80 protein-coding genes and 1 pseudogene (1 of these 81 cut by a window edge) are annotated in these 82,004 nt (G+C 58.7%); 34 read left to right on the forward strand and 47 right to left on the reverse strand.

Going from position 1 to position 82,004, the window contains the following annotated elements; translation table 11 throughout:
• The 4 genes from AC1DCP_RS17435 to AC1DCP_RS17450 all read left to right on the forward strand — a co-directional run.
• Positions 1 to 1,000: the 3' portion of an LLM class flavin-dependent oxidoreductase gene (locus AC1DCP_RS17435; RefSeq protein ID WP_306623748.1), read on the forward strand. Its footprint begins 329 nt before the window's first position; 1,000 of the gene's 1,329 nt are visible here — the last part of the coding sequence; its start codon lies beyond the left edge, outside the window; the stop codon is at positions 998 to 1,000.
• A gap of 149 nt (positions 1,001 to 1,149) precedes the next feature.
• Positions 1,150 to 2,145, forward strand: a complete 996-nt coding sequence (locus tag AC1DCP_RS17440; protein WP_112673862.1) for an aliphatic sulfonate ABC transporter substrate-binding protein — start codon at positions 1,150 to 1,152, stop codon at positions 2,143 to 2,145.
• Complete coding sequence (locus AC1DCP_RS17445; protein ID WP_003517829.1) at positions 2,142 to 3,011, forward strand: ABC transporter permease; 870 nt, start codon at positions 2,142 to 2,144, stop codon at positions 3,009 to 3,011. The genes AC1DCP_RS17440 and AC1DCP_RS17445 overlap by 4 nt, the downstream gene beginning before the upstream one ends.
• A complete protein-coding gene (locus tag AC1DCP_RS17450; protein ID WP_112673860.1) occupies positions 3,008 to 3,742 on the forward strand; it encodes an ABC transporter ATP-binding protein in 735 nt (244 codons plus the stop codon). The genes AC1DCP_RS17445 and AC1DCP_RS17450 overlap by 4 nt, the downstream gene beginning before the upstream one ends.
• Positions 3,743 to 3,767: 25 nt before the next feature.
• Here the strand turns inward: AC1DCP_RS17450 and AC1DCP_RS17455 are convergent, their stop codons facing one another.
• The 7 genes from AC1DCP_RS17455 to AC1DCP_RS17485 form a co-directional block, all read right to left on the reverse strand.
• Positions 3,768 to 4,595 carry a carbohydrate ABC transporter permease gene (locus AC1DCP_RS17455; protein ID WP_003517833.1) on the reverse strand — a complete coding sequence of 276 codons (828 nt, stop codon included), beginning with the start codon at positions 4,593 to 4,595 and terminating at the stop codon, positions 3,768 to 3,770.
• Positions 4,592 to 5,476 (reverse strand): carbohydrate ABC transporter permease, encoded by an 885-nt coding sequence (locus AC1DCP_RS17460; protein WP_003517835.1) that lies wholly within the window; start codon positions 5,474 to 5,476, stop codon positions 4,592 to 4,594. Before AC1DCP_RS17460 ends, AC1DCP_RS17455 begins: the two co-directional genes overlap by 4 nt.
• 67 nt (positions 5,477 to 5,543) lie before the next feature.
• A complete protein-coding gene (locus tag AC1DCP_RS17465) occupies positions 5,544 to 6,818 on the reverse strand; it encodes an extracellular solute-binding protein (RefSeq protein WP_025595973.1) in 1,275 nt (424 codons plus the stop codon).
• Between the two features lie 78 nt (positions 6,819 to 6,896).
• Entirely contained in the window at positions 6,897 to 7,970 is a 1,074-nt protein-coding gene (locus tag AC1DCP_RS17470; protein WP_112673856.1) for an ABC transporter ATP-binding protein, read from the reverse strand.
• Positions 7,971 to 7,977: 7 nt separating this feature from the next.
• Complete coding sequence (arfA, locus tag AC1DCP_RS17475) at positions 7,978 to 9,489, reverse strand: arabinosylfuranosidase ArfA (RefSeq protein ID WP_035199314.1); 1,512 nt, start codon at positions 9,487 to 9,489, stop codon at positions 7,978 to 7,980.
• Between the two features lie 122 nt (positions 9,490 to 9,611).
• Positions 9,612 to 10,541, reverse strand: coding sequence for an ArsR/SmtB family transcription factor (locus AC1DCP_RS17480; protein WP_019566450.1), 930 nt, complete (start codon positions 10,539 to 10,541; stop codon positions 9,612 to 9,614).
• 169 nt (positions 10,542 to 10,710) lie between these two features.
• Positions 10,711 to 12,003: an ABC transporter substrate-binding protein gene (locus AC1DCP_RS17485; protein WP_003517844.1), complete on the reverse strand. Its 1,293-nt coding sequence runs from the start codon at positions 12,001 to 12,003 to the stop codon at positions 10,711 to 10,713.
• 112 nt (positions 12,004 to 12,115) lie between these two features.
• Between AC1DCP_RS17485 and AC1DCP_RS17490 the strand changes: the two genes are divergently transcribed.
• From AC1DCP_RS17490 to AC1DCP_RS17505, 4 genes are read left to right on the forward strand one after another with little or no spacing between them, the layout of a single operon-like run.
• Complete coding sequence (locus tag AC1DCP_RS17490) at positions 12,116 to 13,180, forward strand: LacI family DNA-binding transcriptional regulator (protein ID WP_003517845.1); 1,065 nt, start codon at positions 12,116 to 12,118, stop codon at positions 13,178 to 13,180.
• On the forward strand, positions 13,173 to 15,050 hold the full coding sequence (locus AC1DCP_RS17495) for a DUF2264 domain-containing protein (RefSeq protein WP_306623735.1): 1,878 nt from the start codon (positions 13,173 to 13,175) through the stop codon (positions 15,048 to 15,050). The genes AC1DCP_RS17490 and AC1DCP_RS17495 overlap by 8 nt, the downstream gene beginning before the upstream one ends.
• Complete coding sequence (locus AC1DCP_RS17500; protein WP_476774502.1) at positions 15,047 to 16,063, forward strand: hydroxyacid dehydrogenase; 1,017 nt, start codon at positions 15,047 to 15,049, stop codon at positions 16,061 to 16,063. The genes AC1DCP_RS17495 and AC1DCP_RS17500 overlap by 4 nt, the downstream gene beginning before the upstream one ends.
• Positions 16,060 to 16,836 (forward strand): sugar phosphate isomerase/epimerase family protein, encoded by a 777-nt coding sequence (locus tag AC1DCP_RS17505; protein ID WP_080850074.1) that lies wholly within the window; start codon positions 16,060 to 16,062, stop codon positions 16,834 to 16,836. Before AC1DCP_RS17500 ends, AC1DCP_RS17505 begins: the two co-directional genes overlap by 4 nt.
• Before the next feature lie 214 nt (positions 16,837 to 17,050).
• Here AC1DCP_RS17505 and AC1DCP_RS17510 read toward each other — a convergent pair whose 3' ends face one another.
• From AC1DCP_RS17510 to AC1DCP_RS17525, 4 genes are all read right to left on the reverse strand, one after another.
• Positions 17,051 to 18,127 (reverse strand): ABC transporter ATP-binding protein, encoded by a 1,077-nt coding sequence (locus tag AC1DCP_RS17510; RefSeq protein WP_035199321.1) that lies wholly within the window; start codon positions 18,125 to 18,127, stop codon positions 17,051 to 17,053.
• 88 nt (positions 18,128 to 18,215) lie between these two features.
• A complete protein-coding gene (locus AC1DCP_RS17515) occupies positions 18,216 to 19,091 on the reverse strand; it encodes a carbohydrate ABC transporter permease (protein WP_025595962.1) in 876 nt (291 codons plus the stop codon).
• Entirely contained in the window at positions 19,084 to 20,037 is a 954-nt protein-coding gene (locus tag AC1DCP_RS17520; protein ID WP_003517854.1) for a carbohydrate ABC transporter permease, read from the reverse strand. Before AC1DCP_RS17520 ends, AC1DCP_RS17515 begins: the two co-directional genes overlap by 8 nt.
• A gap of 6 nt (positions 20,038 to 20,043) precedes the next feature.
• Positions 20,044 to 21,333, reverse strand: coding sequence for an ABC transporter substrate-binding protein (locus tag AC1DCP_RS17525; protein ID WP_013761393.1), 1,290 nt, complete (start codon positions 21,331 to 21,333; stop codon positions 20,044 to 20,046).
• Between the two features lie 119 nt (positions 21,334 to 21,452).
• Between AC1DCP_RS17525 and AC1DCP_RS17530 the strand changes: the two genes are divergently transcribed.
• The 13 genes from AC1DCP_RS17530 to AC1DCP_RS17590 all read left to right on the forward strand — a co-directional run bounded on the left by AC1DCP_RS17530 (position 21,453) and on the right by AC1DCP_RS17590 (position 30,360).
• Positions 21,453 to 22,151: a TetR/AcrR family transcriptional regulator gene (locus AC1DCP_RS17530; RefSeq protein WP_476774503.1), complete on the forward strand. Its 699-nt coding sequence runs from the start codon at positions 21,453 to 21,455 to the stop codon at positions 22,149 to 22,151.
• A gap of 245 nt (positions 22,152 to 22,396) precedes the next feature.
• The gene (locus tag AC1DCP_RS17535) at positions 22,397 to 23,539 is read left to right on the forward strand and encodes a Gfo/Idh/MocA family protein (protein WP_309510031.1); all 1,143 of its coding nucleotides are present in this window, start codon (positions 22,397 to 22,399) and stop codon (positions 23,537 to 23,539) included.
• 10 nt (positions 23,540 to 23,549) lie between these two features.
• On the forward strand, positions 23,550 to 24,713 hold the full coding sequence (locus AC1DCP_RS17540) for a dihydrodipicolinate synthase family protein (protein ID WP_421611887.1): 1,164 nt from the start codon (positions 23,550 to 23,552) through the stop codon (positions 24,711 to 24,713).
• Positions 24,714 to 24,764: 51 nt separating this feature from the next.
• Positions 24,765 to 25,586 (forward strand): sugar phosphate isomerase/epimerase family protein, encoded by an 822-nt coding sequence (locus tag AC1DCP_RS17545; protein WP_080850071.1) that lies wholly within the window; start codon positions 24,765 to 24,767, stop codon positions 25,584 to 25,586.
• Positions 25,587 to 25,606: 20 nt separating this feature from the next.
• Entirely contained in the window at positions 25,607 to 26,842 is a 1,236-nt protein-coding gene (locus tag AC1DCP_RS17550) for a Gfo/Idh/MocA family protein (protein ID WP_035199324.1), read from the forward strand.
• A 479-nt stretch (positions 26,843 to 27,321) separates the two neighbouring features.
• Positions 27,322 to 27,531 carry a cold-shock protein gene (locus tag AC1DCP_RS17555; RefSeq protein WP_003517872.1) on the forward strand — a complete coding sequence of 70 codons (210 nt, stop codon included), beginning with the start codon at positions 27,322 to 27,324 and terminating at the stop codon, positions 27,529 to 27,531.
• Between the two features lie 109 nt (positions 27,532 to 27,640).
• Positions 27,641 to 27,931 (forward strand): hypothetical protein, encoded by a 291-nt coding sequence (locus tag AC1DCP_RS17560; RefSeq protein WP_003517874.1) that lies wholly within the window; start codon positions 27,641 to 27,643, stop codon positions 27,929 to 27,931.
• Between the two features lie 27 nt (positions 27,932 to 27,958).
• Positions 27,959 to 28,195 (forward strand): 30S ribosomal protein S21, encoded by a 237-nt coding sequence (gene rpsU / locus AC1DCP_RS17565; protein WP_003517876.1) that lies wholly within the window; start codon positions 27,959 to 27,961, stop codon positions 28,193 to 28,195.
• Positions 28,196 to 28,225: 30 nt separating this feature from the next.
• Positions 28,226 to 28,441, forward strand: coding sequence for a hypothetical protein (locus tag AC1DCP_RS17570; RefSeq protein WP_003517878.1), 216 nt, complete (start codon positions 28,226 to 28,228; stop codon positions 28,439 to 28,441).
• A 147-nt stretch (positions 28,442 to 28,588) separates the two neighbouring features.
• Positions 28,589 to 28,873, forward strand: coding sequence for a hypothetical protein (locus AC1DCP_RS17575; RefSeq protein WP_025595953.1), 285 nt, complete (start codon positions 28,589 to 28,591; stop codon positions 28,871 to 28,873).
• Between the two features lie 90 nt (positions 28,874 to 28,963).
• Complete coding sequence (locus tag AC1DCP_RS17580) at positions 28,964 to 29,104, forward strand: hypothetical protein (RefSeq protein WP_003517881.1); 141 nt, start codon at positions 28,964 to 28,966, stop codon at positions 29,102 to 29,104.
• A 637-nt stretch (positions 29,105 to 29,741) separates the two neighbouring features.
• Complete coding sequence (locus AC1DCP_RS17585; protein ID WP_076846101.1) at positions 29,742 to 30,035, forward strand: hypothetical protein; 294 nt, start codon at positions 29,742 to 29,744, stop codon at positions 30,033 to 30,035.
• A 13-nt stretch (positions 30,036 to 30,048) separates the two neighbouring features.
• Positions 30,049 to 30,360, forward strand: a complete 312-nt coding sequence (locus AC1DCP_RS17590) for a hypothetical protein (protein ID WP_003517885.1) — start codon at positions 30,049 to 30,051, stop codon at positions 30,358 to 30,360.
• Between the two features lie 268 nt (positions 30,361 to 30,628).
• Here AC1DCP_RS17590 and AC1DCP_RS17595 read toward each other — a convergent pair whose 3' ends face one another.
• Positions 30,629 to 31,726: an acyltransferase family protein gene (locus AC1DCP_RS17595; RefSeq protein WP_019566461.1), complete on the reverse strand. Its 1,098-nt coding sequence runs from the start codon at positions 31,724 to 31,726 to the stop codon at positions 30,629 to 30,631.
• 309 nt (positions 31,727 to 32,035) lie between these two features.
• Between AC1DCP_RS17595 and AC1DCP_RS17600 the strand changes: the two genes are divergently transcribed.
• Positions 32,036 to 32,272, forward strand: coding sequence for an acyl carrier protein (locus AC1DCP_RS17600; protein ID WP_476774504.1), 237 nt, complete (start codon positions 32,036 to 32,038; stop codon positions 32,270 to 32,272).
• 17 nt (positions 32,273 to 32,289) lie between these two features.
• Here the strand turns inward: AC1DCP_RS17600 and AC1DCP_RS17605 are convergent, their stop codons facing one another.
• The 4 genes from AC1DCP_RS17605 to AC1DCP_RS17620 form a co-directional block, all read right to left on the reverse strand.
• Positions 32,290 to 34,248, reverse strand: coding sequence for a MacB family efflux pump subunit (locus AC1DCP_RS17605; protein WP_476774505.1), 1,959 nt, complete (start codon positions 34,246 to 34,248; stop codon positions 32,290 to 32,292).
• 3 nt (positions 34,249 to 34,251) lie between these two features.
• Complete coding sequence (locus tag AC1DCP_RS17610; protein ID WP_421407195.1) at positions 34,252 to 35,475, reverse strand: efflux RND transporter periplasmic adaptor subunit; 1,224 nt, start codon at positions 35,473 to 35,475, stop codon at positions 34,252 to 34,254.
• A gap of 22 nt (positions 35,476 to 35,497) precedes the next feature.
• A complete protein-coding gene (locus AC1DCP_RS17615) occupies positions 35,498 to 35,794 on the reverse strand; it encodes a hypothetical protein (RefSeq protein WP_080850229.1) in 297 nt (98 codons plus the stop codon).
• 126 nt (positions 35,795 to 35,920) lie between these two features.
• Positions 35,921 to 36,574, reverse strand: a complete 654-nt coding sequence (locus AC1DCP_RS17620; protein ID WP_080850228.1) for a hypothetical protein — start codon at positions 36,572 to 36,574, stop codon at positions 35,921 to 35,923.
• A 173-nt stretch (positions 36,575 to 36,747) separates the two neighbouring features.
• Here AC1DCP_RS17620 and AC1DCP_RS17625 point away from each other — a divergent pair, with 173 nt between their 5' ends.
• Both AC1DCP_RS17625 and AC1DCP_RS17630 read left to right on the forward strand, forming a co-directional pair.
• Complete coding sequence (locus tag AC1DCP_RS17625) at positions 36,748 to 37,509, forward strand: response regulator (protein WP_049790347.1); 762 nt, start codon at positions 36,748 to 36,750, stop codon at positions 37,507 to 37,509.
• Positions 37,506 to 38,768: an ATP-binding protein gene (locus AC1DCP_RS17630; RefSeq protein WP_421611892.1), complete on the forward strand. Its 1,263-nt coding sequence runs from the start codon at positions 37,506 to 37,508 to the stop codon at positions 38,766 to 38,768. The genes AC1DCP_RS17625 and AC1DCP_RS17630 overlap by 4 nt, the downstream gene beginning before the upstream one ends.
• Before the next feature lie 45 nt (positions 38,769 to 38,813).
• On the opposite strand, the gene AC1DCP_RS17635 is transcribed toward AC1DCP_RS17630, so the two are convergent.
• From AC1DCP_RS17635 to AC1DCP_RS17660, 6 genes are all read right to left on the reverse strand, one after another.
• Entirely contained in the window at positions 38,814 to 39,908 is a 1,095-nt protein-coding gene (locus AC1DCP_RS17635) for a glycoside hydrolase family 88/105 protein (RefSeq protein WP_080850065.1), read from the reverse strand.
• On the reverse strand, positions 39,895 to 41,466 hold the full coding sequence (gene pglA, locus AC1DCP_RS17640) for a polygalacturonase PglA (RefSeq protein ID WP_476774506.1): 1,572 nt from the start codon (positions 41,464 to 41,466) through the stop codon (positions 39,895 to 39,897). The genes AC1DCP_RS17635 and pglA overlap by 14 nt, the downstream gene beginning before the upstream one ends.
• Positions 41,467 to 41,578: 112 nt before the next feature.
• Complete coding sequence (locus tag AC1DCP_RS17645) at positions 41,579 to 42,844, reverse strand: ABC transporter substrate-binding protein (RefSeq protein WP_080850063.1); 1,266 nt, start codon at positions 42,842 to 42,844, stop codon at positions 41,579 to 41,581.
• Positions 42,845 to 42,887: 43 nt separating this feature from the next.
• The gene (locus AC1DCP_RS17650; protein WP_035199333.1) at positions 42,888 to 43,988 is read right to left on the reverse strand and encodes an ABC transporter ATP-binding protein; all 1,101 of its coding nucleotides are present in this window, start codon (positions 43,986 to 43,988) and stop codon (positions 42,888 to 42,890) included.
• Between the two features lie 2 nt (positions 43,989 to 43,990).
• Positions 43,991 to 44,875: a carbohydrate ABC transporter permease gene (locus tag AC1DCP_RS17655; RefSeq protein WP_019566471.1), complete on the reverse strand. Its 885-nt coding sequence runs from the start codon at positions 44,873 to 44,875 to the stop codon at positions 43,991 to 43,993.
• Between the two features lie 4 nt (positions 44,876 to 44,879).
• On the reverse strand, positions 44,880 to 45,761 hold the full coding sequence (locus tag AC1DCP_RS17660) for a carbohydrate ABC transporter permease (protein WP_003517909.1): 882 nt from the start codon (positions 45,759 to 45,761) through the stop codon (positions 44,880 to 44,882).
• Between the two features lie 211 nt (positions 45,762 to 45,972).
• On the opposite strand from AC1DCP_RS17660, the gene AC1DCP_RS17665 reads away from it, so the two are divergent.
• A complete protein-coding gene (locus AC1DCP_RS17665; RefSeq protein WP_003517910.1) occupies positions 45,973 to 46,899 on the forward strand; it encodes a helix-turn-helix domain-containing protein in 927 nt (308 codons plus the stop codon).
• Positions 46,900 to 46,928: 29 nt separating this feature from the next.
• Here the strand turns inward: AC1DCP_RS17665 and AC1DCP_RS17670 are convergent, their stop codons facing one another.
• From AC1DCP_RS17670 to kduI, 8 genes are all read right to left on the reverse strand, one after another.
• Complete coding sequence (locus tag AC1DCP_RS17670) at positions 46,929 to 48,209, reverse strand: TRAP transporter large permease (protein ID WP_003517912.1); 1,281 nt, start codon at positions 48,207 to 48,209, stop codon at positions 46,929 to 46,931.
• Complete coding sequence (locus tag AC1DCP_RS17675) at positions 48,210 to 48,731, reverse strand: TRAP transporter small permease (protein WP_019566473.1); 522 nt, start codon at positions 48,729 to 48,731, stop codon at positions 48,210 to 48,212. It abuts the gene before it with no gap.
• 77 nt (positions 48,732 to 48,808) lie between these two features.
• A complete protein-coding gene (locus AC1DCP_RS17680; protein WP_003517915.1) occupies positions 48,809 to 49,786 on the reverse strand; it encodes a TRAP transporter substrate-binding protein in 978 nt (325 codons plus the stop codon).
• Between the two features lie 146 nt (positions 49,787 to 49,932).
• Positions 49,933 to 50,811 (reverse strand): amidohydrolase family protein, encoded by an 879-nt coding sequence (locus AC1DCP_RS17685; RefSeq protein ID WP_013761415.1) that lies wholly within the window; start codon positions 50,809 to 50,811, stop codon positions 49,933 to 49,935.
• A complete protein-coding gene (locus AC1DCP_RS17690; RefSeq protein ID WP_065688902.1) occupies positions 50,808 to 51,944 on the reverse strand; it encodes a D-galactarolactone cycloisomerase in 1,137 nt (378 codons plus the stop codon). Before AC1DCP_RS17690 ends, AC1DCP_RS17685 begins: the two co-directional genes overlap by 4 nt.
• Positions 51,945 to 51,968: 24 nt before the next feature.
• On the reverse strand, positions 51,969 to 52,880 hold the full coding sequence (kdgD, locus tag AC1DCP_RS17695; protein ID WP_003517921.1) for a 5-dehydro-4-deoxyglucarate dehydratase: 912 nt from the start codon (positions 52,878 to 52,880) through the stop codon (positions 51,969 to 51,971).
• A gap of 113 nt (positions 52,881 to 52,993) precedes the next feature.
• Complete coding sequence (gene kduD / locus AC1DCP_RS17700; protein ID WP_013761417.1) at positions 52,994 to 53,737, reverse strand: 2-dehydro-3-deoxy-D-gluconate 5-dehydrogenase KduD; 744 nt, start codon at positions 53,735 to 53,737, stop codon at positions 52,994 to 52,996.
• Entirely contained in the window at positions 53,734 to 54,558 is an 825-nt protein-coding gene (kduI, locus tag AC1DCP_RS17705; protein WP_013761418.1) for a 5-dehydro-4-deoxy-D-glucuronate isomerase, read from the reverse strand. Before kduI ends, kduD begins: the two co-directional genes overlap by 4 nt.
• 175 nt (positions 54,559 to 54,733) lie before the next feature.
• Here kduI and AC1DCP_RS17710 point away from each other — a divergent pair, with 175 nt between their 5' ends.
• The 3 genes from AC1DCP_RS17710 to AC1DCP_RS17720 all read left to right on the forward strand — a co-directional run bounded on the left by AC1DCP_RS17710 (position 54,734) and on the right by AC1DCP_RS17720 (position 56,762).
• On the forward strand, positions 54,734 to 55,531 hold the full coding sequence (locus tag AC1DCP_RS17710; RefSeq protein WP_080850059.1) for an NAD-dependent epimerase/dehydratase family protein: 798 nt from the start codon (positions 54,734 to 54,736) through the stop codon (positions 55,529 to 55,531).
• Positions 55,532 to 55,665: 134 nt separating this feature from the next.
• Positions 55,666 to 56,403 (forward strand): FadR/GntR family transcriptional regulator, encoded by a 738-nt coding sequence (locus AC1DCP_RS17715; RefSeq protein WP_476774507.1) that lies wholly within the window; start codon positions 55,666 to 55,668, stop codon positions 56,401 to 56,403.
• A 41-nt stretch (positions 56,404 to 56,444) separates the two neighbouring features.
• On the forward strand, positions 56,445 to 56,762 hold the full coding sequence (locus AC1DCP_RS17720; RefSeq protein WP_003517929.1) for a cupin domain-containing protein: 318 nt from the start codon (positions 56,445 to 56,447) through the stop codon (positions 56,760 to 56,762).
• Positions 56,763 to 56,774: 12 nt separating this feature from the next.
• On the opposite strand, the gene AC1DCP_RS17725 is transcribed toward AC1DCP_RS17720, so the two are convergent.
• The 6 genes from AC1DCP_RS17725 to AC1DCP_RS17750 all read right to left on the reverse strand — a co-directional run bounded on the left by AC1DCP_RS17725 (position 56,775) and on the right by AC1DCP_RS17750 (position 64,543).
• Positions 56,775 to 58,007 (reverse strand): M24 family metallopeptidase, encoded by a 1,233-nt coding sequence (locus AC1DCP_RS17725; protein ID WP_080850057.1) that lies wholly within the window; start codon positions 58,005 to 58,007, stop codon positions 56,775 to 56,777.
• A gap of 352 nt (positions 58,008 to 58,359) precedes the next feature.
• Positions 58,360 to 60,363 (reverse strand): aldo/keto reductase, encoded by a 2,004-nt coding sequence (locus AC1DCP_RS17730; protein ID WP_476774508.1) that lies wholly within the window; start codon positions 60,361 to 60,363, stop codon positions 58,360 to 58,362.
• Between the two features lie 37 nt (positions 60,364 to 60,400).
• Complete coding sequence (locus AC1DCP_RS17735; RefSeq protein ID WP_003517934.1) at positions 60,401 to 61,486, reverse strand: ABC transporter ATP-binding protein; 1,086 nt, start codon at positions 61,484 to 61,486, stop codon at positions 60,401 to 60,403.
• 13 nt (positions 61,487 to 61,499) lie between these two features.
• The gene (locus AC1DCP_RS17740; protein ID WP_003517937.1) at positions 61,500 to 62,336 is read right to left on the reverse strand and encodes a carbohydrate ABC transporter permease; all 837 of its coding nucleotides are present in this window, start codon (positions 62,334 to 62,336) and stop codon (positions 61,500 to 61,502) included.
• On the reverse strand, positions 62,333 to 63,193 hold the full coding sequence (locus AC1DCP_RS17745; RefSeq protein ID WP_113157994.1) for a carbohydrate ABC transporter permease: 861 nt from the start codon (positions 63,191 to 63,193) through the stop codon (positions 62,333 to 62,335). The genes AC1DCP_RS17740 and AC1DCP_RS17745 overlap by 4 nt, the downstream gene beginning before the upstream one ends.
• Before the next feature lie 78 nt (positions 63,194 to 63,271).
• Positions 63,272 to 64,543: an ABC transporter substrate-binding protein gene (locus AC1DCP_RS17750; RefSeq protein ID WP_421418203.1), complete on the reverse strand. Its 1,272-nt coding sequence runs from the start codon at positions 64,541 to 64,543 to the stop codon at positions 63,272 to 63,274.
• 93 nt (positions 64,544 to 64,636) lie between these two features.
• On the opposite strand from AC1DCP_RS17750, the gene AC1DCP_RS17755 reads away from it, so the two are divergent.
• Complete coding sequence (locus AC1DCP_RS17755; protein ID WP_013761428.1) at positions 64,637 to 65,527, forward strand: helix-turn-helix domain-containing protein; 891 nt, start codon at positions 64,637 to 64,639, stop codon at positions 65,525 to 65,527.
• Here the strand turns inward: AC1DCP_RS17755 and AC1DCP_RS17760 are convergent.
• Positions 65,524 to 66,378, reverse strand: a complete 855-nt coding sequence (locus AC1DCP_RS17760; protein WP_019566482.1) for an AraC family transcriptional regulator — start codon at positions 66,376 to 66,378, stop codon at positions 65,524 to 65,526. The two genes, AC1DCP_RS17755 and AC1DCP_RS17760, sit on opposite strands and share 4 nt — an antisense overlap.
• 123 nt (positions 66,379 to 66,501) lie before the next feature.
• On the opposite strand from AC1DCP_RS17760, the gene AC1DCP_RS17765 reads away from it, so the two are divergent.
• On the forward strand, positions 66,502 to 67,698 hold the full coding sequence (locus AC1DCP_RS17765) for an MFS transporter (protein WP_003517947.1): 1,197 nt from the start codon (positions 66,502 to 66,504) through the stop codon (positions 67,696 to 67,698).
• Between the two features lie 88 nt (positions 67,699 to 67,786).
• Complete coding sequence (locus tag AC1DCP_RS17770; RefSeq protein ID WP_112192323.1) at positions 67,787 to 68,683, forward strand: LysR substrate-binding domain-containing protein; 897 nt, start codon at positions 67,787 to 67,789, stop codon at positions 68,681 to 68,683.
• Positions 68,684 to 68,707: 24 nt separating this feature from the next.
• Here the strand turns inward: AC1DCP_RS17770 and AC1DCP_RS17775 are convergent, their stop codons facing one another.
• The 10 genes from AC1DCP_RS17775 to AC1DCP_RS17820 form a co-directional block, all read right to left on the reverse strand.
• Entirely contained in the window at positions 68,708 to 69,988 is a 1,281-nt protein-coding gene (locus tag AC1DCP_RS17775) for a TRAP transporter large permease (RefSeq protein WP_003517952.1), read from the reverse strand.
• Between the two features lie 3 nt (positions 69,989 to 69,991).
• Positions 69,992 to 70,543 carry a TRAP transporter small permease gene (locus AC1DCP_RS17780; protein ID WP_003517954.1) on the reverse strand — a complete coding sequence of 184 codons (552 nt, stop codon included), beginning with the start codon at positions 70,541 to 70,543 and terminating at the stop codon, positions 69,992 to 69,994.
• A 141-nt stretch (positions 70,544 to 70,684) separates the two neighbouring features.
• On the reverse strand, positions 70,685 to 71,680 hold the full coding sequence (locus AC1DCP_RS17785; RefSeq protein WP_060642674.1) for a DctP family TRAP transporter solute-binding subunit: 996 nt from the start codon (positions 71,678 to 71,680) through the stop codon (positions 70,685 to 70,687).
• A 21-nt stretch (positions 71,681 to 71,701) separates the two neighbouring features.
• A complete protein-coding gene (locus AC1DCP_RS17790; RefSeq protein ID WP_421387092.1) occupies positions 71,702 to 72,604 on the reverse strand; it encodes an NAD(P)-dependent oxidoreductase in 903 nt (300 codons plus the stop codon).
• Between the two features lie 12 nt (positions 72,605 to 72,616).
• Complete coding sequence (locus tag AC1DCP_RS17795; protein WP_003517960.1) at positions 72,617 to 72,919, reverse strand: putative quinol monooxygenase; 303 nt, start codon at positions 72,917 to 72,919, stop codon at positions 72,617 to 72,619.
• Between the two features lie 17 nt (positions 72,920 to 72,936).
• The gene (locus tag AC1DCP_RS17800; RefSeq protein WP_003517962.1) at positions 72,937 to 74,295 is read right to left on the reverse strand and encodes an NAD(P)H-dependent oxidoreductase; all 1,359 of its coding nucleotides are present in this window, start codon (positions 74,293 to 74,295) and stop codon (positions 72,937 to 72,939) included.
• A 262-nt stretch (positions 74,296 to 74,557) separates the two neighbouring features.
• Positions 74,558 to 75,571, reverse strand: a complete 1,014-nt coding sequence (locus AC1DCP_RS17805; RefSeq protein ID WP_019566487.1) for a LacI family DNA-binding transcriptional regulator — start codon at positions 75,569 to 75,571, stop codon at positions 74,558 to 74,560.
• Between the two features lie 116 nt (positions 75,572 to 75,687).
• Complete coding sequence (locus tag AC1DCP_RS17810; RefSeq protein WP_065705505.1) at positions 75,688 to 76,698, reverse strand: D-altritol 5-dehydrogenase; 1,011 nt, start codon at positions 76,696 to 76,698, stop codon at positions 75,688 to 75,690.
• A 16-nt stretch (positions 76,699 to 76,714) separates the two neighbouring features.
• Complete coding sequence (locus AC1DCP_RS17815) at positions 76,715 to 77,485, reverse strand: galactitol 2-dehydrogenase (RefSeq protein WP_476774509.1); 771 nt, start codon at positions 77,483 to 77,485, stop codon at positions 76,715 to 76,717.
• Positions 77,486 to 77,755: 270 nt separating this feature from the next.
• Positions 77,756 to 79,069 (reverse strand): ABC transporter substrate-binding protein, encoded by a 1,314-nt coding sequence (locus AC1DCP_RS17820; protein WP_013761438.1) that lies wholly within the window; start codon positions 79,067 to 79,069, stop codon positions 77,756 to 77,758.
• 311 nt (positions 79,070 to 79,380) lie between these two features.
• Here AC1DCP_RS17820 and AC1DCP_RS17825 point away from each other — a divergent pair, with 311 nt between their 5' ends.
• The 3 genes and pseudogenes from AC1DCP_RS17825 to AC1DCP_RS17835 all read left to right on the forward strand — a co-directional run.
• Positions 79,381 to 80,388 (forward strand): tagatose kinase, encoded by a 1,008-nt coding sequence (locus tag AC1DCP_RS17825; protein ID WP_161986949.1) that lies wholly within the window; start codon positions 79,381 to 79,383, stop codon positions 80,386 to 80,388.
• Positions 80,385 to 81,662: a D-tagatose-bisphosphate aldolase, class II, non-catalytic subunit gene (locus AC1DCP_RS17830; protein ID WP_035199362.1), complete on the forward strand. Its 1,278-nt coding sequence runs from the start codon at positions 80,385 to 80,387 to the stop codon at positions 81,660 to 81,662. Before AC1DCP_RS17825 ends, AC1DCP_RS17830 begins: the two co-directional genes overlap by 4 nt.
• Before the next feature lie 71 nt (positions 81,663 to 81,733).
• Positions 81,734 to 82,004, forward strand: a pseudogene (locus tag AC1DCP_RS17835) (sugar ABC transporter permease); the annotation flags it as partial.

Here is an 82,004-nt window from a genome sequence, read left to right on the forward strand (position 1 = left end):
CGTAGCGCGGCGTTTCGCCTCACTCGATCACCTCAGCAATGGTCGCGCCGGCTGGAACATCGTCACCACAGCGAATCCGGATGCGGCGCTTAATTTCGGCCGGGACGAACAGCCTGACCACACGGAGCGTTATGGAAGAGCGCGGGAATTTTACGACGTCGTTACCGGGCTGTGGGATTCCTTTTCCGATGATGCCTTTCTCCGGGATGTCGATAGCGGGTTGTTCTTTGACCCTGAAAAAATGCATGTGCTTAATCACAAGGGACCGGAATTTTCCGTGCGCGGTCCGCTCAATATAGCGCGTCCGGTGCAGGGCTGGCCCGTCATCGTTCAGGCCGGGGCTTCAGAGCCGGGGCGCCAGCTTGCAGCCGAAACTGCCGAGGTCGTTTTTGCGGCAACACCCACGCTTGCGGCGGGAAAAGCGTTCTACAGGGACGTCAAGGACAGAACCGTTGCGGCAGGCCGTTCCCGCGACGGCATTGTCATCCTGCCGGGCGCTTTCGTTCTGGTCGGCGATAGCGTGGAAGAAGCCAAGGCCAAACGCGCCAGGCTCGACAGCCTCGTCCATTATGAAAGCGCGATAGCCTCGCTTTCGATTGCGCTCGGCCACGATGCTTCGAGTTTCGATCCCGATGGCCCCTTGCCTGACATTCCCGAAACCAATGCAAGCAAATCCAGCCGCGAGAGGGTGATCGAACTTGCAAGGAGCGAGGGGCTGACGGTGCGCCAGCTGGCGCAGCGGCTGGGTGGCTATGGGGGTCTCGCATTTGTCGGCACGGCAAAAACCATCGCTGACGAGATGGAACAATGGCTATACGAAGAGGGGTCGGATGGCTTCAACGTCACCTTCCCGTTCCTGCCTGCCGGACTTGACGATTTCACGACCCTGCTTGTGCCCGAACTGCAAAGGCGCGGCCTGTTCCGAAAGGACTATGAGGGAACGACATTGCGCGATCATCTCGGTTTGCAACGTCCGGCCAATCGTTGTTTCCCTGAATAACGCGCCGTCGCGCCGATCCGGCCAGCGGTAGGGAGATTTTCCACGCCCGCCCTGAAGTTTGGGATGAGGTTCCAGAAGGCTGGATTGACCTCATAAACGCCGGCCCATACCATTTAAATACACAAATTACATAAATTAGGTACACTATTATGAAGGCTAAACATTCTCGCCGCCAGATCCTGAAACTCAGCATTGCCGGGGCTCTCGCAGCACCCTTTGCCACGGGCAGCGCGCTGGCCCAGAGCTCACAGGAGTTTCCTGCTGAGCTGAAGCTGGATTGGGGATTTTACTCCTCACACACGCTGCTGATAAAGAACAAAGGCTGGCTTGAGGAAGCATTCAAGGATGTCGGCACGAAGATCACCTGGGTACAATCCCGCGGAAGCAACAATTCGCTTGAATTCCTGAAGGTCGGCTCGACGGATTTTGCCGGTTCGGCAGCACTTTCCGCGTTTCTGGCCCGCGCCAATGGTGTGCCGCTGAAGGTGATCTATGTGGCAAGCTGGGGCGGTTCTTCCATCATACAGGTTCGCCCGGATTCGCCGGTCAAGACCGTCGCCGATCTCAAGGGCAAAACCATTGCGGTCACCAAGGGTACCGCGCCCTATTTCACCCTCCTGCGCGCCCTTGCCCAAAACAAGCTTTCGATCGATGACCTCAAGGTCGTGAACCTGCAGCATCCGGAAGGATTCAACGCGCTTGAGCAGGGACAGGTTGATGCATGGGTCGGCATCGATCCACACACATCCCAGGCAGAACTTGCCGGTGACAGGGCGATTTTCGATGAGCGTAGCTGGCGCGACGGCAGCGTCTTCAGCGTTTCCGAGGAGTTTCTGGCGAAATACCCGAAAGCGGTCGAACGCCTCCTCGGTGTCTGGGTCGAGACACAAAGATGGATCCGTGAAAACAACGGCGAATTCATCGATTTCGTCACGAAGGTCACCGGCAACGATCCCCAGATCACCAAGCTGACGATAGAAAAGCGCGACTGGAAGGATCCTGTTCCAGGCGAGGAACTGCTGAACTCGATCCGTATCGTGACCCCGTTGCTTGGCGACGATGTGCTGCGTCCTGGCGTCAATGTCGACAGCGTCCTTTCGTCGCTGATCGATCCGGCACCGGCGAAAAAGGCGCTGGGAGCATGAATTCTCATCCGCGCGAATTTCAGCGCGTGAAGCAGACTGCGAAACAACTCCCTTCCCGACTGCCGTTGGTGCAAAGAGTGGGGAATTTCCTGGGACGGTTCGACCTGCGCGGCGCGATAGTGCCGGTCGGCTCATTGTTGCTGCTGGAATTCTTTGTGCGCGTGGGCTGGGTAAGTCCCTATGTGCTGCCGCCGCCCTCCGAGCTTTATGACACGTTTCTAAGGCTCGCCGAGGGTCCTTTGTGGACGAATGTCGCAGCCAGTACCGCCCGTGTCTTTGTCGGCTTCGTCATTGGCTCCCTTCTTGCAATCGTCGTCGGTTCGCTGGTCGGGCTGGTCGTTGCCGCCGAGCGTTATCTTGAGCCGACGTTTCAGGCGTTACGCGCGGTTCCGAGCCTCGCCTGGGTGCCGCTGCTGATGATCTGGTTCGGCATTGGCGAAACCTCGAAAATCGTACTGATCGCCAAAAGCGCGTTTTTCCCTGTTTATCTCAACCTCTTCTCCGGCATCAGGAATGTCGACCGCAAGTTGGTGGAAGTGGGCGAGATGTATCGCCAGCCGCTGCCAGTGCTGGTTTGGCGGATTTTCATTCCCGCCTCCTTGCCGCATCTGTTCACGGGCTTGCGTTACGGCCTGTCGCTGGCCTGGCTGAGCGTTGTCGCAGCGGAACTTCTGGCGGCTTCCGAGGGCATCGGCTACATGCTTTCCGATGGGCGCGAACTCTCCCGACCCGATCTGGTGATGATAGCGATTATCTGCCTTGCCGTCCTCGGCAAGATTTCCGACAGCCTCTTCAAGATAGTCGAGGAACGTTGCCTCAGATGGCGCGACACTTATCCCCTTCAGCAAGGAGGGCGCCTGCGATGAGTTTGCTCAATGTCGATGTTCGCGAAAAAGCCTTCGGAGACACGGTTGTCCTTCAGGATATTCACCTGACGCTCGGCGATGGTGAAGCGGCGGTTCTTCTCGGACCAAGTGGGTGTGGGAAAAGCACCTTGCTGCGCATCGCCGCCGGCCTCGATCGGCATTTCTCAGGCGCTGTGAAGGTTCAGCAGGCAAAGGAAGTTCAGGCATCGGACTCACCGCCCATCGCCTTTGTCTTTCAGGAACCCCGCCTGATGCCGTGGCTGACAGTTGCCGAAAACATAGGTTATGCGGCCGGCAAGAAATATGATGTCGAGCGGGTAGAAGGACTGATCAACGATGTGGGCTTGAGCGGCCATGGCAGCGCGTTACCGAAAGCCCTTTCAGGCGGCATGGCGCAGCGTGTCGCCATAGCAAGAGCGCTCTATACCCGGCCGCGCATCTTGCTGCTCGACGAACCCTTCAGCGCGGTCGATGCTTTCACGCGGATGAAATTGCAGGACCTAGTTCTGAAACTCGTCGAACAGCGCGGCATTTCCTTCCTGCTCGTCACCCACGATATTGACGAGGCGCTTTATCTCGGTGACCGCATTTACATGATGAGTGCCCATGACGGCCGTATCCAGCAGCGGATGGAAGTGGACGAGCCGCGCCCGCGCGACAGAAGGTCGCCGCAACTCGCCACCCTCAAGAACGAGGTGCTGACTGCCCTGCACAACGCTCACGTCATCTGACTGGTACCGGCATCTTTCGCCGCCCTCACCCTTTCACGCCGGACGAAATCATGATGGCTTCCGTCACGCGCCGCTGGAAGATGACGTAGGCGACGATGACCGGCAGCGCCGCCAGCATGGCAATCGCCATCAGGCGTGCATAAACGATGCCGAAGGTGTCGTTGACCTGCGTGATGCCGACGGGGATCGTCATCATGTTTTCGGACGTGATGACGAGGAAAGGCCAGAAGAAGGCATTCCACACCGTAATGAAGGTCACGATCGCCATGGCGGTCGTAATGCCCCAGTTCAGCGGCAGAAACACCTTGAACAGGATCGTGTATTCGCCGCCACCATCCAGAACCACCGCCTCCCGCATCTCCTTGGGCACGCTGTCGAAGAACTGCTTGTAGACGATGATGACGATTGGCGTGATCAGCTGCGGCAGGATGATGCCCGCCCAGGTATTGATGAGGTTGAGGTTCTTCATCAGGATGAACTGTGTCACAACAAGCGTCTGCGCGGGCACCATGAAACTCGCGAGCACGATGCCATAGAGCAGTCGCCGTCCCGGAAAGCGGATCTGCGATAGCGCATAGGCGCATAACATCGAAATGATGAGCACAGAGACCGTGACGATCGCGGCAGTGCCAATGGAGTTCACATACCAGGTCAACAGCCGCGTATTGAAGATGGCATTCACATAGGCACCAAGCTGGAACTCATCAGGCAGTAGCGACGTGTTGCCCGCAACATTCTCGTCCGAGCGCAACGACGTCACGAACCCCCAGTAAAGCGGGAAAATCCATACCAGTGCTGCAGAAAATGTCAGCAGGGTCAGGACGACGTTCTCAAGTCTTTTGGTCAGGCTCATGAATTCCTCCGGATGCGCAGCAACTGGAACTGGAGAACGGATACGATGACGATCAACAGGAAGAGCACGGTCGCCACGGCCGATGCATAACCGCCATTGTTCATCTGGAAGGCTTCCCGGTAGACCTTAAGGAGAAGCACGAAACTGGAATTGAAGGGTCCGCCGCCGCTCAAGAGGTAGATCTGGTCGAATATCTTCAGTTGCAGGATCAATTGCAGCGTCAGGATCAGCGCGGTCACCGGCCACAGAAGCGGCCATGTGACGCGCCGGAACTTTTGCCATGTCGTTGCGCCGTCAAGAGCTGCGGCCTCATAAAGCTCGGTCGGAATGTTTCGCAAGCCGGCAATGAAGAGCAGAACGTTAAATCCGTTCGTCCACCAGATGGTGACGACAGCGACCATCGGCATGACCCAATTGGGGTTCTTGAAAACCGCGACGGGTTTGCCCGCCAGCAACGAAATGACCGGTTGGAGAATGCCGAACTGCAGGTCGAGCATCCAGGCCCAGATCTCAGTGACGACCGAAACCGGCAGGACATAAGGCAGGAAAAACAGACTCATGGCGATTGTCTGCTTGATGCCGGACAATCGGCTGACCGCAAGCGCAATCAACAGGGCGATGACCGTTGTTGGCACCACCGTCAGCAGCACGAAATAGCCGTTATTCTTGAGCGAGGTGACGAACAGGCGGTCGCTCAGCAATTTTATGTAGTTCTGCAGGCCGACCCAGTTGCCATCGCCGATCAGCGGCGCATCCGTGAAGCTGATGCGTATCATCTCGATCAGGGGGTAAAGAAAGAACGTGGCGAAGACCACGATGAATGGCGTCACCATCGACAGTGCGATGAGCGACTTCTTGCGCCGGTTTTCAATCATAGCCATGGAATGCCTCCGGGACCTCCCGCATTGCACGCTGCCCTCCGGCTGACAGCCAGAGGGCAGTCACGGATTACTTGAGCTTGCCCTGAAGCTCGGACTTGATCTGCTCGACCGCATCCGCGCCGCTCATGTAGCCCTGGATGGCCGGAGCGATGATATTAAGCGCCGCATCGTAAGCGGGTGAGGCAACTCCGGTAATCGTGGTCTTCGGATCGAACACTGCCGCCTCCGCCAGCGAGGCATATGTGGCATTAGGCTGCATCGCCTTGTATTCGCTGCTTTCGGTGATCGATTTATAGGCCGGAATATGCCCCGCATCGGCCCAGCTGATGGCGTGTTTTTCCATCCAGCCAATGACCGTCATGACAGCGGCGCGTTTCTCGCCGGAAACGGTCTTGTCACCCTGGTTGGGGATCGCAAAGGCGTGCGAATCTGCCCAGGTGGCGCGCTTGCCCATGAAAGGCGGAACTTCCACAGCGCTCCATTTGAAGCCGAGCTTGCCGTTCTTTTCCAGATCCTTGTAGGTCGGAACTTCCCAGACGCCATTAAGCTGGAAGGCGGATTTGCCAGCGGAGAAGAGAGCAACGGACGCCGGATATTCCGCCTGCTCGGGCGCCCATCCGTTTTCCCGCCATTTCGACATGGTATCGATCGCCTTGGCGGCCTTTTCGGCATTGTCGCCGGCAAGCACCTCGTTATTGGTGACCAGCTCGCCGCCCTGTTGTGAGAACAGTGTATAAAAGACACGCCAGACACCGGCTTCGCCACCCGACTGATAGGTAACCGGCGTCTGAACGCCCTTGTCCTTCGCCCAGGCCAACGCCTTTTCGAAATCCTCCATCGTCTTGATACCGGTCAACTTACCCTCGGCATCGAGATAGGGAGACCCTTTCAGAAGATCGGCGTTGTAATAGAGAATAAGGGCATGGATATCGAACGGCACCGCATAAAGCTTGCCGTCGTGGGTTGCTGCCTCGACGGGTGCGCTGAAAAAGTCGCTGGTCTTCAACCCGGCATCATCAAGGTCTTTTGTGGTAATTTCGCTCAATACTTTTTCATCAAGGCCGAGCGGCGCGCGCGACAGGTGATAGGTCATGACATCAGGCCCCTCACCCACGGCGGACGCCGTGCGTACCTTGGTATAGAACGGAACGCCCCACTCTAGCGTCGTTCCCTTGATCTGAATGTCAGGGTGCTCCTTGTTGAAGGCAGCAATCAGCGCTTTCATGCGCACGCCGTCGCCGCCCGACAGAAAGTCCCACCAGACGATATCCTGCTTCGCCAGTGCCGGCAGGGCGCTCAGGCCCAGAACCGTACCAACAAGCAATGTCTTGATCAGTCGCATCGTTCACTCCTCCCGTTTGTTGGAAACACCCCGTTCTAGGGGCGGTCTGCTACTGCATCGAAAGGCGCCTCCTCGCGCCTATCGCAACCTTTTGCCGTCGCTGCCGAAAACCATGATGTGATCGGGCGAGGCACTCAGTGAGACGGACCGGCCATCCAGCCGCTCGCGCGAGCCCTGCCGCTGCACGACAAGTTCTTTCCCGGCACGCGTTCGGGTATAGAGATAGGAAAGGTCGCCAAGCTCCTCCGCCACCTCGACATTGACAGGCAAAGCACCCTCTTGCGTGATCACCAGATGCTCGGGCCTTATGCCGATTTCGACCCGCTGACCGGGGGAAACCGGATACGAAAGCCGGGCTTCGAGGTGCTTTTCACCACCTTCAGGCGTAAGCGTCACGATACCGTCCCGCTGCCCGACGATGTCGGCGGCAAGGAAATTCATCGCGGGCGATCCGATGAATCCAGCGACGAAACGATTGTCCGGATCGTCGTAAAGGGTGAGCGGCGCGCCCGCCTGTTGCACGATGCCGCCCTTCAGCACGAAAATCTTGTCCGCAAGCGTCATGGCCTCTACCTGGTCATGCGTGACGTAGATCATCGTGGCGCCGAGCTTGCGGTGAAGCCGGGTCAGTTCCAGCCGCATCTGCACGCGCAGTTCCGCATCCAGGTTAGACAGGGGTTCATCGAAGAGAAACACCTTCGGCTGTCGCACGATCGCGCGGCCTATGGCCACGCGCTGCCTCTGGCCGCCGGAAAGCTGCGATGGCTTCTTGTGCAGATTGTCCTCGAGCTGGAGGATGCGGGCAGCTTCCCCCACCCTCTCATTCACCTCCGCTTTCGGCCGGCGGGCGAGACGCAGGCTGAAAGCCATGTTCTCGAACACCGTCAGATGCGGGTAAAGCGCATAATTCTGGAAGACCATGGCAACGCCACGATCCGCCGGCTCGACAGCGGTGACGTCGCGCTCGTCGATGGCAATGTGACCGCCGCTGGTTTCCTCAAGACCGGCGATCATGCGCAACAGGGTGGATTTTCCGCAACCGGATGGCCCCACGAAAACCGCGAAGCTGCCCGTCGGAATCTCCATCGAAACGTCCCGGATGGCTGCAAAAGAGCCGAAGGACTTGGCGATATTGCTGAGACGGACACCCATCACCGCCTCACTGAACCTTCACGCGCAGAACATGATAGGACAGCGCCGGCACGGAGCCTTTGAGTGCCCCATCCTCGACACCAATGCCGCTGCCCGGCACCGGCACGACGCGGTCGGGTTGATCCGGACCGTTGCCGGTCCTCAGATCATATCCCGCCATGGAAAGATGCAGGCTGAGTGACACAGGCGAAAAGCCGGTGAGACCGACATTGAGCTCTGCTGCTTCGGTCAGATGACGATTGAGGACAAACAGCGTCACCACGCCCTCGTCCTCATCAAACACGCCGGCGACATCGAGATATTTGACGTCATCGGCCGCGTTGCAGTCGTAGGTCGGGCAATCGACGGCAATGTTCAGTGCAACGCCGCGACCATAAAGCGAGGCGAACTGATAAGGATAATAGATGGTCTGGCGCCATGCCGGTCCGTTCTTTTCAGCGCGGATGGGGGCGATGACATTGACAAGCTGGGCAATGCAGGCGATGCGCACCCTGTCCGAGCGACGGATGAACTCGTTGAGCAACCCGGCCACGAAGAGAGCATCCTCGAAATTGTAGGTCTCCTCCAGAAGTGCAGGCGCTTCCGGCCAGTCCCAGCTCTTGATGCGTTTACCGTCGTCTTCGCGGATATGGTACCAGACATTCCACTCGTCGAAGCAGATGGAGACATCGTTCTTGGCGCGCTTCTTGGCTTTCACGTAATCGATGACACCGGCGATAGTCTGAATGTAACGCCCTGTTTCTTCGATCTTGCCGAAGTAATTCAGCGTGTCGCGGCTGTTATTGCCGAAATATTTATGCAGCGAGATGTGGTCCACATTCTCGTAGCATTCTTCCAGCACCTCGCGCTCCCATTCGGGATAGGTCGGCATGCCGTCGTTGGAACTTCCGCAAACGATTGCCTCGATGGTGGGGTCGAAACCCTTGAAGGCTTTCGCGGTTTCGTTTGCCAGCCGGCCATACTCCACCGCCGTCTTGTGGCCAATCTGCCAGGGGCCGTCCATCTCGTTGCCGAGGCACCACATCTTCACGCCATGCGGCTTTTCGGCGCCGTGGCTGCGGCGAAGGTCGCTAAGCTCGGTGCCGCCGGGGAAATTCACGTATTCGAGAAAGTTGCGGGCATCATCCAGACCACGGGAACCGAGGTTGACGGCGAGCATCATCTCGATGCCTGCCATCGACGCCCAGTCTGCGAACTCGTTGACGCCGATCTGGTTGGTTTCCTTGGAGCGCCATGCAAGATCAAGCCGCACGGGCCGTTTGTCACGGGGGCCGATGCCGTCTTCCCAGCGATAGGCCGAAACGAAGTTGCCGCCGGGATAGCGGATCGCCGGAATTTTCAGATCCTGCACGAATTTCAGCACATCCTTGCGAAAGCCGTTTTCATCCGCCTGCGGATGGCCGGGCTCGTAAATCCCGCCATAGATCGCCCGCCCCATATGTTCGATGAAGGCGGAATATAGGCGATCGTCGATACGCCCAATCCGGAAGTCCCGGTGGACTGAAACCCGCGCTTTCATAGGCTCTCCTCCCATGCGCATTTATATCTTAAAATATGATATGAACCATATTTTATAATATAGTTGCCAATGGAAGCCGCGCCTGTCAACCGCGAAAATCATACTTTATGAAATTGGCCCGATCAGTCTGCGGTGCGCAGACGCAATACGATGTCCTGATCGTAATTCCCAAAACCCCGGCCGAAGATGTTGAGCCCGCCTGGATGCTTTGCATCCGCCTTTACCTCGATCCGCAGACGGATTGAGCGGTGGCTGGACAGATCGATGTCCGCAAGCGTCACATCGGAAATGCGCGTACCATCGACATAGGTTCCCTGGGCAGTAATGCGCCAGGTTTTGAGCATTCCATACTGCGAGCCGGACAGTTTCCACCAGTCGGGCGTAAACGTACCCCGCTTGTCGCCGAAATCGCCGGGCGAGGTCCAGACCCCGATCTCCTTCCCGTTGACGGAGAGGGTAATGTCTGACGGCCAGTTGCTGTGCGTTCCTGGCACCTCGGAACTGACCTCCATCGAAAACTCGACTTCCTCGACGTTTCGCCCCTGAATCTTGGCATTATTTGGGAATTGATACTCGACATGACCCGATGTGAACCACAAAAGTGCAGTCTTCATGCGGTCAGGATCCATGAAGGTATCAGGGACATCCAGAAGTCCGATAATGCCCTCCGGCGAACAGATGCCGCAAGGCGCGGTCACCGAACTCTGGGTATAGAGGCCGAGCGGCATGGCGACGGCAATGTAGTTGGATACAGCCGGCGTCTCGGGGCTTCGAAACGAAACGATAAGCTCGTCGCAGGTCGCAAAACAGATTTTCTGGCTGCCCTTGCGCGCCTTGCGCGTTTCGGTTCGCAGCAGCCCCGCCTCTTCAAGAACGGTCACACCGGCCGACACGGTGGACTGGGGAAGATCCAGCCTCTGCGCGATCTCGTTGACATTGAGACCGTTGGCCTCGTGCAGCAGCTTCAATATCTGCACACGGATCAGCGACGCCGCCGCCTTCAAAACATCGAATTCTTTTTCAGCGTCAATAAGTAGGAAATTGGGAGCCATTGTCTAATCTTCAGATTTAGCGATCTAGATCAGAATTTCTGGCTTAAATATTTTATGCTGTCCAGCATTGTTTGTCGGGTCGATATATTCAAAGTCAGACACGCAAGGAATGATTGCGAATGGAGGCAGCGCAGGCGGTTTCGATACCGCATGCGCTGCCTCCTTTTCCTTACCCGCGCTTGCGCAACGTGCGGGTGCCGGTATCGACAAGATTCTGCGCTGCCTCATCCACAGTGGCTCGGCCAAAGGCGAGCGAGTCGGCAATGGGACGCATTACCCCACGGTCGAACTCATTGGCGCCGATGGGGGCAGGCTCCGGATAGGTATCGAGCTTGCCGGAGAGGCTCTCGATGTAATCCACCGTCTTGCGTTCGGTCTCGTTGAGGCTTGGCAACACAGCTTCGCGCACCTTCTTCGCCGGCGGCACGCCGCGTTCGACGCCAAGAACCTTGCCCGCTTCCAGATCGTTGACAAAGAAGTTGATGAACTTCGCCGCAGCTTCCGGAGTGGTGGAGGTGGACGAAATGCACCAGATAAGCCCCGGCCGGTAATAATGCCCGGTCGGTTTTCCCGGCCCCTCACCCGGCAGCATGCCAATGGACAGCGTCTTCTTGTTGAGCGCCTGGTAACCGACAAGCTGGTTGGAATAGGCAAAGCCGATTGCGGAATTGCCAAGGGTCAGCGCGTTGGATTCGATGGTATTGTCATCGCGCGTCTGGATATCGGCAGAGACGCAAAGCTTGTTCTCGCGCAGATCCTCCCAATAGGCGAACCATTCCTTGGCATCTTCCTTGTTGAAACCGATGGTGCCGTCCTGGAACAGGAGCTTGCCGCGCTGGCGCAGCCAGACATCGAAGACGTAGTGATAACGAGCGCCATAGGGCACCGCCCAATAATTACGACGCGCCGGAGCGTTCTTCTTGAAATCGCGCGCCAGTTCCGCCAGCGCCTTCCAGGTGATCTGCTCCTTCGGCACGGAGACGCCGGCCTCCTTCAGCGTCTCTGCATCATACATCATGCAGAACGAATTCAGCCCGAGACCGACGCCGTAAAGCTTGCCGTCGATGCGGCAAAGATCGACTTCGCTTTTGCCGAAATTGGAAAGATCAAGCGACGAGCCGACAAACTGGTCAAGTTCCATGCAGGCCCCACGGCCGGAATAATCGGCAATGGTGGAAGGCTCGAGCTGAAAGATATCGGCGACGTTACGTCCCGCCATGGACGTCGCAAGCTTGGTCCAATAGTCGGAACCGGCGATCATCTCGCCGCTGATTACCGTTTGTGGATCTGCCTTCTGGTAGAGGGCAATCACATCATTGGTGCGCTTGTTGCGGTCAGCCGAACCCCACCATACGCAACGAAGCCGGGTTTCGGCCGCCATCGCGCGGAAACCGCCCGCCGCCGCGCCAAGACCTGCCAGTGCCGCCGTCACCAAAAATCCACGTCTATCGATAGTTTGCATATGCTCCTCCCGCGTTTTGCAAATTTCTCATTCATCACTTAAATTCTTGCAAATTTTCATTATTTGCAATATTTGCATCATAATAGAATTTTTTGCAAGCGCAGGAGAAGACATGAACGATACGCCCGACATCAGCCGCCCGCGCCAGTCGGATATCGCCCAGCGTGCAGGGGTTTCCATCAGCACGGTCTCACGGGTTCTCGCCGGGGAAAAAGGCATCAGCGCATCGATCCAGACCAAGGTTCTTGGCGTGGCGGCGGAACTCGGTTATCCGCTGCGGCCAGTCACCAGCCAGACCGGCGGCATCTCGCTGGAGGGCAAGAAAATCCTCGCCCTCATGTCCGCCGAACGAGCGACCGGCGATATCGGCGCCTTTTATCACGATATTTTCGACATGCTGCGCAGCCTTGCCCAGACAGAGGGTTTCGAACTCGATATCCGGCTGCTGCACCAGAGGCAGATCGACGACGCCCTTACGCAGCGGGTCTGCGAGGTCGATGGCCTTCTCGCCATTGGTCTTGACCCCGAAGAGGAGATCATCCACCGCATCACGCAGGGTGTGCTGCAACCGGTTCTCGTCAATAGCGCCGATCCCTCGATGATGCTGGATTGCGTCTCGCCCTCCAATTTTTACGGCGGGGCGATGGCGGCGCGGCGGCTGCTGGAACTGGGGCACCGCAAGGTCGCCTATATCGGTCCGCAACACCGTCACACTATAAGAGAGCGCATGCGGGGCTTTCGGCAGGTTATCATCGAGGAAGAGGGTGCCACCTATGAGGAGTTTCTGCTTTCCACAGCGGATAGCGGCTTCGGGCAGGCCGGTGATGCGGTTCGTCAGCTGCTGGCCAAAAACCCCGATCTGACTGGCATTTTCTGCATGAACGATGCGATCGCGCTCGGCGCGCTGGGAGCAGCACAAGAGCTTGGCCTCGGGGTACCGGACGATCTTTCCATCATCGGCTTCGACGACCTGCCCTTCGCCGAACTTTCCACTCCCCGGCTCAGCACAATCCGGGTAGACCGCCGCGAGATTGCCCGCGAGGCGGTAGAGCTGATGCGCCGCCGGCTGGCGGAGCCATCGGCCAATGCCCGGCAGGTTCAGCTGGGTGTACAGCTTGTGGAAGGACAGACCGCCGGTCGAGCAAAAAAGACGGGAAAGGCGGCGCGCGATGCATAAGCCAGCAAACCATGATCCAATGACCCGCTTCAATCCGCTTTACGGCAATCCACTCAAGACCCGCGCCGACGTCAGACGGGCATTGGACGACAGTTTCGCACCGCTGCTTCCCTATTTCTCAGAGAGCGGCGCAAGAGTGACGTTAAGCGGCACCGCCGCGCATTTCGACCGGGCAGCGGCCGATCTGGAAGGATTTGCGCGACCACTGTGGGGCATCGCGCCGCTTGCGCTCAGCGGCGATGCCTTCGCCCATTGGCCGCTTCTGGCCAGAGGAATCGCCAATGGCACCGATCCCGCCCATGCCGATTACTGGGGGGACGTGCGGCAGAAGGATCAGCGGCTGGTGGAACTGGCCGCCCTCGGCTTTGCGCTTCGGCTTGCGCCGCAACATCTGTGGGAACCCTTGTCCGAAGAGCAAAAGGCGAATGTGCGCCATTATCTTCTGGCGGCGCGCGAGCGCATCTATGCCGACAATAACTGGAAGTTTTTCCGGGTGATGGTCGATGCGGCGCTCGATCATCTCGGTATCGAATTCGACCGGAGCCTCACCGAAACATATCTGAAAGAGCTGGACGGATTTTACATCGCCGACGGCTGGTATCGCGACGGCAACTATCGCCGCATCGACCACTACATCGCCTTCGCCATGCATTTTTACGGGCTGATCTACGCGAAAATCAGCAAACCGGATGATGCATACGCCGAACGTTACCGGGAACGTGCCCGCCTGTTTGCCGGGGATTTCGCAAGCTGGTTCGATGAGGATGGTGGCGCGCTGGCCTTTGGCCGCTCCATGACCTACCGTTTCGCCTGCGGCGGCTTCTGGGGTGCCCTCGCCTTCGCGGATGAGGAAGCGATGCCTTGGGGGGAGATCAAGGGGCTTTATCTGAAACATCTGCGCTGGTGGGCGGGAAAGCCGATTGCCGACCGCGACGGCGTGCTTTCCATCGGTTACGCCTATCCGCAACTGACCATGTCGGAAAGCTATAATTCGGCGGGTTCGCCATATTGGGCCTTCAAGGCTTTCCTGCCGCTCGCCTTGCCGGAAAGCCACCCCTTCTGGCAGGCGGAGGAAAAGCTGCCAGACACATCCACAAAACCACGGCCGCTCGTTCATCCCGGCATGGTGATGATGCGCAGTAAGAGCAACGTCACGGCGCTGACGAGTGGGCAGGAAAACCTATCCATGCGTGGCGGGCCGGAGAAATACGCCAAATTCGCCTATTCCTCGCGTTACGCTTTCGGCGTGGAAGTGGACGAGCGCGGTTTCAAGACCAATGGTTTCGACAATATGCTGGCCTTTTCCGAAGATGGCCGCCACTACCGGGTGCGCGAAACCAACCGCACTGTGCTCTTGGCTGGCACCAATCTTCGAGCGACTTGGAACCCATTCCCCGATGTCGAGGTCGAAACGACGCTGGTTGCCGCGGGAGAGTGGCATATCCGGTTGCACCGGATTACTTCCGCGCGGCCACTTTTGGTCACCGAAGGCGGCTTTGCGATAAACCGCAACGATGGCGACCGCGATGCAGTGACCGAAGACAGCGGCCGGGCAACGGCCGATTGCGGCACCGACATATCCGCCGTCATCGATCTCGGCTCCAGCGCATCCCGCCAGGGCGTGGCGTTGAAGGCGCTGCCCAATACCAATCTCATCAATGCCAAAACCACGGTGCCGCAATTGCGGGGCGACATTCCAGCGGGCAAAACCCTGCTCGCCTGCGCCGTCTTTGTGGGACTGGCGGGACCTGAAAGCGATACAGCTTTGGCGACAGTTCCCGCACTTCCGGACATGGAGGCGATTGACCGCCTGTTTGTTGAGCGCGGTGTTCCCGTAAGCAGTATGGCGGCGGCGGGAGAACCGCAATGATGAGCCCGCGTCCGCGTCTCAGCCTTGCCATGGACCCGGAGCGGACGCAGCATGTGCTGACGTCACACGCGCTTGAGACGCTGTCACAGAGCGTCGACATCCTCGACACCCGGCCGGTCTGCGATTTTCACGACCCAGCTGTGACTGCCCAGTTGGAGAGAACAGATATTCTTCTGACTGGCTGGGGTTGTCCCGAGATCGACATGCGGGAACTGGCAATGATGCCGAACCTTCGGTTGATTTCGCATGCCGCCGGGACGGTGAAATACTTCCTGTCCCAGGCAGTTTTCGAACGAAACGTTACGGTGTGCAGCGCGGCCGAGGCGAATGCGCAGCCGGTCGCGGAGTTTACGCTGGCAATGATCCTGCTTTCCGGCAAGCGTACCTTCGGTTTCCGGCGCATCTACGGAGAGGATCGCGCACGGCGAAACGTCGACCGCCTGCAGTCGCAGGTAATCGGCAATCTCGGCCTGACCGTCGGCATTGTCGGGGCGTCACGCATCGGGCGTCGGGTCATCAATCTGCTGCAGCCCTTCGATCTCGATCTTATCCTTTTCGACCCGTTTTTAAGCGCGGTGGAGGCACAAAAGCTCGGTGTGCGTCTCGTATCGCTCCGCGAGCTTATGGCGGTAAGCGATGTCATTTCCCTGCACGCGCCATCCCTGCCGCAAACCCGGCATATGATCGGCGCCGACGCGCTTGCCCTGATGAAGGACGGAGCGACCTTGATCAACACGGCCCGCGGCGCGCTGGTGGACGAAGACGCTCTGCTGGCGGAACTGAAAACCGGACGCATAGAGGCCGTCATCGACGTGACCGATCCGGAGGTTCCGCCACCAGAGTCACCCTTTTACAGCCTTCCGAACGTGTTCCTGACGCCGCATATCGCCGGCGCCGTCGGCCTCGAACGCGCCCGGCTCGGCGACATGGCGATTGCCGAGATCGAACGCTTCTGCCGCGCAGAACCATTGCAACAGCAGGTACGTCCGGAACATCTGGAACTGATCGCATGAGAATTTTCGAGCCGGGCCTCTGCTCTGTCACCTTCAGGTCCATGACGCCGCAGGCCGTGATTGACCTTGCCGTCGCAAATGGCATCAAGGCGATAGAATGGGGTGCCGATATCCATGTGCCACCTGGCGACTTAGAAAACGCAAGGAATGTGGCGGCGCGTACGGTGAAAGCCGGTCTTAGCGTCTCTTCCTACGGATCCTACATCTTCGCACCGGATTTTGCGCCGGAGGATGTGACCGCAGTTCTGGAAACCGCGAAAGCGCTCGGCACCGGCCATATCCGCATCTGGCCCGGCAGCCGCAAACGCCCATCCGCGGATTATTCACCAGAGGAACGCCGTGCGGCGACCGACGCGTTGGCGGCACTTGCCCGGCGGGCAGACGACTACGGAATGACAATCGGCCTCGAATATCACCCCAATTCGCTGACCGACACGCTGACCTCGGCCTTGCAGCTCATGCAGGATTTGCCGATGCCTAACCTGTTCTTTTACTGGCAGCCAGCCCCAGGTCTACCGCTGGATGACGCCCTTGCGGAAATATCCGCGCTCGGCTCGCGCATCTGCCACCTGCACGTCTTCGCGTGGCTCACCGATGCCAGCCGCCTGCCGCTCGGCGAGCGCGCGGACTATTGGCGGTCTTGCGTTGATGCCTTGCCAGCAAGCGACTGGACTAAACCGGCTTATGCGATGCTGGAGTTCGTCAAAGGTGACAACGTCGCCCAGTTCTCGGAAGATGCGGCGGTGCTGGGCGAGATTCTCGCCCGCTCTTAGAACCGCTTGTTTTTTATCGAAAACCGACGCGGCGGACTAAAATTCGCTATCCATCACAACCGCCCGCTGCCCTCATCCCTGTATCCCCTATAGGGAACCAGCCAGCCCAAGTCTTTGGGCTGATTGATTTCCTCGCCGCGCAGACGCGTCAGCTGGACTCCTGTGACAAGCACAGGAATAAGGGAAGGTCTGTTCCTCCCCCCGGTTTTTCCTCTTATATTCGCCGCCCATCTGCCCCGAACAGATGCGTCTTCGCCAGATCAAACGCAAAGGGAATGGTCTCGCCGATGCGGATATGGCGCTGGCCGTCCAGCAGCAGGGTGGCGGGCTGGCCATCTGGGGTGCTGGTATAAACCACCGTCGAGCCGCCGAGATGTTCAACGAGCTGGATGGACGCATCGCCAAGCGAGGCCGATTGCGCCTGTGGGTTTACGTGTTCGGGACGAATGCCGAAAGTGAGTGGCTCGCCTTCCTCAGCCGCGACCGGCTTTTCGAGCATAATGCGCTGGCCGGCGACCTCGATGGTACGGTTGGAGCTGTCGCCTGAAGCCACTTTCGCGGAAAGGAAGTTCATCTTTGGCGAACCGATGAAACCCGCCACAAACTGGTTGGCCGGATTGTTGTAGAGATCAAGCGGGCGGCCGACCTGCATGATGCGGCCGTCACGCAGGACCACGATCTTGTCGGCCATGGTCATGGCCTCCACCTGGTCATGCGTCACATAGATCATGGTGCTGCCGAGCGTCTGGTGCAGCTTGGCAATTTCGACACGCATCTGCACGCGCAGTTCCGCATCGAGGTTGGACAGGGGTTCATCGAACAGAAAGATTTTCGGCTCGCGGACGATAGCCCGACCGATGGCGACACGCTGGCGCTGGCCGCCAGAAAGCGCCTTCGGCTTGCGCTGTAACAACGGGCCGATCTGCAGGATATCGGCAGCTTTCTGCACCCGCGCCTCGACTTCCGGTTTCTTGTAACCCGCCGTCTCCAGCCCGAAAGCGAGGTTCTTGTAAACGCTCATATGCGGATAAAGCGCATAGGACTGGAACACCATGGCGATACCGCGCTTGGAAGCGGCTGTTTCGTTGACCCTTTCGCCATCGATGCGAAGATCACCCTCGGAGATTTCCTCCAGACCGGCGATCATGCGCAGAAGCGTGGATTTGCCACAGCCCGAGGGGCCGACGAAAACGGTGAACTCGCCCGGCTCGATCTTGAGATCGATGCCGTGGACGACCGGAAAGGCGCCGAACCGCTTGACGATTTTTTCCAGAGTAATGCTGCTTGCCATGCTGTTTCTCCCGACCGTCGCGCTGCAGACAAGGCAGCCGCGACGGTGTTGATGTTCTGCAATTCGTTTTCGGTCCCGTTTCGTCCGTTCAGCGTTTCATTCCGGTGGTAGCGATGCCTTCAATCAGCAGCCGCTGGAAGAACAGGAAGAACAGGAAGACCGGTACCAGCGACAGGTTGGACATGGCGAAAAGCGACGTCCAATCCGAGCTGCCGGTGGAATCCACGAAGGATCTGAGGCCGAGCTGCACGGTGTAGGTGTTGATGTCGTTCAGATAGATCAACGGACCGAAGAAATCGTCCCAGGTCCAGATAAAGGAAAAGATCGCGGCCGTTGCCAGAACCGGCAGAGAGAGGGGCAGCATGATCTTCCAGTAAATGCGGAAGGGCGAGCAACCGTCCATCACCGCTGCCTCATCCAGCTCACGCGGAATACCCCGGAAGAACTGCACCATCAGGAAGATGAAGAAGGCGTCGGTTGCCAGATATTTCGGCACGATCAGCGGCAGCGACGTGTTCACCCAACCCATTTCCAGAAACAGGATATATTGCGGGATGAGCACAACGTGATAGGGCAGCATCAAGGTGCCGAGCATCAGCGCGAACCAGAAATTGCGCCCACCGAAACGCAGGCGGGCGAAAGCGAAGGCGGCAAGTGAGCAGCCAACGACGTTGCCGATGGTGGCGAGCACCGAGATGAAGAACGAGTTCCAGAAGAATTGCCCGAAACTGACCTGAAGCCCGGTCCAGCCGCGAATATAGCCGCCGAAATCAACCGACGAAGGAATGAGCGAGGAGGAACCGAACAGCTCATCCTGCGGGCGGAACGAGCCCGAAATCATCCACAGGATCGGATAAAGCATCGCAAAGGAGGCAAGGATCAGCACCGCATGCAGCAAAACCGACATTAGCGGTGAGCGTTGCGGGCCTTGTCCCGGCCGGGGAGCGGTAACAGCGTCAGTCATCGTAATGCACCCAGTATTTCGCGCTGAGGAACGAGAAGGCCGTGAACAGCGCGATGATGATCACGAGAATCCAGGCAAGCGCCGAGGCATATCCCATGCGGAAGAAACCGAAGGCTTCCTGATAGAGATAGAGCGTGTAGAACAGCGTCGAGTTAATCGGCCCGCCCGTGCCTTCGGAAATGATGAAGGCGGGCGTGAAGGCCTTGAAGGCATCGATCGTCTGGATCACGGCGTTGAAGAAGATCACCGGCGTCAACAGCGGCAGCGTAATACGGAAGAACTGCCGCATCTTGCTCGCGCCGTCGATATCGGCGGCCTCGTACATATCCTGCGGGATTTGCCGGAGCCCTGCGAGGAAGATGATCATTGGCGAGCCGAACTGCCAGACGGACAGGATCACCAGCGTGTAGAGCGAGTAGTCCGGATTGGAAATCCAACTCGGCCCCTCATAACCGAAAACCTGCCACAGGACCATGTTGACGAGGCCATCGGACGCGAAAAGCTGCCGCCAGAGAACAGCGATCGCCACGCTGGAACCGAGCAGCGACGGCAGATAGAAGATCGCCCGGTAAAGCGTGAGCCCCTTTATGCCGCGATTGAAGGCGAGCGCCACCAGCAGCGCAAAGATCAGCTTCAACGGCACCGAAAGCAGCACATAGGTAAAGGTGACCTGCATGGCGGCGGCGAATTTAGGGTCGGCAGTGGCGATGCGCACATAATTGGCCGCCCCCACCCAGTCCGGGGATTGAAGCAGGTCATAATTGGTGAAGGACAGATAAAGCGACACCAACGCAGGCCCAAGGGTGAGACCGAAGAAACCGATCAGCCACGGCAGGAGAAACAGGTATGCGTGAACGTTGCGGTCCAAAAGCCGCTTCACGCCTGCCCGCTTCGGGAGAGCCGCGCCACGGCTCTCCTCCACGAGAGTTTCAGATCGAAAGGCCATCTGCCATCACTTCCGTTTAATGACGGTTTCGGATTCCTTGACGAGCCGGTCACCACCCTCAGCCGCCGAAATCTTGCCAAAGCCGATCTCTTCCGCTGTACGTTTCAGGACGAAGGCGAATTCGCCTGCACCCGGAGGGGGTGCGGGCGGCAGATCGCCAACGCCGGGGGTAATCTCGGCAATATATTCCACCATGCTCTTGCTGACGGCATCGAGCTTGGCGGTCAGCGCGTTACGCATCGATTCCGATGCCGGAACTCCGCGCTCCACACCCAGAACATCGACGCCCTGTGGTTCGGCAACGAGAAAGTTGATGAAACCGACCGCCTGCTCGATGCCGGCACTGCCATTGGCGACGCTGATGAGCATGGATGGTTTCAGGTAGTGACCGGAAGGGCCATCCTTCTTGCTTTTCGGATAGGAGGTCATCGCCAGCTTGGCTTTGTTGAGTGCCTGATAACCGACAAACTGGTTGGAATGGGCAAATGCCGTTGCCGCCTTGCCCGTCGTCAGCGCGTTGGTTTCAATATTCAACTGGTCGAGCGCCTGAATATCGGCCGGCACGCATGCACCGCTCTTGCGCAAATCCGCCCACATGGTGAACCATTTGGTCGCGTCGGTCGGATCAAAACCGATACCGCCATCCTGTGTGTAGAGTGATTTGCCGTTCTGACGCAGCCAGTTCTCGAAGCTCGGCTCGACGCCGCTGGCATCGGCCGTGGCGTAATAGCCGGGCTTGGGCTTGTTCTTGCTGAGCTTGGCGGCGTTTTCGGCAAACTCTTCCCAGGTCTGCCCGATCGCTGGCGGGGTCGCGCCGGATTTTTCCCAGGCCGCCTTGTCGAAGAAGACAGCGCTGGAATTCACGCCAAGATTAACCCCGTAAAGCTTGCCGTCGACCCGACCGGAGTCGATGTTCATCTTGCCGAAATCTTCTATCTTCAGGCCCTTGCCAATATAGTCATCAAGGGGAGCAAGGGCGCCGCGCCGGCCATATTCGAAGATGTAGCGATAATCCATCTGGATCAGATCAGGCGCGTTGCGGCCTGCCACCTGCGTGGCAAGGCGCGGCCAGTAGTCGCTCCAGCCGGCAAATTCCCCGGCAATATCGAGATCCGGCTTGATTTGCTTATATGCGGCGATCGCCTTGTTGGTGCGATCCGCACGCTCCTGCGATCCCCACCATAACATACGCAGCCGCGCGGCCTGAGCCTGCGCCGAGCCACCTCCCAATGTTGCGAGTGAAAGGGCCGCAAGCCCTGCTGAAAGCACACTTCTCCTGTGAAGCATCACGGGCATTGGCAACTCCTCCCTAATTGACTGCCAAATTGATGATGGGGGTAAACGACTATTGCCGTTTTATAACTAATTGGTTACATGGGAACACCGATCGCCAACATTGTCAAGCGGGTGCTAAGATGGACGAAACGACGAAAAACCAGCTGCCCGATCCGGCCGTCGAGGAAACGCCTGCCCGCAAGCGCAAACGCGGGGCGGCACAGGTGCGAAACCCGGAGAGAACACGCGCCGCCATTCTTGAAGCCGCCCGCCGCGAGGTGGCCGCGAAGGGCCTAGCGGGCGCGAGAATCGATGTCGTGGCGCGGCGTGCCGGCACCAACAAGCGGATGATCTACCATTATTTTGGCGACAAGGACGCGCTTTATCTCGCCGTTCTGGAGGACGCCTATCGCCACATCCGCCACACCGAACGGCGGCTGGACCTGACCCGCAAGGCGCCTTCGGAAGGCTTGCGGGAACTTTCGCTTTTCACCTGGCATTATTTTCTGGATCACCCGGAATTTCTGAGCATTCTCGCAACAGAAAACCTCAATAAAGCCCGATATCTCAGGCAATCCGCTACGATTGCGGCGATGCATTCGAACTTCATTTCCGAGCTTGAGGACGTGCTGCGGCGCGGCCGCGATACTGGCGAATTCCGTGACGGTCTCGATCCGATCGACGTCTATCTGACGATCGCCTCGCTCGGCGCCTTTTATCTTTCGAACCGATTCACGCTGTCGACGATCTTCCAGCGCGACCTGACCGACCCCGCCGAACTTGAACGCTGGGGCCAGCATATCGTCGATACCCTGCTTGCTGCGGTGCGGCCGGCCTGAGCCGTAAAAACCGAATTTCCCTTTAACAACAGCGACGACGCGCCATTCGCATCCGCGAAGCGCGTCTTTTCCTTTTGCGGCGCGTCACAAACCCGTGATTTCTGCCGCCGCAAGTGCATGTGAATTTCCTGCCAAAAACACCTTGACAGATCGCATCCTTCACGATCACAAATAACCAAATGGTTACAAATTGCCATGTTTGACGGAAGCGGCTTTCGGGAAAAGGCCGCCTTGGGAGGAAATTCATGAAACGTATCGGCGTCATCATGCACGGCATCACCGGCCGCATGGGTTACAACCAGCACCTCGTGCGCTCCGTTCTCGCCATTCGCGATCAGGGCGGCGTGGTTTTGAAGAGCGGCGAAAAGGTCATGCTCGACCCCATTCTGGTCGGCCGAAACGGTGCGAAAATCGAGGAAATCGCTAAAAAGCACAATGTCGCGCGCTGGACGACCGACATCGACGCCGCCCTTGCGAACCCGGATGACACGCTTTTCTTCGACGCCGGCACGACGCAGATGCGTGGCAGCCTGCTCGAAAAAGCCATCAAGGCGGGCAAGAACGTCTATTGCGAAAAGCCGATTTCCGACAGCGTGGCAGAGGCGCTGGCAATTGCCAGACTGGCCGAAAGCGCCGGTATCAAACACGGCGTGGTGCAGGACAAGCTGTTCCTGCCCGGCCTTCGCAAGCTGGCGATGCTGCGTGACAGCGGCTTTTTCGGCAAGATCCTCTCGGTGCGCGGCGAGTTCGGCTATTGGGTTTTCGAAGGCGATTGGCAGCCGGCGCAGCGTCCTTCGTGGAATTACCGCCTGAAGGATGGCGGCGGTATCATCCTCGATATGCTGTGCCACTGGCGTTATGTGCTCGATAATCTATTCGGACCGGTGAAATCCGTAAGTTGCCTCGGCGCCACCCATATCCCCGAGCGTTTCGATGAACAGGGCCACGCCTATGCAGCGGATGCCGACGATGCCGCCTACGCCACCTTCGAGTTGGAAGGCGGCGCCATCGCCCATATCAACTCTTCTTGGGCGGTGCGTGTGCGCCGCGACGATCTCGTCACGTTTCAGGTTGATGGCACGCATGGTTCGGCCGTAGCGGGTCTCACCAAATGCTGGACCCAGCACCGCACCAATACGCCGAAACCGGTGTGGAACCCTGACCAGCCCCAGACCATCGATTTCTACAAGACCTGGCAGGAAGTGCCTGACAACGTCACTTATGACAACGGTTTCAAGGCGCAGTGGGAAATGTTCGTGCGTCACCTCGTCGACAACGACCCATGGCCCTATGGGCTGATGGAGGGCGTGAAGGGCGTGCAATTGGCCGAACTGGGGCTGAGATCATGGAAGGAACGCCGCTGGCTCGACGTTCCCCCACTTTCCTGAGGAGGCGACAGTGAGCGAACTCAAGCTTCCAAAGGACGACCGCAGCATCGAGGTCTACAGGCTATCAGGCTCGCCGGTCGCCATCGAGAAACGAAGTGCGGCGGATTTCAATCGAGTCGCCTTCGCTGCCGCCCATGTGGTGGCCGATCCCCTCGCCGACAACGATCCATGGTTGACGCCCGCCATCGACTGGGACGCTACCCTGCGCTTCCGTCACCGCCTTTGGGACCTCGGCCTGGGTGTTGCGGAGGCCATGGATACGGCCCAGCGCGGCATGGGACTGGCGTGGCCGCAGGCGCAGGAACTGATCTCCCGTTCGCTGAAGGAAGCGGCCACCCGCAAGGATGCGCTGATCGCCTGCGGCGTCGGCACGGATCATCTTGACGGCGGCGGATATGACCTGAAGCAGATTATCGACTCCTACCTGGAACAGCTTGATTTTGTTCAGGGAGAAGGCGGGCGCGTGATCCTGATGGCAAGCCGGGCGCTCACCGCTGCCGCCCGCTCCCCGGACGATTATCTCGAGGCCTATGCCAGGGTTCTTTCCCGTGCCGAGAACAAGGTGGTTATCCACTGGCTGGGAGAAATGTTCGATCCTGCGCTTGAGGGCTACTGGGGTGCCCGCGACCATATGGCGGCGATGGACACCTGCCTTGCCATGATCGAGGAGAATGCAGACAAGATCGACGGCATCAAGATTTCGCTTCTATCCAAGGAAAAGGAAATCGTCATGCGCCGCCGCCTGCCCGCTGGTGTTCGCATGTATACCGGCGACGACTTCAATTATGCCGAACTGATCGCCGGTGACGAAAAAGGTCATTCGGACGCGTTGCTCGGCATTTTCGATGCCATTGCTCCGGCGGCATCCAAGGCGCTCGCCAGCCTGAAGCGCGGTGCGGATAATGAATTCTTCGACATTCTGGAGCCAACGGTGGCGCTTTCGCGCCATATCTTCAAGGCGCCGACCCGCTTTTACAAAACCGGCGTGGTGTTTCTCGCCTATCTCAACGGCTTGCAGGACCATTTCACCATGGTTGGCGGGCAGGAAAGCGCCCGCTCCACGCGGCATTTCGCCGAGCTTTTCCGGCTGGCGGACAAGGCCAATGTGCTTGCCGAACCGGATGTGGCGACGCATCGCATGAAGCAGTTTCTGGCTGTCAGAGGCATTGGTTAAGCGCGACAGCGAAGGTGGCTGGAGGCCTTCGCAAAAGGGAGGAGTACCGTTATGGACGTTGAGGGCCTTTCAATAAATTTTGCCACCGTGCGGCAGGGACGTTCCTTCGGGGCAATCGTGGATGCATGCCTTGCGCATGGCATCACCACCATCTCTCCTTGGCGCGAGCAGGTTCACGCTGCAGGCCTTGCTGAAGCAGCACGCATTGTCGAGCAGAACGGCCTTCGTCTCAGCGGCCATTGCCGGGGCGGCTTTTTCCCCGCCCCCGATGCAGAAGGCCGCAGCCGCGCCATTGAGGACAATAAACGCGCCGTGGACGAAGCCGCCGCCATGAAGGCAGATTGCCTAGTGCTTGTCGTGGGCGGCCTGCCCGCGGGTTCTCGAGACTTGAAAGGTGCACGGCAGATGGTGGAGGACGGCATGGCCGAACTTCTTCCCTATGCGAGGGCAGCCGGCGTGCCGCTCGCCATTGAACCGTTGCACCCCTTTTATGCCGCCGACCGCGCCTGCTTCAACACTCTGAAACAGTCGCTCGACCTCTGCGACCGGCTGGGTGCCGGAACCGGTGTGGCCATCGACGTCTATCACGTCTGGTGGGACCCGGAGCTGGAGGAACAGGTGGCGCGCGCCGGGCGAAACGGGCAGATACTGGCACACCATATCTGCGACTGGCTGGTGCCGACCAACGATCCGCTCAACGATCGCGGCATGATGGGCGATGGCGTGATTGACCTCAAGACATTTCGCGCCATGATCGAGGCCGCCGGCTTTTCCGGTCCGCAGGAAGTCGAGATTTTTTCGCATCGTTGGCAGGCACGCCCGGTGGACGAGGTTCTGTCCACCGTCGTCGAGCGTTTTAAAACCGTTTGTTGATTGGGTTCGGGAGTAAGGAAATGCCTGAAAGGGTGAAACGCAAACGTTATGCACTGGTCGGCACCGGCAATCGTGGCACCACCATGTGGGGGCGCGAACTTCTGGCCGGGTGGAGCGACTATGTCGAACTGGTCGGCATTTGCGACCTGAACCTGATGCGCGCAGAACGGGCCCGCGCCATGATGGGGTCGGCGGCTCCGCTTTATGACGACTTCGACCGGATGATGGCCGAGCAACGCCCGGAACTGGTAATCGTCTGCACGCCCGACGATACTCATGACGACATCATTATCCGCGCGCTCGAGGGCGGTGCCGATGTCATCAGCGAAAAACCCATGACCACCACCCCGGAAAAGATTGACCGCATCCGCGCGGCGGAGGCCAAAAGCGGCCGCCGTGTCGACGTTTCCTTCAATTATCGCTTTTCACCGACGGCGGCGCGCATCAAGGAGCTGATCGACGACGGCGCGATCGGCACCGTTACCTCGGTAGATTTCCACTGGTATCTCGATAACCAGCACGGTGCGGATTATTTCCGCCGGTGGCACGCTTTCACCGAACATTCAGGCAGCCTGTTCGTCCACAAGGCGACGCACCACTTCGATCTTCTGAACTGGTATCTCGATTCCGACCCGGTGGAAGTGAAGGGCTTTGGGCAATTGCTGCATTATGGTAAGAACGGACCGTTCCGGGGAACGCGCTGTCGTACCTGTCCGCACAAGGGCGAATGCGACTATTTCATGGATCTCGGGGCCGACCCGTTCCTGGACGCGCTTTACGAGGACCCGTCGACTTTGGATGGCTATATGCGTGACGCCTGCGTCTTTCGCGAGGAGATCGACATTCCTGACACGATGAGTGCCTCGATTCGCTATGCGAACGGCGTGCAGGTCTCCTATTCGCTCAATACCTATATGCCGATCGAGGGACACCACATCGCGTTTAACGGCCATAAAGGACGCATCGAGATGCGCCAATATGAAAAGCAGCCGTGGACTGAGCCCCCCGCCGACGAAATCCTGCTGGTGAAAAGTTTCGGTGGCGGTGTCGAGCGTATCTGGGTGCCGCATGAGCCGGGCGGCCATTATGGCGGCGACAATCGCATGCGCGACATGATCTTCAAGCCCGGTTCGAACGACCGGCTGCGGCAGCGGGCGGGTTCGCGCGCCGGCGCCATATCCGTGCTCTGCGGCGTAGCCGCATTGAAAAGCGCCCGCGAGGGTGGTGCAGCGGCGGTGAAATCCCTGCCCATCTAGATATTTTCGGCCTGCGGTGCTTTCAACGTCGGTCCGCAGGCCGCAATTGCCAAAAAAGAACGGATAACATTCTGCAGATTACGCGCTTCCTCCATACCGGTAAAACGACGATCGGGGGAAGAAAGAGTTAATCATGTCCAGTTTCGAATCCTTCATTCCGCTCATCATCATCGGCACCAGCCTGATCCTTTTTTTCAAATGGGTGGGGCGTGATATGAACAGGGAAGAGAAAAAACCGAAATCGCGCCGCTGACGCAGGAAGAGACATCGGAACCGACAAGTGCAATCGCCAGATGGCGCATTTTTCCGCATCGGCCCATTGCAAAATCAAAAATTGAGGCTATATTCGGCAAATCGACAATTGCTTGTGACGTCGCTCCTGGGACTCTACGTTCCCGTCGGATTTCCTCTCAAATAATCGATCTAATTCCGCAAGGTATCGCGGAAACCAACAACGATTACTACGAAAGGAAATCGTTATGAACACTGGTACTGTAAAGTGGTTCAACGCCACCAAGGGCTTCGGCTTCATTCAGCCTGACAACGGCGGCACGGACGTTTTCGTTCACATTTCGGCTGTTGAGCGCGCAGGTCTGCGTTCGCTGAACGACGGCCAGAAGATCACCTACGACATCGTGCAGGACCGCAAGTCCGGCAAGAGCTCCGCTGACAACCTTCGCGCAGCTTGATTTGTCATCGGCCCCGCTGGCTACGCATGTACCAGCAGTGGCGCTGAGTGATTGTGAGAGGTCGGGTTAAATCCCGGCCTTTTGTTTTTTTGGCCATGGGGAGGCTCTCATGCGCAAAAATCCTTATCGTTCCGGCGATGCTATCTTTCTGAAGGCGGGCGTACTTGGGGCCAACCAGCCCAAAGGTCCAGGCCGGGTCGTAACGGCTCTGCCAGAGACACAACAAGGTGCGGTTCGCTACAGGGTGCGTTTCCAGCACGAGAACTTCGAACGTAATATAGCGCTCGATGAAATCGATGTGGCTGCGTCTTCATCGCGGCCCGTGGAAATCGAAGGCTCGTCTTCGCGCGTTGCGGGATCGAGCTGGATCAATTCGAATACGATCAGAATCAAAAAATAGCAGCGATGGCTGCGTTAAGGAGATAAGTTGCAGGTACTCGTCAGGGATAACAATGTAGAGCAAGCCCTCCGCGTCTTGAAAAAGAGGATGCAGCGCGAGGGTATCTTCCGTGAGATGCGCGCACGGGAATCTTACGAAAAGCCGTCGGAAAAGCGTATCCGCGAAGAAGCCGAAGCTGTGCGCCGCCACCGCAAGATGGCGAAGAAAAAATTGCAGCGCGAGGGATTGCTTCCTGCTCCCAAAAAGGTTGCCCGCGCTCGATAACTGTCAATTCGCTCCGCAAAGGAGAATGCCATGACCGCGACTAAAGAGGCTGTTTTCAAACCCGGAAAGCTGTCCTCGCAGGACAAGGCATCCATAACGGACAAGGCGGCGAAACAGATCATAACCGCCGAATCCGACCAGCGCGCCAAGAAGACGGAACGGCTTCGCCAACTTCGCGAAGCTCAGGAGGCGGCAATCGCCGCCCCTCCACCCACCCGCACCAAAAAGTCATCCGGCAAGAAATAACCCGGTTGCACTTTTTGACGTCGCCTTTCCGAAAAACTTCTTGAACCTGATACGCAACAGGCGCACGCTTCGCCTGTCAGCAATCCGCTGAAGAGTGCTGGTGTTTGAGGGCAGAGTGTCCTCGCCCCCAAACGAAAGGAGGACGAGATGTCTTCCGAGTTTTATTCATCAAGCCTTTCACGGAACCTCGTCCGCACCGGCGGTTTGGGTTACCGGGAAAACGCATCGCTTCGCCTGCTTCTCAGTGCCGCCGAAGAAACAGCCATGCGCCTAGATCAGGATCGCGGCGCATCCTCCGGCTTTGCGGCGTTTCCTGATTTTGGCCTCCAGCCCGACATGGTGCGGAGAACCTTCTACGCAGGGCGTATCCGCCTCTCCAAACCGACCCTTCCCTTCGGGAAACTTCCGCTTAACGGACTGCCTTTCCCCTGACGATGAAACCGCCCCGCAGCCTGCCTGCGGCGCGCGATCATGCCCCGGACCACACAATATCCAATATCTGTTCAATACCAGGAGGACACCATGGCCAAGGGTCAAGTACGCAGCAACAAAGAAGTCCGCAAACCGAAGAAGGACAAGACGAAAGCTCCGGCTGCGGCACCAGCTGCCGGCACGCAGGTCAAGTTCGCAAATTCCACAACTGCGGATGGCAAGAAGAAGTAGGATTGTTCCGGACAGCCCTCTCATAACAGCGCGACGCACCGGCACGAATTGCCAAACCGCGACCCGATACGCTAAGGGTCGCGACAAATAAAACATGTAATGGAAATGCGGACTTGTTTTGGCCACATTGCTCTTCTAGAAAGTTCATACAGCAACTGCTGGTGAGCGCAAAATATGTCGTTCGCAGTTGTTTCCGTCGCTTTAGACTTTTGACCACGGATGTACTGGCACTGGTGTTAATGGCGATATGAGGAAGGTCGGTGCAATATTGCCCCGGCCTTTTTTGTTGTCTGCCCTGGTGAGATAAAGAATGTCGCCGCACCGGTCACATACTCGTCAAGGGCTATGGAATTAACTTGCCTATTGCGCGCAAAGAGCGCACCCTTCCCTATCGGTACTTAAAGGGCGTTACCGCCGTCAGGCATCCTTGCCGTCTCAAGCCCATTTGCACATGCCTCCCGTCTATAGCGCCCCGTGCGGAATTTCCCAGGGCGCGTTGAGGCACATGCCCCCGAAAACCGGCAACGGTCATCGACCGCACCGGCGTATCGTTTCAAAGCGTTGGAGCGTCCCGTGCAGCCTTTTAAGGGCGCGCGCGAGGCTTCGGCTTTCTGAACCAGTAAGAAAAGAGGCCATCATGTCTTCTGCGCCCCGTAACTGCCTGATCTCCTCTCAAGATCTCGAAATGCTTCAATTGGTCCTCGAGAACATCGGTTTTAATCACCTTTCCGACGATGATGACAAAAAGCTCCATAACAGAGCCGCCCGCAAGGTCATTGAATTATATCAGGATGGTTTGACCGATCCGGCAGACCTCACCGACGAAATGCGATTCCTGTTCGGCGTGCAGAAACACGACCGCATCAAGCCGTGGAAGCCGCTCCCCCGATATGCAATCCAGGGCCTGCCACTGCTTTACCACCGCCATTGAGGGGAGAGAGCAGATGCGCGAATATATCATGGTCAGCACCGGCCTGTGGCTGGGGCTATTTCTGACCTGGTACCTCGTCACCATGTACGATACGGCAGATAGCGTCTTTACGGCGAACACCGTTCCGTCACTACCGCTGCTGCTGACATCGGCCGAATGCGAGACCCAGTTCGGCATTCTTTTTTCGATGACCGAAAAGCTTTTGAAGGCAGGCGGGCCGATAGTTCCCGACGACTTGCGAAAGAACATAGAGCATTGCATTTCTTCCGATGAGGCAAGCCGCCTGAAACTCAAAGACAATCAACTTATCCGGCTTTTCCCCTGAAGCGCCTCCCGAAGCGGACGGTGTTCGCCAAAATCACTGGTAACAATAATGACTTGGCAAATGAGATATATCAGGAGAAACTGACTTAGTCGGACATCAGTCCGAGAGTTTGCGTCTGCGTGGAGGGTGAGTATGACGTATGACTGGAGCGGCCGCAGAATGCGCCGCATGCGTGCCGCGAAACTGACGATCATCAGTCTCGTCGCGGCCTTTGTTATCACGGCTCCAATCTTCGCGCATTACTGAAGCCTGCAGCGACAAGACGCGATCACACCGGTTGCCCGACCCCTGCCCGCTTTCTCAGGCGACCTTTGAGCCATGTCTGCACTGGCTGATCAAAATGGACGGTCAGGTACCATGACAGACACGTCGTCCCTATCAGGAAAGCGACACCGACCGGCAAAGCGATGTTTTCCCTATCAACGGCAGGCATCAGAAAATCCGTCCAGGCCAGCAGCGGAATATGCAGCACATAGACGGCGTAGGAAGCTGTGCCGAGAAACGTCGACAAGATTCCCACCCTGCGACCCGGCACTATCCTGCTGGCTACGAACAATACCGTCGGCCAGACGAGCAGAACCACCGCGAGATCAAAGAAGGGCCGAAGCTCACGCGAAATTGGCACGGCGAGGATGACGCAGACCAGCATAAGACAGAGGGCCGCCTGGATGGGCTTCAGCTCGGTTATGCGATTGCGGAAGCGGTAAACCAGCACGCCTGCGAAAAACGAGAAAAACACCCTTCCCATGCCGGCATACATTTCGTGCCATCGAAACCCCGCATGCAACTTCCCAAACTCAGCAGCCGCCACGACAAGGACGCAGGCGCTGACAGCCAGCACCACGATTGTCTGTTTCGTAGTCGCCCGCACACCCCACCGGCCATAAACCGCATTCACCACCAGCTCGTTGAAAAGCGACCATGCCGGGCTCACCAGAAACAATGCGCCGTTCAATGTAAGCGTGAAGGGTGCCGGAACAAAAAGAAGCCCGGTCAACAACGCGATCGCCAGTTCGCCGGGATTGATGTGGCGATGAAGATCATCGATCGGCGTCGGCAGGCCCAACAGGTAGAGGCAAATGAAATAGGACGCCATCAACGCCAGCCCCAGCCCATACAGTGGATAAAGTCGCGCGAGGCGCGCCTTCATGAAGAAGCCTGGCGTAATCGCCCCTTCGCGCAGTTTCATGCTGTAGGCATGCGCCAGCACAAAACCGCTCAAGGCGAAGAACAAATCGACGGCGAGATAGCTCGAAGCGTCGTCTCTCCCGAAAAACTGTTCGGCATGGCGATGCACGATGAAGAGCGCAGCTACGCCCCTTATGCCATCGAGCAATATGAAGCGTTCCGGGGAAGACTGGACCATGGGCGTTGATGCTCGACAGGACTGGATTATAATTACTTCACGAAAACGAGGTTTACAGCGCAGCGGTTCATCGCATCCAGTCAAAAACTGTTCAACGTCAAACATACCCCGAATTCTTATGGGCACTTCCCCATGAGCCACGCTCTTTCGCAGCCGTCAAAGGCATGCTACGTCCGAATGCCATCGATGCTTTGACCTTCTGACTCTGTGTACCACGCCTCGCAAAAACCGGTTTCGATTTTAGCAAGTGTCCTGGGCGCAAATTCAAACGGGTTGTTCGGCGGCAAACAACTTTCGCGGAGTCCCACCATGTCCACCATCGCCGACCGTATTAAAAAAATCATCGTTGACCAGCTTGGCGCAGATCCCGGCACGGTTGTCGATGACGCCAATTTTGTCGACGATCTCGGTGCCGATTCCCTCGAAGTGGTTCAGGTTGTCATGGAAATCGAGGAAGAATTCGGAGTGGAAATCCCCGATTCGGCCGCAAGCACAATCCTGACCGTTGGCGACGCCATCCGCTTCATCGAAAAAAACAAGGGTTGACCGGCAGCGGCGGGATATCAACCCGCCGACAGGGCCGCAACAGGATCGAGGTTCGATGCGTTGCGGGCCGGCAGATAGCCGAAAACGACGCCTATCAGTGTCGAGCAGACGAAGGCAGCAATGATCGACACCGTGGAATAGACCATGGCGAAATTGCTGCTGAAGGCGGAGAAAAGCGCCCCGAAGCCGAAGCTGCCCAAAATTCCCAGCGTTCCGCCGATGATGCAGACGAGCACTGCCTCGATCAGGAACTGGCGCAGTATGTCACTGCGCCGTGCGCCGACTGCCATGCGCACGCCGATTTCCGATACACGTTCGGAAACGGAAACGAGCATGATGTTCATCACCCCTATGCCGCCGACCAGAAGCGAAATCACCGCGATCGCCGCAACCAGCAGCGTCATGGTCTGCGTTGTACTGGTGATGGTCTGGCGAATATCGTCAGTGTTGAGAATGTAGAAATCCCGCGTTCCATGCCGCTGGGTGAGAAGAACCGTCACCTCCTGTTCGGCAATTGCGGCGTCAATATCGTCACTCACCTGCACCGTGATGCTGCGCAGCGACAGGCTGCCGAGAAAGCGTGACTGGACGGCAGTATAAGGCAGATAAAGTGAAAGGTTCTGGCTTGAACCGAAACCGCCCTGCTGCGCCTGCGTGATGCCGACGATGCGGGCCGGCACCTTGCCGATGAGAATGACCTGACCGATGGGGCTGCCGTCGAAATTCGCAAACAACGATTTGCGGGTGTTCTCATCAATCACCACCTCCTGGGCTTTCTGCGCGACGCTTGCGGCATCGAAAAAGCGCCCTTGTGACAGCTTCGTGCCCTTGGCGACGAAATACCGCTCGCTGACACCATTCACAAGCGCATTCGCCTCCTTCGCGCCGAAACGCACCGTACTGGAGGTCGAGACCGTGGGCGTCACAGCCGCGACATAGGATTGTTTGGCAAGTGCCTCGGCGTCCGAGACGACAAGCGTGGTGATCTTGCCAGATCTTATGTCGCCAAAATCCTTGCCCGCGAAGATTTCCAGCGTGTTGGTGCCGAGGCTTGAGATATTCTGCAGCACGCGCTGCTGTGACCCCTGCCCCAGCGCCACGACGCTGATGACCGAGGCGATGCCGATGATGATACCGAGCATGGTGAGAAAGCTGCGCAGCTTGTGCGCCTGCATCGACAGGAGCGCCATGCGCAATGCCTCCCGCAGCGAGGATGCGAGACCAGCGAGACTGGAGGCCCCGCCGGAAACCATAGAGGGTATGGCGTCATCCTTCCGAACCGGCGCGGCATCCGCCCTGCGGTCGGAAATGATGGCGCCGTCGCTGATTTCGATGATCCGTTCGGCACGTCGTGCAATTGACATATCGTGCGTGACGATAATGACAGTGCGCCCTTCGGCATGCAGCTCGTCGAGGATGCGCAACACCTCGTCGCCGCTTGCGCTGTCGAGCGCACCGGTCGGCTCGTCGGCAAGAATGATTTCGGCATCGTTCATAAGGGCGCGCGCGATGGAAACGCGTTGCTGCTGGCCGCCGGAAAGCTGGCCCGGACGATGATCGAGGCGGTCCGCCATGCCAAGGCGACCGAGCAACCTGGCGGCATCGCTCCTGCGATCGCTTTGTGACTTTCCGGCGTAGATCGCCGGAATTTCGACATTGCCGAGCGCTGTCAGTTCGACAAGCAGATGGTAACGCTGGAAAATAAAACCGAGGTTTTCTCGCCGCAATTCCGAAAGCTGGTCTGCATCGAGATTACCCGTCTCCCGGCCCCTGATGCTGTAGCTCCCTGAGGTCGGCCGGTCGAGGCAACCGAGAATATTCATCAGCGTCGACTTGCCCGATCCGGAAGCGCCAACGATCGCCACCATCTCGCCGGCCTCGATGATGAGGTCGATATTCTTGAGTACGGTAATCGTACCTTCACCGGACGGATAATCCCGCCGCACGGATTTAAGGCAAATCAGAGGATCAGCCATTGTTCAAAAACCCATCGGCGGGCCACCAGGCCCCGGCACGGCGTTTTTGGTGGTGTCGATGGAAAGTTCGCCGGTCACCACGCGCTCGTTCTCGGCAAGGCCGGAACGTACTTCCGCCGTTACCTTGTCGTTCAGACCGATTTGGACCCTGCGTTCGGAAATTCTGCCATCGGTGTCTAGCACACGCACGGCATAGTCATCGTTGGCGCCCTTGCTACCAAGGGCCGCCGCCGGAACGGTTAGCACGTCCTTCGCTTCACCAAGGACGATATGGACCTCCGCCGTCATATAGGTGCGCAACTTGCCGTCCGGGTTCGGCACTTCGAACACGCCATTATAATAGATCGCCTCTGACGACGAGGTGCTGGAAGAGGACGATGTGGTCGAGGAAGACGTCGAGGAGCTGAAGCTGGAGTCGCTGCGCACTGATTCAGGCGCCGGTTCAATGGACGTAAGCGTCGCGTCGTAACGCTGTTGCGGCTCACCCAGCACCGTGAAGTAAACTGGCAAACTGGCTTTTACGCGCGTCACATCTGCTTCGGAAATTTCCGTGCGCACCGTCATCCGGTCGAGCTGGCCTAGGATCACGATTGTCGGCGCGGACTGCGTGGCGTTGACGGTCTGCCCTTCCTGGCTGACGATAGACAGAACAGTGCCTTCGATGGGCGCGGTGATCCTCGTATAGCCGAGATTGGCCTTTGCCGTTTCAACAGCGACCTGTGCCTCCTCGATCTGGGCGTCAATCGCTTCGATCTGCGCCTGGGTGACTGCGAGCGCTGCAGTGGCGCTTTCGAAATCCGCACGGGAGGCGGCATTTTTCGACACCATTTCCTGTTGGCGGACAAGGCTCTTGCGGTTGAGAACAAGTGTCGCCTGCTTTTCCACCCGCTGCGCCTTCACGTTGGCAAGCGCTGCCAGCGCCGTGCGCAGGCTGTTATTCTGGGTAACGGAATCGATCTCGGCAATGAGGTCGCCCGCCTTGACCGTATCTCCAAGTGCGACCTTGACGGCGGTGATGCGACCGGAGGCCTGCGCGCCGACGGCCACCAGACGAACGGGTTTGAGCGTTCCAGTCGCCAGAACAGTCTGCTCGATATCACCGCGCTTCACAGACGAGGTGATATAACCGGGCGTTGCGGCCCGCGTATATTGTGACGAAAACCAGTAGCCACCCAGGGCGAGCGCGACAACCGTCAGCGCCACACCTGCTTTGCGAGCCATTTTCATCGTCCTGTCCTGTCCGGCCGGTCTACTCAAAAGAAGAAACCGACCTCATGTCGTGTTTCACAAGGATGAAGCCGTTGTCTGCTTCGATCCATTCATAGGCGGCAACAGACTTTCTGGCGGATGCCTTGCGGCAGGCGTCGTGACGACGCTTGCCGTGTGCATTTTCGCGCCGTTCCTTGGCACAGACGGGTTGGTGCCACTGTTCTTCCTGCCGGGATTTCGCCGCTGGATCTCGCACCGGCCTGTCACCGGCCGCAGCGACCGACCAGACGAAGCTCAAACCAAAAACCGTCGCCAGCACTAGGTAGAAATATCTCATCATCATCTTCTCGCTTTAAAATCACGCGGGGGATCGCAGGCGAGCGATCCCCCGGCTTCAGCCGTTTCCGGCTGATTTCCTCCTTTGCTGGGGGGCTATTAAAGGAGGAAACTTTGAAGAGTGGCGTCAGCCCCGCTCTGCCTGAGGCAGCGGCGGCATCCTGTCGCCATGCGGAGGCTCGATACGACCGTCTCGTGCACGGCCATCATGCGGGACGACGGGAGGCGGAGGCGGCATCAATGCGCGTTCGAGTTCAGCAAGCTTCTGCACCTGCTGCGGCGAAAGTTTCGGTTTCAGCGTAGCCGCTGCGTCCTGAAGTGCTTTAGCCAGTTCTGCCTTTTTCAGTGTGATGCCAGCCAGTTCCTCACCGGCAAGACGCGGCTCTAGCCCCGTCGCACCCGGTCCCTTCGGCGGCAATGGCTTGAGTTCCGAAGTGGGCAAAACAAGATCGATCAGCGCAGTGGTATAGGCGCGCCACGGACCAAGCTGTTCAGGTGTGACGCCGAGATAGATTTCCGCTGCCGAAAGTTTCGTCGCCAACCCCAATATATCCGGCCCCATCATATCCGGGCGTAGCATCTCAGGCCCGGCCATCTTGCGGCCATGTGGCAGCCTTTGCTCCAGACCACTATTCGAACCGAAGTCAGGACTGGCCAGCGGCGGCATGGCCTGTTCCGATGCCTGCGGCACTGGTTCACCCTGCTCCGCAGCCCGGGAGGTGGCCGAAGCGCCAAGAACAGTTGTCACGACGACGGCGGTGGCGATTAGAGCGTTTCTCATCTTACCTTCCTTTTCGTTTTCCAACCTGAGAAGACGATAGGAGCTAAGCGTTTCCGGCTTTGGTCCGAATGTTGCGGGTCTTATTCCACGCGCGGCCTATTTGTAACCGAATGTTGCCAGAGCGGCCGCAGCAAGCTTTCGTTGCAAAAATCCACCGTTTCTTTGCACCGCTTATGTATAGTGGCATCAAAAGGTTGGATGATATGGCGACAGTTTCGGTGACACATATTTTGATCGTGGATGATGATCCGGAGATACGCACATTGCTCGCGAAATATCTCGGCTCGCAGGGGTTTCGCGTTTCGATGGCAGCCGACAGGCGTGAGTTCGAAGAACAGTTCGCCTGCTCCGATCCGGATCTCATCGTGCTCGACGTGATGCTGCCGGATGGTTCCGGCCTCGATATCTGCCGCGATCTCCAAGGCCGCCGGCCGCGCACGCCCGTCATTCTCCTGACAGCGCTCAAGGAGGATGTCGACCGGATCGTCGGGCTGGAAATCGGCGCCGACGACTATCTTGGCAAACCCTTCAATCCGCGAGAACTGACGGCGCGGATCAAGGCCGTGCTGCGCCGCGCAGTACCTCAGGAAGTACCTCGCGGCTCATCCACCGCTTATGGTTTTGCGGACTTCACCGCCGATCCGGAACAGCGCTCCGTCATCCACGCCGGCGGTGAGAGGATCGAGCTGACGGGGGCGGAGTTCGATCTGCTGAAAGTCTTCCTCGACAGGCCCGGCCGGCTTCTTTCCCGCGATCAGCTGCTCGATCTTACGCAGGGCAAGGACCGGGGACCGTTCGACCGCTCCGTCGACGTGTTGATGAGCCGGTTGCGCAAGAAGCTCGAAACCGATGCCCGGGCTCCAATCTTCAAGACCGTTCGCAATGGCGGTTACCAGATGACGGTTCAGGTCAGAACCCTGCCGGTGCATCGATGAGCTCGCTCAGAAACCGTATCGCCGCACTGTTGATCGTCTCCATCATCGCAGTCATCGCGCTTGCAACTGTGGTGGCCGATCAGACATTGCAGCCGCCGCCGCCAGATGCCACCATCGAGCCCGTTGCCCGCAGCCTTGCCTTTGCCGTGACCATGGCCGAACGCGACCCCTCGCTGCAACAACCCGGCTATTTCCGCATCGAACAGAAGCCGCCTGAAGGTGATCTCGATGGAATGCTTTCGGAGTTTCTAGAAAAGGCCCTTGCACAGGTTGGCGAGCCGCGCACCGCAATTGTGATCCGCGCGCCGGGAAGGCATGCCCCGGTGGCGGCTATAGCGCTGGAAAAAAGCGGATGGCTGGTCGCGGAAATTCCGCATATGGGTCCTCCCCCGGGCGGCTGGAAGATTTTCGGCATGTGGATCGGGCTGATCATTCTTGGCAGTGCTGCTGTTTCCATCTTCGCCGCCAGAAAGATCACCCGCCCCCTCGACATGCTGGAAAACGCTGCGGCAAGCATCGGACCCGATGGTTCGCTACCCCATTTGTCGGAAACAGGTCCGGGTGAAATCCGCGCCACGGCGCGGGCCTTGAACGAACTCGCCCGCCGCCTGAAGGCGGCAATGGAAAGCCGAATGCGCCTCGTCGCAGCCGCTGGCCATGACTTGAGAACCCCAATGACCCGCATGCGCCTGCGGGCAGAATTCATCGAAAACGACGAAGAGCGGGGCAAATGGCTGGCGGACCTCGAGGAACTGAACGCCATCGCGGATAGCGCCATTCTGCTTGTGCGCGAGGAAGTGAGCCAGGATACCGTCAAGATGATCGATATCGGCAGGCTTCTCGGCGAAATCGTCAGCGAACTTTCTGATCTCGGTTACGCTGATGCGCTCGACTTTATGAAACCGGAAGCCGCCATGATCATCAAGGCCGCTCCACTTGCGCTTAAAAGAGCCTTGCGCAACCTCATCCTCAATGCCGTCACCCATGGCAAAACGGCACGGATCGATCTAACCGAGGACGAGAGCGAGGTCGTCGTTACAATCCGCGATGAGGGCCCTGGCATTCCGCAGGAACTGATCGGCCGGGTTTTCGAGCCCTTCTTTCGGGTCGATCTAGGGCGGCGAAAATCGATCCCTGGTGTGGGGTTGGGTCTTGCCATCGCCAGGGAAATCATCGAGCGCTTCGGTGGCACGATCACCATCGCGAACCACAAAAAACAGGGCCTGATCCAGACGGTGATCTTGGCAAAAGTGGCATGATCTCATGCCACAAAACACCCTGTGCCCGTTAAGATGACCGCGCCGTCATGCCAAAAGCAGGCTTTCGGCATAGGCCATCATCAGCGGCCCGACGCCTTTGGCGTCATCGGATACAACCGGCTCGGTCAGATAGTAATCCGGAGACCCATCGCGATAATTGCCCTCGAAGCCGCCGAGGCCCGCGACATGCACAATGCCGGTGAGACGGACGATACCCTCTTCGTCCACCTTGAGCTGTCTCTCAAGCAGGGCCTCAAGCGCGGACCGGCCCGCCGAAAGAGCCACATTTGCCTCCTCGCCCTTCAAAAGCCCCAGCCGCGCAGCCCGCAGTAAGGCATAGGCGAACATCGCCGAAGCGGAGGTTTCCTCGTAGTTTCCGGCAAGATCCTGTTTGTCCAGTACCTGCATCCAGAGACCGGTTTTAGTCTGCCTGGCAACAATACCGGCCAGAAGCAGGCCCGCGCGTTCCCGAAGTTCGATCGTTGCGCCATCAGCCGGCAACATCACCAACGCATCGACCAGCGCCATGGCGAGCCAGCCGACGGCGCGGGCCCATACGGCCGGGGATTGGCCGCTCACGGGGTCGGCCCAGCGCTGGTTGCGGCTTTCGTCATAACCATGGACATAGAGCCCACCGGCATCCGCCGTCAGCGTGAGTGCGGTTGAGAATTGCTGTAGCGCATCGTCGATCAGTTCGGCGTCACCAGTCGCCTGCGCATATTCGATCTGGAAAGGAAGTCCCATATAAAGGCCATCCAGCCAGACCTGATGCGGATAACGCTTCTTGTGCCAGTAATTACCGGCGCCCGTACGCGGATGGCTGCGGAGTTGACCCGCAAGATGTTCCGCCGCAGCGAGATAACGCGGATCGCCCGTTTCCGCTGCCAGAGGAAACAGAATGCGACCGGCAAGGATGTGATCGATATTGTATTCCTGCGGATCGTAACCGGCGAGCACTCCGTCTGCCGCTATCTGCGTGTCAGCCAGACGATGCAGATGTTCGTTCCAGCGCCGGTCGCCGGTCGCTTCGAACAGGTGCTGCAAACCTCGATAGACACAGCCATCCTCATAACACCAGCTCCCGCCCTTGTAGTGCCTATAGCGGCTGGCGAATTGATCAAAATAATCAGTGGCTTTCATGGGTTTTCTCGATTGAAATCTGTGAATGGGAAACGCCAGAGGCGCTTAGCAGCGCAGGATCGTCGCAAATGATTTCAGCCTGTTCGAAAACGATCCCCTCATGCAGCATGGGGCGCACCCCATCGGCCATGATCGGCGGTGTGGCCACGGCTACAGGATCATGCGAGACGATGGTGAGATTGCGAATGGCGATATTGCGGATTGGGGCCTCCGGTAAACCGAGAAAGACGCCGGCGGCATGGGCCAGATGGCGGATTTCCACATCTTCGACAGTTATTCCGTCGATAAACGGGGTCCCGTCGTCTACAGGTGCAGGGTCTCGGGACTGCACCCAGCCGTCATGCCCATCGGCATCGCAATGGTAATGGGCATTGGCGGAAAGCGCGGTCTGCACGCCATCCAGCAACACGCGGCGCATGGTGACATTGCTGACTGAACCGCCACGGCCCCGCCGCGTCTTGAGACGCAGGCCGCGATCCGTGCCAACCATGTCACAGTCCTCTACCGTTACGTCATGCACGCCACCCGACATTTCCGAGCCGATCACCAGCCCGCCATGGCCGCGCTCCATCAGGCAATGGCGCACGCTGACGCCGCGTGTTTCCGCCAGATGGTCGTCCTCGCCGTTTGGCCCGCGTTTGCCTGCCTTCACAGCAATGCAATCGTCGCCCACTGAAAAGCGCACGCCTGATATCGTCACGTTGCGGCAGCTTTCCGGGTTGAAGCCATCGGTATTGGGGCTGTTATGCGGAGCGCTGATTGTGAGACCCGCCGCTGTCAGGGTCTCGCACCCCTGTGGATGGACCGTCCAGGACGGTGCATTGCGAATGGTGAAACCGAAAAGCCCGACATTGCGGCAGGAAACGAGATGCAGGCCGCGCGGTCGGCGCGCGTCGTCACGGGTTTCTTTCGGCCAGCTCCACCAGTCGCCTCTGTCGCCGGAACCATCGAGAACGCCTGTGCCTTCGATCACGAGATTATCTGCGCCGATGGCATGGACCGGCGCAGCGAAACAGGCATCCGGTAGCCCTTCCCAACTGCCGAGCATGCGGCCCGTCTCATCGCGGGCAGGCAGGATCGGCCAGCCATTGCGGGTGGAGGGTGCGCGCAGCACGGCCCCTTCCGCAAGATGAAACGTCATGTCGCTTTTCAACCGCACGGGAAACGCTGTCCAAAGGCCGGCAGCAAATCGCAACGTGCCGCCCGCAGGCACGGCGGCAACTGCCTCTTCCAGAGCGCGGGCGTTGGCGCGTGCGCCGGCTTCGTCGTCAAGCGCAATATCCGGCGTCAGCGAAAATGCCGTCGCCTCGACAAGCCCCGCGCAGGGCGCTGTCCTGAACTCCAGGCTTGCGAACCCATCCGCTTCGAACACATACCGCGTATCCGGACGCAGATCATGCAGCAGCGTCACCACGGTGGCGGATTTTCCGGTTCGTAAATCACCATCTTGCGAAGTCAGCCGCCATGCCGTCTGCGGCAGGTGATATCGCGCACCGGGTACGGCGAGGCAAAGCGCCGCCGTTCGCGCCGAAAGCGCGATGATAGAGGGTTCGTTCATGCTCGTTTCTCGTTGTTCGTGCATGCCCCGCCAAAACAATCGGCGGGAATGCCCATGTCACCCGGCAACCGGATAAAGAGCCCGCCGCCGCAGGGGCGGCGGGCCATTGTCGTCAATCGAATTTGGCCAGAACGTCATTGGTGGTATCGATGATCTGCTCAGCCGCCTCTTCCGCCGTCAGCTGGCCATAGGCATATTCCTCCAGCGTATCGATGAAGCCGGAGCGGATTTCCGGATGTTCGTTGAAGGGCGAAACTACCGGTCCAGATGCCGCCATGACGATGGCGTTGGCGGCGCGCACTTCCGGCTCACCCTTGTCGCCCAGACGCTGCGCCGCAGCCTTGGAAGCAGGCAGGCCGCGAGAAGTGCCAAGCGCATCGATGCCCTCAGGCTCGTTCAGCAGGCAGTTCAGGATTTGCGCGGCTGCTTCAGGGTTCTTCGAGTTTTTCGAGATAGAAAAGACCATGGAAGGCTTGCGATAAACGCCTTCCGTTACGGCATCGGCGAGCTTCAGCATCGGCACGGGTTTCAGCACCTGCCCATCCTTCAGGGGATCGGCATATTTCGAATAGGTGGAATCCCATTCATAGGAACCAGCGATACGGCCTTCGGACCAGGACGGCTTTTCATAAAGATTGACGTTGCCATCGGCCGCTTCCTCTTTCTGGGAGCGAATGGAGCCAGTTTCCACCAGCTTGCCGACGAACGAGATACCTTCCGCCAGTTCCTCCGGCGTCCAGGCGACACGGTTGGTCTTGGGGTCGACCAGATCCTTGCCGGTTTTCTGCACCACGGCGAGTGTCACGAGAAGCTGGGCAGTCTCCTTTACGGCATTGAAGGTGTAGTGATCCTTGCCGAGCTTTTCCTTGATGGTTTTTGTTGCCGCGAAGAATTCATCCCATGTCTTGGGGATTTCAACACCAGCCTTCTCGAAGGTGGTGGCGTTGAAAAAAAACACGCGGCCGGTGGTGGAGACTGAAAGGCCCTGAAGCACCCCGTTCATAGAACCCGCTTCCAGATCCGTCTCGGCCCATTGCGAAAGATCGAGAGGTTTCAGCTGACGCAGATCAGCAAAACCTTCACCATTCTTGGAAAACAGCGGCAGCCATGGCCAGTTCACCTGAACGATATCAGCCTCCGTCTTACCTGCCATTTGCGTGGTCAGTTTTTCCAGATATCCATCGAAGCCGGTAAACTCACCTTTGACCGTGTGGCTGTATTTTTCACCGCAGGCGGCAATCGCCTTCTGAGTGGCGACATGACGGCTTTCGCCGCCCCACCACGACATACGCAGTTCCGCGGCACCCACCGCAGGCGCAGCCACCGTGGCCAGATAGGCAGCACCGGCCAGCATCGCCATTGTTCTCGTCATCTTCATTGTTCTTCTCCTCCTCGAAAAATCAGGCACGCTCGTCCCCTCCTCACAGCGAGACATTGCGGCCATCGGCCTTGTCGAAAATATGCAGCTTCTCGGGGTCCGGCTTCAGTCGCAGAATGCCGTCGCGCCCAAGCGCCTCGAATTCGGCTGCTCCCACCACGCTCACGAGCTTCTGTCCGCCCAGATCGGCATGCAGATAGACCTCGTGCCCCATGAATTCGGCGTTGGTCAGTTTCGCCTGCAGCGCCGGCCCATCGGCCTCACCGGCTAACGAAAGATGCTGCGGACGGATGCCGATGACGGCGTCCGCCGGTCTGGCTGAAAGCCGCTTTTCCAGATGGTCGCCTATCGGAAGACGTTGCCCGCCGATGACGAACTCCGCCCCGTCGATCGCCACATCCACAAGGTTCATTTCCGGCATGCCAATGAAACCGGCGACGAACAGATTGGCGGGCCGGTTGTAGAGTTCCTTCGGCGTGGCGACCTGCATGATGCGCCCGGCCTGCATGACGCAGATACGGTCGCCCATGGTCATGGCTTCCGTCTGATCGTGCGTCACGTAGACGACGGTCGAAGACAGGCCCTCCGCCTTCAGCTGGCGATGCAGATCGGTAATGCGCACACGCATGGAAGCGCGCAGCTTCGCATCGAGATTCGAAAGGGGCTCATCGAACAGGAACACGCCCGGTTTCTTGATGAGGGCACGGCCCAGAGCAACACGTTGCGCCTGCCCGCCGGAAAGCTGTTTCGGCAGGCGATCCAGCAAGGGCTCGATTTCGAGAATGCGCGCGACATTGTCGATTGCCTTCTCGATCTCGGGCTTGGCAACACCGGCAATCTTGAGGCCGAAAGCAAGATTGCCGCGCACCTTCATATGCGGATAGAGCGCATAGTTCTGGAACACCATGGCAATGGAGCGCTTGCCGGGCGGCAGGTCGTTGACGCGCTGATCTCCGATCAGGATTTCACCGCCGGTGATTTCCTCCAGCCCCGCCACCATGCGCAGCGTGGTGGATTTGGCGCAGCCGGACGGGCCGACGAAAACCATGAACTCGCCGTCCTCGATTTCGAGATTGATGCCGTGCACGGCCTTGAAGCTGCCGCCATAGACTTTTTCGAGATTTTTAAGTTGAACGCTTGCCATTTTCAGCCCTTGACCCCGCCAGACGAGATCCCTTCAATGAAATACCGTTGCGCCGCGAAAAACACGACGAGCGCAGGCGCGATCGTCAGCACCGACATCGCCAGGATGCGGTTCCATTCGAAGGCTTCGGTGGTGTCGATGGAGAGTTTGAGCGCCAGGCTCACCGGATATTTATCGACCGAGGACAGGTAGATCAGCGGTCCCAGAAAGTCGTTCATCGTCCACATGAACTGGAAAAGGCAGACCGAGATCAGCGCCGGCGCCAGCATCGGCACGACGATGTAGACCAGCGTCTGCAGACTGTTGGCGCCATCCACACGGGCGGCTTCCTCCATATCCGAGGGCAGCGAGCGCAGGAACTGCACAAGCATGAAGACGAAGAAGGCGTCACCGGCTAGTGCCGAGGGAACCCATAGCGGCAGGAAACTATCCAGCCAGCCGAGGTCACGGAACAGGATATACTGCGGAATGCGGGTTACGACATTGGGCAAAAGCAGGATGGCGATGACCGAGCCAAACAGGATTTTCTTCAGCGGAAAATCGAAGCGCGCGAAGGCATAGGCCGCCATGGTGCAGGAAATCGCCGTTCCGATGACCTTCGGCAGGATGATCAGGAACGAATTCCAGAAAAACCGGCCAAACGTGTAGGGCGTGGAGGTCTCCCAGCCGCGAATGTAACCGTCCAGTGTTGGCGTCTCAGGAATGAAACCTGCACCGGAAAAGATCTCGGAATTGGTCTTGAAGCTTGCACCGACCAGCCAGATCAGCGGATAGAGCATGATGAAGCCGACCGCGAACAGCAGCGTGTACCGGACAGAGGTCGATAACAGCCGGAGCCTTGCCCGGCGGGCGGCCTGCATGTCGTTTAAGGTTGCGATATCGGTCATGGCATCAATTCCGCTTGTCGCCAGCGTAATAGACCCACTTTTTCGAGGACCAGAAGGCCACGAGGGTCAGCACGGTGATGATGGTGAAAAGAACCCAGGCGATGGCGGAGGCATAGCCCATGTTGAACTTCTTGAAAGCCTCATCGTAAATATAGAGAGGCAGCAGGTAGGTAGACTTCAACGGGCCGCCCTGGGTGATGATGTAAGGCCCGTTAAACTCCTGGAATGCCTGAACCATCTGCATGATCAGGTTGAAAAAGATGACCGGCGTCAGAAGCGGCAGGGTGATGAAAAAGAACGTCTTTACCTTGCCTGCGCCGTCGATTGCCGCGGCCTCATAAAGCGACTTGTCGATGGATTGCAGCGCGGCGAGAAAGATCACCATGGCCGAACCGAACTGCCAGCAGCGCAGCAGCGTAATTGTAAAAAGCGCATTGGCGGGATCGCCAAACCAGTCGACCGGCGACAAGCCGATTGCCGCCAGTGCCATGTTGGCGAGACCTTCGCTGGCGAAGATGTAGCGCCACAGCACCGCAATCGCGATCGAACCGCCGAGGATGGACGGAACGTAAAAGGCGGTGCGGAAAAAATTGATGAACTGCAGCTTGTAATTGAGTATCGCTGCGATGAACAGCGCGAAGGCAAGCTTCAACGGCACCGTCAGAAACACATAAAACAGGGTGACGTTCAGGGATTTCATGAACGTGCGATCACGGGTGAAGAGCCGCTCGTAATTGGCCAGTCCCGCCCATGTGGGGTCACTCATCAGGTCGTAGCGGGTGAAGCTGAGATACAGGGAACCCAGAAACGGGATCGCCGTGAAAACCAGAAGTCCGATGATGTAGGGCGTCAGATATCCCAGCCCGAGGAAGCGATTAGATTTCATGACGCTCCTCCCCCACCCCGGAAAGGCGCGGATAACAGAATACAATTTTGTGCAAGTGATTCTCCCGGAACGGCTGACGGCGGGCGCATGATGGCGCGATTTCTCGCCGCAGCCGATCTCCTCCCTCATTGATACGGCGCGCATTAGCAGTTTGTGAGGTGACAAAACCAAATTTCCGAGCCAAGGTGAATTAACAAAGACGAGGAAAAAGATGGACGAAATCGAAGGTGGTATTCTCTCGTCCGTTCCGCCTGCGGCGCTCACGCTTAATCTCACGCGCGCCACGATCAAGATGGAGCACTCCCGCACCTGGCAGATCGACAAATCCAATCAGGTGGACGATCTCATTATCTGCCTGGAGGGTCGCGGGCATTATCTCGTGGACGGTGAAGCACGGGTGCTGGAGCCTGGCGACGCCATGCTGATTTTCAGGGGGCAGCATTTTATCGGCTGGAATGAACAGGCCGTCACCTATCGGGGAGTGGCACAGCATTTCACGTTGGATATTTACGGTCGTCACAACCTTGTCGCGCAGATGGACCTCAAGCCGAAACTTTCGCTGAGCCGCTGGCCGCTGCTGGAGCCGCTGGTGCGCCACTATCGGCAGAGCGCTCCACCCTCCTCTGTCACGCTTGGCCAGCATCACCTGTTCATGGTGTTGCTGATCGCATTTATCGATGATGCATTTCTCGGATGGGTCGACCGTCCGAGTTTCCAGCCGGAAGGTGCCGAAGCCCTGGATCTGGCTGTCATGAAAGCGATCACGATGATTTCCGCCAATCCGCTCGACCCTGAAATCGCCGCAAGGGCGACCGACGCAGCCCCCTATAATCGCGACTATTTCCTGCGTGAGTTCCAGAAACGGGTGGGGCGCACGCCGAGGAAATATCAGGAATTCAAACGCATGGAACGTGCCATGCATTTTCTTGAAGCCGGGCTTTCAGTTGCGGCTGCGGCGGCAGAAGTGGGATATGGAGATCCCTATTATTTTTCGCGGATGTTCAAGCGCACATTGGGGTTGAGCCCCCGCGACCACATGAACAGGATACGCCGCAGCCGGCACGGCAATCTGATGGCGTTTGACGAGCACGAACAGCAGAGGCTGCTTGCCACCGAAATGGAAAAGGCCCCGGCATAGCGGGGCCTTCTTGCGATAAAGCTTTGGAACTACCGGAAAAGTGACGGCAACCAGAGTGAAAGCGACGGAATATAGGTGACGGCGAGCAGCACGGCTATGCTGGCGCCGAAGAACGGCCAGATCGTTCGCATCGCTTCCCGTATCGTTATGCCGCCAACCGCACATCCCACGAAGAGCACCGTTCCGACCGGCGGCGTATTGAGACCGATACCGGCGTTCAGGATCATCACGACACCGAAATGCACGGGATCGATGCCGAAGGCCTTCACGACAGGCAGAAGCACCGGCGTGGAAATGATGACCATAGGTGCCATATCCATGAAAGTGCCGAGCAAGAGCAGAATGACGTTGATGACCAGAAGCACGATAATCGGATTGTCCGAAATTGCGCTGATTGTCGCGATCATCAGTGTCTGTACCTGCAGGAACGCCATCAACCAGCCGAACGACGCAGCCGTGCCGATGACGAGCAGAACCATCGCTGTTGTGCGAACCGCCCCCATCACCGCTTCCACGAAACCGCTCCAGTCCAGCTCACGATAGACAAGCATGGCAACAAGGAAAGCGTAGAGAACGGCAATGCAGGAGCTCTCCGTCGCGGTGAAGATACCCGAACGAACGCCGCCGAAGATGATGCCGATCAACAGAATGCCGGGAAAGGACGCCAGAAGATAATACATCAGCTTCGAAAAGCCGGGAAACGGCTCGGACGGGTAACCCTTGCGCCGCGCGACGATATAGGCGGTGACCATCAGGGCCGCAGCAAGCAGCAGGCCTGGAATGATGCCGGCGGTGAAGAGATCGGCCACCGAAACATTGCCACCCGCCGCGATCGAATAAAGGATCATATTGTGCGAAGGCGGGATCATCAGCGCGATGATGGCGGCGTTGACAGTGACGTTGACGGCGTAATCCCGGTCATAACCGCGCTTGGCCATTTGCGGGATCATCAGACCACCAACGGCCGAGGCGTCGGCGACAGCCGAGCCGGAAATGCCGCCGAACAATGTCGAAGCGACGATGTTGACCTGCCCCAGACCGCCGCGCAGATGACCGACAAGACCGGCAGCAAAACGGATCAGACGATGGGCTATACCGCCGCGGACCATGAGGTCACCCGCGAAGATGAAGAACGGGATCGCCATCATCGCAAACACGTTCATGCCGGAGTTCATCTGCTGGAAGACCACGATGGGCGGCAGGCCGAGATAAAGAACGGTGGCGAAGGAGGCAATGCCGAGGCAGAACGCAATCGGCGTACCGATCAGCATCAGAAGGGTGAAGACACCGAAGAGGATTGTGTAAGCCATTTACGCGGCCTCCTGCACAAACACATCCGCCGCGATTTCCTCGCCGATGGCAAGATCGATAAAGCGTTCGGCTGCAAACAGCGCGATCAGAAAACCGCCACCGATCAGCGGGAAGAAATCCATGCCGCCCGGCCATCCAAGAACAGGGATCGTCGCCGTCCATGTTCCGGCAGAGAGGACGGTTCCGTACCAGCACATGCCAACCCCGAAAAAGAAGATCAGTGCCAGACTGGTCAGGTCCATCGCCGCCTGTATGCGCGGCGGCATCATATAGCGCAGAATATCCAGCCCCAGATGCACGCTTTCACGCACGCCCACCGCCGCCCCCAGCATGATGAACCATGACATAAGGTGAAGCGACAGCGGCTCGGACCAACTTGGTGAATCATTCAGGATATAACGGGCAAACACCTGCCAGCCGACGATAAGGGTCATGGCGACCATGCCGACGCCGGCGATGTAAAGTGACGCACGGCTGAGCGCGCCGAGAAATGGGCGGATCGCCCGCATGAAGTTTCGCATTTGCCTTCCTCCTCCAACCTCAGACCAATGACGACAAAAGAAAACCGGCCCTGTTGCCAGAGCCGGTTTTCCCTATGTCACTTGACGGCTTTTACCCGCTCAAGAAGGTCTTTCATTTTCGGATCGGTGACGAACTTGTCGTAGACCGGCCCCATCGCGGCGGCGAACTCTTCCTTGTTGACCTTGATGACGTTGGCGCCACCGGCGCGTACTTTTTCTTCCGAGGCCTTTTCGCGCGCACTCCACAATTCACGCATCTTGCCAACGGAATCCTTGGCTGCCTGACGCAGCAGCTTCTGATCTTCCGGCGACAGCTTGTCATAGGAAATCTTGGAGATGACGAGGATTTCCGGATTGAGGGAATGTTCCGTCAGCGAATAGTTCTTCGCCACTTCATAGTGACGGGCGGATTCGTAGGACGGCCAGTTGTTTTCCGCACCATCGACAACGCCTGTTTCAAGCGAGGAGTAAACCTCGCCCATCGGCATCGGCGTAGGGTTGGCGCCAAACGCCTGCATCATCGAAATCCACAGATCCGATTGCTGCACGCGGATTTTGAGGCCCTTCAGGTCCGCCAGTTTTTCGATGGGCTTCTTGGTTGTGTAGAAGGAACGCGCACCGGAATCGTAAAAGGCAAGACCGATCAGGCCGTGCGGTTCGAAAGCTGCCAGAACCTCATCGCCGATCGGGCCGTCTACGGTATTGTGCATGTGTTCCGTCGAACGGAACAGGAAAGGCAGGCCGAGAACGGTGGTTTCCTTGACGAGATTGTTGAAAGGCGCAGCGTTGACGCGGTTCATGTCGATGACGCCGAAGCGGGTCTGCTCGATGGTATCCTTCTCACCGCCGAGAACCGAATTGTTCATGACCTGCACCTTGATGCGGCCATTGGAGCGTTCCGACAGAAGTTCGCCCATATATTTCACGGCTTCAACCGTCGGATAACCGTCGGGATGAATATCGGCCGAGCGCAGGGTGATTTCCTGCGCCTTGGCGGAAACGCCTGACAGCGCGATCCCCATCGCGATGCACATCATGCTTGCAATTTTTTTCATTTCTTCCTCCTCCGTTGTAACAACGGCCCCACCCCTCCAAGGCTAACGGACCGAATTTTTCACGCCCATCCGGGCCGGCATGCAAAGACCTTTCATCTGCAAAGGATGATGGGGACCTCCCTTTCCCCAACTATCCCGAATTGAAACTACACCGCCTTGAGTGGCGGCAGCTTGAACAGGGCTTCTGGATTTTCCACCAGCGCTCGGTGACGGGCCGCATCGTCCGGCAGCCAGCCGAGTGTGAGCTCCGCAAGGCGGGCATCATCCGGATAGGCAGCCGTCTCACGGACCGAATTGTGCGGCCAGTTCGTCCCCCAGACGATCCGCTCCGGAGCATGGGCAGCGATACGGCGCGAAAAGGCTGCAACATCTTCATAGGGCCAGGCGTCGCGCGAACTTTCATAAACACCGGCAAACTTGAACCAGAGATTGCCGCGATCGATGAGCTTCAAAAGTGCCGCCATTTCCGGGCCATCCGTGTCGATACCCCTGAAGAATTTTCCATGGTGGTCGAAGACCCAGCGCGAACGGATTTTTTCAAGGCGCGGCAAATGATCGAGAAGCCCATTGCCGTCGAACTGAACCGCCACCATCCAGTCGGCCGCATGGGCACGCTGATCCACCGCTTCCAGTTCCGATAGGTTCACCGCGCCGCCAGGCAAATCCATGATACGGGCGCCCACGGCACCGGCAGCGGCAAGTCGTTCCATGTCCTTTTCAGTCGTCTTCTCATCGATAATCACCACCGCGCGGGCTGCCTCGCCCATTTCTGCCACGCAGGCCAGCGTGTTGCCGTTATCTCGCTGTTGGGCGTTGCCCTGGGTGATGATGACGCGGTCGATGCCGAGCCATTGCATGAGCTGGCGATAATCCTCAGGCCCCGGCAGCGCACCCGGCGGCAGGCCCGGCCCACCCGGCAAGGCTGGATATCCGGGCAGATACATATGCATCTGAGTATCGACCGCCCCTTTCGGAAACGCTGGCTGCGGCGGTGTCCCGCTTAGTTTTCTGACAAGTTCGCTCATGGCTGTGGCATCCTGAATTCAACGAGTGCGTCGCGGTTGATCTCGATGCCGAGACCGGGACCATCGGGAATGGCGACGACACCGTTCACCGCCTCTACCGGCTGTTGCAGCACGGCCTGACGGAACGGATTATGCGTCCGATCGAATTCCATGATCGGCTCGACGGGGTTTACCCGCACCGGATCGGGCACCATCGCGGCCATGAACTGCAGGGCAGCGGCGATCTGCACGCCCGTGCCCCACACATGCGGCACAATGCGCACGCCGTGCAGCGTGGCAAGCGTGGCAATCTTCTGCGTTTCGGAAAAGCCGCCGCAACCGCAGAGGTCTGGTTGGAGAATATCCACGGCACCGGCGGAAAGCGCCTGCCACATGCCGTAACGCCCGTGCCAGGTCTCGCCTCCCGCAACCGGGATTGGTTGGCCTGCCCGCACGCGCGCATAGGCATCGAGCTGCTCGGGAACCACCGGCTCCTCGAACCAGTCGATGCCGTATTCAGCCGCACGATTGCCGAGCGCGATGGCTTCGGTAACGGTATAGCCGTGATTGGCGTCGATCATCAGCCGCATATCCGGCCCGATCGCTTCGCGCACGGCGGCAATGACCGCAAGATCCTCCTCGATGCCGAAACCGATCTTGATCTTGCAGGCGTGAAAACCCTCTGCACGGCGCTCCGCCATCTCATTGGCATTGTCGGAGATGCGGTCGACCCCATCACGCTTGAAGCTGCCGGTGGCGTAGGCGCGCACGCTTTCGCGCCAGCGCCCGCCGAGCAGCATGGAGATGGAGGTGCCGTAATGCTTTCCCTTGATATCCCACAGCGCGATATCGATGCCGGACAGGGCTGTAATGCTGAGGCCGCGCTGTCCCTGGTCGCGCAGGGCATTGTAAAGCACAGCCCAGATCTTTTCGGTCTGGCGGGGATCCTGGCCAATAAGCCAACCGGAATAGGCCTGAACCACGGCGGCGTTCGGTCGCGCCGGACCGAGGCATTCGCCCCAGCCGACGGTCCCGTCATCGCATTCGATTTCGACCAGAACATGGGCACGCCGGTCAAAGCGCATGGATGCGCTTTCAAACGGCGTGGCCAGCCGATGTTCGAGCAGATGCGTGCGCACCGCTGTGATCTTCATCGTTCCCCTCCCGTTATACCTTGATCACACCTTGCGCTTGTGCGTGCCGATCAGGGCATCGAGCATGCCGATTTCCTCATTCGTCAGATCCTTCAGCGGCGCGCGCACCGGACCCGCATCAAAGCCCTGCAGGCGAACGCCAGCCTTGATGGCGGAGACAGCGTAACCCTTGGCGCGATTGCGGATCGCCATGAACGGATAGAAGAATTCCGTCAGGATGCGTTCGCAGGTGGCGCGCTCGCCGGCCCGCAGCGCCGCATAGAACTCGTTGGCAAGACCCGGCACGAAGTTGAAAACGGCCGAGGAATAGGTGGTGAAACCGGCGCCGAGATAGGCTTCGGCAAACAGTTCCGCCGTCGGCATGCCGCCGAGATACATCAGGCGGTCACCCATCTTGGCGGTGATCTGGCGAACGAGACCGATATCACCGGTGCCGTCCTTGAAGCCGACGAGGTTCGGGCACTCATCGCAGAGACGCGCCAGCGTATCCGCCTGAAGCACCGAATTGTCGCGGTTATAAACCATGACGCCGATGCCGACCGACTGGCATATTTTCTTGATGTGCGCGTAAAGGCCTTCCTGCGGAGCATCGATGAGATAATGCGGCAGAAGCAGGATGCCATCAGCACCGACTTTTTCCACCGAGCGTGCGATATCAACCGCAACTTCGGTGCCGTAGCCGCAGCCGGAAACGATTGCCGTTTCACCGGCCACTTCCTTGGCAGCCGAAACGATAGCAGGGATTTCATCCGGCTTCAGCGAGAAGAACTCGCCCGTACCGCCGGCGGCAAACAGCACCGGCGCCTTGTAACCGGCAAGCCATTCGACATGCGCCCTGTAGCTATCGGCCGCAAAACGACCCTCGGAATCAAAATGCGTTACCGGGAAGGAGAGCAGGCCGGAGCCAAGCGCCGCCTTGATTTGTTCAGGGTTCATAATCCGTATTCCTCTGCAAGTTCACTGACTGGAAGCCACCTAAACCGCTTGCCGCATATTTGTCAACAAGTCATCATACAAGTTATATGATGAATTTTGAAAACCGGCGCGCATTAGCGCGCCAGCCAGCCACCATCGACATTGAGGATGGCGCCATGCACGTAGTCGGCCGCCGGCGAGGCGAGGAAAACCGCCGCCCCGGCGATGTCTTCAGAATGCCCCCAGCGGCCTGCCGGGATGCGCTCCAGAATGGCCTTGTTGCGGGCAGCATCCGCCCGCAACGCCTCGGTATTGTTGGTTTCGATGTAACCGGGCGCAATGGCATTGACGTTGATGCCCTTCGCGGCCCACTCATTTGCCAGAAGCTTGGTCAGACCCGCAACGCCATGCTTCGCCGCCGTATAGGACGGTACGCGGATGCCGCCCTGAAACGACAGTAGCGAGGCGATATTGACTACCTTGCCCGGACGACCTTTCGCCAGCAATTCCTTGGCGAAGGCCTGCGTGGTGAAAAACAGCGCCTTGAGATTGACGTCCATCACCTCATCCCAGTCGAGCTCTGAAAACTCCACGGAATCGGCGCGGCGAATGATGCCGGCATTGTTGACGAGAATATCGAAACCGGCGTCGGCAAAGCTGTCCCTGGCGGCGAGTGGATCGGCAAAATCAATCGACAATGCGGCGGCCTTGCCGCCGTTCTTCGCGATCATGTCCAGCGTCTCGTCCGGCGCGCGGCGGGCGGCGCAGACAACTTCCGCGCCGGCCGCGGCGAGGCCGACGGCGATTGCTTGACCAAGCCCCGTATTGGCACCCGTCACCAGCGCCTTACGCCCTTGAAGCGAAAAGGGATTTTTCATTTCAGATCCCCCGGCTGAATGAAGTCCATGTCGGTATAATCGACATTGTCCCCAGCCATGGCCCAGATGAACGTGTAAGAGCCGATGCCAGCGCCGGAATGGATCGACCAGGGCGGAGAAATGGCACCCTCTTCGTTGGAAATGAAGAGATGCCGCGTTTCCTGCGGCTCACCCATCAGGTGCAGAACGCGCGACTTTTCATCCATGCCGAAATAGAGATAGGCCTCCATGCGGCGATCATGAATATGCGACGGAATGGTGTTCCAGACGGAGCCGTCCTCCAGCGTCGTATAGCCGAGCACCAGCTGGCAGCTTTCCATGACCAGCGGGTGGATGAACTGGTTGATTGTGCGCTTGTTGGAGGTCTCGGTCGCACCAAGCTTGACCTCCTTGCTGTCGGCAAGGCTGACGAGCTTTGCCGGCAGGCTGCGATGCGCCGGGCATGAAGTGATGTAGAACCGGCCCGCGCCATCGAAGGTCACCGCACCGCTTCCCGCACCGAGATACAGAACGTCGCCACGATTGAGCGTATACGTCTCGCCACCAGCGTTGACGGTGCCGGTGTCGCCGATATTGACGATGCCCATCTCGCGCCTGTCAAGGAACGACGGCGTCTTGGTTTCCTCGACCTTGTCCAGCATCAGCGGGGCACCATCAGGCACCGCGCCGCCCATGACGAAACGGTCGTAATGGGTATAGATCAGCCTGATTTCGCCGGAACGGAACATGTCGTTGGCGAGGAAATGCTTGCGAAGCCCTTCGGTATCGAGCGTTTTTGCATATTCCGGGTTGACGGCCTGCCTTGTTTCGACGGTCAGCATCAAACTCATCCTTCATGATTGTTGCGTATAGGACATAATATATGTTATCCGCTTTTTGTACGATCTGTATGACAAGGTCAAGAGGAACCTGGATATCTCGACCACGCCGGAGACGTTGAATGGGGTTTCCCGCAGCCTCGATGATCCGCAGTCCATTCGTTTAGGGAGAATTGCAATGAAACGGCTTCTTGTTACCGGTGCGGCTGGCCAGCTCGGCCGCGTCATGCGCAAGCGCCTCGCACCTATGGCCGAGATATTGCGCCTTGCCGATCTTTCGCCGCTCGATCCTGCCGGGCCGAACGAGGAATGCGTGCAATGCGATCTGGCCGACGCCAGCGCCGTCGATGCGATGGTCGCCGATTGTGACGGCATCGTCCATCTTGGCGGCATATCGGTGGAGCGGCCTTTCGAGCAGATCCTTCACGGTAATATCATCGGGCTTTATAACCTCTATGAGGCGGCCCGCGCCCATGGGCAGCCGCGAATCATCTTCGCCAGCTCCAATCACACGATCGGTTATTATTCCCAGACAGAGCGGCTTGGCCCCGACGTTCCCTTCCGGCCGGACGGTCTTTACGGCGTGTCCAAATGTTTCGGCGAAAGCCTCGCCCGCATGTATTTCGAAAAATTCGGCCAGGAAACGGCGCTGGTACGCATCGGCTCCTGCACGCCGGAACCGCAAAATCACCGCATGTTGTCGACCTGGTTTTCGCAGGATGATTTCGTATCGCTGATCGAGGCGGTTTTCCGCGCGCCGGTGCTCGGCTGCCCGGTCGTCTGGGGCGCATCGGCCAATGACGCGGGCTGGTGGGACAATTCCCACCTCGGCTGGCTTGGCTGGAAACCGAAGGACAACGCCGAGACTTTCCGGCAGCACATTGCCGAGACAACACCGCAACCAGACCCTAACGATGCGGTGGCGCGTTTTCAGGGCGGCGTTTTCATCGACAATCCGATCTTCAAGGCGACTTGAAATGCCATTCGGGACCGACAGGCATGATAACCGGTCTTTCCTGCGCGTGCAGCGGGATTGCAAGCCGGACCGCGAATGACGTATCGAGGAATACCGGACGCTAACCTGCACCCTTTTTTAGAACGGCGATGACAATGACAAAAGCGATAACCTCCGAACCGGCAGCTCCGCAAGCCAAGACGCTTGTGGTGAAGGTTTCCGAGGAGCTCCGCAGCCAGATCGCCAAGGGCCGTTATAGGACAGGCGAGCGCCTGCCTTCCGAAGCGCAGATGACGCAGGAATTCGGCGTAAGCCGCACCGTGGTGCGCGAGGCCATCGCCTCACTGAGGTCCGACGGGCTGGTCGAGCCGCGTCAGGGCGCGGGTGTCTTCGTGCTGGAGCCAGCGCCTGTCGAGCGACGGCCGTTCCATAATGTCGATCTTGCCCGCGTCTCGTCCCTTATCGAAATGCTCGAACTGCGCACCGCCGTGGAAGGTGATGCCGCCGGTCTTGCGGCCGTTCGCCGCTCCCCGGCGCAGGAGGAGAAAATCATCGAAGCCTTCGATGCCTTCCGCGCCAGTGCCGCCAAGGGCATTCCGACAGCAGAGGCCGACTTCGCTTTTCACCTGGCCGTTGCCGACGCAACCAACAATCCGCGCTTCAGCGAGTTTCTACAGGTGCTTGGCCCAACGCTCATTCCGCGCCGCGCCGTTGCCGAAAACGGCAAGGAAACCGTGCTTTCGCCCGCTGACCTCAACCGGCTTGTCGGTGAGCACGAAGCGATCCTGATTGCTATACAGGACGGCGACGAAGAGGCGGCAAGAAGCGCCATGCGCCATCACCTGAAAAGCAGCCAGACGCGTTACCGCGCCATGCTGCGCGCGCCGCGCTGAATTTCAAGCTTGAACGACATCGCATGACCGAGGAGAACCACATGCAGCAGCTTCCGACATTCCCCACCGTTTCACCCGACGATGGTGTTGAACGCACCGTGCTTTCCGAAGCGCCGGAGCTGATGGTGGTTTCGTTCCGCTTCAAGACCGGCGCCGAAGGCAAGCTGCATAACCATCCGCATGTGCAATCCACCTATGTCGCCAGCGGCAGCTTCCGCTTTTACCGCGATGGCGAAGCCTACGACCTGCAGAAAGGCGACAGCCTCATCATTCCCGGCCATGTCGAGCACGGCTGCCTCTGCCTGGAAGAGGGCGAACTGATCGACTGCTTCACCCCTCGCCGCGACGACTTTCTTTGAACCTGGCCGGCCTCAGGCGCGGGACAAACCCCGCAGGGTGCGTGGCAGGCTGTTCATGCACTCTGCCCCTGCTGTGGTAACGAGAAACTGGTCCTCGATCATTAGCGCGCCCAGACCTTCGCCGTAAAACGGCGCTTCAAGTGCCACGACCATGCCGGGAAGAATGACCTCCTCATTGTCATGGGAAAAGAATGGCCATTCCTCGATGCCCACGCCGCCGCCGACGGAATGGCCGAAATGACCGCGATAATATTCGCTGAATCCGTCTTTGCGCATCGAAGCCAGCATGGCGGCGTGCACCGCACCGAATGTATTGCCGGGACGAATCGCTTCCAGCCCGCTGGCAAAAGCTGCCTCCAGCGCCTTGAAAATATTGGCCGCGAGCGGAGAGACCGGACCCCATGAAAACGTCCGCGCGCCATCCGACGAATAACCATCGACCAACGTGCCAACATCGGCCTTGATCAGGGCACCGGGCGCGACGACCGCCGTCATATCCGACAGGGCCGGACCAACCGATATATAGTCCCAATGGCCGCTCAGCGAAAAACCCGACTTCAAGGCATGCGACTGAGCGCCGGCTTTCCACGCGTTGGAAAGCTGGCTGAGCGCCACGCCCGGCCGCACGGCCGCCGCCATCTCGACCAGCCCGGCCTCAGCGGCCGCTGCGGCCCGCCTGAGAAGTTCAATCTCGCGCACAGATTTCACCGCACGCAGACGTTTCAGCACTGTCGAGCCATCAACCCAGGTCACAGCGGGCGTCGCCTCACGAAGAGCCGAAAAATCGGCAGCGGGCATGAATTCGAGATCGGCACCGATGCGCGCCGCAGACAGCCCGCGTTCCTGCAGAAGGTCGGCCAGCAAAACAAAGCAGGCGGCGCGATCGAATGTCTCCGGCCTCTGTCCGCCGGAATTGTTTCGGCGATAGACACCGTCTACCTGCGAGACGTTTTCGACACCCGACATATCGACCATATCGATCCAGATGCGATGCCGGCGCAGATCGACATCAGGCGCGGCCTTCTCGACAAGAGGTGCGGCGTGATCGCTGACGACGGCGGCAAGCCGGGACGCAGCATCGGCTGGCACAAGCGCAATCGCCGACCCCGCCCTGCCCCACATCGTCGCAACGCCCGCATGTGCTCCAACGGCATAACGGAAGGCTTCGGGCTGGAAAAGCACCAGCGCATCCATGCCCGCCTCACCCATCAACTGCTGCGCACGGCCTCGATCGATATCGCCCATAAGAACCCCGGTAGATTGTTTCACCCGCCGTGTTTTCAGGCGGGCGCAATAATATCAAGATTCCGATTTATCAGCGGCTGCTGAGAGAAAGAAGCAGGAAAACAAGATAAGGTAGGAGGTTGGGGATAGTCCTCCTATAAAACAGTGCTTTAGCACCACCACAGCATCCGCATTCCGTCACCCTGACGGGATACGGGGTCCAGCACGGTCAATTCCTTGATTGCAAAAGGCTCCGGCCACGGCGCTGACACACCGTGGCTGGATGCCGGGTCAAGCCCGGCGTGACGCAGGAGAGGTAGCCGACTTTATCATCCATCCGGAGACCGCGGAAAACCCGCCGCCTGGTGTCGCGTCACGCCTCCAGCCACTTAACCTGCTCGGCCGTCAGCTTGATATCCAGCGAAGAAAGGCTGTCCTCCAGTTCGGCAATGGTGCGCGGCCCGATCAGCGGAATGACCGGGAAAGGCTGGGCGAGGACATAAGCGAGCGCGATGTGGATTGGATGGCGGCCGAGTTTCCGGGCAAGCTCGATGGCCCGGTCGCGGCGGTCGAAGTTGCGGTCGGAATACCAGACGCGGACGATTTCCTCGTCATCTAGCTTGTCCCGCCCCGCCCGGTCGGTGAAGAAGCCGCGCCCCTGGCTCGACCAGGCGAAATTCGGGATCTGGCGGGATTGGAGCCATGCCTTCCACTCATCATCCGATGCCGCCACACACCCCGCCCAGATGGGATCGAGCATTTCGGCAAGCGAGAAATTGTTGGAAAGTGCGCCCGGCGCCTGTTTGCCGTTCTCTTGCGCATAGGCGGTGGCCTCGTCCATACGCTCGCGCGTCCAGTTCGATCCGCCAAAAATGCCCCGAATGCGACCACGCCGAACTTCGGCATCCATCGCATCGACAAATTCGCCGACCGGCACGTCGGGATTGTCACGATGCATGAAATAGACATCGACATAATCCGTCTTCAGACGCTCCAGCGACTGGTTGAGCTGCTTGGCGATCATGTCCGGATAGCAGAGGGGCGAATGCGCGCCTTTGCCGATCAGCACGATTTCTTCGCGCGGCACGTTGCGGCTGGTGTGCCAGTCACCGAATATGGCTTCCGTCTTGCCGCCGCCATAGACATAAGCCGTATCGAACAGATTGCCGCCCGCCTCATAAAAGGCATCGAGCGTCAGGGACGCGGAGGCGAAATTGGGGAAGAACTCGAAACCGAGCGCAACCACCGAAGCGGGTTTGGTGAGGCCGGGTATCTGCCGCTTCGGAACCGCATTGCCTGCCACGACCTTGCCACCGGCAATATTCGTGATGCGAGAGGTTGCTTTTTCGACGCTGTATTCCAGGCCAACGGCGGCACGCCACTGGTCCATGACACGTAGATTGCCGAGACTGTCGGCCCAGCCCATGCCGGGCGCGCCGAATTCCTGCTTGCCCTGCCTTATCGCCTCACCTGCCGCATCGACTTCGAAGGAATAGAGCCAACGGTCTTCCGGCAATTCGATGGTTTCGACCTTGTCGCCCCTGAAAATATCGATCCGGCCGGTGCCACCCTTGTGGCCGGCGGCGAACCAGAAATCCTTGACTTCGATACGGCCTTCCGAACCGATGATGCGCAGCACATTGTCCTGGCCTGCCATGATCGAGCAGGAGACTTCGGCAACGATACCGTTCGAAAATTTCAGAACGGCCGAAGCCCATTCATCGACGCCCGACTGGCCGAGATGGGCCGCACCTACAATCTTTTCGGGTTCAGCAAAGGGTTTTCCATCGACTGCACCGGCAATCAGCCGCACCATGGATACGGGATAACCGCCGACATCGAGAATGCCGCCGCCTGCCGTCTCATTGGAAAACAGACGATGATCGGCACGGAAAGACCCCATGTTGAAACCGAAACTGGAGCGGATGATGCGGATATCGCCAACGGCGCGGTTCCTGATCAACTCTACCAGTTTTGCCGTCTGCGGATGCAGGCGGTACATATAGGCCTCGCCCGCAAAGACATCAGCTTTTTTCGCTTCGTGGAAAATGGCGTCGGCGTCATAGGCGGAAAGCGCGATGGGCTTTTCCACCAGCACGTTTTTGCCCGCACGGATCGCCTTGATCGCCCATTCCGCATGGCCGGTATGGGGCGTGGCGATATAGACGGCGTCGATATGGGGATCGGAAAGCAGCGCATCGTAACCGTGGATGATGCGCGCGCCGGGAAAGGCGTCAGCAAGGCCGGGCTTGTCCGGATTGCGGGTGGCGATAGCCTCGAGCTTACCCGTGCGGGAATGGGCAATGCCGTCCGCAAAGGTCTTGGCGATGGTGCCCGGGCCGATAATGCCCCAGCGGATCGGTTGGTCGGTCGTCATGAAATCCTCGTCTTGACTTGCGTGCTTGGGAAAGGGTTCAGCGCAGGCGATTGCCCTGACTGTCGAAAAGAAATGCCTTGCGGGCGGAAAGACCGACCGTCAGCCGGTCACGATTGGCGACGTCTCGCGATTCCGGCCGCTCGATGACGAGTTGCTCACCGCCTTCCGTACGGGCATAGACATAGCTGGTATTGCCGAGGTGCTCGGCGACATCGACGTGGACGGTGAGATCGGCATCGCCCTGCCCGATATCGGCAAAATGTTCGGGTCGGATGCCGAGCGAAACCTTGCTTCCCTCATCGAGCCGGTCCTTGATCGGCAGGGTCAGCCGCACGGCAGGATCGCTGTCGAGCGACAGCGTAACGCTTTGTCCACCTGTACCGATGACGGTCGCCTCCAGAAAATTCATCTTCGGCGAACCGACGAAACCGGCAACGAAACGGTTGGCGGGGTCGTCATAAAGATCGAGCGGGGCACCGACCTGTTCGATATTTCCCGCCCTCAAAACCACGATCTTGTCGGCCAGCGTCATCGCCTCGGTCTGGTCGTGGGTGACATAGATCATCGTGGTGCCAAGCTGCTTGTGCAGCCGCGAGATTTCCACCCGCATCTGCACCCGAAGTTCCGCATCGAGGTTCGACAAGGGCTCGTCGAACAGAAAGACCTGCGGTTCGCGCACGATGGCGCGGCCGATGGCGACACGCTGCCGCTGCCCGCCGGAAAGCTGCTTTGGCCGGCGTTCCATCAACTCATTGATCTGCAGGATTTCGGCGGCGCGGCTGACACGCTTTTCCGTGTCGGCCCTGGGATTACCGTTCATCCTCAGGCCGAAGGACAGGTTTTCGGCAACCGTCATGTGCGGATAAAGCGCATAGGATTGAAACACCATGGCGATGCCGCGATCGGCCGGATCGGCATCGTTGACCGTTCTGCCGCCGATACTGATATCGCCGTCCGATATATCCTCCAGCCCCGCGATCATACGCAGAAGCGTTGATTTGCCACAGCCGGACGGGCCGACGAAGACCACGAACTCGCCATCGGCAATATCGAGATCTGCACCATGGATGACTTTCAGCGCACCGTAGCGCTTGACGACATTCTTGAGCGAAAGTTCCGCCATGCGGTCTCTCCCCTTACTTGACTGCCCCGGCGGAAATGCCGGCGATGAAGTGGCGCTGCAAAGCCACGAAAACGATGAGAATGGGTGCGGTGAGCAGAACTGCACCGGCCATGATGCCGCCCCATGACACTTTGGTGAGCCCGATGAGGGTGCCAAGTGCCACGGGTGCGGTCATCATTTCCGGACGGGAGTTGATCAGCAGCGGCCAGAGATAATTATTCCAGGAAGCGAGGAAGAGGATGATGGACAGCGCCGCCATGGTGGGGCGCGCCAATGGCAGGGCAATGCGCAGGAATATCTGCCATTCCTTGACGCCCTCGACCCTTGCGGCATCGAAAAGCTCCGTTGGCATCATGGAAAAGGATTGCCGCATGAACAGCACGCCGAGCGAGTTAAACAGTGGCGGCACGATAAGTGCCACCCAGGTGTTGGCGAGCTTGAATTCGCGCGCCACCATGATGAATTGGGGAATGACGACAACTGCAAAAGGCAAGGTGATGGTGCCGAGAATGATGGCGATCACCACCGAGCGTCCGGCAAAACGATAGCGCGCCAGCGCCCAGCCCGCCATGGAGGTCAGAAACACCGAGAGAACCGTATAGATGACCGCAACGGTGATCGATATGAACATCGCCCGCAGGAAGTTGGTATCCGCCTGAAGGTTTTTGAAGTTCTCGATGAAATTGGTGGACGGGACGAGCACGATGTCGGGGCTGAAAATGCCAAAATCAGGCATTGTCGAGAACACGAACATCATCCACAGCGGAAATAGCCAGATGAGGGCAAGCGGCGTCAGCGTCGCATGCAGCGCGATCTTCTGCCAGAGAAGCGATCTGGATTTCGATCTCATTTCGGCTCCCTCCCGACCCAGAGATTAAGAAGCGAAATGGCGATGGCGAGCGCCGCCATGGTGTAGGCGATGGCCGAGGCGTAGCCGAAATTGAGCGAAGTGAAGCCCTGCCGGTAAAGGAACAACCCCAGCGTTTCCGTACCGCCGCCCGGCCCACCCCTGTTGGTGATGAGGAAAGGCTCGGCAAAAAGCTGCATGGTGCCGATGACGGACAGGACCACGCAGAAAAGGATGATGGGTTTCAAAAGCGGCAGTGTGATGTGGAAGAACTGCTGCCGCTTGTTCACCTTGTCCAGTGTCGCCGCCTCATAGACATCGCTGGGGATGGATTGCAGGCCGGCCAGAATGATGATGGCGTTATACCCCGCCCAGCGCCATGTGACGGCGATGATGACCAGCGCCATGGCCGCATTGGCATTGTCGAACCACGAGATGGGCGAAAGGCCAACGGAAGTGATGAGCTTGTTGATGATGCCGAAATCGGCACTGAACATCAGCCGGAAAACTGCCGCATAAGCGACTTCTCCGACGACGACGGGTGCGAAGAAGGCAAAACGGTAAAGCGGGCGTACCTTCAACAGTGGCGAGTTCAGAAGTACCGCCATGACGGTCGCAAGCGCGATCATGACAGGCACCTGAATGACCAGAATGATCAGCGTATTGTAGAGCGCGTTATAAAACGCCGGATCGGAGACCAGCCTCCCCCAGTTCATGGAGGGCGCAAACCGCCAGGGATTGATGCGGGTGTTCTGAAACGACAGCATGAACGAGCTAACTATCGGCCAGATCCAGAACGTCGCGAAAATCAGAAGATAGGGCGCAAGGAACGCATAAGCGATCCTGTTCCTTGACGGCATGACGACCTCCAGATGCGATGGTTGGAAAGCTTGGAGAGGCCGGTCCTGCTAAACCGCAAGGCCGGCCATCCGAGAGCTTCATTCCGCGACCGGCAGCCCCGTGGCCGTTTCGATCTGCTTTGCGGCATCGTCGAGAGCTGCTTTCGCATCGGTATAACCACCCGCGAAATATTTGGTCTGCGTCGCCTTGTAGATCGCATCTGCATCCGACTGGAACGCGGTGCCACGGCTGGGCACGATTTTCGGCAGGGTCGCCAGAATATCGGTCCAGACCGCCTGCCCACCCCAATAGGGCTGCTTTTCCTTGACGAAAGGATCATCGATGGCGGAGAGAAGCGAGGGAACGAGGCCGAAGGACTTCAGCATCGTCACCTGCCCCTCATTGGTGGTCAGCGCGTAGTCGATGTACTTCCAGGCGGCTTCCTTGTGCTTGGACGCCGAACTTATCGCCAGCGAAGAGCCACCGAGATTGGCTGCATGCGGACCGTCGGGCGTAAGGCTCGGCATCATATAGACACCCCACTTGCCCGAAAGATCGGGAGAGCCGGAGCGAACCGTGCCTTCATACCAGGCGCCATACATCTGGCTCGCGGCCTTGCCGGCAGTATTGGCCTGAATCTTCTCATCCCAGATCGCAGCCGTGATGATACCGGCATCCTTCATCTGCTTGATCTTTTCAAGCGTCGCGGCACAGGCAGGTTTGTTGATGGTGATGTTCTGGCCGTCGGTCGAAAAGTAACCGCATCCCTGCTCGTTGGCGATCATGCGGAACCACTCGCTGTCGCCGTTGAAATCGGCCTGCGCCATCACGGTGCCGGGATTGGCGGCCATGACCTTCTTGCCAGCCGCGATGAAATCATCCCAGCTTTTGATGGTGGCCGGATCGACAGCGGCCTTTTCGTAGAAATCGCGCCGGTAAAAAACGGCCACCGGACCCGAATCCCAAGGCACCGCATAAGCTACGCCATCGACCTCCAGTTCCGTGCGCTTAAAGTCAGGAAAAAGCGCCTGTTTTTCAGGCGTATAGCCAAGTGCAGTCAAATCCGTGAAACAATCCGGGAACCGGCTCCAGAACAGTTCCGCCTCGAAATTTTCGACCGTTACAATATCCGGGAGGCCGTCGCCACCCGCTGCGCAAGCCGCCAGCGTCTTGTCGAAAACCTGATCGTTTCCAAGGTCTTCAACAACAATCTTGATGTCAGGATTTTGCTTGTTGAACCCTTCGACAGTGGATTTAAGCGCCGATGCGGCGACATTCCAGCTCCAGATGGTTAAGGTCTCGGATTGCGCCATTACCGGTGCCGCAAGGAGCACCAGAGCCGTCGACGCGCCAAGAAATTTAAAGCACATTGAAAACCTCCCTTTTTTCAATTGCCGTTCTTTAGCGAACATGGGCACATTACCGGCGGCAGGAAATCTGTCTCGTACAAAGGGAACATCGATTTGGCGGAAAGTAAGATTGCCGAAAGAGCCTTCTACCAGCCGGGTGCAAGCAGCATCGAAGGCATGCCGACCACGCTCCAGCTTTTTTACAACCACCCGCCCATCATGCTCAGGCCGCACTGGCATGCGCAGGTGGAGGTGAACTATGTGATGTCGGGATCCGTACATTACCGGATGGGCGACCACGACCTTTCGCTCGATGCCGGCCAGATGTGCATTTTCTGGGGCGGCCAGCCGCACCAGATGGACCGTTCCTCCGATGATTCGATTTATGCGGGCGCGCATCTGCCGCTCGTCCATTTTTTCCGCATGCGGCTGCCGGCTGCGGTTTCCAGCCTGCTGATGGGCGGCGCAACGATGGTGAGTGCGCAGACGGACCGGGCCGACGAGGAAAATTTCGGCCGCTGGTTCCGTTACGTCACGTCGGGTGATCCGGCCAAGGCGCAGCACGCGGTGGAGGAATTGCTGCTGCGGGTGGAGCGCATGTTCCTCGAGCCCTATACCGTCATATCCTCCGCCGTCAGCGGCAAACGGGAAGAGAACGACGAGAGCATGGCGCCCTCAATCGGCGTGGTGCGCATGTGCGATTTCATTGCCGCCAATTTTCTAGACGACATCGACGCGACCGAAATTGCCCGCGCCGCCTCGCTTCATCCGAAATACGCGATGAACCTGTTTCGCAAATCCACCGGCATGACGCTGATCAAATATCTGACCTTGCTCAGGCTTTCCCGCGCCCAGGCGATGCTGATGAACGGCAAGGACAATATTCTGCAGATTGCCATGGAAAGCGGCTTCGGCTCCGTCAGCGCCTTCAACAAGGCGTTTCGTCAGATCGCCGGCATGTCGCCTTCCGATTTCCGCCGCGATATGCGCGCGACGGCGGCTTAATTTTCCGCCTCTTCAAAATCGGAGTAGCCGGCACTGCGCTGGCCTGCCGCCTTACGATAGGCGCGGGGCGAATTGCCGAGCATTCGCCGGAACATGGTGGTGAAAGCCGGAATATTTTCATAACCGGCATCCAGCGCCACATTGGTCACCGCCTCGCCCGCGGCAAGCCTAGGCAGAGACGCAAAAATGCAGGCCTGCTGACGCCAGGTGACAAAACTCACCCCCAACTCTTTACGAAATAACCGCGTAAAGGAGCGCCGGCTCATGCCCATGGCGGCGGCCCAGTCATCGATTTCCACTCTGGCCACAGGCTTTTTCAGGAACTCGCGGCAAAGACCGGCAAGACGCTGATTATCGGGAAAGGGTAATCCCAGCGGGCGTTCAGGCAGACGATTTACCTCATCAAGCAGAAGCGCCCGCACCAGTCCCTGCCGGTGAAAAGCGGCAGGTTGCAACTCCTCGCCCAGCAATTCCGAAATCAGGCTGGAGGCAAGGGCGGTAATTTCCACCACCCTTGGCGCCCCGGCTTGAAACAGATCGGGGTGAACGTAGATCGAATGCATCTCCACTGTTGAGATGATCTCGGCCTCGTGTTTCAGCCCGGCTGGAATGATAAGCCCGTGACCGGGCGGTATCATCCAGCGCCCTGCGGCGGTGCTGACCAGCACGACGCCCTGGCGTGCGCACCATATCTGCACCCGGCCATGGCTGTGGACAGGGGTATGGTGTCCTGTCGGATAGGCACGGTGAAGCGCCAGCACCGGCTCGTTGGTGCCGTCGATCAATTTCAGGCTGCGCTCATGGTCGTCATCCGCCAGACGGGCGGGTTTTAGCGATTTGATTTTTGCCATTTGGCCCATTCACAAAGAAACTCGTCCAGAACACGAAAGCAGGCCAGAAACAATATGAATAAAAGCGGGAAGAAATAAAGACACGTTTCCCGTCTCTCGCGGGGAATCTGGAGAGGATACATCATGGCCACCGTCACCAGCACCGGGTTCAGCCCGCAACGCACGGCGTTTTCAATCATTGCAGCAGCCAGCTTCTGCCACATGCTCAACGACATCATGCAATCGCTACTGACGTCGCTTTATCCGCTGCTGAAGGCCAATTATGCGCTCGACTTCATGCAGATTGGGCTGCTCACCTTCGCCTTTCAGGTCACGGCATCGCTGTTGCAGCCGGTCGTCGGCATGGTGACCGATCGCTGGCCCATGCCTTTCTCCCTGCCAGTCGCCATGCTCTCCACCTGTGCCGGCCTCATCACGCTCGCATTCGCTCACAGCTTCGAGGTGCTCGTGATCGGCGCCTGCCTGATCGGTGTCGGCTCGGCGATCTTCCATCCGGAGGCGTCCCGCGTTGCCCGTCTGGCATCTGGTGGTCGCCACGGTCTGGCACAGTCCTTCTTCCAGGTTGGTGGCAATACAGGCACGGCCATCGGCCCGCTGCTGGCCGCCTTCATCGTCATCCCGTTCGGTCAAGCCAGCCTCAGCTGGTTCTCACTGATCGCGCTGATGGGCTTTGCCGTCTTGTCCTGGGTCGGCGTCTGGTATACCCGCCACCGCCGCGCGAATGTCGGCAAGGCTCCGGCCAGCCGCGCACTTCCGCTGGCACGCGGCACCGTGATGATGACGCTTGCCGTGCTGGTGGTTTTGACCGCCACCAAGAACGCCTATCTCGCCAGCCTTTCCAGCTATTTCACCTTCTACACCATCGAGAAGTTCGGGCTGGGCGTGCAGGATGCGCAGGTTCTGCTGTTCCTCTTCCTTGGCGCTTCTGCGGCGGGCGTTTTCTTCGGTGGTCCGATCGGCGACCGCTTCGGCTCGCGCGTCGTCATCTGGTTCTCGATCCTCGGCGTCATTCCCTTCGCGCTGATGCTGCCCTATGCGAACCTGTTCTGGACGACCGTTCTCGTCGTCGTCATCGGCTTCGTCTTCTCTTCCGCCTTCTCGGCAATCGTCGTGTTCGCGCAGGAACTGGTACCCGGGCGCGTTGGTCTCATCGCCGGCATGTTCTTCGGTTTCGCCTTTGGCTTCGGTGGCATCGGAGCCGCGGTTCTCGGGATCTATGCGGATAAGGAAGGCATCGAGTTCGTCTATCGCATCTGCTCCTACCTGCCGCTGCTCGGCCTGTTGACCGTGCTTTTGCCAAAGTTGCCGAGCCACCGGTAAAGACCCTACGCTCTCAAGCGTTTCGTCACGGCAGTCACCTGTGATAATCACGGTGACTGCCGTAATTCGTTGAGCGAAGACCAGCCACATGCAGATACCGATAAAATCGATCCTCGTCTTTCATGCTGCGGCAAGGGCGGGCAGCATTTCGCGGGCGGCGGAAGAGCTGAGCGTTACGCCTTCAGCCGTTTCCCAGCAGATCCAGTTGCTTGAAGGCCAGCTTGGCACGACGCTGATGGCGCGGACCGGCCGCAAGGTGACGCTGACGGAGGCGGGCGAGCGGTACTTCTCGATGATCACTGCACAGATCGAGCAGATCACCGATGCCACCGAAAGTATTCGCGGCTTCCGCTCGGTGACCACGCTGACAATCAGGGCAACCCCGACCATTTCCAACAAATGGCTGCTGCCGCGTCTCGGCTCCTTTCTGGAGGAGCATCCCGAACTGGAAGTGCGCCTTGACGGCACCAACGAGCCGACCGATTTTTCGCAGGAGCTTGTCGACATAGAGCTGCGCCATGGCGATGGCCGCTGGCCGGGCCTGTTTGTGGAAGGACTCGTGGAGGAGGAGTTCCTGCCGGTCTGTTCACCGGACATGCCCGGTGCCGGTACATTCCTGCCCGAAGATTTGCAGAACCAACGGCTTATCCACTCGGTCAAGGCGCAGGCGCAATGGAACCACTGGTTCCCGCTTTCCGGCGTGACGGCTGAAAAGCGCTGGCGTCGCGTTCTGTTCGATCGCAGCCACATGGCCATAGACGCCGCCGTTCTGGGCATCGGCGTGGCGCTGGAAAGCACGTTGATGATGGAGCAGGAACTGCAACGCGGAATGCTGATCCCGGCCGTGGCCGATGCGCCCCGCATCAAGCTCGTCACGCAATGGATCGTTTGCCCGCATTCCCACCTGCGTCAGAGAAAAGTGACGCTGTTTCTGGAGTGGATGCGAAAACAACGCGACGAGTGGCGTGCCCGTCGCGTTGTCTGATGCTTCAGGCTCCCTGTTTCAGTCTCAATAAAGACCCATCAACCGTATCGGCCCGAGCGTCAGCACCGGGAAAAGCACGAGTGCGAATATGGCGAGTGTCAGCACCGTCATTGGCGCCAGCGAACCACGAATGACGTCCTCGATCTTCATGTTCGCCACCTGTGCTGCCGCGAACAGGCAGACCCCGACCGGCGGCGTCACAAGGCCGAGTGTCAGCGTCATGACAGTCACGATCAGGAAGTGGATCGGATCGATGCCCAGCGCCTCCACCGGCGGCATCAGCACCGGAATGAGGATGAACATGGCAGGGATAGCCTCCATGAAGATGCCGATGATCAGCAGGAAAACGAAGATCACCAGCATGCCCGACATCGGCCCAAGGTTCATCGCCTTCAAAAGCTCGGCCACCTGTTCCGGCAGGCCGTCGAAGGTGAAGACCCAGGCGGCAAGCTGCGAGGTGGCGGCGATGAACAGGATGGTGCCGGAAATGCGGGCCGTGGAGATCAGTATTTCCGGCAATTCGCGAACCGGCAGCGTGCGGTAGACCAGCACACCCAATACGGCCACATAAACAACCGCGATGGCCGCGGCTTCCGTCGGCGTGAACAGGCCGCTGGCGATACCGATGATGAGGATCAGCGGCGTGAGCATCGGCAGGATGGCGCGAAGGCCGGTGACGATAACCAGACGGAAATTGAAGGGCGTCGGCGGATTGTAGCCGTAATGCACCGAATAGAAGTGGTTAAAGACAAGAAAAGCGAAGGCGATGAAGAGGCCAGGCACCAGACCCGCAATGAGCAGCGTGCCGATCGACACATTGGCGATGGAACCGGCAATCACGATCAGGATCGACGGCGGGATGATGGAGGAGAGCGTGGAGGTGCAGAGCGTCATGCCGACGGCATAACCCTTTGGAAATCCGTGTCGCTCCATGGCCTTGATTTCGATTGCGCCCACAGAGGCGATATCGGCGACCGAGGAGCCGGAGACGCCGGAAAAGATGACCGACGAAATGACGTTGACGTGGCCAAGTCCACCGGGAAGCCAGCCGACCATCGCCTCGGCGAAATCGAAGATGCGCTCCGCCACACGCCCGCGCTCCATCACCGTACCGACCAGAATAAAGAGTGGCACGGCGACGAGAAGGAAAGAGTTCATCGACGAGAACATCGTCTGGGACAGAAGGTCCATGGGCATGGAGGTGAAGAGCCACAGCGTGCCGACACTGGCGAGCGCCAAAGCGATGGCGAGCGGCACACCCAGCATGCTGAGACCGAAAAAGGCGATGAGAAGAAAGACCGACATGGCTCAATGTCCTGCTGAAATAGAGATATCGGCGTGGGCGATCTCGTCCGCGGGGATACCGATCTCGGGGAGCGCGATCAGGTCCCGCCTGCTGCGCAGCGATTCGATGATGGCCAGCACGGCGATGACGGCCGAGACAGGCAGAACCATGCCGATGGTCCACATGGGGATGGGCAAGGTCGCGGCGGTCTCGTTCATCATGATCTGCTGGCGCACCAAGGTGAAGCCCGTCCAGCCCATCATGCCGAAGAAGAACACCGAAGAACCGACATAGATCGGCACCGCCAACCGCCTGAACAGGCGGTGGAACAGCACCAGAAACACCACGACCCGCGCGCTTTCAACAGTGCGGAAACCGGCGGCAAGGCCAAGGAACACCATCCAGATGAAGAGAAAGCGCGTCGCCTCCTCGGTCCAGGGGAGCGGGCTGCCGATGAGGCGGCCAATGACCTGGAGAAGAACGACGACAAGAATACCGAAACAGGCCGCCCCGGCGGCGACATCAGCGATGACCTTGACGATGGTGCCGAGCACCGACGGTTTCGTATCGCGCATGACAATACCCTTCCACTGCTGAAACCGGATATCCGGTAAAACGAATGCCACCCTGCCGCTACGGCAAGGCAACCCTTGCTGACGATGGGAGCGGCCGGGTTGCTAATCGGTGCAAGCCCGACCCTCCTTTCACTGGCGGCGTCAGTTCGTCTTGAGGAAAGCCTGCGTCTTGTCGAAAAACGCCTGATCTTTCACGAGGGCGGAGAATTTTGCCGAAAGACCAGTCGCGACAGCCACGAAAGCCTTGCGCTCGTCGTCGGTCAGCGTGTTGACCTCCATGCCGTTCTTCTTCAGCGTTGCGAGCGACTTGTCGATATCGGCAGCATCGTTCTCGGCTTTCCACAGCTCGGTTTCCGTGGCCGCGTCCCTCAACGCCGTTTTGAAGCCTTCGTCGAGGCCTTCGAAACGGGCCGGGTTCATACCCAGCACCCAGGCGTCAGCGATGTGGTTGCTGATCGTCAGGTATTTCTGCACTTCATAAAGCTTGGCGCTGACAGGCACGTTGACCGGATTTTCCTGCCCGTCGACGACTTTCAGCTGGAGCGCGTTATAGACTTCCGCAAAGGCCATCGGCGTCGGGGCAGCACCCATGGCGCCGAAGAATTCGACCCAGAGCGGATTGTTCGGCACACGCAGCTTCATGCCCTTGAGATCGGCAGGCGATTTGATCGGCGCCTTGGAGTTGGTGATCTGGCGCAACGGCCGAGACCAGAGATCGAGCCCGAGAATGCCGATCTTGCTCAGATCGCCGGAAAGCTCCTTGCCAAGATCGCTGTCGAGATAGACCCGCAACTGGTCGATATCGCGGAACTGATAGGGAATGGCGATGGCCGTGAATTTCGGATTGAACGTTGCGTAAAGCGATGTCGAGTTCAAGAGCATGTCGAGCGAACCGCCGGCCAGCTGCTTGACGCCCGCCGAAGGATCGCCGCCATAAAGCGTGCCGTTCGGAAACACCTTGATCTTGAGCTTGCCGTCGGTCTTCTTCGAAACAATCTCGGCGAACTTGTTGGCCGCGAGCGTGATTTCCGACGTATCGGAATCCGGCGTCGAAAGCGTGAGCGTTTCCGCCTGCGCGATCGATGCAACAAGCATGGTGGCGGCAAGAGCCAGCCCGTAAAGTTTTGAAATTTTCATGTGTTCCTCCCGTTGTTGTCTCTAAACAGTTTCGAGCGTTCCTCCGAACGCATTCATGCGTTTAACTTCAAGGATCACACCGCTGTGATCAAGCTCGCCCGCGCCATGCTCGACCATGGAGCGGAACAGCCGGTCAACCTCCTCGCCGACCGGTAATGTCAGGCCACGGCTCTTGGCGAAAGCCAGCGCCGTGGACGTATCCTTCAGCTGATATTTCGCCGGCCCGCCGGGGCGGAAATCGCCTTCCACCATGCGTTTGCCGTGCTGGCGGAAGACGGTGGACTCGGCAAAACCGCCAAGCAAAGCCTGGCGCACCTGCGCCGGGTCGGCTCCCCCCGCTTCAACCAGGGTCAAAGCTTCCGCTACGGCACAGATCGTCGAGGCGACGATCAGCTGGTTGGCCAGCTTGGCCAATGAACCGCAGCCCACCGCACCGACATGGGTGACGCGGCCGAGGCAATTGAGGAGTGGCCGCAATGCGTCCACATCCCGCTGCTTACCGCCGGCCATGATGGCGAGCGTTCCCTCAGTCGCCCCTTTTTCGCCGCCGGAAACCGGTGCGTCGACATAAGCGACGCCATGAGCCTTTGCCGCCTCCGCCTGTTCCCGTGCGCTGTCGACCGGAATCGAACTCATCACCAGCAGAAATGCACCAGGCTTCATGGTGGAAACGACACCCGAGGCGCCGAGCAGAACCTCGTCGCAGACCGGCCCGGAACTCAGCATACAGAGCACGACATCGGCTTCGGCTACAGCTTCGGCAGCCGTGGCCGTCGGCTGCACGCCCTTTGCCGCCAGAACCGTAGCTTTTTCAGCACTGCGGTTCCAGGCCTTGACAGAAAAACCGGCCTCCGCCAGACGCGCCGCCATGGGTGCACCCATGATGCCCGTTCCGATGACAGCGATTTCGCGGATGTCCTGCATTTTTTCCACCCTTCAAAGCCATTGCCGGTTGAGGAAACGAACCGGCAACTCTTCTTCGATGAGGGCGGGAAACGCCTCGCGAAACCGGTCGAGATGGGGTGTTTTCAGATGGTCGTCGAAAGCTTCGCGGCTGTCATAGACCTCATAGAACACCACGTTGTTTCCGGATTCCGGCCGCACCACATCGAATTGCCGGCAACCCGGTTCATCCTGAACCGAATGGGTGGCATCATCTTGCGCTGCGTTAAGAAAGGCATCCATCGCGTCAGGCTTGACCCGGAATTCCGCGATTACCACGAAAGCTCCATTTGGCATGTCCCGTTCTCCGTCCATCACGCCGCAGCGTCTTTTTGCGGACGGAACTGGTTTTCCATGTCCTGGCGAAGCTTCACCACATCCAGGTCGCTCACCAGTTCCACATCATCGAAGCTGACGATCTGATCCTTCTTGATGGCGCGCTTCAGCTTGACATTATGGGCAAGGCCGATCGGCAGCGCCTTGATGTCGAGGCTGCGGGTGGCAGGGATGGCATTGGCCCAAACCGCGTAACCGCCCTCGCCATCAAGCATTTCGCCGGGCTGCATGTCCTTCTTTGCCGTCGCGACCGCATCGCCGCGGAACTCCTTCGAGCAACCGGTGGCCTCATTGCGCAGTACGGCCGAAAGCACGCTTATCGAAGTTTCGAGACCGATGATGTGGAACGGACGCCACATAGAGGCGTACCAGCCCGAAGGATCGGTCAGCAGTCCATATTGCTTGAAGCAGGCGCGGGCATATTCGTTATGCGCCTTGAAGGTGACGAAAACGCCGTAACGGATGTTATTAAACACCTCGCGACCATCCGGCTCCTGGCTTGCGGCAATATCCACGAGACCGGAACGCGACATGCGGCCGCCATCGGCAGCAGGGCGAAAGACGCGGGCGAGATCATGCAGGCCTGCGGGCGGGAAGGCCAGACCGTCATCCGGGCAATCCAGCCCCGTGCCGTTTGCGACCGCCGCCATTTCGATGGCCGCCTTGGTGCCGTCGGTAAATGAATTGTACATTTTCGGATTGAAGTCGCCCTTGGCCACTTCCTCGTCAGTCCAGCCGAAGTAGCTCCAGACCGTATCAGGCGTCGAATACCGGTAACGCGGCTCGAAATTCATCCCCTTGCCGGCGGAAACGACCTCGAAGCCGGTGGCGCGTGCCCAATCGACCAATTCGCAGATCAGGGCCGGCTGGTCACCGTAAGCCATGGAGTAGATAAGGCCCTTGGCCCTCGCCTTTTCGGCCAGGATCGGCCCGACCATCACATCGGCTTCCACATTGACCATGACGACATGTTTGTTGTGGTCGATGGCTCCGAGCGCATGGCGCGCGCCAGCCAGCGGATGGCCGGTCGCCTCGATCACGCATTCAATCTCGCCGCAGGCGAACAGTTCGTTCACATCGTCAGTCACATAGGTCTTGCCGCTCTTCAGCGCATCGGCGCAGCTCGTCGCGTCATAACGCTCCTTCGGCCAGCCGACGCGGTCAAACGATTCCCGCGCCTTGCCGACATTGAGATCAGCGACGGCGACCATGTGGAAACCGGCGATGCGCTGCGCCTGCGCCAGAACCATGGAACCGAACTTGCCGGCACCGATGAGACCCACCCTGACGGGCTTGCCACCGGCTGCGCGCTGCGACAGAAGAGAATAGAGATTCATGTTTTGACATCCTTCGCTGGGGAAATTGCTGGCGAGAGTGCCCAGTCAGCCCGGCGAAGGCCATGCGATACCGAGGCTACGAAGGGTTAACCCTCGCGGCACCGAAGACATGACGTTTCTGCGTTCCTCCCGGATCCCGGCACACACTTGCGCCGGCTCCCGCGGTCGCCTCCCAAAGCAACCCTGGGAACAGAGTAGGAGCGTTCAAATATTAGTTCTATTTAGAAAAACAGATTTTTCTTTTAATTTTTCTAACAAACTATCAAGCCGATTTGCGCAGCATCAGATCGGCACTGAGGAGAATGCGCTCGCGCATCCGTGTCGTGTCATCCGCCTCCTCGTTCAACTTCTGCAGCAGAAGTTCGATCGATAGCCTGCCGATCTCGTTGTAATTTTGCGCCACCGTAGTAATCGGCGGGCAGGCATAACGCGAAAGCGGATGATCGTCATGGCCGGCTACCCTGAGATCGTAATCCGTGCCATGGCCGACCCTGATGCCCTTCTGGAAGGCGGCGGCGATGACGCCGAAGGCGATACGGTCATTGGCGCATAAAATAGTGCGGGAGGGCAAATGCCCTGCCCCATCCAGTAACCGGGTCGCTTCATCAAAGGCGAAACGCTCGAAATCCCAGGTTACGGTGCCGGGAACACCGATGACATGCGGCTCGAAACCAAGACGCTGCATCGCCTCCTCATAGGCCGTGCGGCGCGTTGCGGCGTTGGTATTGACCTGCGGCATGTCGAAGAAACAGGGCGGCTCGCCCGAACGGCAGAGATAATCCACCATCAGCCCGACGCTCTGGCGGTTGTCGGTGCCGACGAAGGCCGAGGTTTCGTCGAGTGGAGAATCGACATAGACGATCGGTATGCTGGCCGCCAGCTGCTCTAGCGTGGCGCGATGGGACTTGACGCCGAGCGGAGCGATGATGGCGCCCGCGACATTCATCGACTTGAAGGTGCGGATGGCCCGATCCTCGATTTCCGCCTTGCCGTCGGACGACAGCACGAAGGCAAGGAACCCCGCCTCGTTGGCGATGAGTTCGATACGGCTCGTCAGCGCCATGTAGAACGGGTCGGTTGAGTTGGGAATGATGATGCCGATGATATTGGAGCGGCGGCGGTTGAGGTTGACGGCGAAGATATTCGGTCGGAAGCCCGACTTCTTCAGCGCATCCTCGATGGCATCCCGCGTCTTCTTGCGGACCGAGGCCGGATCATTGAAGTATTTCGAAACAGTCGGGCGGGAAAGGCCGACGAATTCCGAGAACTCTTCCATCGTCCTGATAGATTTGGCCAAAGTGCTTGCCCCCATGAAATATTACATGTGGTACTCTATATCGACCGGCCTTCGCACGAAAAGCCGGTCGAATACGGTTATCAACGGCCAAACGATCATTCGGCTGCAAATTGCACTTTCATCGTGGCCGGATCGGACGGCTTTTTCATAAAGAACGGCAGCATATCCGAAAGCGGCAGCCGGTGCGACACCAGCCGCGCCATGACATCGCCATCCGTTTCCAGAATGGCAAGCGCCTGCGGTATGTTGCGGTTCAGCGAATGTGAGCCGACAAGCTTCAGCTGCCGCCGGAAGATTTCGAAAGGCGCAACCGAGATACGGGCATCCGGCGCGCAGACACCGAAAAACAGCGCCGTGCCGCCATCCGCGACCAGCGGGATCATTGCTTCCGCAACAGCTGCGATGCCGGTCGCATCCGCCACGAAATCGAACGCCTTCTGTTGCCGCAGCAGCGCCTCAGACCCGGAAACCGCCGTCTGAAGTCCAAGACTTTCAGCGAAGTCCAGCCTGCTTTCGTTGATGTCAGCAATCGTCACCGTCGCGATGCCGCGTGATTTCAGCGACAGGGCGAGCAGCAGGCCGATGGGGCCGGCGCCAAAAACAAGCGCATTGCCCGGCACCGACCCACTCTCGCCAATACCCGCGCTCTGCATGCCGTTGACGACGCAGGCGAGCGGTTCGGCAAGTGCTGCCACGTGATAGGGCATGGAACCTATGCCATGCAGTTGGTCGGCGCGCACCACGCTGAATTCCGCAAAACCGCCATTGTGGGAAACGCCATAGGCCTTCAGCGTGCTGCAAAGGTTGGTAAGCCCTTTCCTGCAACTGGGGCAGGTGCCGCAGGGCAGATTGGGATCGACGACAACCCTGTCGCCGACCTTGATGCCTGTGACGTCTGCCGCCACCGCCGCGACTTCACCGGCATATTCATGGCCGGGAATGACGGGAAAGGCACCGTCACCGTAACGCGCATGCAGCACGTCGATATCGGTATGGCACAGCCCCGAAGCCTTGACCCGGACAAGGGCATGCCCCGGTGGCAGATCGGCGACGGGCACGTCCGTAAGCACGGCACGTCCCTTCTCGACGAATTGAATCGCATGCATGGTCATCTCCGGCTTTTCAGCTCATCCAGTTGCCGCCGTCGACATTATATGTCTGGGCGAGAATATAGTCGCTGTCGGAAGAGGCGAGGAAAACTGCAAGGCCCTTGATGTCATCAGGAGTGGCGAAACGGCCGATCGGCACGGATTTGGCCACCGCCGCCTTCTTCTCACCCGGCTTCAAGCCTTCCCATTTGGCGAAATGCGCATCGACCACTTCCCAATGCTCGCCATCCACGACACCCGGCGCAATCGCATTGACGTTGATGCCGTGTTTGACGAGCGCCAGCGCCGCCGACTGCGTGGCGGAAATGATCGCCGCTTTGGAAGCGCAATAAAGCGTGACGAGCGCCTCGCCCCGCCGACCGGCCTGGCTCGCCATATTGATGATCTTGCCGCCGCGCGCGCGCGCGATCATGACATTGGAGACGGCCTTCATCATGAAAAGCGGCCCCTTGAGATTGATGTCGAAAACCCGCTCATAGCTCTCTTCGGTAATGCCGTTGATCGGCGCCATATCGAAGATCGCGGCATTGTTGACGAGAATATCGATGCCGCCGAATTCCTCATCGACCGCCTTTACAACCGCATCGATCTGACCAAGGTCAGTCACGTCCAGCCGGATGGCCATGGCGGATGGGCCGATAGCGGCTGCAGAAGCGGTTGCCCTGGCAATATCGATATCGGCGATGATGACCTTTGCACCCTCATCGGCGAAAGCCTGTGCAAAACCAAGGCCGATGCCGCGGGCGGCGCCGGTAATCAGCGCGACCTTGTTCTTCAATCTCATGTCGATCTCCGTGATGCATGGCGGGTAATGGATGAACTCGGCCATGCGCGTTTGTGTTAGATGCGATTTTCTCACTCCCCTCATTCCTGTGCTTGTCACAGGAATCCAGCTGACGCGCGTCTGCGTGGCGAGAGAGTCCTTTTCAGCCCAAGGACTTGGGCTGACTGGATTTCTGTGACAAGCACAGGAATGAGGGCGGCGGGTGCGCCAGCCCCACCCATGCCGCCCGCCGCCAAAGTGACGAACGGGCGGCACGCCGGGAGGACGCGGCTACTTGATGTAGCCCGCGCGGGTCATATCACGCTCGACCTGTTTCTGGGCGCCTTCGAGCGCCGTATCGACGGTCTGCTGGCCGGAGAGTGCTGCCGCAATCTGCTGGCCGACAACCGTGCCGATCGACTGGAATTCCGGTATGGCGACGAACTGCACGCCGGTATAGGGAACCGGATCCTTTGTCGGCTTCGACGGATCGGCGGACATGATGGCTTTCAGCACCGTATCCGCAAAGGGTGCGGCTTTCTTGTATTCTGGCAGCTCATAGGTGGATTTGCGCGTACCGGGCGGCACGGCGACCCAGCCTTCGCTTTCGCCGACCGTCTTCACATAGTTCTTCGAGGTCGCCCATTTAACGAATGACTTGGCGGTTTCGAGCTTCTTCGTTGTGTTCGGAATTGCAAGGTTCCATGACCACGACCAGCTCGATCCGTTCGGCGTTGCCTCTACCGGAGCACGGGTGAAAGCGGTCTTGTCGGCAACCTGGCTCTGTTTGGGATCGTAGATACGTCCCGCAGCCGAGGTGGCGTCGATCCACATCGCGCAATGGCCGGATGCGAACAGCGTCTGGTTCTCGTTAAAGCCGTTGGTCGCCGCACCGGGCGGGCCGTAGGAGGTCATCAGCGCAACATAATCCGAGATCGCCTTTTTCCACGGCTCGCTCGTCAGCTGCGGCTTCCAGTCCATGTCGAACCAGCGTCCACCATAGGTATTGATCATGGTACCGAGGAAAGCCATGTTCTCGCCCCAGCCCGGCTTGCCGCGCAGGCAAATGCCATATTGCTGTTTCGACTTGTCCGTCAGCTTGGCCGCGAAGTCCTTGATCTGGTCGTAGCTCGGATTATCAGGCATTTTCAGGCCGGCCGCGTCGAACAGGTCCTTGCGGTAAAGGGTGAACGAGCTTTCGGTATAAAACGGCACCGCGTAAAGCTTGCCGTCCACCGTCAGGCCCTTTTTGATCGGATCGAGCAGATCGGCGTAATCGTAATCGTCGCCGAGATCATCGACCGGAGCCAGCCAGCCCTGCTTGCCCCAGATCGGCGCTTCGTAACCGCCGATGGTCATGATGTCGAACTGGCCGCCATTGGTGGCGATATCGGTGGTGACGCGTTCGCGCAGAACATTCTCCTCCAGCACGATCCAGTTGATCTTGTTTCCTGTTTCCTTCTCCCAGGCGCTGGAAAGCTTCTGCATGATGATCATGTCGCCATTGTTGACGGTGGCGATGTTGATTTCTTCCGCCTGCGCAAGTCCGGCCAAAAGGCCCGCTCCAACCACAGACGACGACAGAATTCCAATGAATTTGCTCATGAGACCCGCTCCTCCTTTACGGATGTCCACGCATAACAATACATGCGTAAATTTTTATCTCGCAAAATCGCGCCATTTGTCAACATCCAAAAATAAACTGTGACGTGAGCACTCTTGGATATATTGCTATAACTCGCTGTTTTAAATTCGATAATGTCATCAAAAATAATTACATGATCCGCTTTACTTGCTGCATCGCAACAAAAACATCATCAAAAAATATCTTGACGCGCGTAAATTTTAGCTGATATCCGGAAAATAACAGAGCCGGGACGCCGGGGATTTGTACCCACCGGAAAGGTGGGAGCCGAATGTATATGGAGGAGATGATGAGGCAGGTATCCGCACTTGCGCCGCACGCGAAAGGCCCGACCATTACGGCGGGTGAAATCCTCGTGGAAATCATGGCGACGACAGTGGGCGACGGCTTTCTCGAGCCGCAAACGCTGATCGGCCCCTTTCCAAGCGGCGCGCCCGCCATTTTCATCGATCAGGTCGCGCGTTGCGGCGGCAGCGCCGGCATTATCGCGGCGGTTGGCGATGACGATTTCGGCCGCCTCAACATCGAGCGGCTGCGCCGTGACGGCGTGGACATATCGGCCATCGCCACCATTGCGGACCGGCCGACCGGCAGCGCTTTTGTCCGCTACAGGGAAAACGGCGCACGGGATTTCGTTTTCAACATCGCCCATTCGGCAGCGCGCGAAACGCACATGACTGATAAGGCGCAGGCTCTCATCGAACAGGCGGGCCATGTGCACGTCATGGGATCGGCATTTGCGATTGCCGGTATCGGCGAGATCATTCTCGAGGCGATCAAAAGCGTCAAGGCGCGCGGCGGCTCGGTGTCTTTCGATCCGAACATCCGCAAGGAACTGGTGCAGGGTAACGAGGGCCGCAAGCTGATCGACGATCTCCTTGATGTCACCGACCTTCTGCTGCCTTCCGGCGAAGAACTTCAAGCTGCCTCCGGTCTGGATGACGAGGACGCAGCGATAGAAAAGCTCCTCGCCTCCGGTATCGGCGAGATCGTGCTGAAGCGCGGCGCGCAAGGCGCCAGCCACTTCAGCCGCGCCTATGGCCGCATCGACGCCCCCGGACTGACGGTCTCGGAAATTGATCCGACCGGCGCCGGCGACTGTTTCGGCGCAACTTACCTCACCTGCCGCCGCCTCGGCATGCATCCCGAAAGAGCGCTCGCCTATGCCAATGCATCCGGCGCGCACAACGTCATAAAGCGCGGCCCCATGGAGGGCGCTGCCAGCCTTGCCGAACTTGACGCCTTCATGACCGCGCTATTGTCGGAGGAAGTCCTATGACCGCCATTCTGGAAAACCTCGCCGCCGCGCGCCGTGCCGGCAAGCCCGCAGGCATCACTTCGGTCTGCTCTGCCCACCCCGTTGTCCTGCGCGCCGCAATCCGCCGCGCCGCTGCCGGTCAAACAGCCGTGCTGATCGAGGCCACCTGCAACCAGGTCAATCATCTCGGCGGTTATACCGGCATGACGCCGCGCGACTTCGTTACCTTCGTCAACAGCATTGCGCAGGAAGAAGGACTGCCCGGCGAGCTCCTGATTTTCGGCGGCGATCATCTCGGTCCCAATCCCTGGCGCAAGGAGAAAGCCGAGGACGCGCTGACAAAAGCAGCCACCATGGTCGAAGCCTATGTCACAGCCGGTTTTCGCAAGATTCATCTGGATGCGTCGATGGGCTGCGCCGGTGAGCCGGCCGCACTGGATGACGTGACCATTGCCAATCGTGCGGCAAAACTCGCGGCTGTCGCCGAAAAGGCAGCCGTGGAGGCGGGCCTGCCAAAACCGCTTTACATTCTCGGCACCGAAGTGCCGGTGCCGGGCGGCGCCGATCACGTGCTCGACACGGTGGCGCCCACCGAGCCGCAGGCGGCGCGCACGACCATTGACCTGCACCGTGAGATATTCGCGCAGCACGGTCTTTCCGATGCGTTCGAACGGGTCATTGCCTTTGTCGTGCAGCCCGGCGTGGAATTCGGCAGCGACAATGTCGTCGCTTACAATCCGGATGCGGCCACGGCGCTCAGCGCCGTACTGGACGGCGAACCGCAACTGGTCTTTGAGGCGCACTCGACGGATTATCAAACGAGAGCAGCGCTTGGCGCCCTTGTGCGCGATGGATATCCGATCCTGAAAGTCGGTCCGGGGCTGACCTTCGCTTACCGCGAAGCACTCTACGCTCTCGATATGATCGCATCCGAGATGGTCGGCGGCTATGGCGACCGGCCGCTGGCGCGGACCATGGAACAGCTGATGCTCGGCGCGCCCGGCGACTGGCAGGGTCACTACCATGGTGATGACATCACGCTCAGATTGCAGCGTCACTACAGCTACAGCGACCGCATTCGCTATTACTGGACAAGGCCCGAGGCGCTCGCAGCCGTTTCCGCCTTGCATAAGGCGCTTGACGGGAAGACAATTCCCGAAACCCTGCTGCGCCAATACCTCGGCGAGCTGCCGCTCGCCACGGTTGCAGGCAAGGATATGGAGGAGGTTCTGATCGCCGCGGTGGATCAGGTGCTAGCAACCTACCATGCGGCGACGGGCGAAGGTCGCTGCTAAGACAATCGTCAAGTTAAATTCGGATGCCCCGGCGGAGACGTTGCGGGTATCGGTCATGGAGGGGACTACCAATGGCAACACGAAACACGAGCGGTCTGGCGCGGGTTATGCTTGCGCCTTCGGTGCTGCTTTTGCTGGTGTGGATGATCGTGCCCCTGGCGATGACGCTGTGGTTTTCGTTCCAGAACTACAATCTGCTCAACCCGGCCAATGTCAGCTTCGCGGGCCTGTTCAATTACCAGTATTTCTATACCGATCCGGCCTTCTTCCAGTCGATCTTCAACACGCTTGCCATCGTCGGCGGCGTGCTTCTGATCACTGTCATCGGCGGTATTGCGATTG

The sequence above is a fragment of the Agrobacterium sp. 10T429 genome, assembly GCF_056393925.1.

Coding starts and splice junctions, on each gene's coding strand:
- AC1DCP_RS17760 (WP_019566482.1), bottom strand. CDS start 66,378: ATGGCAAAAATCAAATCGCTAAAACCCGCCCGTCTGGCGGATGACGAC.
- AC1DCP_RS17800 (WP_003517962.1), bottom strand. CDS start 74,295: ATGAATCTCTATTCTCTTCTGTCGCAGCGCGCAGCCGGTGGCAAGCCC.
- AC1DCP_RS17675 (WP_019566473.1), bottom strand. CDS start 48,731: ATGCGAAACTTCATGCGGGCGATCCGCCCATTTCTCGGCGCGCTCAGC.
- AC1DCP_RS17650 (WP_035199333.1), bottom strand. CDS start 43,988: ATGGCAAGCGTTCAACTTAAAAATCTCGAAAAAGTCTATGGCGGCAGC.
- AC1DCP_RS17775 (WP_003517952.1), bottom strand. CDS start 69,988: ATGTCGGTCTTTCTTCTCATCGCCTTTTTCGGTCTCAGCATGCTGGGT.
- AC1DCP_RS17470 (WP_112673856.1), bottom strand. CDS start 7,970: ATGGGTGTCCGTCTCAGCAATATCGCCAAGTCCTTCGGCTCTTTTGCA.
- AC1DCP_RS17505 (WP_080850074.1), top strand. CDS start 16,060: ATGAGAATTTTCGAGCCGGGCCTCTGCTCTGTCACCTTCAGGTCCATG.
- AC1DCP_RS17710 (WP_080850059.1), top strand. CDS start 54,734: ATGAAACGGCTTCTTGTTACCGGTGCGGCTGGCCAGCTCGGCCGCGTC.
- AC1DCP_RS17560 (WP_003517874.1), top strand. CDS start 27,641: ATGCGCAAAAATCCTTATCGTTCCGGCGATGCTATCTTTCTGAAGGCG.
- AC1DCP_RS17525 (WP_013761393.1), bottom strand. CDS start 21,333: ATGCCCGTGATGCTTCACAGGAGAAGTGTGCTTTCAGCAGGGCTTGCG.
- AC1DCP_RS17635 (WP_080850065.1), bottom strand. CDS start 39,908: ATGAAAGCCACTGATTATTTTGATCAATTCGCCAGCCGCTATAGGCAC.
- AC1DCP_RS17620 (WP_080850228.1), bottom strand. CDS start 36,574: ATGAGAAACGCTCTAATCGCCACCGCCGTCGTCGTGACAACTGTTCTT.
- arfA (WP_035199314.1), bottom strand. CDS start 9,489: ATGAAAGCGCGGGTTTCAGTCCACCGGGACTTCCGGATTGGGCGTATC.
- AC1DCP_RS17660 (WP_003517909.1), bottom strand. CDS start 45,761: ATGAAATCTAATCGCTTCCTCGGGCTGGGATATCTGACGCCCTACATC.
- AC1DCP_RS17490 (WP_003517845.1), top strand. CDS start 12,116: ATGAACGATACGCCCGACATCAGCCGCCCGCGCCAGTCGGATATCGCC.
- AC1DCP_RS17455 (WP_003517833.1), bottom strand. CDS start 4,595: ATGAGCCTGACCAAAAGACTTGAGAACGTCGTCCTGACCCTGCTGACA.
- AC1DCP_RS17510 (WP_035199321.1), bottom strand. CDS start 18,127: ATGGCAAGCAGCATTACTCTGGAAAAAATCGTCAAGCGGTTCGGCGCC.
- AC1DCP_RS17750 (WP_421418203.1), bottom strand. CDS start 64,543: ATGTGCTTTAAATTTCTTGGCGCGTCGACGGCTCTGGTGCTCCTTGCG.
- AC1DCP_RS17550 (WP_035199324.1), top strand. CDS start 25,607: ATGCCTGAAAGGGTGAAACGCAAACGTTATGCACTGGTCGGCACCGGC.
- AC1DCP_RS17795 (WP_003517960.1), bottom strand. CDS start 72,919: ATGCCAAATGGAGCTTTCGTGGTAATCGCGGAATTCCGGGTCAAGCCT.
- AC1DCP_RS17810 (WP_065705505.1), bottom strand. CDS start 76,698: ATGCATGCGATTCAATTCGTCGAGAAGGGACGTGCCGTGCTTACGGAC.
- AC1DCP_RS17570 (WP_003517878.1), top strand. CDS start 28,226: ATGACCGCGACTAAAGAGGCTGTTTTCAAACCCGGAAAGCTGTCCTCG.
- AC1DCP_RS17715 (WP_476774507.1), top strand. CDS start 55,666: ATGACAAAAGCGATAACCTCCGAACCGGCAGCTCCGCAAGCCAAGACG.
- AC1DCP_RS17785 (WP_060642674.1), bottom strand. CDS start 71,680: ATGAAAATTTCAAAACTTTACGGGCTGGCTCTTGCCGCCACCATGCTT.
- AC1DCP_RS17645 (WP_080850063.1), bottom strand. CDS start 42,844: ATGAAGATGACGAGAACAATGGCGATGCTGGCCGGTGCTGCCTATCTG.
- AC1DCP_RS17485 (WP_003517844.1), bottom strand. CDS start 12,003: ATGCAAACTATCGATAGACGTGGATTTTTGGTGACGGCGGCACTGGCA.
- AC1DCP_RS17460 (WP_003517835.1), bottom strand. CDS start 5,476: ATGGCTATGATTGAAAACCGGCGCAAGAAGTCGCTCATCGCACTGTCG.
- kdgD (WP_003517921.1), bottom strand. CDS start 52,880: ATGAACCCTGAACAAATCAAGGCGGCGCTTGGCTCCGGCCTGCTCTCC.
- AC1DCP_RS17720 (WP_003517929.1), top strand. CDS start 56,445: ATGCAGCAGCTTCCGACATTCCCCACCGTTTCACCCGACGATGGTGTT.
- AC1DCP_RS17690 (WP_065688902.1), bottom strand. CDS start 51,944: ATGAAGATCACAGCGGTGCGCACGCATCTGCTCGAACATCGGCTGGCC.
- AC1DCP_RS17685 (WP_013761415.1), bottom strand. CDS start 50,811: ATGAGCGAACTTGTCAGAAAACTAAGCGGGACACCGCCGCAGCCAGCG.
- AC1DCP_RS17535 (WP_309510031.1), top strand. CDS start 22,397: ATGAAACGTATCGGCGTCATCATGCACGGCATCACCGGCCGCATGGGT.
- AC1DCP_RS17520 (WP_003517854.1), bottom strand. CDS start 20,037: ATGGCCTTTCGATCTGAAACTCTCGTGGAGGAGAGCCGTGGCGCGGCT.
- AC1DCP_RS17825 (WP_161986949.1), top strand. CDS start 79,381: ATGTATATGGAGGAGATGATGAGGCAGGTATCCGCACTTGCGCCGCAC.
- AC1DCP_RS17595 (WP_019566461.1), bottom strand. CDS start 31,726: ATGGTCCAGTCTTCCCCGGAACGCTTCATATTGCTCGATGGCATAAGG.
- AC1DCP_RS17590 (WP_003517885.1), top strand. CDS start 30,049: ATGCGCGAATATATCATGGTCAGCACCGGCCTGTGGCTGGGGCTATTT.
- AC1DCP_RS17745 (WP_113157994.1), bottom strand. CDS start 63,193: ATGCCGTCAAGGAACAGGATCGCTTATGCGTTCCTTGCGCCCTATCTT.
- AC1DCP_RS17610 (WP_421407195.1), bottom strand. CDS start 35,475: ATGAAAATGGCTCGCAAAGCAGGTGTGGCGCTGACGGTTGTCGCGCTC.
- pglA (WP_476774506.1), bottom strand. CDS start 41,466: ATGAACGAACCCTCTATCATCGCGCTTTCGGCGCGAACGGCGGCGCTT.
- AC1DCP_RS17625 (WP_049790347.1), top strand. CDS start 36,748: ATGTATAGTGGCATCAAAAGGTTGGATGATATGGCGACAGTTTCGGTG.
- AC1DCP_RS17615 (WP_080850229.1), bottom strand. CDS start 35,794: ATGAGATATTTCTACCTAGTGCTGGCGACGGTTTTTGGTTTGAGCTTC.
- AC1DCP_RS17830 (WP_035199362.1), top strand. CDS start 80,385: ATGACCGCCATTCTGGAAAACCTCGCCGCCGCGCGCCGTGCCGGCAAG.
- AC1DCP_RS17740 (WP_003517937.1), bottom strand. CDS start 62,336: ATGAGATCGAAATCCAGATCGCTTCTCTGGCAGAAGATCGCGCTGCAT.
- kduI (WP_013761418.1), bottom strand. CDS start 54,558: ATGCTGACCGTCGAAACAAGGCAGGCCGTCAACCCGGAATATGCAAAA.
- AC1DCP_RS17735 (WP_003517934.1), bottom strand. CDS start 61,486: ATGGCGGAACTTTCGCTCAAGAATGTCGTCAAGCGCTACGGTGCGCTG.
- AC1DCP_RS17805 (WP_019566487.1), bottom strand. CDS start 75,571: ATGGAAGAGTTCTCGGAATTCGTCGGCCTTTCCCGCCCGACTGTTTCG.
- AC1DCP_RS17670 (WP_003517912.1), bottom strand. CDS start 48,209: ATGGCTTACACAATCCTCTTCGGTGTCTTCACCCTTCTGATGCTGATC.
- AC1DCP_RS17655 (WP_019566471.1), bottom strand. CDS start 44,875: ATGACCGATATCGCAACCTTAAACGACATGCAGGCCGCCCGCCGGGCA.
- AC1DCP_RS17600 (WP_476774504.1), top strand. CDS start 32,036: ATGTCCACCATCGCCGACCGTATTAAAAAAATCATCGTTGACCAGCTT.
- AC1DCP_RS17580 (WP_003517881.1), top strand. CDS start 28,964: ATGGCCAAGGGTCAAGTACGCAGCAACAAAGAAGTCCGCAAACCGAAG.
- AC1DCP_RS17555 (WP_003517872.1), top strand. CDS start 27,322: ATGAACACTGGTACTGTAAAGTGGTTCAACGCCACCAAGGGCTTCGGC.
- AC1DCP_RS17725 (WP_080850057.1), bottom strand. CDS start 58,007: ATGGGCGATATCGATCGAGGCCGTGCGCAGCAGTTGATGGGTGAGGCG.
- AC1DCP_RS17480 (WP_019566450.1), bottom strand. CDS start 10,541: ATGGCTCCCAATTTCCTACTTATTGACGCTGAAAAAGAATTCGATGTT.
- AC1DCP_RS17630 (WP_421611892.1), top strand. CDS start 37,506: ATGAGCTCGCTCAGAAACCGTATCGCCGCACTGTTGATCGTCTCCATC.
- AC1DCP_RS17780 (WP_003517954.1), bottom strand. CDS start 70,543: ATGCGCGATACGAAACCGTCGGTGCTCGGCACCATCGTCAAGGTCATC.
- AC1DCP_RS17440 (WP_112673862.1), top strand. CDS start 1,150: ATGAAGGCTAAACATTCTCGCCGCCAGATCCTGAAACTCAGCATTGCC.
- AC1DCP_RS17820 (WP_013761438.1), bottom strand. CDS start 79,069: ATGAGCAAATTCATTGGAATTCTGTCGTCGTCTGTGGTTGGAGCGGGC.
- AC1DCP_RS17515 (WP_025595962.1), bottom strand. CDS start 19,091: ATGACTGACGCTGTTACCGCTCCCCGGCCGGGACAAGGCCCGCAACGC.
- AC1DCP_RS17605 (WP_476774505.1), bottom strand. CDS start 34,248: ATGGCTGATCCTCTGATTTGCCTTAAATCCGTGCGGCGGGATTATCCG.
- AC1DCP_RS17500 (WP_476774502.1), top strand. CDS start 15,047: ATGATGAGCCCGCGTCCGCGTCTCAGCCTTGCCATGGACCCGGAGCGG.
- AC1DCP_RS17730 (WP_476774508.1), bottom strand. CDS start 60,363: ATGACGACCGACCAACCGATCCGCTGGGGCATTATCGGCCCGGGCACC.
- kduD (WP_013761417.1), bottom strand. CDS start 53,737: ATGAAAAATCCCTTTTCGCTTCAAGGGCGTAAGGCGCTGGTGACGGGT.
- AC1DCP_RS17815 (WP_476774509.1), bottom strand. CDS start 77,485: ATGAGATTGAAGAACAAGGTCGCGCTGATTACCGGCGCCGCCCGCGGC.
- AC1DCP_RS17770 (WP_112192323.1), top strand. CDS start 67,787: ATGCAGATACCGATAAAATCGATCCTCGTCTTTCATGCTGCGGCAAGG.
- AC1DCP_RS17445 (WP_003517829.1), top strand. CDS start 2,142: ATGAATTCTCATCCGCGCGAATTTCAGCGCGTGAAGCAGACTGCGAAA.
- AC1DCP_RS17545 (WP_080850071.1), top strand. CDS start 24,765: ATGGACGTTGAGGGCCTTTCAATAAATTTTGCCACCGTGCGGCAGGGA.
- AC1DCP_RS17530 (WP_476774503.1), top strand. CDS start 21,453: ATGGACGAAACGACGAAAAACCAGCTGCCCGATCCGGCCGTCGAGGAA.
- AC1DCP_RS17450 (WP_112673860.1), top strand. CDS start 3,008: ATGAGTTTGCTCAATGTCGATGTTCGCGAAAAAGCCTTCGGAGACACG.
- AC1DCP_RS17665 (WP_003517910.1), top strand. CDS start 45,973: ATGGACGAAATCGAAGGTGGTATTCTCTCGTCCGTTCCGCCTGCGGCG.
- AC1DCP_RS17790 (WP_421387092.1), bottom strand. CDS start 72,604: ATGCAGGACATCCGCGAAATCGCTGTCATCGGAACGGGCATCATGGGT.
- AC1DCP_RS17680 (WP_003517915.1), bottom strand. CDS start 49,786: ATGAAAAAAATTGCAAGCATGATGTGCATCGCGATGGGGATCGCGCTG.
- AC1DCP_RS17465 (WP_025595973.1), bottom strand. CDS start 6,818: ATGCGACTGATCAAGACATTGCTTGTTGGTACGGTTCTGGGCCTGAGC.
- AC1DCP_RS17495 (WP_306623735.1), top strand. CDS start 13,173: ATGCATAAGCCAGCAAACCATGATCCAATGACCCGCTTCAATCCGCTT.
- AC1DCP_RS17585 (WP_076846101.1), top strand. CDS start 29,742: ATGTCTTCTGCGCCCCGTAACTGCCTGATCTCCTCTCAAGATCTCGAA.
- AC1DCP_RS17575 (WP_025595953.1), top strand. CDS start 28,589: ATGTCTTCCGAGTTTTATTCATCAAGCCTTTCACGGAACCTCGTCCGC.
- AC1DCP_RS17765 (WP_003517947.1), top strand. CDS start 66,502: ATGGCCACCGTCACCAGCACCGGGTTCAGCCCGCAACGCACGGCGTTT.